Annotated in this window: 87 protein-coding genes, 3 tRNA genes and 1 pseudogene (1 of these 91 cut by a window edge); 35 read left to right on the forward strand and 56 right to left on the reverse strand. The window is 63.4% G+C overall.

Going from position 1 to position 98,714, the window contains the following annotated elements:
- Positions 1–804 carry the 5' portion of an alpha-hydroxy acid oxidase gene (locus ACNA0R_RS20320; RefSeq protein ID WP_415827869.1) on the reverse strand. The gene continues 411 nt to the left of window position 1, outside the view, so 804 of the gene's 1,215 nt are visible here — the first part of the coding sequence; the start codon lies at positions 802–804; its stop codon lies beyond the left edge, outside the window.
- A 93-nt stretch (positions 805–897) separates the two neighbouring features.
- Positions 898–1,692 (reverse strand): IclR family transcriptional regulator, encoded by a 795-nt coding sequence (locus ACNA0R_RS20325; protein ID WP_415827870.1) that lies wholly within the window; start codon positions 1,690–1,692, stop codon positions 898–900.
- A 129-nt stretch (positions 1,693–1,821) separates the two neighbouring features.
- Between ACNA0R_RS20325 and ACNA0R_RS20330 the strand changes: the two genes are divergently transcribed.
- Complete coding sequence (locus tag ACNA0R_RS20330; protein ID WP_415827871.1) at positions 1,822–2,796, forward strand: Bug family tripartite tricarboxylate transporter substrate binding protein; 975 nt, start codon at positions 1,822–1,824, stop codon at positions 2,794–2,796.
- 13 nt (positions 2,797–2,809) lie between these two features.
- Entirely contained in the window at positions 2,810–3,997 is a 1,188-nt protein-coding gene (locus ACNA0R_RS20335; protein WP_415827872.1) for a lactonase family protein, read from the forward strand.
- Between the two features lie 66 nt (positions 3,998–4,063).
- Here ACNA0R_RS20335 and ACNA0R_RS20340 read toward each other — a convergent pair whose 3' ends face one another.
- Positions 4,064–4,498, reverse strand: a complete 435-nt coding sequence (locus ACNA0R_RS20340) for a cupin domain-containing protein (RefSeq protein ID WP_415827873.1) — start codon at positions 4,496–4,498, stop codon at positions 4,064–4,066.
- Positions 4,499–4,534: 36 nt separating this feature from the next.
- Here ACNA0R_RS20340 and ACNA0R_RS20345 point away from each other — a divergent pair, with 36 nt between their 5' ends.
- A complete protein-coding gene (locus ACNA0R_RS20345) occupies positions 4,535–5,005 on the forward strand; it encodes a MarR family winged helix-turn-helix transcriptional regulator (protein WP_415827874.1) in 471 nt (156 codons plus the stop codon).
- Positions 5,006–5,086: 81 nt separating this feature from the next.
- Here the strand turns inward: ACNA0R_RS20345 and ACNA0R_RS20350 are convergent, their stop codons facing one another.
- From ACNA0R_RS20350 to ACNA0R_RS20400, 11 genes are all read right to left on the reverse strand, one after another.
- Positions 5,087–6,580 (reverse strand): DASS family sodium-coupled anion symporter, encoded by a 1,494-nt coding sequence (locus ACNA0R_RS20350; protein WP_415827875.1) that lies wholly within the window; start codon positions 6,578–6,580, stop codon positions 5,087–5,089.
- Positions 6,581–6,635: 55 nt separating this feature from the next.
- Entirely contained in the window at positions 6,636–7,691 is a 1,056-nt protein-coding gene (locus ACNA0R_RS20355) for a lipase family protein (RefSeq protein WP_415827876.1), read from the reverse strand.
- 12 nt (positions 7,692–7,703) lie between these two features.
- Entirely contained in the window at positions 7,704–8,144 is a 441-nt protein-coding gene (locus ACNA0R_RS20360) for a hypothetical protein (RefSeq protein WP_415827877.1), read from the reverse strand.
- 223 nt (positions 8,145–8,367) lie between these two features.
- On the reverse strand, positions 8,368–9,468 hold the full coding sequence (locus ACNA0R_RS20365; protein ID WP_415827878.1) for a M14 family metallopeptidase: 1,101 nt from the start codon (positions 9,466–9,468) through the stop codon (positions 8,368–8,370).
- A complete protein-coding gene (locus ACNA0R_RS20370) occupies positions 9,468–10,817 on the reverse strand; it encodes an MFS transporter (protein ID WP_415827879.1) in 1,350 nt (449 codons plus the stop codon). Before ACNA0R_RS20370 ends, ACNA0R_RS20365 begins: the two co-directional genes overlap by 1 nt.
- Before the next feature lie 94 nt (positions 10,818–10,911).
- Positions 10,912–11,808 (reverse strand): LysR family transcriptional regulator, encoded by an 897-nt coding sequence (locus ACNA0R_RS20375; protein ID WP_415827880.1) that lies wholly within the window; start codon positions 11,806–11,808, stop codon positions 10,912–10,914.
- A 149-nt stretch (positions 11,809–11,957) separates the two neighbouring features.
- A complete protein-coding gene (locus tag ACNA0R_RS20380; RefSeq protein ID WP_415827881.1) occupies positions 11,958–12,587 on the reverse strand; it encodes a YitT family protein in 630 nt (209 codons plus the stop codon).
- A 192-nt stretch (positions 12,588–12,779) separates the two neighbouring features.
- A complete protein-coding gene (locus ACNA0R_RS20385) occupies positions 12,780–13,784 on the reverse strand; it encodes an alpha/beta hydrolase (RefSeq protein WP_415827882.1) in 1,005 nt (334 codons plus the stop codon).
- Complete coding sequence (locus ACNA0R_RS20390; RefSeq protein ID WP_415827968.1) at positions 13,784–14,980, reverse strand: ABC transporter substrate-binding protein; 1,197 nt, start codon at positions 14,978–14,980, stop codon at positions 13,784–13,786. The genes ACNA0R_RS20385 and ACNA0R_RS20390 overlap by 1 nt, the downstream gene beginning before the upstream one ends.
- 61 nt (positions 14,981–15,041) lie before the next feature.
- Complete coding sequence (locus ACNA0R_RS20395; protein ID WP_415827883.1) at positions 15,042–15,830, reverse strand: SDR family NAD(P)-dependent oxidoreductase; 789 nt, start codon at positions 15,828–15,830, stop codon at positions 15,042–15,044.
- A 281-nt stretch (positions 15,831–16,111) separates the two neighbouring features.
- Positions 16,112–16,196: transfer RNA gene (locus ACNA0R_RS20400), tRNA-Leu, on the reverse strand.
- Positions 16,197–16,509: 313 nt separating this feature from the next.
- Between ACNA0R_RS20400 and htpG the strand changes: the two genes are divergently transcribed.
- Together htpG and ACNA0R_RS20410 are read left to right on the forward strand one after the other, a co-directional pair.
- Positions 16,510–18,417, forward strand: coding sequence for a molecular chaperone HtpG (htpG, locus tag ACNA0R_RS20405; protein ID WP_415827884.1), 1,908 nt, complete (start codon positions 16,510–16,512; stop codon positions 18,415–18,417).
- 145 nt (positions 18,418–18,562) lie between these two features.
- Positions 18,563–18,712, forward strand: coding sequence for a helix-turn-helix domain-containing protein (locus ACNA0R_RS20410; RefSeq protein ID WP_415827885.1), 150 nt, complete (start codon positions 18,563–18,565; stop codon positions 18,710–18,712).
- A gap of 83 nt (positions 18,713–18,795) precedes the next feature.
- Here ACNA0R_RS20410 and ACNA0R_RS20415 read toward each other — a convergent pair whose 3' ends face one another.
- The 4 genes from ACNA0R_RS20415 to ACNA0R_RS20430 are packed head-to-tail and all read right to left on the reverse strand — an operon-like array spanning position 18,796 to position 22,996.
- Positions 18,796–20,103 (reverse strand): MFS transporter, encoded by a 1,308-nt coding sequence (locus ACNA0R_RS20415; RefSeq protein WP_415827886.1) that lies wholly within the window; start codon positions 20,101–20,103, stop codon positions 18,796–18,798.
- A 19-nt stretch (positions 20,104–20,122) separates the two neighbouring features.
- On the reverse strand, positions 20,123–21,271 hold the full coding sequence (dgoD, locus tag ACNA0R_RS20420) for a galactonate dehydratase (protein WP_415827887.1): 1,149 nt from the start codon (positions 21,269–21,271) through the stop codon (positions 20,123–20,125).
- Positions 21,268–21,939, reverse strand: a complete 672-nt coding sequence (locus ACNA0R_RS20425) for a 2-dehydro-3-deoxy-6-phosphogalactonate aldolase (RefSeq protein WP_415827888.1) — start codon at positions 21,937–21,939, stop codon at positions 21,268–21,270. The genes dgoD and ACNA0R_RS20425 overlap by 4 nt, the downstream gene beginning before the upstream one ends.
- 19 nt (positions 21,940–21,958) lie before the next feature.
- Positions 21,959–22,996 carry a 2-dehydro-3-deoxygalactonokinase gene (locus ACNA0R_RS20430; protein ID WP_415827889.1) on the reverse strand — a complete coding sequence of 346 codons (1,038 nt, stop codon included), beginning with the start codon at positions 22,994–22,996 and terminating at the stop codon, positions 21,959–21,961.
- Between the two features lie 193 nt (positions 22,997–23,189).
- Between ACNA0R_RS20430 and ACNA0R_RS20435 the strand changes: the two genes are divergently transcribed.
- Positions 23,190–24,017, forward strand: a complete 828-nt coding sequence (locus ACNA0R_RS20435; protein WP_462935919.1) for an IclR family transcriptional regulator — start codon at positions 23,190–23,192, stop codon at positions 24,015–24,017.
- Between the two features lie 40 nt (positions 24,018–24,057).
- Here the strand turns inward: ACNA0R_RS20435 and ampD are convergent, their stop codons facing one another.
- The 3 genes from ampD to ACNA0R_RS20450 are packed head-to-tail and all read right to left on the reverse strand — an operon-like array spanning position 24,058 to position 25,834.
- Entirely contained in the window at positions 24,058–24,636 is a 579-nt protein-coding gene (ampD, locus tag ACNA0R_RS20440; protein ID WP_415827891.1) for a 1,6-anhydro-N-acetylmuramyl-L-alanine amidase AmpD, read from the reverse strand.
- A 27-nt stretch (positions 24,637–24,663) separates the two neighbouring features.
- Positions 24,664–24,990, reverse strand: coding sequence for a PP0621 family protein (locus tag ACNA0R_RS20445; RefSeq protein ID WP_415827892.1), 327 nt, complete (start codon positions 24,988–24,990; stop codon positions 24,664–24,666).
- Between the two features lies 1 nt (position 24,991).
- Positions 24,992–25,834: a cytochrome C assembly family protein gene (locus ACNA0R_RS20450; RefSeq protein ID WP_415827893.1), complete on the reverse strand. Its 843-nt coding sequence runs from the start codon at positions 25,832–25,834 to the stop codon at positions 24,992–24,994.
- A gap of 178 nt (positions 25,835–26,012) precedes the next feature.
- Between ACNA0R_RS20450 and ffh the strand changes: the two genes are divergently transcribed.
- The gene (gene ffh, locus ACNA0R_RS20455) at positions 26,013–27,422 is read left to right on the forward strand and encodes a signal recognition particle protein (protein WP_415827894.1); all 1,410 of its coding nucleotides are present in this window, start codon (positions 26,013–26,015) and stop codon (positions 27,420–27,422) included.
- Positions 27,423–27,630: 208 nt separating this feature from the next.
- On the opposite strand, the gene thiS is transcribed toward ffh, so the two are convergent.
- Genes thiS through trmB form a run of 3 tightly spaced genes read right to left on the reverse strand, consistent with a single transcriptional unit; the run spans position 27,631 to position 29,639 of the window.
- Entirely contained in the window at positions 27,631–27,831 is a 201-nt protein-coding gene (gene thiS, locus ACNA0R_RS20460) for a sulfur carrier protein ThiS (RefSeq protein WP_415827969.1), read from the reverse strand.
- A gap of 35 nt (positions 27,832–27,866) precedes the next feature.
- The gene (pip, locus tag ACNA0R_RS20465; protein ID WP_415827895.1) at positions 27,867–28,817 is read right to left on the reverse strand and encodes a prolyl aminopeptidase; all 951 of its coding nucleotides are present in this window, start codon (positions 28,815–28,817) and stop codon (positions 27,867–27,869) included.
- Positions 28,818–29,639 (reverse strand): tRNA (guanosine(46)-N7)-methyltransferase TrmB, encoded by an 822-nt coding sequence (gene trmB, locus ACNA0R_RS20470; protein WP_415827896.1) that lies wholly within the window; start codon positions 29,637–29,639, stop codon positions 28,818–28,820.
- 207 nt (positions 29,640–29,846) lie between these two features.
- Here trmB and ACNA0R_RS20475 point away from each other — a divergent pair.
- A tRNA-Gly gene (locus tag ACNA0R_RS20475) sits at positions 29,847–29,920 on the forward strand.
- Here the strand turns inward: ACNA0R_RS20475 and ACNA0R_RS20480 are convergent.
- The 6 genes from ACNA0R_RS20480 to ACNA0R_RS20505 all read right to left on the reverse strand — a co-directional run bounded on the left by ACNA0R_RS20480 (position 29,909) and on the right by ACNA0R_RS20505 (position 35,961).
- Positions 29,909–30,898, reverse strand: a complete 990-nt coding sequence (locus ACNA0R_RS20480) for an electron transfer flavoprotein subunit alpha/FixB family protein (protein ID WP_415827897.1) — start codon at positions 30,896–30,898, stop codon at positions 29,909–29,911. The two genes, ACNA0R_RS20475 and ACNA0R_RS20480, sit on opposite strands and share 12 nt — an antisense overlap.
- Positions 30,899–30,900: 2 nt before the next feature.
- Positions 30,901–31,650, reverse strand: coding sequence for an electron transfer flavoprotein subunit beta/FixA family protein (locus ACNA0R_RS20485; protein WP_415827898.1), 750 nt, complete (start codon positions 31,648–31,650; stop codon positions 30,901–30,903).
- An 89-nt stretch (positions 31,651–31,739) separates the two neighbouring features.
- The gene (locus ACNA0R_RS20490; RefSeq protein WP_415827899.1) at positions 31,740–32,312 is read right to left on the reverse strand and encodes a HutD family protein; all 573 of its coding nucleotides are present in this window, start codon (positions 32,310–32,312) and stop codon (positions 31,740–31,742) included.
- Positions 32,312–33,499, reverse strand: a complete 1,188-nt coding sequence (locus tag ACNA0R_RS20495; protein WP_415827900.1) for an NAD(P)/FAD-dependent oxidoreductase — start codon at positions 33,497–33,499, stop codon at positions 32,312–32,314. The genes ACNA0R_RS20490 and ACNA0R_RS20495 overlap by 1 nt, the downstream gene beginning before the upstream one ends.
- Before the next feature lie 97 nt (positions 33,500–33,596).
- Entirely contained in the window at positions 33,597–34,940 is a 1,344-nt protein-coding gene (locus ACNA0R_RS20500) for an MmgE/PrpD family protein (protein WP_415827901.1), read from the reverse strand.
- Between the two features lie 13 nt (positions 34,941–34,953).
- A complete protein-coding gene (locus ACNA0R_RS20505; protein ID WP_415827902.1) occupies positions 34,954–35,961 on the reverse strand; it encodes a Bug family tripartite tricarboxylate transporter substrate binding protein in 1,008 nt (335 codons plus the stop codon).
- A 237-nt stretch (positions 35,962–36,198) separates the two neighbouring features.
- On the opposite strand from ACNA0R_RS20505, the gene ACNA0R_RS20510 reads away from it, so the two are divergent.
- Positions 36,199–37,869: an electron transfer flavoprotein-ubiquinone oxidoreductase gene (locus ACNA0R_RS20510; RefSeq protein ID WP_415827904.1), complete on the forward strand. Its 1,671-nt coding sequence runs from the start codon at positions 36,199–36,201 to the stop codon at positions 37,867–37,869.
- Positions 37,870–37,896: 27 nt separating this feature from the next.
- Here ACNA0R_RS20510 and ACNA0R_RS20515 read toward each other — a convergent pair whose 3' ends face one another.
- Complete coding sequence (locus tag ACNA0R_RS20515; RefSeq protein ID WP_415827970.1) at positions 37,897–38,925, reverse strand: LysR family transcriptional regulator; 1,029 nt, start codon at positions 38,923–38,925, stop codon at positions 37,897–37,899.
- Positions 38,926–38,927: 2 nt separating this feature from the next.
- Positions 38,928–39,734, reverse strand: a complete 807-nt coding sequence (hutG, locus tag ACNA0R_RS20520; RefSeq protein WP_415827906.1) for an N-formylglutamate deformylase — start codon at positions 39,732–39,734, stop codon at positions 38,928–38,930.
- A 148-nt stretch (positions 39,735–39,882) separates the two neighbouring features.
- Here hutG and ACNA0R_RS20525 point away from each other — a divergent pair, with 148 nt between their 5' ends.
- The 3 genes from ACNA0R_RS20525 (at position 39,883) to ACNA0R_RS20535 (ending at position 42,937) form a co-directional block, all read left to right on the forward strand.
- Complete coding sequence (locus ACNA0R_RS20525; protein WP_415827907.1) at positions 39,883–40,965, forward strand: Bug family tripartite tricarboxylate transporter substrate binding protein; 1,083 nt, start codon at positions 39,883–39,885, stop codon at positions 40,963–40,965.
- Positions 40,966–40,986: 21 nt separating this feature from the next.
- Positions 40,987–42,723, forward strand: coding sequence for a gamma-glutamyltransferase family protein (locus ACNA0R_RS20530; protein WP_415827908.1), 1,737 nt, complete (start codon positions 40,987–40,989; stop codon positions 42,721–42,723).
- A 140-nt stretch (positions 42,724–42,863) separates the two neighbouring features.
- Positions 42,864–42,937 (forward strand) — tRNA-Gly (locus tag ACNA0R_RS20535).
- A 132-nt stretch (positions 42,938–43,069) separates the two neighbouring features.
- Here the strand turns inward: ACNA0R_RS20535 and ACNA0R_RS20540 are convergent.
- The 4 genes from ACNA0R_RS20540 to ACNA0R_RS20555 form a co-directional block, all read right to left on the reverse strand.
- Positions 43,070–44,782: a methyl-accepting chemotaxis protein gene (locus ACNA0R_RS20540; RefSeq protein WP_415827909.1), complete on the reverse strand. Its 1,713-nt coding sequence runs from the start codon at positions 44,780–44,782 to the stop codon at positions 43,070–43,072.
- Positions 44,783–44,835: 53 nt separating this feature from the next.
- Positions 44,836–45,165: a flagellar transcriptional regulator FlhD gene (locus tag ACNA0R_RS20545; RefSeq protein WP_415827910.1), complete on the reverse strand. Its 330-nt coding sequence runs from the start codon at positions 45,163–45,165 to the stop codon at positions 44,836–44,838.
- 49 nt (positions 45,166–45,214) lie between these two features.
- Positions 45,215–47,173, reverse strand: a complete 1,959-nt coding sequence (locus ACNA0R_RS20550; protein WP_415827911.1) for an ATP-binding protein — start codon at positions 47,171–47,173, stop codon at positions 45,215–45,217.
- 89 nt (positions 47,174–47,262) lie between these two features.
- The gene (locus ACNA0R_RS20555; protein WP_415827913.1) at positions 47,263–47,970 is read right to left on the reverse strand and encodes an HD-GYP domain-containing protein; all 708 of its coding nucleotides are present in this window, start codon (positions 47,968–47,970) and stop codon (positions 47,263–47,265) included.
- Between the two features lie 649 nt (positions 47,971–48,619).
- Here ACNA0R_RS20555 and ACNA0R_RS20560 point away from each other — a divergent pair.
- The 3 genes and pseudogenes from ACNA0R_RS20560 to ACNA0R_RS20570 form a co-directional block, all read left to right on the forward strand.
- Positions 48,620–49,234, forward strand: coding sequence for an excisionase family DNA-binding protein (locus tag ACNA0R_RS20560; protein ID WP_415827914.1), 615 nt, complete (start codon positions 48,620–48,622; stop codon positions 49,232–49,234).
- A 649-nt stretch (positions 49,235–49,883) separates the two neighbouring features.
- Positions 49,884–50,939: a DUF72 domain-containing protein gene (locus ACNA0R_RS20565; RefSeq protein WP_415827915.1), complete on the forward strand. Its 1,056-nt coding sequence runs from the start codon at positions 49,884–49,886 to the stop codon at positions 50,937–50,939.
- Between the two features lie 48 nt (positions 50,940–50,987).
- Positions 50,988–51,080, forward strand: a pseudogene (locus ACNA0R_RS20570) (isocitrate/isopropylmalate family dehydrogenase); the annotation flags it as partial.
- Positions 51,081–51,122: 42 nt separating this feature from the next.
- On the opposite strand, the gene ACNA0R_RS20575 reads toward ACNA0R_RS20570, so the two are convergent.
- Positions 51,123–53,384 carry an alpha/beta hydrolase family protein gene (locus tag ACNA0R_RS20575; protein WP_415827916.1) on the reverse strand — a complete coding sequence of 754 codons (2,262 nt, stop codon included), beginning with the start codon at positions 53,382–53,384 and terminating at the stop codon, positions 51,123–51,125.
- Positions 53,385–53,638: 254 nt separating this feature from the next.
- Here ACNA0R_RS20575 and ACNA0R_RS20580 point away from each other — a divergent pair, with 254 nt between their 5' ends.
- From ACNA0R_RS20580 to ACNA0R_RS20600, 5 genes are all read left to right on the forward strand, one after another.
- Positions 53,639–55,090, forward strand: coding sequence for an efflux transporter outer membrane subunit (locus ACNA0R_RS20580; protein ID WP_415827917.1), 1,452 nt, complete (start codon positions 53,639–53,641; stop codon positions 55,088–55,090).
- A 10-nt stretch (positions 55,091–55,100) separates the two neighbouring features.
- Entirely contained in the window at positions 55,101–56,180 is a 1,080-nt protein-coding gene (locus ACNA0R_RS20585; RefSeq protein WP_415827971.1) for an HlyD family secretion protein, read from the forward strand.
- 3 nt (positions 56,181–56,183) lie between these two features.
- A complete protein-coding gene (gene rbbA, locus ACNA0R_RS20590; RefSeq protein ID WP_415827918.1) occupies positions 56,184–58,919 on the forward strand; it encodes a ribosome-associated ATPase/putative transporter RbbA in 2,736 nt (911 codons plus the stop codon).
- Between the two features lies 1 nt (position 58,920).
- Positions 58,921–60,045, forward strand: a complete 1,125-nt coding sequence (locus ACNA0R_RS20595; protein ID WP_415827919.1) for an ABC transporter permease — start codon at positions 58,921–58,923, stop codon at positions 60,043–60,045.
- Between the two features lie 439 nt (positions 60,046–60,484).
- A complete protein-coding gene (locus ACNA0R_RS20600; protein WP_415827920.1) occupies positions 60,485–61,909 on the forward strand; it encodes a bifunctional enoyl-CoA hydratase/phosphate acetyltransferase in 1,425 nt (474 codons plus the stop codon).
- Positions 61,910–62,069: 160 nt separating this feature from the next.
- Here the strand turns inward: ACNA0R_RS20600 and ACNA0R_RS20605 are convergent, their stop codons facing one another.
- The 4 genes from ACNA0R_RS20605 to ACNA0R_RS20620 all read right to left on the reverse strand — a co-directional run bounded on the left by ACNA0R_RS20605 (position 62,070) and on the right by ACNA0R_RS20620 (position 65,297).
- On the reverse strand, positions 62,070–62,714 hold the full coding sequence (locus ACNA0R_RS20605) for a PqiC family protein (RefSeq protein ID WP_415827921.1): 645 nt from the start codon (positions 62,712–62,714) through the stop codon (positions 62,070–62,072).
- Between the two features lie 94 nt (positions 62,715–62,808).
- Entirely contained in the window at positions 62,809–63,774 is a 966-nt protein-coding gene (locus tag ACNA0R_RS20610; protein ID WP_415827922.1) for an MlaD family protein, read from the reverse strand.
- Positions 63,771–64,553: an ABC transporter ATP-binding protein gene (locus tag ACNA0R_RS20615; protein WP_415827923.1), complete on the reverse strand. Its 783-nt coding sequence runs from the start codon at positions 64,551–64,553 to the stop codon at positions 63,771–63,773. Before ACNA0R_RS20615 ends, ACNA0R_RS20610 begins: the two co-directional genes overlap by 4 nt.
- A complete protein-coding gene (locus ACNA0R_RS20620) occupies positions 64,554–65,297 on the reverse strand; it encodes an MlaE family ABC transporter permease (protein ID WP_415827924.1) in 744 nt (247 codons plus the stop codon).
- 451 nt (positions 65,298–65,748) lie between these two features.
- Between ACNA0R_RS20620 and ACNA0R_RS20625 the strand changes: the two genes are divergently transcribed.
- Together ACNA0R_RS20625 and ACNA0R_RS20630 are read left to right on the forward strand one after the other, a co-directional pair.
- Entirely contained in the window at positions 65,749–66,333 is a 585-nt protein-coding gene (locus ACNA0R_RS20625) for a TetR/AcrR family transcriptional regulator (RefSeq protein ID WP_415827925.1), read from the forward strand.
- Between the two features lie 327 nt (positions 66,334–66,660).
- Positions 66,661–66,858 (forward strand): hypothetical protein, encoded by a 198-nt coding sequence (locus ACNA0R_RS20630; protein ID WP_415827926.1) that lies wholly within the window; start codon positions 66,661–66,663, stop codon positions 66,856–66,858.
- Between the two features lie 64 nt (positions 66,859–66,922).
- On the opposite strand, the gene ACNA0R_RS20635 is transcribed toward ACNA0R_RS20630, so the two are convergent.
- The 8 genes from ACNA0R_RS20635 to ACNA0R_RS20670 form a co-directional block, all read right to left on the reverse strand.
- Entirely contained in the window at positions 66,923–67,786 is an 864-nt protein-coding gene (locus ACNA0R_RS20635; RefSeq protein ID WP_415827927.1) for an amidohydrolase family protein, read from the reverse strand.
- Positions 67,787–67,805: 19 nt separating this feature from the next.
- Positions 67,806–69,560 carry a class I adenylate-forming enzyme family protein gene (locus ACNA0R_RS20640; RefSeq protein ID WP_415827928.1) on the reverse strand — a complete coding sequence of 585 codons (1,755 nt, stop codon included), beginning with the start codon at positions 69,558–69,560 and terminating at the stop codon, positions 67,806–67,808.
- Positions 69,561–69,615: 55 nt separating this feature from the next.
- Positions 69,616–70,707, reverse strand: coding sequence for an ABC transporter ATP-binding protein (locus ACNA0R_RS20645; RefSeq protein WP_415827930.1), 1,092 nt, complete (start codon positions 70,705–70,707; stop codon positions 69,616–69,618).
- Positions 70,708–70,750: 43 nt separating this feature from the next.
- Positions 70,751–72,334 (reverse strand): phytoene desaturase family protein, encoded by a 1,584-nt coding sequence (locus tag ACNA0R_RS20650; protein WP_415827932.1) that lies wholly within the window; start codon positions 72,332–72,334, stop codon positions 70,751–70,753.
- A gap of 14 nt (positions 72,335–72,348) precedes the next feature.
- On the reverse strand, positions 72,349–73,176 hold the full coding sequence (locus ACNA0R_RS20655; RefSeq protein ID WP_415827934.1) for an ABC transporter permease: 828 nt from the start codon (positions 73,174–73,176) through the stop codon (positions 72,349–72,351).
- Positions 73,173–74,009: an ABC transporter permease gene (locus ACNA0R_RS20660; protein WP_415827935.1), complete on the reverse strand. Its 837-nt coding sequence runs from the start codon at positions 74,007–74,009 to the stop codon at positions 73,173–73,175. The genes ACNA0R_RS20655 and ACNA0R_RS20660 overlap by 4 nt, the downstream gene beginning before the upstream one ends.
- A gap of 4 nt (positions 74,010–74,013) precedes the next feature.
- A complete protein-coding gene (locus ACNA0R_RS20665; protein ID WP_415827936.1) occupies positions 74,014–75,084 on the reverse strand; it encodes an ABC transporter substrate-binding protein in 1,071 nt (356 codons plus the stop codon).
- Positions 75,085–75,151: 67 nt separating this feature from the next.
- Positions 75,152–76,660 carry an aldehyde dehydrogenase gene (locus ACNA0R_RS20670; RefSeq protein WP_415827937.1) on the reverse strand — a complete coding sequence of 503 codons (1,509 nt, stop codon included), beginning with the start codon at positions 76,658–76,660 and terminating at the stop codon, positions 75,152–75,154.
- A gap of 112 nt (positions 76,661–76,772) precedes the next feature.
- Between ACNA0R_RS20670 and ACNA0R_RS20675 the strand changes: the two genes are divergently transcribed.
- The 3 genes from ACNA0R_RS20675 (at position 76,773) to ACNA0R_RS20685 (ending at position 80,095) form a co-directional block, all read left to right on the forward strand.
- Positions 76,773–77,702 carry a LysR substrate-binding domain-containing protein gene (locus tag ACNA0R_RS20675; protein ID WP_415827938.1) on the forward strand — a complete coding sequence of 310 codons (930 nt, stop codon included), beginning with the start codon at positions 76,773–76,775 and terminating at the stop codon, positions 77,700–77,702.
- Positions 77,703–77,934: 232 nt separating this feature from the next.
- Positions 77,935–78,675: a cupin domain-containing protein gene (locus ACNA0R_RS20680; protein ID WP_415827939.1), complete on the forward strand. Its 741-nt coding sequence runs from the start codon at positions 77,935–77,937 to the stop codon at positions 78,673–78,675.
- A 166-nt stretch (positions 78,676–78,841) separates the two neighbouring features.
- Complete coding sequence (locus ACNA0R_RS20685; protein WP_415827940.1) at positions 78,842–80,095, forward strand: MFS transporter; 1,254 nt, start codon at positions 78,842–78,844, stop codon at positions 80,093–80,095.
- 48 nt (positions 80,096–80,143) lie between these two features.
- On the opposite strand, the gene ACNA0R_RS20690 is transcribed toward ACNA0R_RS20685, so the two are convergent.
- Complete coding sequence (locus ACNA0R_RS20690) at positions 80,144–81,772, reverse strand: ABC transporter substrate-binding protein (RefSeq protein WP_415827941.1); 1,629 nt, start codon at positions 81,770–81,772, stop codon at positions 80,144–80,146.
- Between the two features lie 444 nt (positions 81,773–82,216).
- Between ACNA0R_RS20690 and ACNA0R_RS20695 the strand changes: the two genes are divergently transcribed.
- The 6 genes from ACNA0R_RS20695 to ACNA0R_RS20720 all read left to right on the forward strand — a co-directional run bounded on the left by ACNA0R_RS20695 (position 82,217) and on the right by ACNA0R_RS20720 (position 89,569).
- Positions 82,217–84,559: an amidase family protein gene (locus ACNA0R_RS20695; RefSeq protein WP_415827942.1), complete on the forward strand. Its 2,343-nt coding sequence runs from the start codon at positions 82,217–82,219 to the stop codon at positions 84,557–84,559.
- A 48-nt stretch (positions 84,560–84,607) separates the two neighbouring features.
- The gene (locus tag ACNA0R_RS20700) at positions 84,608–85,639 is read left to right on the forward strand and encodes an ABC transporter ATP-binding protein (RefSeq protein WP_415827972.1); all 1,032 of its coding nucleotides are present in this window, start codon (positions 84,608–84,610) and stop codon (positions 85,637–85,639) included.
- Positions 85,636–86,613 carry an ABC transporter ATP-binding protein gene (locus tag ACNA0R_RS20705; protein WP_415827943.1) on the forward strand — a complete coding sequence of 326 codons (978 nt, stop codon included), beginning with the start codon at positions 85,636–85,638 and terminating at the stop codon, positions 86,611–86,613. Before ACNA0R_RS20700 ends, ACNA0R_RS20705 begins: the two co-directional genes overlap by 4 nt.
- Positions 86,614–86,644: 31 nt before the next feature.
- Positions 86,645–87,598 (forward strand): ABC transporter permease, encoded by a 954-nt coding sequence (locus tag ACNA0R_RS20710; protein WP_415827944.1) that lies wholly within the window; start codon positions 86,645–86,647, stop codon positions 87,596–87,598.
- On the forward strand, positions 87,595–88,497 hold the full coding sequence (locus ACNA0R_RS20715) for an ABC transporter permease (protein ID WP_415827945.1): 903 nt from the start codon (positions 87,595–87,597) through the stop codon (positions 88,495–88,497). The genes ACNA0R_RS20710 and ACNA0R_RS20715 overlap by 4 nt, the downstream gene beginning before the upstream one ends.
- Positions 88,498–88,669: 172 nt before the next feature.
- The gene (locus ACNA0R_RS20720) at positions 88,670–89,569 is read left to right on the forward strand and encodes a sensor domain-containing diguanylate cyclase (protein ID WP_415827947.1); all 900 of its coding nucleotides are present in this window, start codon (positions 88,670–88,672) and stop codon (positions 89,567–89,569) included.
- Between the two features lie 3 nt (positions 89,570–89,572).
- Here ACNA0R_RS20720 and ACNA0R_RS20725 read toward each other — a convergent pair whose 3' ends face one another.
- Both ACNA0R_RS20725 and loiP read right to left on the reverse strand, forming a co-directional pair.
- The gene (locus ACNA0R_RS20725) at positions 89,573–90,346 is read right to left on the reverse strand and encodes an IclR family transcriptional regulator (RefSeq protein WP_415827949.1); all 774 of its coding nucleotides are present in this window, start codon (positions 90,344–90,346) and stop codon (positions 89,573–89,575) included.
- 96 nt (positions 90,347–90,442) lie between these two features.
- Positions 90,443–91,201 carry a metalloprotease LoiP gene (loiP, locus tag ACNA0R_RS20730; protein WP_415827950.1) on the reverse strand — a complete coding sequence of 253 codons (759 nt, stop codon included), beginning with the start codon at positions 91,199–91,201 and terminating at the stop codon, positions 90,443–90,445.
- 246 nt (positions 91,202–91,447) lie between these two features.
- Between loiP and ACNA0R_RS20735 the strand changes: the two genes are divergently transcribed.
- Together ACNA0R_RS20735 and ACNA0R_RS20740 are read left to right on the forward strand one after the other, a co-directional pair.
- Complete coding sequence (locus ACNA0R_RS20735) at positions 91,448–91,936, forward strand: methylated-DNA--[protein]-cysteine S-methyltransferase (protein WP_415827951.1); 489 nt, start codon at positions 91,448–91,450, stop codon at positions 91,934–91,936.
- A 124-nt stretch (positions 91,937–92,060) separates the two neighbouring features.
- The gene (locus tag ACNA0R_RS20740) at positions 92,061–92,927 is read left to right on the forward strand and encodes an SAM-dependent methyltransferase (protein ID WP_415827952.1); all 867 of its coding nucleotides are present in this window, start codon (positions 92,061–92,063) and stop codon (positions 92,925–92,927) included.
- Positions 92,928–93,045: 118 nt separating this feature from the next.
- Here ACNA0R_RS20740 and ACNA0R_RS20745 read toward each other — a convergent pair whose 3' ends face one another.
- Positions 93,046–93,966 carry a LysR family transcriptional regulator gene (locus tag ACNA0R_RS20745; RefSeq protein ID WP_415827973.1) on the reverse strand — a complete coding sequence of 307 codons (921 nt, stop codon included), beginning with the start codon at positions 93,964–93,966 and terminating at the stop codon, positions 93,046–93,048.
- A 213-nt stretch (positions 93,967–94,179) separates the two neighbouring features.
- On the opposite strand from ACNA0R_RS20745, the gene ACNA0R_RS20750 reads away from it, so the two are divergent.
- Positions 94,180–95,124 (forward strand): hydroxymethylglutaryl-CoA lyase, encoded by a 945-nt coding sequence (locus ACNA0R_RS20750; protein ID WP_415827974.1) that lies wholly within the window; start codon positions 94,180–94,182, stop codon positions 95,122–95,124.
- Between the two features lie 71 nt (positions 95,125–95,195).
- On the opposite strand, the gene ACNA0R_RS20755 is transcribed toward ACNA0R_RS20750, so the two are convergent.
- On the reverse strand, positions 95,196–95,990 hold the full coding sequence (locus ACNA0R_RS20755; RefSeq protein WP_415827954.1) for a hypothetical protein: 795 nt from the start codon (positions 95,988–95,990) through the stop codon (positions 95,196–95,198).
- Positions 95,991–96,181: 191 nt separating this feature from the next.
- Between ACNA0R_RS20755 and ACNA0R_RS20760 the strand changes: the two genes are divergently transcribed.
- The gene (locus ACNA0R_RS20760) at positions 96,182–96,631 is read left to right on the forward strand and encodes a GNAT family N-acetyltransferase (RefSeq protein WP_415827955.1); all 450 of its coding nucleotides are present in this window, start codon (positions 96,182–96,184) and stop codon (positions 96,629–96,631) included.
- Between the two features lie 27 nt (positions 96,632–96,658).
- On the opposite strand, the gene ACNA0R_RS20765 is transcribed toward ACNA0R_RS20760, so the two are convergent.
- Positions 96,659–97,219, reverse strand: coding sequence for an SAM-dependent methyltransferase (locus tag ACNA0R_RS20765; RefSeq protein WP_415827957.1), 561 nt, complete (start codon positions 97,217–97,219; stop codon positions 96,659–96,661).
- 84 nt (positions 97,220–97,303) lie between these two features.
- The coding region (locus tag ACNA0R_RS20770; protein ID WP_415827958.1) for an APC family permease at positions 97,304–98,714 on the reverse strand (1,411 nt) is incomplete at its 5' end.

The raw sequence follows: 98,714 nt of genomic DNA on the forward strand, positions 1-98,714 counted from the left end.
GCGTATCAGCGCCAGGTGTTCCCAGCTCAAGTGATCGCGCAAGCCGAACTGCCGTACCACGCTGCGGGAGATGATGGGTACGCCCCTTTCCGCGCCGGCATTTTCGAAATGCGGCATGCCGTGCCTGGCGAGCGTGCGCCCCAGGGTGCCCAGCAACCAACGCGGACGAAGCAGGCCGTCCCAGGCCAGCCGCAGCCCGGGTCGCAACGGCGTGGTGAAGCCCACCCGCACATTGTTCTCGCGATTCGCCAGCGTTGCCGTATCGACGGTAATGACCAAGGTCTTGAAGCCGGCCTTTTCCACGCGCTGGAGCAAGCCTTCGATATGCGCCCGCTCCCCCGGGATATAGGCCTGGAACCAGCCGCAGGTCGGCGCCGCCTGGGCGACCCGTTCCATGCGGGTCAGCGACGCGCCGCTCAGCACATAAGGGATCCCTGCCGCTTCGGCCGCGCGCGCCATGGCGACGTCGCCGTCGAAGGCAAACATCGCGCAGAGTCCCATGGGGGCGATTCCGAACGGCGCCTGGTATGAATGGCCCATCAAGGTCCGCCCCTGTTCCCGTGCCGACACATCCACCAGCACGTTGGTGCGGAACATCCACTTCCGGAAGGCCGCGACGTTGGCTTGCAAGGTGACGTTGTCCTCGACCCCGCCCTGCAGATAGCCGAAGATCGGCCGCGGCAGCACCCGCTTCGCGGCCGCTTCAAGGTCGCCCAGGGAAAGAATGGCGCGCAGCCGGGGAGGAAGATGGCGCCGGGCGTTGGGCGTGGGCCCGAGCTGCTGGCGCGGTGGAGTCGTCGTCATGGGCGTTCCGTATAACCTCTGCAACCCTGCAGGAAGGGCCGCATTGGAAAACACGCCGGCCCATGCCGGCAATGCGTTACGCGGTGCGTAACATCAGGGATGCCATGTCGCCCGCAGGGCGGTGGCGGGAACGGCGCCCAAGGCCACGCCCAGCCGCTTGGCGGCGTCCACCGTCGCGGGCGCCAGTTTGCGCAGGACGGCGGGCGTCAACCGCTCCACCGGACCGGAGGTGCTGATGGCGCCGAGCACCGTGCCGTGCGCGCCCCGCACTGCCGCCGCCACCGCGGCAGCCCCGGTGGAGCGCTCGGCGCGGGCCCAGTGATAGCCCTGGCGCCGGATGCGTTCATAAAGATCGCCTGGCTCGCCCAGCGCGGCCAGGATGGTCCGTCCAGGGGCGCCAAGATCCAGGGGCAGAAGCTCTCCCGACCGGGGATGGTCGGGGCGCGCATTCGGGCCGTCGCAGCGCATCAGGCAACTGCGCAGATTGCCCTCGTGCACATAGAACGAGGCGCTCTCGCCCGTCTCCAATGAAAGCTTGCGCAGGATGGGTTCGATGACCGAGCCGACGTCGAACTGCGCCTGGTAGCGCGAGCCTATCCAACCGGCGGCTGGGCCGAGCCGCCACGCACCGTCTTCGCGCTGCACCATGAATCGGGACAGCGCCAAAGTGCGGGCGAGGCGCAACGCGGTGGGCTTGTGCATACCCGTGCGGCGGGCGAGTTCGGTCAGGGAGAGGAACACCTCATCACCGCCGTCGAAGGCCTTGAGCAGGGACATGGCGCGGACGACGGCATGCACGTGCTCCTGGCCCGCGACCGGGGCAATGTCGGCGGGCCCTTTCAGGATCGCAGGCTTGGGCGGCTCCGCCGGTGCGTGGGGTTTCGCCATACGGTTCTCCATCCGCGTCTTGTATGTCTCCGGCGCGTGATGTTACGCCAGCCGTAACGCATTGCGTTTGCTCCAGGAGCTGATCATCATCCGACGCCTGATAAATAACACCAGACCGGAGACGATGCGATGAGCACCCTGGTGAACCATGGCCGGCGTCGCCTGCTAGGCGCGGCCGCCATCATTCCCTTTGCCGCCCTTGCGCAGGAGCGCTATCCGGGCAGGCCCATCCGCATGATCATCCCCTTTGCCGTGGGCGGGGCGACGGATGTGCTGGGACGGGAGCTTGCCCAGGCGATGGGAGCCACCCTGGATCAATCCTTCGTCGTCGAGAACATGGGAGGCGGCGCGGGCGTGCCGGCGCTGAACACCGTGGCGCGGTCCGCCCCCGATGGCTATACGATCCTGTTCTGCGCGTCCGGCAACATTACGTCGCAGCCATTGCTCAGCAAGAATCGTGTGGACATCCTGACCGAGGTGACGCCTATCGCCATGGTCGACTCGGCGCCGCATGTGCTGGTGGTAAGCGCGAAGACGCAGATCGAGTCGGTGGAAGCGCTGATCGCCTACGCCAAGGCCCATCCCGGTGCATTGAACTTTGCGTCGGCCGGCGTGGGCGGACTCGCCCACCTGGGTACGGAGCTGTTCGCGCGGACCGCCGGCATCGAGGTCACGCACATCCCGTACAAGGGCGCCGGCCAGGTCATGACCGACCTGGCGGCGGGCCGGGTGCAGGCGATCTTCGGCACCATGCCGTCGTTCACGGCGATGATTAAAAGCGGGTCTGTCCGCGCGCTAGGCATCACGGCACCCAGCAATGCGAGTCCCATGAAAGGCCTGCCCCAGATCTCCCAGACCGTGCCCGGATTCACCTACAGTTCCTGGAATGCTCTGTTCGCACCGGCACGTACGCCCGCGCAAGTCATCGACAGCCTGTACCAAGCGGCCCGGCAGGCGCTCCGCGACCCCGGTCTGGCCCGGCATTTCGACGAACAGGGCGTAGACCTCGTGCTGAAGAATGCCGACGAGTTGCGCGACATAGTCCGCAAGGAAACGGCCGTCTGGGATCGTGTCATTCGGGATGCGGGCATCCAGCTGAACTGATCGGGGAGCGTGCATGGAACAGGAGCGTCTCGCCGGCCATGGCTTGGAAACAGGTCCGGTTCTGTTGGCATCCGTTGGCCGCCGCCTTGTCCGCTACCGCCTGGGTGGCGACGGGTTCATCGAACAGGACCGCCTGGAAATGCCGCTCACCGTCCAATACGCCTGCTTTCATCCGGGCAGGCCGTTGGCCTACGTCGCGTGCAGCAATGGCGGCATCGCAAGTCCGGGGGACCGTCACTGCCTGGTCCAGGTGTCCTTGGGCGATACCGGTATGCGGATCGTGGCGGAACCTGTCGCGCTTCCGTACCGGCCGCTGCATGCGTCGGTGGACGCCAGGTGCAATCGCCTCGCGCTTGCCTACAACCGTCCCGCGGCTGTGACCATTCACGATTTGGACCATGATGGCGGTCTGGTGCCCCGGCGGCGGCTGTTGGCCGAAGGTACGGAAAAGGTCGGGTGTTTCCCGCATCAGGTCATCCCGATGCCGGGCAGCCGGGACTTGCTCCTGACGTGCCGCGGCGATGACGCAAGCACGGCCAATGAGGAGAACCCAGGTTCGTTGCGAGTACTGCGAGACGACGGTCAGACGCTTGCATGCACACGGACGGTCGCCCCGAATGCAGGCTTCGGTTTCGGCCCGCGCAACTGCGCTTTCCATCCGCAAGGGCATATGCTGTACGCGGTGCTGGAGCGCCAGAATCGTCTGGCGGCATTTCGTTATCGCGAAGGTCTCATCGAGCCGCAGCCTAGCTGGGACGTCGGCCTGCTGGACAACCCTGACAAGGTAAGGCGACCCCAACTCGGCGGCGCCATCGCAATCCACCCCACCGGCCGATACGCCTACGTAGTCAACCGCGCGCATCCGGTGCCGGACGGTGCGGGCAACGCAGCGACTTGCGGAGAGAACAGCGTCGTCGTTTTCCGCTTGGACGCCCGGACCGGCGAGCCGCGGGAAATGCAGCGTGCGACGCTGGATGGCCTGCACGCCCGCTGTCTTGCGCTTTCTCGCGACGGCAATGTACTGGTCGCGGCCTTACGTCAGCCCGGCCGCTTCATGGATGACAGCGGGCGCATCGTCGAATGCACAGCGGGCTTCGTCACCTTCCATATTGGCGATACTGGTCATCTGACATTCATCCGCCAGGACGTAGTCGAGGTAGGCAACGATCAACTGTTCTGGGCCGATTTCGCGCCGGTCTGACCGCGTTGGCCCGCGCGATCCACGCATGTTCGGACTGTATTTATCCAGCTGGCGTCCGCGCCCCCTTCAAGCACTCAACTCCAGCCCATGACGTTTCATCACTGACTTCAGCATGTCGATATCCGGCGGACCGCCGGCGCCCAGCACGCCGGCCACTTCACGGAAGTAATCGGGACCGATGTTGGCGGGCGAGAACACCACCAGCGCGCGGGCTGGAACATCGCCGGGGTTGGAGAAATGATGGACGCTGCCGCGTGGGGAGAAACAATGCTCCCCCACGTTCAAAACGCGGATGCGGTCATCGACGCGGTAGGTCAATGATCCTTCCAGGATATGGATGGTCTCGTCGACATCGACGTGTCGATGCGGCGGCGGGACTTTGGCCTGAGGCTGCACGATCATTTCCGCCATCGCCATATGGCCCGTGGTGTCTTGACCATCGACCAGGAACCGCATCGATAAAGAGCCTATGGTGATCAGTTCGTGTTGCGCGGTATCCATGTCGGCCGTCCTATGTGGTAAAGTCACTTTACCGATATGGCTGCCAACCGTCAATCCCCCTCTGGCCGGCGCTTCGCCGGCGATCCTGATCCCGATGACCCGCTCATCGGGGCGCGGTTGCGCTATTGCCTGTCTCTGGTGGAGCAGCGATTGAGCGGCGCGCTGGCCGAAGCGGGCTACGCCGATATCCAGATCGCGCACTTCAAAGTGTTCCGCTTTCCGCCGCCCGAGAACGCCCGTCCGATAGACCTGGCGCAACGGGCGGGCATGTCCAAGCAGGCGATGAACTACCTGCTGCAGCAGCTGGAAGACATGGGCTACGTCCGCCGGATCAGTGTAGAGGGGGCGCCATCGCGGGTCGTTTCCCTGACCGAGAAGGGCTGGAAGGTCGCGGAAATCCAGCGCGCCACCGTGCACGCGATCGAAGACGAATGGGCGCGCCGCATCGGCAAGCAGCGCTTCCAGGTGTTTTATGACGTGCTGAAGGAACTGAGCGGCGCCTTGTAAGAGCGTCGGCGGCACGGGCTAATCTGTCGGTCCGCGTCCCGCGACTTCTTCATGCTGTAGAACGCTTTCCCGAGATGAACCCTACATCCATCCCAGCCAGCGCCAGTACGTTATCCCGAACCCCAGCATCAGCACGTATCCGATCACGGTGACGGCGATACCGACCTTGGCGAATTGCCTGGCGGTGAATGTTTCCGTCCCCAGGCACACCATATTCTGCGGCGCGTTGATCGGCAGGATAAAGCCGTAGCTGACGACAAAGCCGAGCAGCATCGTCATTCCCAGCCGGTTGAAATCGCCCGGCAAGGTCGTCAGGACTGAAATCAAAATAGGCAGCATGGCCGAAGTCAGCGCGGTGGCGCTGGCGAAGCCCAGGTGGATGACGATAAGGAATGCGGCCAGGATCGCGAAAATCCCCAGCGGCCCCACGTCCGCAAGGCCCGTATGCGCCACCACTTGTGCCCCCAGCCATTGGCCGGCGCGGGTCGTCAGCAGCGCGGTCCCCAGGCTGATGCCGACCCCGAACACGATGACCGTGCCCCATGGGATGCGGGATTGGACGTCTTTCCACGTCATTACGCCGATGCGGGGCAACAGCAGCAGCACCAGGCCGAAATAGGTGGTGGACGTGGTGTCGAAGCTGTGGAGCTTGCCTTCCGTGGCCCAGAACAGCAGCAGCAGGACGGAGACCGTCATCAGGCGCTTCTGGGGCCCCGTCATGGGGCCCAGCTCCCGCAGGGATTTTTCGACGGCTTCCTTGCCGCCGGCGATATCGTCGCTTTCCGGGGGCAGCATCTTCAGCACCAGAAATATCAATATCGCGGACATGATGATGGCCCACGGCGCGCCGGCGACCAGCCAGTCGGACCAGGCCACGCGCGCATGCAGCAATTTCTCCATAAAGCCTATCGTCAACAGGTTCTGGGCCGCCGCGGTCTGGATACCAACGTTCCAGATGCTGGTTGCCTGCGCCACGATGATCATGATGCCGGCGGCGATATTCGAGCGCTTGTCGACGCCGAATGCCGCGATCACGCCCATCATGATGGGCACGACCGCCGCGCTGCGCGCCGTGGCGCTCGGCACTACGAGGCTAAGCACGATTGTCACCGCGATGCAGCCGACCAGGACGCGCCGCGTGCTGGTTCCGACCTTCGACAGCGTCACCAGCGCGATCCGCCGGTCGAGGCCGGTGTAGGTCATGGCGGCGGCGATGAAGAGCGCGCCGGCCACCAGGGCCAACGCCGAATTGGCGAAGCCGGTCAACGCCATGCCGATGGCCGCCGACGTGCCGTATTGCGCCGTGGGATTGCCGACGATGGGCGCCGTACCCAGGAGAAACGCCATCAGCGTAGTGATCATGATGGCGCTGGCTTCATAGGACACGGCTTCCGTCACCCAGACCACCACCGCGAATACCAGAATGGCCAGCATGCGATGGCCCGCCACGGGCAAATCAGCCGGCAGGGGCAGCAGCAGCACGGCCACCAGCGCGGCGAATCCCGCCACCAGGCCCATGGGCAGTTTGTTTTTCCGCGCGGGCGCGGCCGGCTCAGCGGCGCCTGTAGTCGTCATCTCGTACTCCGGTAAGCTGGACTGCCTCGCTTTTTAACCGGGCGCGGACGGCATTTCAACCGGAGCCCGAGGGCACCGGTTGCACCCCACGCAGTATTCCCGCCTGGGCAGTCTCGGCATAGGGACAGGGATCGTCGGGCAATAAGCCCGGTTTCTTGGGCCCCTTGATGCAATTCGGAGCGTCGTCGTCCCTGGCCAACAACGCCGACCACGTATACGCCCCGTTGTAGCAGGCATGGGCCGCGTTGTAATCCAGCATCGCCGCATAGCACAGAACGTGATGATTCGCGTGAATGTCATCCTGGATGATGGCGTTGGCGTCAGCCATCGTGATCTCACGGACGTTCTTCAGCGTCGCATATCGCAGGATTTCCGGGGGAATATGAATCGGCAGGAAGACCACCGATGGCGGCAGATGCGGTACCACGTCCCGCTCGTATGCGTAGACGACATAGCGGGTGACATTCTTGTCGAATACCTGGGCGAAGGTTTTATCGCCAGGCCGGGGCGATGCAAAAAAGCAGGCTTGCAGATTCTGGTCCAGGCCGCCCAACGACGCCAGGTCGAAGGCCAGATAGGTCGCCAAGGCGGCGCCCAGGCTATGCCCCGACACGATCAGCGAGCCATCGCCGACCTTGTTCTTGATACCTTCCCACGCCGGCATCACGCGCGTCCGCGCATCGTCGTCGGCGTCGAGAAACTGCATCGTGTAATACACCCGGAAGAAGCCCTCTTCCACGTTGCCGCACTGGCCGCCAGGATAGTAGGGCACATGCGAGTGCTGGACTTCGCCGTCGATCAGCCATTCCTTGAATCCCTCGGTGCCCCGGATAATGGCGGCGAACTGCGTGGCGTCGGCCTTCCGATGGACCAGTACGCCATAGAACACGGTGTCGGCGGACAAGGACAGGCGCCCCTGCTCGTCAAAAACCGTGTCCCGCGCAACGAGATAACCGTCGAGTTCCCAGGCGGAGGAAAGATAGAAATGGGGCGGAGCGACCGGCCTCAGAGGCTTTCCGGAGGCGCCAATATACATGTCCATCACTTCCGCCTGCAGGATCCCGAATCGGGCGGCATCCTGCGGGCTGGTGACCGGATTCAACTCACCCATGGCGAGGGCTCCTCAATCCACATTGCAGATCACGAAGGTGCGTCGATCCGGGTTTGGCGGCGTAGTGGTATCGGAGCTCAGTGTTATTTCGTTGGTCAACGAGGTCGTATAGGACCAGCACCGTGGCGTGCCGTCGTCCGTGGTGAAAATCATCGCCGGCGTACCGTCAGGTTCGCCGTCCGCTTCGGGCGCGTAATACCAGCCGAACGTAAAGACCGGGTCGAACGTGCCCGTGCTAAGCAGCGTGGACGTACCGTTGTAGCCCAGATAAAGGCCGGCACTTGCCGATCTAATGGAGCCATCGCTGCCCCATATGAAGATGCAGGCATCGTCATCGATAGATCGTCCCGCGGCCAGCACCAGTGCGGGACCGTCCTGGGCTCGCAGGAATTTGCCGTTGACCGTCGCGTAGATGGCTACTTGTTGGTCATCGTCGGGGTATTGGAACTTCATGCCGATTCTCCAGCAGGATACGGGAGCCGCTTCGGCATACATGCTATGACGGGGTCATCGCTGACACTTTTATTTTTCGGAAATTAGTTTTGCTTTGCGGCACGCTGGCCGCGCGATGGCCATGCCGGGGCGGGCAGTGGGGGAGTCGCCCCGACTGGTTCTTCGGAGTCACGGGCGCCTACAACAGCGCGCCGTGGTCGCGCCTTTATCGATGAAAGTAGGGTCAAATCGAATGCGTGCCCAGACCTAGCAGGCTTTGCGTCAAGGCCGTCCTGAACTGGCCAACGACCATCCCGTACCAATCGTCTTCCGCGATAAAGAAGCACCGTTTGAGTTCCTCGCGCACTTTATTGCGCAGGGCGGAGTGCTCCGGCTCCTGGCTCATGTAGCACCAGTGGTCCGCGCGAATCGCCTCGAGCATGCGCATCAGCGGTACTGTGCCGAATTCCAACGCGATCGTCGCACCACGTGCGCGGGGACATTCTTCATTCAACGCCCGCACCATGGGGCCATCGATTTCGAACATTACCGAGTCGGTACGAACTGGAGATATGACGTCCGCCCCCCACCATGCACTCGCGACTGGAAATTCCTGATTTTGGCCGACGAACACTTTTTCACAGTTCCCTCTCGGGCCGAGTCCGGTATGAAGGTCGATCCAGCCAATCTGGCGCGCAGCGCCCGCACGGGTACGAAGGAAATCACGGATGACCGAATTCGACCAGCTCGCGGATGTGCCTCCGAAGAAAAGGCCCCGCGGCTCATCGTATTGGCCCCTGAAGAGAATCTGACCGTAGTTGTCTTCCCCGATCGCGGCAATCCGGCCTGCCAGATGAGCGGCGCTTTCTTCATCGGCGGGCCAAGTTGGCGGAAGGAGGATGTCGGCCAACTCCCGATATTCCTTGTTTTCTGGAAGTTTGGCATCGAACCGCAGGAAGTTTCGATTCAGGTCGATATTGTCTTCATTGACCCGACGGCCATACGAGAAGCCATGCGGATTCACGGCATGGATGATCGCAATCGCGACATCGAGATCCTTCGCGCGAGCCAACAACGCGTCATCGTGCAATAACGCAATCTGGCACCCGGACCCGCAGAAGCCCTCGACCCCGTGTATGCCGGATGTCACGATCAGCAGCTTCCCTGCATCCTCGGGGCCTACCCAGACGATGTCGGTGGCCAGCGTCTCGCCGTGCAAGCCTTTTCGTTCCGGCAAGGCATGTTCCGTATGGGCCAGGCCGCGTCGACGTGCGGCACTCAGGAATTTTTCCCTTGCCTCCTGATAGCTGGCCGAAAAACACGTTGGGATATTCACGTCGACCATCAGGCTCTCCCAAGCACGTCGTTGCGGGGCAAGCCACGCGTTTCATGGCTCGACTCGGCTTCATCGAGGTTTCCGCTGGTGCGGTCGTCGATCCAGAATAGGACCAGCGACGAGATCAACGTGATCGCCAGGAGGTACCAGGCTGGGGCGAACATGTTGCCCGTCGCATGAACAAGCCAAGTGAGGACAAAGGGCGAAAATCCGCTGAAAACGGCAACGACCGTGCTGTAGACCACCGACAGTCCGGTCGCCCGGACATGGCGGGGAAACATCTCGGTCAGCATGACCAACAGCGCCGGAAACTGCGACGTCAGAAACACGCTGAGGACGGCCACCGAGACATACAGTTTCGTCGCGGATGGTTCAGCGACCAGCCACATGAACGCGGGAAACAGGAGCGCCAGCAGGCACAGGCGCGACCATAGGATCATGGGCTTCCTGCCCCATCGATCGGCAAGTCGGCCTGAAAGGGGGGCGAAGATGAAATTGACGATGCCGAAGACCACGCCGGCCCAAACTCCCACCTGTACAGGCAGCTTCAACTCCCGGGCCGCGTACGTAGGAAGATAAAAGGCGATGACATAAATGCCGACGGTGCAGGAGACGAACAGAAGGCTGGCCTGGACCAACTCACGCCAGTGACTGGCGAATAGGATGCGCATCTTGCCCCGTCGTTCGGCCCGCTTCGCGCTTGGGCCGTCTTCCGCATGTGTCTCGTGCAGCTGGCGGCGGATATACATTCCGATCGGCGCGATCGCCATGCCCAATACGAACGGAACTCGCCATCCCCAGCTATCCAGCGCCTCCGCCGATAGATACGAAATGACCGAGCTGGCGATGATTGCCCCGAACATTACGCCGAGGCCCTGGCTGGCGACCTGCCAACTGGCCATGTATGCCCGATCATTGCGCCCCGCGTATTCGACGAGGAATGTGGTCGACGCGCCGACTTCTCCGCCGGCTGAAAACCCCTGGATCAGCCTGGCCGCGACAATGACGAGCGGCGCAAGTATCCCGGCTTGCGCAGGCGTCGGGGAAAACGCCAGCATTGCGCACCCCAGGGCCATCAGGGTGATGGTCAATCCCATGGCTTTCTTGCGGCCGTGCCTGTCCGCATAACTGCCGATCAGGATGCCGCCTAGTGGTCTTGCCACGAATCCCACTCCAAATCCCGCGATGGCGAGCAGGATCTGTGCATAGGGACTCAACGTCGGAAAGAAAATGCGCCCAATGGCGCTCGTCATGAATCCGTAGACCGTGAAATCATAGAATTCCAGTGCGTTGCCTACGGTTATCGCCGCTATCGCTCGCCGTTTGCCCAGTGGCGTGACGGTCGTCGTCTGGTCCATTTTTTCCCCAAGGAGTCTCGTTTTCGGGGCATGCTAGACCTTGATGAGACGGGCGGGAAGACAAGCGCATATTGGAAGCGATAAGCAACGCTTCTCACCCCTGCAGGCGATTGGCGTAGTACCGCAAGCAGTCCAGAAAGTTTTGGGCTGCGGGTGTCAGGATGGCGTTCTTTCTCGCCACTACGCAAACTTCCAGAGGCGCCAGCGCTCGCTGAAGAGGCAACTCGACCAATCCGTAATGAGGGAATTCGGTCGCCACCATTGTTTTGACAAAAACGCCGATGAGGTCGGAGCTTCCAACCAGTCGCAAACCCATTGCGGTCGACGTGCACGTCACGATGCGACTGGGAGGCTGAACATCGCTTTCGGCAAAAAGCTGTTTGAAAAGTGTCGGGCCGGTTTCGTTGTCGTACGGCAGGAGCCACTCGGCCGCGGCAAGATTGGCGTTCTGGAAAGACTCAAGAATCGGGTGTCCGGCACGGACCGCGGCGATCATCGAGGTTTTGTAGAGAACACTCACATCCCAGTCGGCCAATGTTCCAGGAAGCACTTGCGAGATCATGAACTCTATTTCACCGCTCATCAGCCTGGGCAGTGAGAATGGGATGGAGGCTTCGTTCAGCTTCACCTCGACGTGCGGATAACTATTCCTGAAGTGCGTGAAGGCCGGGGGAAGCACGTCCAAGGCGGCGGCAGTTGAAATCGCAATGGAAACCACACCTTTCGAACCATCGCGTATCTGGTCCAGCTCGCTGCCGGCCCGTTCTATGTCGAAGTAGATAACCCTTGCGCGCTTTTCGAGTGCCTCGCCGAAGATTGTGGGTATCACGCCAGCGACGCCACGTTGAAAGAGCGGCACGCCGAGGCTCGCCTCGAGCTCCTTGGTCGCCTGGGTAACGGCGGGTTGCGTCAGATTGAGCGCGCGAGCGGCGCCCCTGAGGCTACGGTGATCGAATACGGCCAGAAAAGCGCGGAGCTGGTGGATTTTCACGTATTGCCTCGACTGTGCCTGGCGGATATCGCGGTCAACCCGTATCAGCTAGGGGTTTTCGTTTACCGCGGATCTGGCCGGTCTGGCAATATGGGGTATTCCCACTGTCCTTGGCGCGCCGCCCTGGACAAGTCCCCGAGGTTTCGCGGCTAACCGTTGTAGCGTCCAGGCTTGTGCCAGGCGATCAGCATTGCGTTCATCGCGAACGTGCCGAGGGCGGACCAGAGTATCTTGGCCATGGGAAGATAGGCCACCGCCACACAGAACAAAGCCAGGTCGAAGGCGAGCTGGATCTTGCCGGCGTTGATTCCGGAACGCCGCTGTACCCACAGGGTCAACGCGCTGGTGCCGCCCATGGAGGCGTTGTGCCGCGCGAGGCACAGGATGCCCATGCCAAGGAAGGTGCCGCCGGCGATCGCGGCGAAGGCGTTGCTGATACCGGAAACTTCCAGCGAGCGGCTGATGGCGCTCACGGCCACACCGATTGCGATGCTGACAAAGGCGCTTTTGATGCCGAATGTCCTGCCCATGGCATAGCAGGAAAACAGGATGAACGGGATATTGATCAAGGGAACGAGAGGCGCGGGCGCGTAGCCCGTTACGAAGGCGCCCAAGAGGGCCATGCCCGCGATGCCGCCTGTGATCATGTCTCCGCGGGCGAGCAGTGAGATGCCCATGGCAGAGAACAGGACCCCGATGAACAGCCCGTACGCATCGTCGATTGCGTTATGCGACGGAGCTTCCTGCGCCGATAGGTGGTGCTGGTCTAGAGAAGACATGGAAGGTTCCCGGAGGGTAGGGGAAGGTTTCCCTGCGGGCGAGCCATAGGCTTTTGGCTTGAGGAGCGCCCTGGGAATTGGTCTTATTATTGCAGCGCAGCAATACCTTGGGCAACTAGGGCTTTCCTTGGGCGGATTGGCCCCGGACAGCGGCTGGCCATGGCCGCATAGCGTTCCTACTTCTGGTGATCGCTATAAACGGGGATTACCGTTCGAGAGTCCGCCGGCCGGGCCATCGGGCAGGCAATGCTCACGGATCCAGCCGGAAACCCTGGCGGCGATTTCGTCGCTGTTGTCGTCCATCATCATCATGTGGGAGTTGCCGCGCACGCCCCGCTCCGCCAGCAGCCAGCGGCTGACCTTCCCGCCGTGGCCGGCGAGTCGATCGCCATAGGCGTGGCCCGCGGCCACCAGGTCGCGCCATAGCGGCGTGGCATCCAGGAAATCCCCGTAGACGAACAGGAAAGGCTTGCCGTCCACGGCGGCCGCGTCGACGTGCTCCGAGAAGCCGGACGGCTCGATGCCGATCACCGCGCGTACGAGCTGGGGACAACGCTGCAGGGCGCACCAGGCGACCTCGCCGCCGTGGCTGTGCGCCACCACGATGCACGGACCGACCCGCTCCAGGACCGCGCAGAAGGCGTCCAGCGCGATATCGTTGTTGCCCAGCCAGCGTGGCACGGCATGCTGGATGAACGTTTCCATCGCCTGCGTCGGAAAGCGTTGCCCCGGAAACGGCTTGCGCCGCGGGTAGTCGGCCGCGGCGCCGAAGCGGAACAGGGACCACGATTCCTCGGCATTGCGGATGATCGGCGACTCCGGCCATACGCTGGCGAACGGCACCCAGCCCGCGCGTCCGCGCTCGACGTTGTCAACCACGTAGACCGCGTGGCCCAGCCGCAGCAAAGCCTGCAGCCAGCCTGTTCGCCCGTCCGGCGTTTGCTCCCACATCGCGCCCGTCATGCCGCCGCCGTGGAGCAGAACCAGCGGCAAGGGTTGGCTCAGTTGCGCGGGGATGAAGTACTGCACGTACGCATGTTCGATGTGATAGTGGCCGTTGGGGTCGTAGGTGAGCGATGCGGTGCGTGTGAAGGCGATCGTGCGCACCGGTTCGCCCGAGACGCGCAGCGGCCGGCCACCGGCATAAAAGCTGCCGAAGTCGCGCAGCGCGATTGTGGACTTCCCGGTTGCCGACATCACTTGCGGACCAGCGGACACTGGCTATCGGCGAGCGGCCACGCCAGCGAGTCGCCCGGGATCCGCCGGACGATGTTGTAGAAGTCCCAGGGCTGCGTGGATTGGGCGGGCGGCTTGACCTGAGCCAGCAGCATGTCGCGCACGACCAGGCCGTCGTCCCGGATACGCGCGTTCATACTGAAAACGTCATCGATGGGCAGTTCCTTCATCTTGCGCATCACGGCGTCGGAATCGGTCGTGCCGGCGGCCTTGACGGCTTGCAGGTAGTGCCGGACCGAGCCATAGACGCCCGCCTGCAGGAAGGTCGGGGGATGTCCCACCCGTGCCTGGAACCTGGTGCTGAAGGCGCGCGTGCCATCGTTCTGGTTCCAGTAGAACGGCATGGTCAGGTACGTCCCCTGCGCGGCCGGCAGGCCCAGGCTGTTGACGTCCGTGTCGAGCAGCAGCATGGCCGCCAGCTTCTGGCCGCCTTGCACGATACCGAACTCCGCTGCCTGCTTGATCGCGCTGATAGTGTCTCCACCGGCATTGGCCAATGCGACAACCTGCGCCCGCGAGGATTGCGCCTGCAACAGGAACGAGGCGAAATCCGATGCGTTCAGCGGATGGTAGACAGTACCGACCACCTTGCCGCCATTGGCGTTCACCACGCTGGAGGTATCGGCCGCCAGTTGTTTCCCGAATGCGTAATCGGAGGCCAGGATGAACCAGCTCTTGAGACCTTCCTGCACCACCGCGCTGGCCGTGCCGCGCGCCAGGGCATAAGTGGTGTAGGTCCATTGCACCGTGTAGGGAGAACACTGGGCCTGGGTGACCGCCGTCGTGCCTGCGCTGGAGATCAGCAAGAGCTTTTTCTTCTGGGCGGCCAGTGCCTGGACGGCCAGCGCCACGGCGGAATTGGGCACGTCCACAATAACGTCCACACCCTGTGTGTCGTACCAGGTGCGGGCAATGCTGCTGCCGATATCGGGCTTGTGCTGATGGTCGGCATAGACCAGGGTGACGGGTTTGCCCAGCAGCGTGCCGCCGGTTTCCTCGATGGCCATGCGCGCGGCTTCGACCGAGCCCTTGCCGGTGGCATCGGAGGTGACGCCAGCCATATCCGTGAGCACGCCGATCTTGATGCCCTGGCTATCATCCGCGCTGGCGGTGCCGGCGCATAGCGTCGCGGCGGCCAGCGCGAGCGCGCACCACAGTTTGCCGGGTCGTCTTTGTTGTTTCCCGATCTTCACGTTCGGATCTCCTCCTGGTTATTTTCTAGAATGCACTCCTGACGACGCCACCATCGACGCGAAGCGCGGCGCCTGTCGTTGCCGATGCGGCAGGCGAGCAGACGTAGGCCACCATGTTCGCGACTTCCTCCGGGGTGATGAAGCGCTTCAACAGCGAACTGGGGCGCGCCTGTTCAAAGAATGTCTTCTGGAAGGATTCGAACGATTCTCCGCCGGACAGTTTGTTGACGAAATCGCTGACGCCTTCTGATTTTGTGGGACCCGGCAGCACGGAATTGACGGTGACGCCGGTTCCGGCGCAAGACTCCGCCAGGCCGCGCGAAATCGCGAGCTGGGCCGTCTTGGTCATGCCGTAGTGGATCATCTCGACCGGGATCTGGATTCCACTCTCGCTGCTGATGAAGACGATACGACCCCAATCGCGCTGCTTCATGCCCGGCAGGTAGGCGCGACACAGCCGAACGCCGGACATGACGTTCACGTCGAAGAAGCGTTGCCAGTCAGCATCGGGAATCTCTTCGAACGGCTTGGGGTCGAAAATGCCGAGGTTATTCACCAGGATATCGACGTCGGGATGGCGGCTTACCAGTTGCGCGATGTCATCGGGATTGGAAAGGTCTCCCGCGAAGCCGGCTACCTGGGCCGAGGGCGCCTGCGCTTTCAGCCGGCCTATGGCGTCGGCCACCGAGGCCTCGGTGCGGCCATTGACGATAACACGCGCGCCCTCGCGCGCCAGGGTCAACGCGATCGCAAAACCAATACCTTTGGTCGACCCGCTGACCAGGGCTCGTTTGTCGTTGAGTTGATAGTCCATATCTGACCTCGGAAGGATGCCGGCCTGGCTGGGCCAAGGGGGAGAGACGGTTACGTCATGCGCTCGGAGACAGCCTGCGTACAGTGTCCAGCGTCGCTGGCAGAGAGTGAAGCGAGTTCGGGCCATCCGTAGCGGCCGGCCGTCGATTTTGGATGATAGCCGTGGTCGGCCATCTTCATGGAGCAGGCGTACTGATTCGCGGAGCGCCCTGGTCGGCCGTTGGATGCGCACCCAAAGTTGCGAATCTCGCTACGTGATTGAAATTTCTCGGGATTTTCTGATGGTGCCCGGGGCCGGAATCGAACCGGCACGCCTTGCGGCGGGGGATTTTGAGTCCCCTGCGTCTACCAATTTCACCACCCGGGCAGGTCGTGCGCGGGCGTCTTCGCGGTTTGACGGACTGGGCAGATCCAGCGGAGGGACCTGCCACGGCCGTACAAGAAGACGCCGCGTGGCGGAAAGCTCGGCATTATAGCCGACTTGCCGGGGGCGGCGGCCGGGGCGGCCGCCCGGGCCAATCAACACCAGCCGTCCGGGCGAATCAACGCCACCGGTCGACTTGAAAAAACCTGCCGCGCCCCCATACTCCAGCCCGTCGGCCGCCTGGCGCTGAGCCGACCTTCCCGGCGGCGTCCAGGACGGCCGCCATCCCATCAACCGCAGACACGAAGATTTCGACATGAGCGAAACCGCATCCCATTCCGCATCGGAGACCCTGGGCTTCCAGGCTGAGGTCAAGCAGCTGCTGCACCTCATGATCCACTCCCTGTACAGCAACAAAGAAATTTTCCTGCGCGAACTGGTTTCGAACGCGTCCGATGCCTGCGACAAGCTCCGCTTCGAAGCGATCGACAACCCGGCGCTGATGGAAGGCGATTCGGAGCTGGGCATCCGGGTCGACTACGACAAGGCTGCCCGCACGATCACGATTTCGGACAACGGCATCGGCCTGTCGCGTGAAGAAGCGGTGGCCAACCTGGGCACCATCGCCCGTTCCGGCACCCGCGAGTTCTTCTCAAAACTGACCGGTGACAAGCAGAAGGACGCCCAGCTGATCGGCCAGTTCGGCGTCGGCTTCTATTCGTCCTTCATCGTGGCCGACAAGGTCACCGTCGTCAGCCGCCGCGCCGGCGTGCCGGCCGACCAGGCCGTGCGCTGGGAGTCGGACGGCCAGGGCGAGTTCACCATCGCCCAGACCGAAAAGCCCAGCCGCGGCACCGACGTCACGCTGCATCTGCGCGCCGACGAAGACGAACTGCTGAGCAACTGGAAGCTGCGCGAGATCCTGCGCCGCTATTCCGACCATATCTCCCTGCCCATCCGCATGGCCAAGGAAGAATGGGATGCCGACAAGGGCGAGCAGGTCCGCAAGGACGAATGGGAAACGGTGAACCAGGCCAACGCCCTGTGGACCCGTTCCAAGAACGACATCACGGAAGAGCAGTACCGCGAGTTCTACAAACACGTCGCGCATGACTACGACGATCCCCTGGCGTGGACGCACAACCGCGTGGAAGGCCGCAGCGAATATACGCAGCTGCTGTACATCCCCAAGCATGCGCCCATGGACATGTGGGACCGCGATGCCCGCCGCGGCGTGAAGCTGTACGTCAAGCGCGTCTTCATCATGGACGACGCCGAGCAACTGCTGCCGATGTACCTGCGCTTCGTGCGCGGCGTGATCGATTCGGCGGACCTGCCGTTGAACGTCTCGCGCGAAATCCTGCAGGAAAGCCGCGACGTGCGCGCCATCCGCGAAGGCTCGTCCAAGCGCGTGCTGTCGCTGCTGGAAGACCTGGCGGAGAACCGCAAGGAAGACTACGCGCTGTTCTGGACGGAGTTCGGCACGGTGCTGAAGGAAGGCACCGGCGAAGACATCTCCAACCAGGAACGCATCGCCAAGCTGCTGCGCTTTGCCTCCACGCATAACGAGGACGGCGCGCAGAACGTTTCCTTCGCCGACTACGTGTCGCGCATGAAGGAAGGCCAGGACAAGATTTACTACGTCACGGCCGACAGCTATGCGGCGGCCAAGAACAGCCCGCACCTGGAGATCTTCCGCAAGAAGGGCATCGAGGTCTTGCTGCTGTCGGATCGCGTCGACGAGTGGATGCTGTCCTATCTGCGCGAGTTCGACGGCAAGTCGCTGGTCTCCGTGGCCAAGGGCGGCCTGGACCTGGACGCGCTGGCCGACGAAGAAGAAAAGAAGAAGCAGGCGGAAGTCCAGGAATCGCTGAAGCCCCTGGTCGAGCGTCTGAAGACCGCGCTGGGCGACAAGGTCGCCGATGTGCGCGTCACGCTGCGTCTGGTCGATTCCCCGGCGTGCATCGTCGTCGGCCAGAACGACCTCAGCCCGAACCTGCTGCGCATGCTGAAGGCCGCCGGCCAGGAAGCGCCCACGGTTAAGCCGACGTTGGAAATCAATCCGGAACACGGCCTCGTGGCACGCCTGCGCGATGCCGCCGACGCGGACTTCGAGGATTGGGCTAATCTGCTGCTCGACCAGGCCATGCTGGCTGAAGGCGCGCAGTTGGCCGATCCTGCGGCGTTCGTGAAACGGATGAATGCTTTGCTGCTGAAACAGTAAAACGCGTCTGTCTTCCCATCCCAGCGCCGAATTACCGAGCGGTAATTCGGCGCTTCTGTTTTGCCCATTTCCTACTTCAAATTACCGCTCGGTAGACGTGGGGAAACTCGTACGGCGCGCCCGAAAGGAGCAAGACCTGCTGCAAATGGACCTGGCGGGTTTGAGCAATACCGGGAACCGGTTCATCGTCGATGTCGAACGCGGCAAGCCAACCCTGCAATTGCAGAAGGTGCTTGATTTGTTGGACCTCATAGGCATGGAAATCGTTGTCCGACCCAAGCGGGGAGGCTTCTGACGCAGACGGTCGATACGCTGGACGTTTTTGAGCGAAAAAAATCATCACGAGGAGGCGGCGTAGGGCGCCGCCTGCTCGCACCACTACATCTCTATCCGCTCCACCTTCCCCACCAGCAGGATGTAGGAAAGCGCCCCCAACAACGCCAGCGAAGCCACATAAACAATGGCCGGGGCGAAGTTGTCCTGCGTGACCAGATAACCAATCACAATCGGCGTGCAGATCGACGACAGGTTGCCGACGAAGTTGAACACGCCGCCCGTCAAGCCCAGTAGCCGCACCGGCGCCAGCGTGGATACCAGCGACCACGTAATCGACGCCAGCCCGTTGCCGAAGAACGCCAGCGCCAGGAAGAAAATCACCCAGGACGTGGAGTTGGTGTAGTTGGCGCCTATCATGGACGTGGAGATCAGCAGACCCAGGATGATGGGCAGCTTGCGCGCCATGCCGACCGTGGCGCCGCGCCGGATCAGCCAATCCGACAGCACGCCGGAACACAGCACGCCGATGAACGCGGCCAGGAAGGGCACGGAAGCCAGGAAGCCCGACTTGATGAAATCCATTCCGCGATACTTCACCAGATAGGTGGGAAACCACGTTAGAAAGAACCACAGCGTCGAAGTCAGGCAGAACTGCCCCAGGTACACGCCCCACAGCTTGCGGCGCGACATCACCAGGCCCAGATCGGCCCAGGCGAAGGGCGCCTTCTTTTCGCTGACGCGGCGCTCCAGGTCCACCACGCCGCCGCCCTGGCGGATCAGTTCGATCTCCGCTTCGTTGGCGCCGCGGAATTGGCGCGGTTCGCGGTAGACCAGGAACCACAGCACGCCCCACACGATGCCGATCAGGCCGGTGCTGACGAACACCATATGCCAGCCGTAGTGATGCTGCAGCCAGGCCAGCACCGGCGTCAGGAATGCCAGGCCGACGAACTGGCCTGACGTATAAAAGCCGATGGCGGTGGCGCGTTCGCGCTCGGGGAACCAGGTCGTGACGACCCGGTTGTTGATCGGATAAGCCGGCGCTTCCAGCGCGCCCACCGCCAGCCGCAGCACGAACAGCGCGACAAAGCTGCCCGCGAAGCCCATGAAAAAGGTCGCCGCCGACCACAGTATCAGCGCGATGGCGTACAGCACGCGCGGCGCCACGCGGTCCACCAGCCAGCCGCCGGGAATCTGCATCGCCGCATAGGTCCAGCCGAAGGCGGACAGGATCAGGCCTTCGCGTACGGTGTCCAGCCCGAACTCGTCCCTGAGCGCCGGCGCGGCGATGGATAGATTGCTGCGGTCCAGATAGTTGATGACCACGGTGATGAACAGCATCACCATGATCAGATAGCGCGTACGGGTGGGCTGCGCGCCCGGCAGCGCGCCAGTATGTGCGGTCGGCACGGTTGTCTCCTTTATTTATTTACCATTCGGCGAAGCTGCCATCCTTGTGGCGCCACACCGGATTGCGCCAGCGATGTCCCACCGCCGCGCGTTCCTTCACGTATTCCTCGTTGACCTCGATACCCAGCCCCGGGCCTTGGGGTATCGCTACCATGCCGTCGCGATAATCGAAGACTTCGCGGTTGCTGATGTAATCCAGCAGATCGTTGGCGGCGTTGTAATGAATGCCCAGGCTCTGTTCCTGGATGAAGGCGTTGTAGCAGCCGGCATCGATCTGCAGGCAGGTCGCCAATGCGATCGGCCCCAGCGGGCAGTGCAGCGCCAGCGCAACGTCATAGGCCTCCGCCATCGCCGCGATTTTGCGGGTTTCGGTGATGCCGCCGGCGTGGGACGGGTCGGGCTGGATGATGTCGACGTAGCCTTCCGACAGGACGCGCTTGAAGTCCCAACGCGAAAACAGCCGCTCGCCCAGGGCGATCGGCGTGGACGACAGCGGCGCCAGCTCCTTCAGCGCTTCATAGTGTTCGCTGAGCACCGGCTCTTCGATGAACATCAGCTTGTAGGGCTCCAGTTCCTTGATCAGGACCTTGGCCATGGGCTTGTGCACGCGGCCATGGAAGTCCACGCCTATGCCGACATCCGGCCCGACGGCATCACGCACGGCCGCGACGTTCTCCAGGCACTTGCGCACCTTGTCGTGGGTATCGATGTACTGCAGCTCTTCCGTACCGTTCATTTTGACGGCGGTAAAGCCGCGTTCCACCGCGGCCTTGGCGGCCGCCGCCGTATCCGCGGGCCGGTCGCCGCCTATCCAGGAATACACGCGGATGCGATCGCGCACATTGCCGCCCAGCAGCTGCGATATGGGCACGCCCAGCGCGCGGCCCTTGATATCCCACAGTGCCTGGTCGATGCCCGCCAGCGCGCTCATGTGGATGGCGCCGCCGCGGTAGAAGCCGCCGCGGTACAGCACCGTCCAATGGTCCTCGATGTTGCGCGGGTCCTTGCCGATCAGATAGTCCGACAGTTCCTCGACGGCGGCGGCGACGCTGTGGGCGCGGCCTTCCACCACCGGTTCGCCCCAACCGGCGATGCCCTCGTCGGTTTCGATTTTCAGGAAGCACCACCGCGGTGGCACGATGTAGGTAGTGAGCTTGGTGATTTTCATGCTTGCTGTCTCGTTGATGGATATGCCTGGCGCCAGGCCGCGATGAAGGCGCGCGCGTTGGCGGCGACCTGGTCGGCGGTCATGCCGGGCTTGTACAAGGCCGAGCCCAGGCCGAAGCCGGATGCGCCGGCCCGGGCGAATTCGGCGATGCTGGCGGGGGTGATGCCGCCCACGGGAACCAGTGGGACCTCGGGCGGGATGACCGCGCGCCAGGCCTTGACGACGGCCGGGCCCAACTGTTCGGCGGGGAACATCTTCAGCAGGTCGGCGCCGGCCGCCAGCGCGGCGAAGGCCTCCGTCGGCGTGGCCACGCCCGGGCAGCACGCCATCAGGGCCGACTTGGCGGCACGGATGACGTGCGCGTCGCTGTGCGGCATGACGACGATCTCGCCGCCGGCACGGACGATCTCCGGGCAGATGGCCGGATCGAGCACCGTACCGGCGCCGATCATGCAGTCCAGCGGCAAGGCATGCCGCAGCTGGCGGATGCTTTCCAGTGGTTCCGGCGAGTTCAGCGGCACCTCGATGATGCGGAAGCCCGCCTGGTAGAGGGCCGTGCCGACGGCTTCGGCTTCAGTGGGTTTGATGCCGCGCAGGATGGCGATCAGGCCGCATTGCGTCATGGCGGTCTGCAAGGGTGATTGCGCGGGGGGCGAGACGGGAGGCATGGCGATTCCTCGTTGCGGTTCAGGGCCGGCGGACCAGGCCGGCCGATACGGCGAGCCGCCACAAGCCGCGCTCGGCGGCTTGGCCGGCCAGGGTGGGAGCAGCCAGGCCAAAATGCGGCAAAGCGCTCGCATAGCGGCGACACAGGTCCTCGTCGCCGCACAGAACGATGCGCGACGGCATGCCGCGCGCATCCAGCAGCGCGCGTAGCGCGCCGACTTCATGTCCGATCAGCAGGCCGGACAGGTAATCCGGTTGGGCTTGCGCGGACAACTGTCCCGTCAGCCCCATCGCGCGCGTGCTGAAAATCGTCGACAGCACGCCGCCCCGGCCCAGCGCCGAGCCTGCAACTTCCAGGCCACGCTGGAAGGCGGCGTCATCCGGCGCCGCGGGGTCTTCCATCGTGCGGCCCAGGATGGTGTGGCCGCGCAGCGCGGCATAGACCTCTCCGGTCATGAAAGTGTCGAATTCGACGATGCGGCCGCCGCGCACCCGTACCCATTTGCAATGGGTGCCGGGCAGGCCCACCAGAAGGTCGTCCGCCGCATCGGCCTCGTCTTCAGCCGCCGCGCGGCCGCCGGCCATGCCTTCAACGGCTGCGCTGCCCATGATGCCGACGACCTGCGTTTCTTCGCCGCGCATCACGTTGGCCAGGCCCTGCCGCTGGAGCAGGCCCGGGATGATGTGCAGCGTGGCGCCGCGATGCGTATCGACTGTCGCCAACCGCGATCCGATGTCGCGCGGGTCGGCCGGAAGCTCCAGATAGGGCGCCTGCGCCCAGCCTTGCGCGCTGCCCACCATTCCGCAGGCGATGACCGGCAAGCCAGGCTGCGCGCGCAGCCAGTCGCCGCATGCCTGATCGAAGGCCAGTTCGAAACCCGCGGCGGCCGTAGTTGGCATGGGGCCGTCGGTGGGAGGCCCCGGCAGCCGCATGATCCCCCAGGGCAGGTGGCGCGTGTCCAGCACCACACCGTCGGCGCCCATGCGGTAGGCTCGCAACGAAGATGTGCCCCAGTCCAGGGCGATGAGCACCGCGGAGGGTGTTGCGTCCGCATTCATAAATTCTTCCTTGTTTGTTGGTCCTTACTTGCCTCCTGGCCGGATTCTATTCCTTGCCGATGTCTTGCTCAAAATATAGAATTTCGTCCCATATATAGGGATGTAATGGGAATTCAACGGCACGCTGCCTTGGCGCGGGCACCCGCGCCAGGGCGGGCGCCCGCGATGCGCTACAGCGACCGCAAATTTGGAAATGGCAGGGATGGATTCAACGAAACAGGCGGATCCGGCGTCGCAGACGCTGGGCACCCAGACCTTGATGCGCGGGCTTGCCGTCGTGCAGGCCGTCGCGGCTGGCGCGCGGGACCTGCGGGACATCTGCGCGCGCATCCAGGTCGCGCGCAGCACGACCCATAGGCTGGCCAGCTGTCTGGTGCAGGAGCGCTATCTACGCGTGCTGCCCGGCTACGGCTATATGCTGGGGCCGCGCTTAATCGAACTGGGCTTCCAGGCGCGGGAGGAGATCCCGCTGGCCACGCTTGCCCGTCCTTACCTGGACGAGCTGGCGCGTCTTAGCGGCGACACCATCCATCTGGCCGTGCGGGATGGCGCGGATGCGCTCTATCTGGACAAGATATCCGGCAAGAAGGGCCTGGAAATGCGTTCGCGCGTCGGCCACCGCATGCCGCTGGCCGTGACCGGCGTCGGCAAGGCCTTGCTGCTGGACGGCGATGAGACGGAATGGCTGGCGATGCTGCGGGCCGGGGCTCCGGTGTCACCCCAGGCCGCGGGCAATGCGCAGCCGGAAGAGCGGTTCCTGGCGCGCATGCGCGATTACGCCGGGTCGGGCTATGCCTTCGACCTGGAGGATAACGAGCCGTCGATCCGCTGCGTGGCCGCGCCGGTGCGCGACGCGGCCCGGGCCATCGTTGCGGCGATCAGCGTGTCCAGCACCATTCCCTACATGCCCATGGAGCGGATGCGCGAAATGGTGCCGGCCGTGCAAGCCGCCGCGCATGGGATATCCGGTGAATTGGGATGGCGGCCGCCGGAGGCCGTTCAGGCCGCGCAAGCCGCCTGATCGACGCGGGCCGCGCGCGCTGGCGCCGTCCGGAGGGTCTTCAGCGCTCAGGCAGCGCGCGCCGAGCAAAGCCGCACAAATGGCCGAATCGCGTCCATTCGAATGCCGGCCCCGGATCCGTCTTGCGCACCGGCGCAATATCCGAATGGCCGCGTACCGCCCGCAAGGGATGGCGCACGCTCAGCGCCGGCGTCAGCCGCGCCAGCGCCGCGTACTGCGCATCGGTATAGGGCAGCACGTCCGTGCCTTCCAGCTCGATGCCGATGGAAAAATCATTGCAGCGCTCGCGGCCATCGAACCATGACACGCCGGCATGCCAGGCCCGGGCGTCCGTGCTGACGAATTGCACGATCGCGCCATCGCGCCGAACGAAGAAATGCGCCGATACCCGCAGCCCGCGCAGGCGCTCCAGCCAGGGATGCGCCCCATACTCCAGGGTATTCAGGAATAGGCCATGGACATGCGGACCGCCGAACTCTCCCGGCGGCAGGCTGATGTTATGGATCACCAGCAGCGATACCGCCGTCCCGTCCGGCCTTGCATCATGATTGGGCGAGGGCGCGTGCGTCACCCCACGCGCGGGTTTCAACCATCCATGCCGATCGAGTTGCAGCGTCATTCCGTCGTGTTGTCCTATGGTGTCGCGTCAGTATTTGGCCCCCAGCCTGGCGTGTTCCTGGCTGCACCAGGTGCGTCCGTCGACCAGGGTGGCGTCCGAACGGGGCAGGTGGATGCCGCAGTGGGCGCAGCGCACCATCTGTTCGGCCGGCACGGCGCGTTGCGAGGCGCCGGATCGGCCGCGCGAGCGTTTTGCCGCGCCATTGCCGCCGTTGCTGGCCTGGGTGTTGCCTCGTGTGCCGCGTTGTGCGCCGGCGGCATCGCGCGCCGCATTGCGGGCGTTGGCGCGCGCGGCGATGCGCGCGACGGTCAGCGCGACCAGCACGACGATGATCCAGAAAAGTACCTTGCCCACTTCAACCCCGATGCAATAGAACTTCCAGCACGAACCGGCTGCCGGTATACGCCAGCAGCAGCAAGGCGAAACCCGACAAGGTCCACCGCAGCGCCACGCGGCCGCGCCAGCCCTTGCGGTAGCGGCCCAGCAGCAGCACGCCGAAGGTCAGCCACGACAGCAGCGTGAAAACCGTCTTGTGATCGAAAGGAAGCAGGTGCTGCGTCAGCATATACGACGCGACCGACCCTGTGATGACGGTCAGCGTCAGCACGGCGAAACCGATGGAGATAATGCGGAACAGCAGTCGTTCCTGCATCAGCAGGGGCGGCTGTACGTCCAGCACCTTGCCCATCAGGCTGGCGCCGTCGGGCTGCTCCAGCGGGCGATGCAGATGGCGGTCCAGCAAGGCCATCAACATGGCCTGCACCGCGGCCACCGTCATCAAGCCATAGGCCATCAGTGCGATCACCAGATGGACCCGCAACCAGGAATTGTTGGCATGGGGCACGACCTGCCCTTGCGGGAAAGCGCTCGCCAGCGCGCAGACGAAGGCGGCGGCCGGCAGCAGCAATAGCAACAGGCCGTCGATGCGGACGACCAGGCTCTCCAGCCAGAAAATCACCATGCCCAGCCAGATCGCCGCCGACAAGGCCAGCGCCCAGCCGATGAAGAGATAGGGACCGCCCAGCAGGGACTGGTAAAGCGCCACGCCCTGCAGGAAGAGGGCGCCCATCAGGCAGGTCCGGGCGACCCGCCCCGCGTGCTGGATGCCATCCGCCCCGCCCAGGCGACGCCACAGCGACGCGCCGAGCACCGCGTACGCCAGCGCGGCGACCGCGTGAAATACAATGCCAAATGACATAGGAACCGTTGTTCTTCTCGATGGGGCCTGCGCGCGGATGATCCGGCGGGTTTGCCGGCCGGTTTTACCGACTGGTTTCGCCCGGTTTCCGCCGGGTTTTGCCAATACCGCACGTGCCGGCGCGATACGCGCGGTGCCGGCCCCTGCCAGCCGAATAGTTTAAGCGGAAACGCATCTCATGCTCGACAACCTTACTCAACGCCTGTCGCGCGTCGTCAAGACGCTGCGCGGCGAAGCTCGCCTGACCGAAGCCAACACCCAGGAGATGCTGCGCGAAGTGCGCATGGCCCTGCTGGAAGCCGACGTCGCGCTGCCCGTGGTGCGCGACTTCGTCGCGCGCGTCAAGGAAAAAGCCCTGGGCGAAGAAGTCGCGTCCAGCCTCAGCCCCGGACAGGCGCTGGTCGGCATCGTCCACAAGGAACTGACCGCGCTGATGGGCGGCGACCTTGGGGCGGAAGCCGGCGAGCTCTCGCTGGCCGTCCAGCCGCCCGCCGTCATCCTGATGGCCGGCCTGCAGGGCGCCGGTAAAACCACGACCACCGGCAAGCTGGCGCGCTGGCTGTCCGAAGGCAACCACGTCCAGAACGGCCGCAAGACGGGCAAGAAGAAAGTCCTGGTGGTCAGCGCCGACGTCTACCGCCCCGCCGCCATCGAGCAGTTGAAAACCGTGGCGGCGCAGGTGGGCGTCGATTTCCTGCCGTCCGATCCCAGCCAGAAGCCGGAAGACATCGCCCGCAACGCCGTCGACCACGCGCGCCGCTATCACTACGATGTGCTGATCGTCGATACCGCCGGCCGTTTGGGCATAGACGAGGCCATGATGCGCGAAATCCGCGCCTTGTATGACCTGGTCCATCCCGTTGAAACCCTGTTCGTGGTCGACGCCATGCAGGGCCAGGATGCGGTCAATACCGCGCGCGCCTTCGCCGATGCGCTGCCCTTGACCGGCGTCGTCCTGACCAAGCTGGACGGCGACGCCCGCGGCGGCGCGGCCCTGTCCGTGCGCCATGTCACCGGCAAGCCGCTGAAATTCGTCGGCGTCTCGGAAAAACTGGACGGCCTGGAGGCTTTCTATCCGGACCGCATGGCCCAGCGCGTCCTGGGCATGGGCGACATCGTGTCGCTGGTGGAGCAGGCGCAGCGCAATATCGATATCGCGGAAGCGCAAAAGCTGGCGACCAAGCTCAAGTCCGGCAATCGCTTCGACCTGAACGACTTTCGGGAGCAACTGGGCCAGGTCAAGAAAATGGGCGATATGGGCTCATTGCTGGAAAAACTTCCGGCCCAGTTCCAGCAGGCGGCGGGTCAGCTGCAGAGCGGCCAGGCCGACAAGCAACTGCGCCGCACCGAAGGCATATTGAATTCCATGACGCCGGCCGAGCGCGCCAAGCCGGAACTCATCAAGGCGTCGCGCAAGCGCCGCATCGCGGCGGGCGCCGGCGTGCCGGTGCAAGAGGTCAATCGCCTGCTATCCCAGTTCGAGCAGATGCAGGGCATGATGAAGCAGATGAAGAAGGGCGGCATGGCCAAGATGATGCGGGCCATGGGCGGGCTCAAGGGCCTGGGCCGCTTCGGCGGCATGCGCTGACCGACACACAAAAAAGCGGCCAGGGTTACCTGGCCGATGTGCCGGAGCGGGAGGGGAAAGATCCGCGCCGGTATTCCCATCGAACACGCTGCGGAAGTTCAATGGCGAGTCCATTATGCGTACGGCTTAGACCGCATATCGTCAATCAGTTGTAACTGGTTGCGAATTCGCTGTCGGGGAATGCGCTGTGCCGTAACAGTGGGTTGTATCAGCCCCCGCCCACTGCGACAACGATCTCCAGCTTGTCGTTTTGTTGCAGTCGTGTCTCAGCGTGCTGACTTTTAGGAACAATTTCACCATTTTTTTCGACGGCGACGCGTTTGCCGACGTAGCCCAGCAATTCCAGCAGGCCCAGAACCGTCGTATCCGGGGCAATCTCCCGCGGTTCGCCATTCAACTGAATATTCATCATGGTGTGGTCTGGCTAACGATGAGCAGTCCTGTTCAGGGGCGGCCCGTCGCCGCATAGCGGTTGGTGGCTTCGATCAGGTGGGCAAGAATGCCGGGCTCGTCGAACGCGTGGCCGGCGTCCGGAACGATTTGCAGCCGCGCTTCGGGCCAGGCGCGATGCAAATCCCAGGCCGTACGCACGGGCGTGCAGACATCGTAGCGTCCCTGGACGATCACGCCCGGCACCTCACGCAGCTTGTGCGCGTCACGGATGAGCTGGCCTTCCGCCATGAAGCCATCGTTGACGAAATAATGGTTTTCGATGCGGGCGAAGGCCAGCGCCGCCTGGTCGCCGGCGTGGCTTTGCTGATGGCGCGTGCTGGGCAGCATGGTAATGGTGCTGTCTTCCCAGCGGCTCCACGCCTTGGCCGCCCTCAACTGTTCGACCGGATCGTTGCCCGTCAGGCGGCGGCGGTAGGCCTGCACCATGTCATGCCGTTCTTCCGGCGGAATGGGCGCCAGATACTCTTCCCATAGATCAGGGAATAGCTCCGACGCACCGTGCTGGTAATACCACTGCACTTCCGACCGCCGCACGGTGAAAATGCCGCGCAGGATCAGCCCCGCAACGTGTTGGGTATGCGTCTCGGCATAGGCCAGCGCCAGTGTCGACCCCCACGATCCACCGAACACCAGCCAGCGATCCGCGCCCATGATCTCGGTACGCAGGCGCTCCATATCGGCGACCAGATGCCAGGTGGTGTTGTTGTCCAGGCTGGCATGCGGCCGGGACCGCCCGCAGCCGCGCTGATCGAACAACAGCACGTTGTACTGGGCCGGATCGAATAATTGCCGATGCACGGGCGAGCAGCCGCTGCCCGGGCCGCCATGCAGGAAAACAGCCGGCTTGCCGTGCGGATTCCCGCACAGCTCCCAGTACACCTGGTGACCGTCGCCGGTATCCAGCATGCCGTGACGATAGGGTTCGATGGCGCGAAATAGCATTCAGGCGACTCGCTTGAACATAAGGTCCCAGACCCCATGACCCAGCCGCAGGCCACGGGTCTCGAACTTGGTCTGCGGACGGAACTCCGGACGGGGCGCGTAGCCGTCGGCGGTGTTGCGCAACCGCGGCTCGGCGCCTAACACTTCGAGCATTTGTTGCGCGTAGTGTTCCCAGTCCGTGGCGCAATGAACGTAACCACCTGATTTCACCCGGCTGGCCAGCAGCGCGACGAAGGGCGGCTGGATCAGCCGGCGCTTGTGGTGGCGCTTCTTCGGCCAAGGATCGGGGAAATAGATATGGACGCCGTCCAGCGAATCGGGCGCGATCATGTCGCGCAGGACCTCGACCGCGTCGTGCTGGATGATGCGGACGTTCCGCAGGGCGGACGCTTCGATGCGTTTGAGCATGGAGCCCACGCCCGCATTGAAGACTTCCACGCCCAGGAAATTGTCGCCGGGGCGGTCCAGCGCGATGCGTTCGGTGGTCTCGCCCATGCCGAAGCCGATTTCCAGGATCGTCGGCGCCCGGCGGCCGAACACGGCGGCCGGATCCAGGATGCGCTGCGTGTAGGGGATGGACCATTCGGCCAGGAGACGCTCCAGGGCGTCACGTTGCCCCTGCGTGATGTGGCCGCGGCGGTGGACGAAACTGCGGATATGCGTCGCGCCCGGGCTGTCGGGCGCGTGTTCGCTGGACGCCAGGGCTGCCTCAGTGGAGGGCGACAGGGCGGACCCCGACTGGGTCGAGGTCGACGGGGTGGACGGCGAAACGGGAGACGGAGCGGGAGGCTCGGCGTCTTCGGAGATTGGATCGGTATTCATAGCGCGCCATTGTAGTGGGGCGAGGAGCGCGCGCGGGATACATAGATGATGCAAACAGCCACGGGCGGATGGGGTGCGGCCGGCTAGGTGCGGCCGGTTAGGCGCGGCCGGCTAGGCGCGGCCGGTCGGGGGGCGGTCGGCCAAGGGCCCCTTGGCCGCGCTATAATCCGCCTCCCTGCCGCGGCGCCCGCCGACGGTACGGCCGATGCGGGTGTAGTTCAATGGTAGAACGGCGGCTTCCCAAGCCTCAGGCGTGGGTTCGATTCCCATCACCCGCTCCACACCGACTTTCCCTGGCGTTCTACTGGACATCCGCTGGTTCCCCAAGTGTCTATCAATCTGCTAAGTTCAGGCACCGCGTCAAACAGATCGGCCCGCAAGCCATAATCGGCAATGCCAAAAATCGGCGCTTCGGGATCCTTGTTGATCGCCACAATGACCCGGGAGTCCTTCATGCCGGCGAGATGCTGTATGGCGCCGGAGATACCCACCGCGATGTACACGTCCGGTGCCACGATTTTGCCGGTCTGTCCAATTTGTAAGCTGTTTGACGCATAACCCGCATCCACGGCGGCACGCGATGCGCCTACGGCGGCACCCAATTTATCGGCCAGCGTGTCCAACATTGCGAAGTTTTCCGCGCTCCCCATCCCTCGTCCTCCCGCGACGACGGCCGAAGCGCTGACGAGATCGGGTCGCTGTGAGGCTATCGCCTGCCGGCTCACGATCCGGGATAGTTTCGGGTCTTCAACCGCGGGAATACGCCGTAAACCGGCCGAACCTCCGTCCATCTCCGGTACGGCGAACGCGCTGGATCGAACCGTAACGATCTTTAGTGAGTCCAGGACCTCTACGGTGGTGACGGCGTTGCCGGCGTAGATCGGCCGCTGAAAAATGTTGGGCGAAATCACCGCGATCACGTCGGATAATGCCGCCATGTCGAGAAGCCCGGCCAGTCGAGGCGCCACGTTCTTGCCGAAAGAAGAAGCCGCAAAGAAAATGTGCGTGTAGTGTTCGGCCACGGAGGCGACTTGCAAGGCCCAGGACTCGGGCAGCCCGTCGGCCAGGCATGCGGCGGTCACGTGCAGCACTTCCCGCACACCCTTCAATCCACCGGCTTGCCGGGCCGCGGCTTCGGGCGCGCTGCCCCCCACCAACATATCGACGCACGTGCCGACCTGGGCAGCGGCGGCCAGGGTATTAAATGTGACGGGTTTCAACGATCCGCCTTCGTGTTCGGAAATAACCAGAACGGCCATGTCTAGATCACCTTCGCTTCGTTCTTCAATTGCGAGTACAAGGTTTGGACGTCATTTACCATCCGGCCTTTCTTGCGGGCGATCGGTTCACGTACTTCGACCACGCGCAAACGCGGTTCGATATCCGAGCTCAGGTCCGCCGCCGCTAGTGACTCCAGGGGTTTTCTGCGTGCTGCCACGATGCTGGGCAGTGTGACGTAGCGCGGTTCGTTCAAGCGCAGATCGACCGTTACCACCGCCGGTAGCCGCGCGACCACGGTTTCGGTTCCCCCGTCGACCTCCCGAATTACCGTCGCCTGTCCGTCCGACACCTTGAGGTCGCTAGCATTAATGACTTGCGCCCATCCCAGCATGGCGGCGAGCATCTGGCCGGTCTGGTGGAAGTCGTCGTCGATGGCCTGCTTGCCCAGGATGACCAGTCCCGGGTTTTCACGCCGTATGACGGCCGCCAATAGCTTGGCCACGCCAAGCGGTTGCAGGGTTTCAGGAGACCTGACCAGAATAGCTCGGTCGGCCCCCATGGCCAGTGCCGTGCGCAGCGTTTCTTGGGACTGTGTCGGCCCGCAGGACACGGCAAGGACGTCGGCCGCGCATCCCGTCTCTTTAAGCCGGACGGCGGCCTCCATCGCTATCTCGTCGAAGGGATTCATGGTCATCTTCACTCCCTCGGTTTCGACTCCGCCGCCGTCCGCTTTAACGCGCACATGCACATTCGGGTCGACGACACGCTTAACCGCGACAAGTACCTTCATTGATATTTCCTCAAGTGGTGTCCGGAACCGCCGGACACAAATCCCGCCGCACGCTCAACCGCAATACGCGATTCCGATACCGGCACGCTTCACACGATCGCGACGTAGACCGCGCCCAACGGACCCGCTTTCATCCTCAAAGGCATCCGTGCGTCGCGCTCCAGCAGATAACTGCCGCTTTCGAGATGTAGGCACGCGTCCTTGACGAAGCATTCGCACGGGCCCTGATCCGCCAGCACGAGGCGCATGCGCGCCGGCTCGCTCACTAGCGCCTCCTGAACATGTTCCATCCGTACTTCTGGAGTCAGGGAGCTTGTCGCGGGAAAGGCCATTACATTCAGCACGCCGACCCGTTGATCAACTAACCGGGCTTCCCACGCGAGCGCACCGTCGAATCGCGTCATTTTCCCCGGCTCAAGCAATACCCGCTCATCCTCGTACGCCAGGTCCACCCCTTGTCCCGTCAACACCATCGACCAGCGGATGCAACCGGGGAAGGACGAATAAGAGGTATGCCGATCAATGCAGGCAAGACTGACGCGCCATCGCAGCCCGGGCGATGCGTGCACCGCTAACGTCTGGGTAACGCCCAGACCATTGGCCCAGGGTTCCGGCAGCAAGTCGGCGAGGCGGCCTATCCCCATCGATATCTCGCGCGCCATCAGGACACCGCACCCAACCCGTATCTCCCCACCAGTAGCGATCCGGTTCTGAATCGGTCGAGCGAATACGGCGTCAACGGCACATCGGTGTGCAGCCCCAAAGCGGCCTGCGCAAGAACCCTGCCAACTGTCGGTGAAAGCTTAAAGCCGTGCCCCGAAAACCCGAATCCCACAATCAGCCCTTCGATGCCGGAGACACGGCCCATTACCGGATTCCAATCAGGGGTGACGTCGTAGACACCGGTCCACGACGACGCCAGGCCAGCGGTCTCGTAAGCGGGAAACCGGGCCGCAACCTGGGCGCCGACATCGGCCACATAGTCGAGCGAAATATCGCCTTGTCTGGACTCGGCCCCACTCAGTTTTTCGCCGACCACTCCTTCGCTGACCAGCATCTGCTTGCCGCCGTAGCTGCGGCAATACAGCATGCCAGGTGACGCCAGATCTTTGTAGACCGGCATATCGTACGTATAGGGCGCCTGCTCGCATTCGAGCGACAGGACTGCATGTCTTTCCGGTGTCAGGGGCAGCGGCAAGCCAAGCCACCCCGCCAATTCCGGCGTCCAGATATTTTGCGTGCTGACCACCGTTCCAGCCCGGATGTCGCCTTCGGCGGTGGATACGCCAATAACTCGATCGCCGTCGCGTAGCAGGCCCGTCACCCGCAAATTCTCGCGTATCAAGACTCCGCCTCGCCGGGCCGCCTTGGCGAAGCTGGTTGAGACCAGGTAAGCATCGGCGAACCCGGCCTCGGGTTCGAACCCGATCAGCGAATCACCATCGAACCGGGCAATAGGTAGCAGCTCGCCAGCCTGGGCCATGTCCAGGATTTCCACTTTGACACCCTTGCTCCGCTGCGCATCCAGTGATGCACGCAGCGCCTCTGCCTTTTCGCCTTCGGCGGCGCTGATCAAATAGCCGCATTTCACTAGCCCACACGAGGCGTCCTCATCTTCCAGATAAGCCTGGAAGTTGTTGAAGACATTCCAGGAACGGTGTGCCAGTTCTACGTTTTCCGCTATCGAATAGTGAGTACGCAAAATGCCCGAAGACTGGGACGTGGTTCCCGCACCTATCGTCGATCTGTCCACGACAAGGACACGGCCGGCTCCCAGGCGCGACAGGTGGAACGCCACCGAACTGCCAATCACGCCAGCGCCTATAACGATCACATCGAAAGATTGCATGAACATCCTTTGTAGAAATGCCCAGTTTGCGCCGGGTATTGCTTCACCTGCGCCAGATAAGAAAAAGTTATGCTGAAATCAAACGGGGGCTTCGTTCTCACGCCGGCGCGACAAATTTGCCGATTGCCTGCAGGGCAGCGTCGTCCTCCTGCTGCGTGGGAGGCGACTCCGGTAGCAGCAGCGCCATCATTTTGCTGAAATCATCCGTATTCCCTCCGCTGCGCCGTGCCGCGAACTTAGCGGCGAAGTGTGAGGCCAGCATGGGGCAGGCCGGGTCGCCGAGCGGCACAGCCACCAGGGAATCCATGGTCTTTCCTCGCATGCGCATGGTCACTCGTGCCGGCACCTGGGCGGGAAACATCTGGTCCAATTCCGCGTCGCAGCGCCAACTCACGCGATTGGCCACGCCCAGAATGTCACCGCGAGTCAGCGCCTGCGGCCGCAGTGGCAGCAGCCCTTCTTCCCCGTCCACCAGCGCGACGGCCACGCAAAACGGAATGCTGAATTGACCTGCGATCGTGCTGCGCGGGGCCGGGTCGTTGGCAAGACTGCACGCGCGCGCGAAAGTTGCGATTTCGATGCTTTCCACCGCAGACGCGTCAACCCCGGCGCGCCGCATGTCCAATACCGCATCGATAGCGGCGTGGATCCAACGGCAGCACCCATAGGGCTTGAAATACGTGCCCTCGATCAGCCAGGGATCGCTGGTGTTGTTAAGGATCGCGCCTGGAATATATTCGGCCGGATTGTCGAGCGCGCTGATATATCCATGGAACCTGTGCGCTACCTGCTCAACTGCGGACAACCCCGCGATCACGGACCAGGGAATGCCTTCCTTGGAATCACTGCCCGCGAAGCCGGCATGATCGGCCGCCAGCATGTTCGGTGCGTACGCTTCCGCCAGCCCCATGGCGTGGGCGAGCTCCTCCTCGGAAAGCCGCAAGAGACGGCCTGCACCAGCGGCCACGGCGAGCGCAGTCCAGCGTCCGCTTGCAACTGACCTGTTTGGATAGGGCACCCGCGCGCGCGCGATTTGCACTCCCGCCTCGTAGCCGCACACGATTGCTGTAAGCACCTCGCCCATCGACGCACTTGTCTTTTCCGCCGCGGCCAGTACGGCGGGGATGACCGCCGCTCCCGGGTGGCCGGACGCGGCGCGATGCCCGTCGTCCAAATCCAATATTGAAGCGGCGCAGGCGTTGACGAACCCCGCTCCCGGCATGGACAGCGTGTCCGCGCTGAACCAGATACGGTGCTTGCCGGTGGGAAATGCTTCGGACGCCCATTCCCGGGCGTGCCGTACCGACGGGTTGTCCCGGCCCATGGCGGCGCAGCCCAGCAGGTCCAGCAGGCATTTCCGGGCACTTGAGAGCGCGGATTGCGGTAGGGTGTCGGTAGACGCGGCGCACAGGCGCCGAGCAAGCGTTTGCAGAGTGGTCATGGTTCGGTTCGAATTACCTTGTCGGCGTTATCAAGCCAATCTCTTTCAACACATGTAGCCAACGCGAGAAATCGCCGTGATACCGGGATATGAATTCGTCGTAGGGAAGGGGCTTTTCGATCATGCCCACGTTCTCGATGCGCTTCCGGACATCGGGCTTCGCAATGGCCTCCAACACATCCGCCGAAATCTTGCGCGCAACCTCTTCCGGCATGCCTGCCGGTCCTACCAAGCCGATCCAGTCGTCGACCTCAAAATCGCTCAGGCCGGTTTCCTTCATAGTGGGGAGATCGGGGAACAGCGGAATGCGCGTGACGGAGTTGGTTAGAAGGCAGCGGATCTTGCCCAGATCGGCCAACTGCCGCGCCACGGACGGAATGATGAACATCAGGTCGATCTGACCCGATGCCAACCCAGATTGCGCCTGGCTGACGGCGGAATAGGGAACGTGCGTCAACGCAATGCTAGTCTGTCGGGCGAACAGCGCGGCCGCGATGTGCGCCGTACTTCCTACCCCTGGCGAACCGTAATTCAGGCGTCCGGGTGATGACTTGGCCAAGTCGATCAAGCCCTGCACGGAATTTGCCGGTACGGCGTCGTTCACACAAAGGACCAGAGGCACGCCGCCTATCGACACGATGGGACGCAGGGCGGTTTTGATATCGACCGGACGCTCCGGAAGCAGGCTGTCTCCAATGACCTGATTACTGGACATCGCCAGCAAGGTATACCCATCGGCGGGCGACCTGGCGACATAGGTGGTGCCTATCGTGCCGCTGCCACCTGGCTTGTTGAGCACAATCACTCCTTGGCCCCATTTCTTGCTCAATTGCTCAGCCAATATCCGCGTCATCCCGTCTGTAGCGCTGCCCCCGGACAACGGCACCACGATGGTCACCGGACGCGCGGGATAAGGCTGAGCCCGCACCGGACCTGCGGCGGAAGCAGCCGCGATAGACAGGGTTATACCGATGTACCGAAGCCAGGCCGATGTCCGGATGCGAATGGCGGTGAGCGACATGATTGATCCCCTTTTCATATGGACACTACGTGGGATCAGGCTACCGGCATTCGAGTGAACAGCCCTCTACATAAGAAAGTCTGATATTCATAAAAAGCGGCGCTTTAGGGTAAGCCGACCAGGCCGCTTCGGTTGCCGGCGTGGCGGCGATGATCTGCATCGCTGCGGCTTACATTGCCCTTGCCCATCCCCGATTGCTCCTACGCTTGCACGTCTTCAACGAACGGAGTATTGAATATGGCGTCAACCGATACCGGAAATTCAGTCCAACGCGACGAGCTGGAATATGACGTCGTAATCGTCGGTGCCGGGCCAGCGGGCTTGGCGGCCGCTATTCGGTTGAAGCAGCTCGCCGCCTCGCAAGGCAGCGAAGTGTCCGTTTGTGTGTTGGATAAGGCGGCCGAGATCGGCGGCCATATCCTGTCCGGTGCAATCATGGACCCCAAGGCACTGAACGAGCTGATCCCGGACTGGCAGGAGCGCGGCGCGCCTTTGGACACCCCCGTCAATGACGACCGCTTTCTGTTTCTCACCGAACGCCGCGCCTGGCGCATTCCGGGCGTGTTGCTGCCTGCCGCGGTCCATAACGGCGGTAACTATGCGGTCAGCCTCTCGGACGTCGTCAAATGGCTGGGAAATCAGGCGCAGGAAGCGGGAGTCGACCTGTTCCCTGGCTTCGCTGCGACGGACGTTCTGTACACCGAAAGCGCCGCCGTGGGTGGTGTGCTCACGGGCGACATGGGCGTCGGTAAGACGGGTTCTCGCGGAACCCGGTATCAAGCTGGCATCGCGCTGCGTGCGCGATACACCCTCTTCTGTGAGGGCGCGCGCGGACACCTCGGGCTGCGGTTGATGGACCGTTACGCACTCCGCGCCAACAGCGATCCACAGACGTATGGTCTCGGCATCAAGGAGATATGGGAGGTGCCGCCACAACAGCACCGCGCCGGCCTTGTCCTTCACACCCTGGGGTGGCCTCTGGACGCGAGTACCCAAGGGGGCGGTTTTCTCTATCATCTCGACCGACAACGAGTCGCCGTCGGATTGGTGGTCAGCCTAGCCTACCGCAATCCCTTTCTTTCTCCGTTCGATGAATTCCAGCGCCTTAAATGTCACCCGTCCATCCGGCGCCACCTGGAGAACGGCCGGCGTTTGGCTTATGGAGCCCGCGCCATCGCGGCGGGTGGCCTGAACAGCCTGCCTGCCTTGGCGTTCCCCGGCGGCGCTTTGGCAGGATGCGATGCGGGATTTCTCGACAGTCTGCGCTTGAAGGGCAGTCATACCGCGATCAAGTCTGGAATGCTGGCGGCACAGGCTGCCTATGAAGCATTGCAGGAGGGCAGGCGTCATGACGTACTGTCAACCTATCCGGAGAAATTTGAGCAGTCCTGGCTGCACGCCGATCTGAGTCGTGCCAGGAACGTCAAGCAGTGGCTGGGCAAGAACCTGTATCTGGGCGCGCTGATGACCGGCGTCGAGCAGAAACTGCTGGGTGGAAGATTCCCATGGACCTTACGCAATCGCATCAAAGACCGAGAGCGCACGCAGTGCGCTTCGAAGCGTAAACCGATTTTGTATCCTGCACCCGACGGCCGCCTGGTTTTCGACCGGCTATCCTCCGTGCATCTCGCCAACATTAACCATGAAAGCGACCAGCCAGTGCACCTGACCCTAAAAGATACCGAGGTTCCCGCGCTCATTAACAAAAAGCGCTATGCCGCGTTGGAAACGCGGTATTGCCCCGCGGGCGTCTACGAGTTCATCGATGGACCGGGGGGCTCGCCGAGGCTGCAGATCAACACGCAGAACTGCGTTCACTGCAAAACCTGCGACATCAAAGACCCGACAGGGAATATCGTATGGGTTGCGCCGGAGGGGGGAAGCGGCCCGAATTACAGTGGCATGTGACGTCTTGGTATCCGCGCATTGACGGCGTCAGGAAATGATTCCGCGGGGTGGACGTCCCGCGGTCTGCCACAGCGTCTCCACCGGCAGTTTCAACGCTGGCCCGATTTCCTTCTGGAACAGTTTTCCGACTCCAATCCCGATGACGTTCCTTGCCTCGCCGGGCAACTTTCCAAACTCATTTTCCCGGTATGAAAGATAGAAAGTGCGCCGCCACGGCAGGCGTGAGCGCGCCTGCGTGCCGGGCAGTGCGGCCAGCGGCAGAATTCGCAGTTGTTCAAGGAAATGTCGCGACTGCCAGATACAGAGCGGAGTGCTCAGCGCGAAGCCCATTCCCTCTGAAACGAGACTAAGCATGGGATCGGTATTGTCGAATTCGTAGGTGCGCTCCATTTTTTCGCCCGCCGCGTCCAGATAACGATCTACGTCGGACCCGATAACGGATCGCGCGCTGTAGCGGATGAACTTCAGCCGCCTGGCTAGGTCCGTCAAGGAATGCAATCCGCTGGCCTCGAAATCTCGCGGCAGCACTAGCAGATATGGCTCCGAGAACAACGGCTGCTTCTTGACAGAAGGTCGGTGAGCGACCCCCGACGTGGTAACCGCCATGTCAAGTTTCCGGTTCTCCATCTGCTCGTCCAGCAGAGGCGTCAGGCCGGACCACAGCAGAATCTGGCGGGACTCTCCCGATAGTCCCCGGATCAATGTTGGTCCCAGCGTACCGGCAAAGGAATCGACACAGCCGAAGCGCACGACGTGTCGCTTCGCATGGCTGAAATTGCGCACGCCTTCGGCCATCTCCGCGGCCTGGGACAGCAGGCGGTTGGCCTGCTCGAATAGCCACAGCCCGACAGCGGTGGGCTGCGCCGGGCGCGTCGAGCGGTCCATCAGTTCCGCACCGACGGTGCTTTCGAGCAGCTTCAACCGTTGCGAGACGGCGGCCTGAGAAATATCGAGACGTTGTGATGTCGCCGATACGGATCCGGACTCCACGACCGTCACCCAAGTAGCGAGCAAGCTCCAGTCAGGATAGGTTTCGGGGGTATCCGGCATCGGCATGCTCACTGACGATCCGGTGAGCGCAGCGCTTCGAGCGCCGCCACAATCATGGCTCTGATGACTGGCTTGATCTCGCTGGCCAGTCCTTTCCGGTATTCGTAAGGGTAGCACTCGCTCATATAGGTCGATTGGCACATTTCCAACTGGACCGCATGCACGCCGTGGTCGGGATCGCCAAAAGTACGAGTAATATGCCCGCCCTTGAAGCGGCCGTCCACCGCCCAGGTGTAACGGCAGTTCTGCAATACTCCCTCCACCGCTCCGATCACGTTAGCGCCGCAGCTCCTTCCCTGGGCCGTGCCAATATTCAGGTCTGGCAGCTTGCCGTCAAACAGACGTGGCAGCACGCTGGCTATCGAATGCGCTTCCCACAAGAGCACCACGCTGTGCCGCGCCCTGATCCGGTCGATCTCGAGGGCGAGCTTGGCGTGATACGGGTGCCAGTAGTCGTTCAGGCGTCGTTCGCGCTCCTGCGCCGAGAGTACGGCGTTGTCCAGGTACAGCGGTTCTCCATGAAACGTCAGCTCGGGGAAAAGCCCGGTTTTCTCCTGGCCGGGGTAGAGATGCGCGTCGTCCGGCGGACGATTCAGGTCTACCACATAGCGCGAATAGCGTGCATGAAGTATCGACGCGCCCAATTCTTCGCCGAAATCGTAGAGAAGATCGAGGTGCCAATCAGTGTCTGGTCGTTGGAGCGCCCGCGGCGTCATGCGGGATAGCTGGGCATCTGGTATTTCACGACCCAGGTGTGGGATGGAGATCAGCAAGGGGGTGGTCCCCGCTTTGAAGTGATAGGGCAAGTCGGTCATCGATGGTTCCAACTCGAAAACGCACGCATCCGGATAGACGGTGTCCAGGAGCGAACGCTAGCAAGGCTCCGCCTCATGTGTCCTTTGTATAAGAAAAATTGATTTTGAATATCAGTATTCAAAATACTGTTTATTGCGGCCACACGGGATGCCTACACTGGCATTCCAATGCGCGGTCCGCGACCGCAAAGCATTAATGCAAAAAGAAGGGATTTTCATGAGTATTTCAGCGCGGGCCTGGGCCCGGGTTGTCTACGTGGCGACGCGACGTGCCGCCATGTTCCTCGGAACTGTCCTCCTCGTCCTGCCAAGTGTGCCGGCTACCGCAGCCGCGTGGCCGTCCAAGCCGATCCGTATGGTGGTCGCGTATCCTCCCGGCGGCGGCACGGACATCGTCGCGCGCTTGCTCGCCAGGGATCTTTCGGACCGCCTGGGCGTAGCGGTGGTTGTCGAAAATCGCGGTGGCGCTGCCGGTGCCGTTGGTGCGGCCTATGTCGCCCATGCGGAGGCCGACGGCAATACTTTGTTATTCGGTGCGAATGCGGAACTGACCATCGCTCCGGCCACCAATCGGTCTTTACCCTATGATCCCTTACGTGATCTGATACCGATCACGCAAATCGCTGGCGGGCCGAATATTCTGGTTGCTTCCAACGGCTTTGCCCCAAATACGCTGGCCGAGTTGATCCAATACGCCAAGGCGCATCCTGGCGTGGTGAATTATTCCACCGGCGGGAACTACGGGACTACCCATATGGCCACCCTGCAATTCGAACACCGGGTCGGTATCGATGCGCTGGCCATTCCCTATCGTGGCAGCGGCCCCGCCCTGCAGGCAGTGGTGGCCAACCAGGTCTCGTTCTCCTTCAATACGCCTGGGGCGACGCTGGACCTAATCAAGGGCAAGACACTCAAGGCCATCGCTGTCGCCAGCGACCATCGCCTGGGCGCGCTCCCCGATGTGCCGACGATTTCGGAATCCGGGTATCCCGGCTTTACCGTTGGCTCTTGGTATGGCCTGCTGGCTCCAGCCGGCACGCCCGCCGATATCGTGCAGCGCTTGCACGACGAGACTTTCCGCTTTCTGCAGCTTCCCGAGACACGCGAAGCGCTGCACCGGCTGTATATCGATCCCATCGGCAGTGACAGCGCCGACTTCGGCGCCTTCATGAAAGAAGAGATCGCGCGATATCGGGCTCTGATGGCGTCTTTAAACTTGCAGCCGCAATAAGCACCCGTCCGGAGCCTGACCATGTCCAAGATGAAAGATATCCCCGCGGTGTCCTGGCGTCCCACCGTCTCTGGCAACCACTACGCCGTTTCCACTGGACATGCTCTAGCCAGTCTGGCGGCAATGCGAATACTCGACCAGGGTGGTAACGCGATCGACGCCGGAGTCACTGCCGCCATGGCGCTGGCGGTGCTGCAGCCGGATATCGTCTCCTTCGCCGGCGTCGCTCCGACGCTCATCTACATCAAAGAGGAGAACCGCGTCATCAGTCTTGCCGGGCTCGGCTGCTGGCCGGCGGCTACGGACGTGGAACGCCTCCGGATGGAAGGCGGCGCCCATGTGCCGGCCGGCATCCTGCGGCAAATTCTGCCTGCGGCTCCGGCCACGCATATTCAGGCCTTGCGCCGCTACGGCTCGATCTCGTTCGAGCAGGCAGTCACCGCCGCCTACGAGCTGGCCCGTGAGGGTTTCTGCATGTATCCGACGCTATACCAGTCGCTGGACTTGCGTCGGGACTTAATTGCGCGTTATCCCGAGAACGCAGCAATATTCCAGCCTGGCGGCGTGACTCCGCCAATCGGCACGAGGCTGCGGCAGGAGAACCTTGCCAAGACAATCGGTCGAATGATCGAGGCGGAACGCGGGACTCCGGGCAATCGTGAGGCCAAGTTGCAGGCGGTGCACGACTGCTTCTACCGAGGCGGCATCGCGCGGGACATCGCAGATTTCCACGCCAAGCACGGCGGCTTCATGACTGCTGAAGACCTAGCCGGTTTCAACGTACCCGTGGAAGACAGTATTGCCTGTAACTACGGTGACTACGAAATCCATTCCTGCGATACCTGGTGTCAGGGCATTGTGCTGCTGGAAGCGCTGAAGATCCTGGAAAATGCTGACCTGACGGCGATCGGGCACAACACTCCTCAGTATCTCCACCTCTTGGCAGAGGCGCTGAACTTGGCTTTCGCCGACCGGGAGGCCTTCATCGGAGATCCGGGGTTCGTAAATGTACCTACCCGGCATCTCCTGGGCGCCGACCATGCCGCGCGACAGTTCGCCCGCATAGACCCGGCGTGCACGGAGGGCCGCATGTATGAGCCTCTGGAAATTCCAGGTTTTCAGGCTTACAGGGCAGACTGCCTGGCGCCGAGCGAAGGCGCCGTCCGGCCGTCGCTGGACACTATCTATGCTTGCGTGGCGGACAAATACGGCAATGCCTATTCGGCCACCCTGTCCGACACGATGTACGACACGCCCATGATCGATGGCATGGGCTTGCTGGTCTCCAGCCGTGGCTCGCAGAGCCGGCTGGATCCAGCGCATCCGGCTTCAGTGCGCCCTGGCAAGCGGCCACGTCTCACGCCCACCCCAGCCCTAGCGCTACGCGACGGCCATATTGCAATGGCGTGGGGCACGCCCGGCGGCGATGTCCAGTGCCAGGCGATGTTGCAGGTTTTCCTGAACGCCATGACGTTCGGCATGGATATTCAGGCTGCCATCGAAGCCCCGCGAGTCGCCACGTTTAACTTCCCCGACTCCTTCGCACCGCACACCTACCTTCCCGGCCGGTTGTGTGTGGAGAACCGGATCGAGCCAGACACTGTGCGCCGGCTGCGGGAATTTGGTTACGACGTCGAAATGTGGTCAGCCATTGCCTGGCGATCAGGTGCGGTATGCGCGATTGTGCGGAATCCGAGCACGGGTCTGTTGCACGCGGGAGCAGATCCCAGGCGGCCGGCTTACGCGTTGGCATGGTAGGGCTGGCCGGTAGGCGCGGGCGTTCCGATGGTCTTTGGCAAGAAGGCGCCGCGCACGGATCGTCCCGCAGCCGGCAGCCGGCAGCCGCCGGAGTATAATGCGCCACCTTGCCGGGTTTGAACGCCTGCGCAACGGCCTACGCGGGTGTAGTTCAATGGTAGAACGGCGGCTTCCCAAGCCTCAAGCGTGGGTTCGATTCCCATCACCCGCTCCACTGCTTTCGTGTCAGGAAGTCCCAGTTATCTGAAACCAGTGGCGTTTCTGGTTCGGGCCGTTTCCCACGCCCCGACCAAGGGCCGCCGGGGCAGAGGGTGCCGGTACCTTGGCGCAACTTTGTCCTTACCTGCTAAAAGCTGTCCCAATTCCCGTCATCGGAAGCGCCAACCACTGCAAGGGCGGCCGAAGCGCGCCGGCGGGAACCGGGCGATGACCGGGAGCCGTTGCGTTCAAAACGTTTAGCCTTAACCGGCCGGGCATCCAAAAGTGCCTGCGGTGCAGGTGCTTCGCCACTTGGCAGTATGAACGCGCCCACCGCTTTAACCAACTGTTCCGCTTGCGCTTGCAAGCTCATGGCAGCGGACGCACTTTGCTCGACTAACGCGGCATTTTGCTGTGTCGCCTGGTCCATGCTGCTAACCGCCTCGGCCACCTGGTTCACCCCAGCGTTCTGTTCTTCGCTGGCGCTGCTGATTTCGCCCATGAGGTCGCTCACCCGCTGGATCGACTGGACGATTTCCTGCATGGTCACGCCAGCCTGATCCACGAGCGCGGTGCCGCGAGCGACACGCTCGACGCTGCTGCCGATCAATTCCTTGATCTCCTTGGCTGCTTCAGCACTCCGTTTGGCAAGCGTTCGGACCTCGGCTGCCACTACCGCAAAGCCTCGTCCCTGTTCCCCCGCCCGGGCAGCTTCTACGGCAGCGTTCAGCGCGAGAATATTCGTCTGAAATGCAATGCTGTCTATGACGCCGATGATCTGGTTGATCTTCTCGCTGCTGTCGTTTATTTCCTTCATCGTCTGGACCACTTCGCTGACCACACGGCCTCCTTGCGCGGCCACACCGCTCGCGCTGGTCGCCAACTGCGTGGCCTGGCGGGAGTTCTCGGCGTTCTGCTGGGCTGTGGAGCCCATTTCTTCCATCGAAGCCGACGTCTCTTCAAGGCCTGCCGCCTGCTGTTCGGTACGCGCCGACAGATCGTTGTTGCCCTGCGCGATTTCGGCGCTGGCGGAAGCGACGCTATCCGCATTCTCCCGCACGGTGGACACGACTTCGATGAGGCTGGCCTGCATGCGAGCCAAGTTGAACATGACGCTGGAGGTGTCGCCTGGACGCGTGGCAAGCGTGCCACTCAGATCGCCACTCGCCACTCTTGCAACCGTGCTACTCAGATCCTGCGGTTCCGCACCCAACGCCCTTTGTAGGCTACGCGTTACCGCCCATCCCACGGCCAGGCCCACAAGAGCCATGAGAAAGGCCAATCCGCTCATCAAAACAACGCCGAAAGCGGCCTTTTCATGGCTTCCCTGCACCATGCCGTCCGCCTCTTTCCTTTCCAAGGCAAAGGCGCCGTCGACCGCGTTGAACACAATGTTCTGCAATCTACGGGTCTCTTCGATCAAGAGCGAACTTGCCTCCTCCTTCTGGCCCTTCATCGCGAGTCCGATGGCGTTATCGAGCGCGGCATTGTAGGGTCCACGGTTCTCGTCTATGGTCCTGATGAAAACTTCCGAATCGGTCGACCGGATGGAGCTGCGAAGGTCCTTGATGATGGCATCATTCTCCAGACGCAGCTGCTTGATCTTCTCCTTTTCGGCCGAGGCGAATGAGGGTTCGTTGTTGATAATGATGTTGCGCGCGTAGCGGCCTATGGCTTCGAGGTTCCCTTTGACTTTGCTCAGGTTGTCAATGTTCACCATGTGAACCGACGCAAGCCGGCCAATGTCCGCGTTTAATCCGTTCATTGTCATCGCGGCGTAGGCTACGATGCCAATCCCCAGCGCAATCGTGGTGCCGAATCCCAAGGTGAGTCGCTTGGCAACCGTTATATTCTTGAACATATTCCTCTCCAAGCTTATTGAGGACCGCAACCAAGGCGGCCATTTTCAGAAATTCAAATAATCGACTCGTCCACCGACCGAGCCATCATCACGCTATCGGCCATTCGGTCTCGCGCCAGCGCGAGGAGTATTTCGGATGACGAGATATTCATGCGACAAATGAGGAATGAAGACCGCCCCAATTTTGTTATGCGTTCCATGGGCTGGGAGCTGATCCAACGAGCGGCATCTGGCGAGATGCCCAGCTGCGGCAGTCTCGTCTTTTGTTCCTTGACGGCCCTCCTCACGAGTAAAAGGTAGTTGAGATTCAACTCGTAGATATGTTGGAGCGCCGCGGCGTCCGGAACATATATCGTTCGCCTGGTGTGGAGTTTCGATGTCATTGTGGGTTCCCGAGACAACTATCCACGAGATGTTCAGTGCCGCAACGGATCATGGGGCCATCGCCAGCGAGATATGCACGCTCGTACCACTTCCAAGCTCGGATTCGATCCAGACCTTGCCGCCGTGCAGTTGAACAATCTCGCTCACCAACGCGAGGCCAAGGCCTGTCCCCGGGATAGGGCCGTTGCGGTTGACCCGGTAGAACTTCTCGAATACCCGCTCGAGGTCTTCGGGGCTGATGCCAATGCCTCGGTCAGTAATACTGAGCAAGGCCCGACCATTCTCTGTCGTTAGCCGAATCTCTACCGGAGAGTCGGCGCCGGAATATTTGAATGCGTTCTCGAGAACGTTGCGTACGGCGCTCTCGATCAATGGGAGCTCGCCCAAGACGCGGATCGGACCTGGCGGAAAAAGCAGGTGGACGTTCGAACAGGTCTCGGGCATTTTGCTGACGACCCCATAGACCGCATCGGCCAAATCGATTTCCTCTTGACGGATTTCTTTATTCGCTCTGGCCTCGATCCGTGCCAGGTCAAGGAGGTCCGCCACTAAGCGCGACAGATTCGTTGCCTGGAGACTGATCATCCGATAGATTTCCTGCTTCCGCGGCTCCGGGACGCGCTCGGCCGCTAGCAGTTCGGCCAATCCGAGAATGCCTGCGGTAGGAGTTCGTAATTCATGGGCCGCAATGGAGATGAATTCACTCTTCATCCTGTCGATCTGGCTTTCGGCAGTGATGTCCCTGATCAAAAGGACGGCACCCGAGTGCGGGGTTTCCAAAGCCTCTATACGGAACTCGAAGACGTGCAATCGCGTATCTTGGACTTGGATGACCAGCCTGTGTCCCGCCCCTGGTTCGATTCTCTCCAACGCATCAACTAGGGCTTGAACCTTTTCACGGCGATCTTCGGACAAGTCATGTGCCAACAGCAGATCCGCCAATCGCTCCTGCGACGATCCGGATATCTCGTCGAGCTCCGTGCCCACCAGATTTAGCAGCTTGGGGTTGACGTTCAGGACTTTTCCGTTCGTCAACGCGGCCGCCGCGTCGGGGATCGCCCTGAACCAGGCCTGCAAATACGCTGCTTTTTCAGCCTGGCGTGCAGTGGCGGCGTGTTCGCGCAACGCCAATTCCGCGGTCCGGCGCACCAACCTGACTTTGCGCCACTCGGCAAACGCCATGAGAACGGTGATGATCGCGCCCGTAAGCAAAAGCAGGTCCCGCCGGTCGCGATATGCTGCGAGATACTCTTCCGTCGCGTAGCCCACCACCACGACCAAGGGATATGGGCTTAGGACCTGATAGCTTGAAATACGGTCAATTCCATCTATCGGACTGTTGGCCCGGAAGCTGCCGGCGCTTTGTCGCTTGATCATTTCCCGCAAGCGGTTGCTTGCGCCGAGTTCGTCGCCCAGCGCCTCACCGGCGTTCGTGCGCCGGGCCCTGACAACATAGTCTTTCGCACCAATAACGGTGACCATGCCCAGGTTTCCGATGTCCAACAGCTTGTACAAATTGGTGAAGTAACTAGGCTGTACCGAAATTGTGACAACGCCAATGAGCTCTCCGGCTTTGTCGAGAATGGCGCGAGTCATTTGGATCGACGTTTGTCCGCTTAACCGTCCGACCAAAGGCCTGCTGATGAAGAGTCTGTCGCGCGGCCACCGTCCTTCTAGATGGACCCGTATATGGTCTCGGTCAGACAGATCCAGTGCGCTCTTCTTGGACAACGACGAGGCTCGTAGCATTCCCTCCTTGTCGATAACCGCGACCTGTAAAAACACGTTGGAATGGAGGAGGCCAAGCTCTTGCAATTGCTTTAGGTCAAGGTCCAGGCCGTGCATCTGCACCTCGCGAGCGACCACGGCCGCCACCAGTTCCGCTTCGCCGAGAACCTGGCGCGTGTTGGCCGCCAGAGTCTCCGCAAGCGTCGACGAAGCAGTAGCTGCGCTCCTCAATTCTTCCGACCGATCCCAGGATATCCATGCCGCGAACGATATCCACATGGCTAGTGCCAGCAATGCGCCTGACCGATAGTCTCGCCAATCGCGGGTCACTATGCGTCTAAGGTAGTCCATGTATTGCTCATATGTAGTCAACGGCCTTTCAGGCGCTTTCTCAATACAGTGAGTGGAGCTTCGGATGCGGAGCCCCCCTCCTTAAACTCGCTGTCAACCAGCTCTTGAATGTGAGTGAACTCATCCAACCTGTCGAGCAGCGTGATCGCGAGGTGCGGGTCGAAGTGCGTGCCGCTCCCCTTCTTTATGATGTCGATTACTTCCGCTCGCGACAATGCAGGGCGATAGACGCGGTCATTGGTGACCGCGTCGAACACATCAACGACTGTAGTGATTCTGGCGCACAGAGGAATTTCGGTGGTGTGTATTCGATGGGGGTAGCCAGTCCCATCCCAGCGTTCATGGTGATGTTGAGCGATCTCTTTCGCCATGACCAGTACGGGATGTACCGCGCCGTCGAGAAGGAGCACGCCGGCCTCGACATGCAGCGCCATTAACGCTCGCTCCGCATCGGAGAGCGCTGCCGGCTTCTGCAGGATATGGTCGGGAACAAGGATCTTCCCGACGTCGTGTAGCGGGGCTGCCCTGTGTATGGTCGCGCAGTAGCAATCAGATTGACCCACAATTTTCGCTAAATAGGCAGCGAGGGCGCCTACCCGCTCGATATGCTGGCCCGTCTCTCCATGTCGCAAGGATGTAGCGGCATTGAGTTTTGCTATGAGCGCGTCGTACGCGCTATCGCGCTCCTGCAGCGCCAGGACGGTCCGCGCGTAAGCCGTGTCCACATCCCTCGCAGTGCGTTGCAATCGCCGCGTTACCGGGCTGGCGGCGTTTCTCTGGCGCCCAGGGCTCTTAATCATTGCCTTGGTCCTTTTGGCTCACCGCATCCAACAATTCGAGCGGGCTGAACGGCGCTGTAAAGCATCTGTCCACCGTGCCTCGCTCAAGCGAGCTATCACACCGCCAGTCGCCCGAGCACAGTAGGTAGATCGCCGTCTGGGCCCACCGGGGATTGTCGCGAACTACCTGGCACATTTGGAGGGCGCTTTCTCTGCCGCCATCCGACTCTCCGATTACAAGCAAATCTGCTGGCGGACCGGCCAGCAGAGCGAGGGACGCGTTCTTCCCGTCCGTGAGCAAGACCTCATGGCCCATAGGGCTCAGCGCCGACGCCACGACTTCGCCCAGCAATGGGGGCGCGATCACCACAACTTTCATGTCTTGTTACGTCCCTTATTTGTGCAAGCCAGGAGGCCTAGGCGGTGCAGCTGGGACCCGCCTTAGTATGATATATAACGTTACATTTCTGCCAGGTAAAACGCGAAAATTCGGTAAAAATGATAATAGACGAAACCGGAAATATGCAAGATATTTTTAAAACTGCAAATTTGTTATCATCGCGGCCGAGGCAAACACACTGTCGGGCAGATCCACATGCACGCTCCAGAGGACGAGTTCATCACGACGAAGAAAGCTGCCGAATTGATCGGCGTATCCGTGCGCACGGTCCAGCTATGGGTCGAGGCCGGCGTCCTGCGTGCGTGGAAGACGGAAGGCGGACACCGCAGGGTTGCGCGCGCTTCCGTGGACGATCTGCTGCAGTCCCGCGTCGCCAAAGAGGAAAGGGCATTGGTAGGACCGGCGCAGGGGCCGCTACGCGTCGTCGTCGTCGAGGACGATCCTCATCTGCAGACCGTCTATGAACTTGCGCTCACGTGTCTATCGTTCCCGCTGGACCTGCGCATAGCCGGGGACGGGTTCTCAGGACTCGTCCGGATCGGAAAGTTTCGGCCTCACGTCATCGTGGCCGACTTGAACTTGCCAGGTCTGGATGGCTTTCGAATGATCCGCGCGTTAAGAGAAGCGCCGGAATCGCGGGACGCGGAAGTCATCGTGATATCGGCGCTAACGAGTGCCGACATTGCCGATCGGGGGGGACTGCCTGCCGACGTGAAGGTCCTCTCCAAACCTGTGCCCATCAGTTCTCTTGAGAAACTCATGGCTGAGGCCTACCAGCGATTGTTGAGTCAGCCCGCTCCAAAAGCATAAGGTTGAAGAAGCGAGTAGCTCTGCAATAAGAAAGCCCGCGCTTGCTGTGCTAAAGAGCCCGGCCCGGCAAGGCACTTCGCTCGGTGGCGCGCGACCCAAGTCGACTGTTCGAGATCTGGATGGTCGCCGCGAGAGCAAGACATGGCTGACGGAGGATTCGGGGCCGATCGACAGCAGGGATGTGCTGATGGAAGCGGCGTCTTATTTCAGATTGGCAAATAAGCCACGGCGTGCGCGAGCAGCACAAAAAATCGGCCCCCGATGAAGGGGGCCGACCGTACTACGCACCACACCGAGAGGACTGCCACTACAGCATCCCCGCCTCTCGCCGGGGAAACCGTTCATCCATGCTGGCATGAACGGCAGGACTTCCTGGCGGCCCGATCACGCGGATTTGGCTGCTCGAACCGCCGGTAGCCTTTGATCAGCCTTGGAAAGGCTGGTTGTCGATGTCGCCGAAGGCGAGGTCGCCGTGCACGCCGCCGCTTTGCGCAACCGCGGGGACGGAGGGGGTATCCGCTTGCGCCGCGTCGTCCCGCCGTGAGCGCCTGCTGCTGGTTCGCAGAGAAACCAAGCTGACGTAGCTCGGTGGGGATGTCCGGTGTTATTCAAGTACCCTTTAGCCTACCTCCGTGCCAGTATGACAAGTATGCAAGACGATCTTTTCGGAGATGCGCTGCTGCAGCCTCCGGCCAATTCCTCTAACCATGCAGCCTCCCGTACGAATCCGGAAATTTCCGCCCTTCGGGGCATGGCCAGGGTGCTTCCCGCTCCCGCGGCGCGGGAATGGAGCGCGCTCGCGCGGCAGCTTCCGGCGCAACTGCGCTTTGGCGTCTCTACCTGGTCATACCCGGGCTGGGAGGGGCTGGTCTGGGATGGCGAATACGATTCGAGCACGCTGTCGAAGCATGGCCTTGGCGCCTACCATCAACATCCGCTTTTGCGCACGGTTTGCGTGGACCGTACTTTCTGGCGCCCCTTGACGGCAAGCCAGTATGGCGTTTATGCGGGGCAGGTCGATGACGACTTCCGTTTCGTCGTCAAATGTCCCGCCAACGTTACGGACGCCCAGGTGCGTGGCGAAGAAGGCAGGACGCGCGAGGTCAACCCGGTTTTTCTCGATCCGTCGCTGGCCGTTCAGGAGTTTGTGAGACCGGCGCTCGAAGGCCTGGGCGCCAAGCTCGGCGTTCTGGTGTTTCAGCTGAGTCCCCTGCCTTTGGGGTGGCTGAGCCGCAGCGCAACGCTGTTTGAGAAGCTGGGCCGTATGCTGGCCGCTGTCCGGGAGGCTCTATCCGCGCATACGGCCGTGATCATTGCGGTGGAAGTGCGGGACCCTGAACTGCTGGGCCAGGCGCTGGTTGATACGCTCAAGGCGCACGGAGCCACCTTCTGCCTGGGCTTGCATGGCAAGATGCCGCCGATCGAAGCACAACTGCCGATGCTGCGCGCGCTATGGCCGGGTCCGCTGGTCTGTCGATGGAATCTGAACCGCATTTTCGGCGCGTATGGTTACGCCGACGCGCAGAAAAAGCACGATCCGTTCAATGCCATTCTCAGCGAGGATCTCCCTACTCGCATGGTGCTGGCCCGGACGATTCGCGGGATCACGGGCGCGGGCCAGCCGGCCTACGTTACGGTCAGCAACGATGCCGAGGGCTGCTCGCCGCTGTCCATCCAGAAGCTGGCCCAGGCCGTTGCGGCGTAGGGGCCTGTCTGCTGGCTTGGTTCCGGGGTGTCGCCTCCCGCGGCCCGTTCCAACCTGTTCGGCGATATCCTGTCGGACCTGGGACCGGCCTGCACCGGCACCATCGGCATCGCGCCGTCCGCCAATCTGAAGCTGGAACGGTGCTGAGTCGCGCGCTTCGCCGCCGGCTATCACCGCGACCCGCTAAGCCTCGATGTCCGGCCCGGACATCAGATGACGCACGAAGAACTTCTCCATGGCTTCATAGAACTCGAATTTGTTTTCCTCGTTGCGGAAGCCATGCCCCTCGTTGTCCTTCACCATATAGTCCACTTCGACCCCCCGTTTTCGCAGCGCTTCGACGACCTGGTCGCTTTCCGCTTTGCTCACGCGTGGATCCTTGGCGCCCTGGGCGATGAACAGTGGCGCCTTGATGCGGTCCACATGCAGCGCGGGCGATATCCTGGCCAGGCGATCCTTATCTTTTTCGGGGTGGCCCACCATGTCGTAAAGCCTTTCACGCATTGGCTTCCAATACGGCGGAATGGTGTCCATGAAAGTGAATAGATTGGACACGCCGACATAATCGACAGCCGCCGCGTACAGGTCGGGCGTGAAGGTGACGCCGGCCAATGTGGCATAGCCGCCGTAGCTGGCGCCGTAGATGCCGATGCGCTTCGGATCCGCGATGCCCTGTGCGATCAGCCACTGCACGCCATCGGTAATGTCGTCCTGCATGGACAGGCCCCATTGGCCAAAACCCGCTTCCCAGAACTTCCGTCCGTATCCGGTCGAGCCGCGGAAATTGATCTGCAGTACGGCAAAGCCCCGGTTGGTCAAAAACTGTACCAGCGAGTCATAACCCCAGCTATCGCGAGACCATGGGCCGCCGTGCGGGTGGACGATGACAGGCAGGTTCTGCTCCGGCCGTCCGAGCGGCAAAGTCAGGTAGCCGTGCAACGTCAGGCCGTCCCGGCTTTGAAAGCTGACCGGCTTCATGGGCGCCATATCGGCTTCGGGCAAGGCGGGCTTGATGTCGGCCAGCTTATGCAGTTCGTCGGTCCGGACGTCATACAGATAGCGCGTGCCGGGCGTGCGATCGTTGTAGGCGGTGACGATGAACTTGGTTTCGTCGCGCGTGTCGCTGTGCAGCCCGAGCCGATAGCCCGGCAGGCGATCGCCCAGCCGGCGGTAAATGTCCTCCATCTGTGCGTCCAGGAATCTGCGCTGCGGTGTGTCCGTTTCATAGGTGACTGAGGTAAGTACCTGGCGAAGACGGGAATAGCTGACGCTCCTCAAGTCGACTTCCCGCGGATCGAACACTATTTCTTCCGTGTCGGGAGAGTCGGGATCGATGCATACCAGCGCCATGGTGTCGCGGCCGCGATTGCTGATGGCGTACAGCTTCTTGTTGTCGAAAGTGAACAGCGCGGGTTTAACGCTGGAGCGGTAATCGGTGGTGATGATCGTCCGGAAGGGTTGTCCTTCTTCGTCGCGGTACAGCACGGAGGCGGTCAATCCATCGAGCGTCGTCGCCGCGCGCAGTTTGCCGGCGTGGTCCGTCTGCCAGGAAAGGATATTGCCCGGGTTCTGTGCCACCAGGCGGGATTCTCCGCTACGAACATTGACGCGGTAGACGTCGAAGAGCTTCGGGTCGCGATTGTTGTGCGCAAGCAGGACGTGGTCGGGGTCGTCCTTTAGCTGGTCACTGACATATGCCCGGGAATTCTCGTGGGGAGTCAGGTCCACGGACTTGCCGGAGTGCATGTTCACAGCCAGGATGTGATAGTTCTCATCTCCGCCGAAATCCTTTGCGTAGAGGATGGTGTCCGAGCCCTTCCAGACGTAGCCCGTGACGTCGCGCGCGGTTTCGCTGGTAAGGCTGCGCGCCTCGCCGGCTGGGCTGGCGCCTTCGAGACGCTGTACGAAAATATTCAGGCGTGGCGGCTGGCCATCCACGCCGAGCGGACGCATAAAGGCGAGCCAGCGCCCGTCCTCGGACAGATTGAAATGGGTCTGATCGGGATGGCGGAAGAAATCCTTCAATGGGTACTTGGGCGGGACGGCCGCCGGCGCCGCAAGGGTGGGGCGGCTGAGTGCGGCGAGCCGGGGGGTGTGCGTGATCACTCGGTCCGGCGCGATCCGTTTTCCCTCGGTGTCGATATGGCTCACAAAGGACAGGGCGCCCTCTGAAAGCGTCCGCTGCAGGTAAACGGTGTGCCCGGGGTGGCGCTGCGCGCGGTTCTCCGTATTCGCCTCGCCCCGGAACGACCGGCCATCGGGGAATGCCGGATAGCGCGGCGCATCGGGTGCGGCCGCGAGATTCTGAAGCGAGGACGATGAATGATTGATGGCCGGCATGGGGCGTGTCTCCGATGGGATTCGCCCCCTTGGTTTGCAAATACATCGAAAGAAGCGGGAGGCGAGGCGAACGCTGTAGTACCTGGACCGTGCCGGCCGGTTCACCCACGCACGACGATCAGAAAGATCATCGCAGGCCGGTCTTCAGTGTCTCCCTCAATAGTCTCCGATTCTCCGATGACCGGATCTCTTAACGACTTACCGGTCGTTAATTGGAGTAACATATAGCGCTGATACTTAGGCAGGTGCCGATTTTCCCGTTCACCGCTACCACAGGACGAAAACGCGTTTGGCCTATGGCGCAGTGCAGGTCGCCACTTTCACCCGATGTCCCGAGGTTTCGAAAAGGTTTATTGAAGATGGGCGGTTATTCTGGAAGCACGTGCACGCGTTTCTCTACTGCGTTGATTACAACGTTACTCGCAGGATGCATGGCGCCCGCCCCGCAAAGCCGCCCGGCGCTGCCCGTGCAGGCCGCTTGGCCTACCGACGTCGGCGATAACACTTCGGCTGAAGGCGCCGCCGCTCCTGCCGACCTGCCTTGGCAAAGCTATTTCTCGGACGCTACGCTGCGCGCGCTCATCGGGACCGCGCTCGAGAATAACCGTGATCTCAGGATTGCGGTCCTCCGCGTCGAAGAGGCGCGCGCAGCATATGACATACGGGGGGCCGATCTTTTTCCGACGATCGACGTCAATGCACAGGGAGCTCGATCGCGGGTTCCGGGCGACCTCAATCTCACGGGCAGGCCCGTTACCGCGGGGAATTATGGATTATCGGTAGGGGTGACCACATGGGAGCTGGACCTGTGGGGACGCATACGGAGTCTCAAGGGCGCCGCGCTGCAAGACTTTCTGGCTACCCAGGCGACACAGCGCGCGGTACGGGTTTCGTTGATCGCCCAGGTCGCCAATGCGTATCTCGGCCTGCGTGAACTGGATGAACGGATCGCCCTGGCCGATCAAACAATCGCAAGCCGGCAAGAGTCGTTTCGCATCTTTACCCGCCGCTATCAGGTCGGAGCCATCTCCAAACTGGATCTGACCCAGGTCGAGACCTTGCTTCGCCAGGCGCAGGCGCTACGAGCGCAATTGGCGCAAAATCGGGCCGCGCAGGCCCATGCCCTGGGCCTGCTGCTGGGCAGCGGCGACGAGGTGGCCCCTATAGCCGGTTCTTTTCAAACGGACGATACGGTATTCCAGGCCCTGCGCGTGGGCCTGCCGGCCGATCTGTTGACCGAACGGCCGGACATCATCTCGGCGGAACATCAATTGTTCGCCGCCCACGCCAATATTGCCGCCGCTCGCGCGGCATTTTTTCCGCGTATCGCGCTGACGGGCGATTTCGGCACAGCTAGCGCACAGCTGGACGGATTGTTCAAGAGCGGCAGCAAGGCGTGGTCGTTCACTCCTACCGTTTCGCTGCCCTTGTTCGACGGCGGACGGCTCCGGGCCAATCTTAATCTTGCGGAAATCCGGACTGACGTCGCAGTGGCCAACTACGAGAAGACAATCCAGACAGCTTTTCGCGAGGTCGCGGACGCGCTATCGGACAGGCGATGGCTGGCTGAACAGGTCAACATCCAAAGTGCCACATTGAACGTCCAGACCGAGCGCGCACGACTTGCACAGCTGCGCTATGACAGCGGCGCCACCGCCTACCTGGAGGTGCTGGACGCCGAGCGCGACTTGCTTGATGCCCAGCAACAGCTCGTGCAGGTGCGTCGCGGCCTGCTCTCCAGCAACGTCACGCTGTACGCCGCGCTTGGCGGCGGTTCCCTTGATCAGCCTGCCCAAGCCCTTCCTCGCTGAGCCCTTCGCCATGCCCATTTCCACTCCTCAGAAGAAGCACCTTATGCTCGCCGCGGCCATCGTAGCGGTACTTGCGCTTGGTTGGTATGCGTGGACCCGGTTGCACAGCGACGGACCCGGCGAGGGATTCGCCAGTGGCAACGGTCGCATCGAGGCAACGGAAATCGATATCGCGACCAAGCTGGCCGGGCGGATACAGGAAATCCTCGTCGATGAGGGGGATTTTGTGAAGGCCGGGGAGCCGCTGGCGCGCATGCAGGTGGACACGTTGCAAGCGCAGTACAACGAAGCCGAGGCTGGCCGACAGGAGGCGCTGCATGCGGTCGCGGCCGCGCGCGCCCAGGTTGCCTTGCGACGAAGTGACGTGGCCGCGGGTCGCGCTACCGTGGAACAGCGCCGCGCGGAGCTGGATGCAGCCAAACGCCGGCTCGCCCGGTCCGAAACCTTATCGAAGGAAGGCGCGTCGTCCCAACAGGAGTTGGACGATGATCGAGCGCGGGTCAGGAGCGCAGCGGCCGCCGTCAATGCCAGCGAGGCGCAAGTCGTCGCGACCCAAGCCGCCGTGGACGCCGCCAAGGCTCAAGAGACCGGTGCCGCGGCGCGGGTCACGGCGACTGAAGCGACCATCGCGCGCATTCGGGCGGACATCGTCGACAGCCAGCTTACGTCACCGCGCGATGGGCGGATCCAGTTTAGAGTGGCCCAGCCTGGCGAGGTGCTGGCCGCGGGCGGCAGGGTACTCAACCTCGTTGACTTGTCCGATGTCTACATGACGATCTTCCTGCCCGAAGCCGCCGCCGGGCGGACGGCACTCGGCAGTGAAGTGCGCATTATTCTGGACGCGGCTCCTCAGTACGTGATTCCGGCTCAGGTTTCCTTCGTCGCGAACACGGCCCAGTTCACGCCCAAGACCGTCGAGACCGCCTCCGAACGTCAGAAACTGATGTTTCGTGTCAAGGCAAAGATTTCGCCGGAGTTACTGAAGCAGCACCTGACACAGGTGAAAACCGGTTTGCCCGGGGTGGCCTGGGTGAAGCTCGACGCCAACGCGCAGTGGCCCAAGTCGCTCGCTGTCCGACTCCCGGACTGAGTCATGGCACCGGACGCTCGCACCCAGGAGGCCGCGCAGCTGCGGGACGTACGGCTGCGTTATGGGAAGACTCTCGCGCTGGATGGCGTGACATTGACCATTCCCGCAGGCCGGATGGTGGGTTTGTTGGGCCCGGACGGGGTAGGCAAGTCCAGTTTATTGTCGCTTTTGGCGGGTGCCCGTGCCGTACAGGAAGGGACGGTGTGGGCGCTGGGCGGCGATATGGCCAGCAAAACCCATCGAGACGCAGTATGTCCGCGCATTGCGTACATGCCGCAGGGCTTGGGCAAGAACCTGTACCCCACGTTGTCCGTCGAGGAGAATCTGCAGTTCTTCGCGCGGCTGTTTGGCCATGACGCCGCCGAACGCCGTCGGCGCATCGATGATCTGACCAAGAGCACGGGGCTTCACGCCTTTCTCTCGCGACCGGCGGGCAAGCTTTCTGGCGGGATGAAGCAGAAGCTGGGGCTTTGTTGCGCGCTTATCCATGATCCTGACCTGCTCATACTCGATGAGCCCACCACCGGGGTGGATCCGCTGGCGCGCTCGCAGTTCTGGGACCTGATCAACCGGATACGACGCGGGCGGCCCGGCATGAGCGTGATTGTGGCGACCGCGTACATGGACGAAGCGCAGCGATTCGACTGGCTGGTCGCCATGGACGCAGGCAAAGTGCTGGCGACCGGCACCCCGGCGGAGCTGTTGGCGAAGACCCACGCCGATTCGCTGGAAACGGCCTTTATCCGCCTGCTTCCCGAGGACAAGCGACGCGGCTACGAGGCGGTCGTTATTCCGCCTCTGGAGACCCACGAGGACGACGTGGCGATCGAGTCCAAGGATCTGACGATGCGTTTCGGCGAGTTCGTGGCTGTCGATCACGTCAGTTTCCGTATCCGCCGCGGGGAGATTTTCGGATTCCTTGGGTCGAATGGCTGCGGCAAATCCACCACGATGAAGATGCTTACCGGCCTGTTGCCGGCGACCGAAGGCAAGGCATGGCTCTTCGGGCGAGAAGTGGCGCCGGACGATATCGACACACGCAAGCGTGTTGGTTATATGTCGCAAGCGTTCTCGCTCTACGGCGAGCTAACGGTCCGCCAGAACCTCGTGTTGCATGCTCAACTCTTTCATGTGCCGGATGCGGAGGTGGAATCTCGGATTGCAGAGATGGTTGATCGTTTCGGCCTGCGAGGAATGCTCGACAGCCTGCCGGAGGCGCTGCCGCTCGGCATGCGCCAGCGCCTGTCCCTGGCCGTCGCGATGGTGCACCGACCGGAGCTTCTGATCCTGGACGAGCCCACATCGGGGGTCGATCCTATCGCTCGCGACAACTTCTGGCGGCTGTTGGTTGAGCTGTCGCGACGCGACAAGGTGACGATTTTCATCTCGACGCACTTCATGAACGAGGCCGAGCGTTGCGATCGTATGTCCATGATGCATGCCGGCAGAGTGCTGGACAGCGATGCTCCCGCAAGCCTGGTGAAAAAACGCGGGGCGAAAAACCTGGAAGAGGCATTCATTGGCTATTTGATCGAAGCGACCGGCGAGGCTGCTTCCGAAAATGCCGCGGAAGATGTGTCGGAAGGGGATACGGTCCATTCCGTGATCCACAAATCATTCAGCCTGCAACGCCTGTTCACCTATTCCTGGCGCGAAGCATTGGAGCTGCGGCGGGATCCCGTGCGCGCCACCATGGCGCTGGTTGGTTCGCTTATCCTGATGTTCGTGATGGGCTTCGGTATCAGCATGGACGTCGAGAATCTGCGTTATGCCGTGCTGGATCGCGACCAGACCACGCTGAGCCAGGACTTTGCATTGAACCTTTCAGGCTCGCGTTACTTCATTGAGCGACCTCCCATCACGGACGACGAGGACCTTGACCGGCGCATGCGCAGCGGCGAGCTTTCGCTGGCCATCGAGATTCCACCAGGTTTCGCGCGGGACGCCCTGGGCGGCAAGAACGTGCAGATAGGCGCATGGATAGATGGCGCGATGCCGCAGCGTGCGGAAACAGTGCGAGGCTACGTCCAGGGTATTCATCAGTTGTGGCTTGCACAACAGGCGCGCGACCGGCTGGGCAGCGCGGCCGACAGCAAATTGAGTCTGGAGACGCGCTACCGGTACAACCCGGACGTGAAAAGCCTGCCCGCCATGGTGCCGGCGGTCGTGCCGTTGCTGATGCTGATGCTCCCCGCCATGCTTACGGCGCTGGCGGTCGTGCGGGAGAAAGAACTCGGCTCGATTATCAACCTGTACGTCACTCCCATTACCCGGACGGAGTTCCTGATCGGCAAGCAACTCCCCTACGTGGGACTGGGAATGATCAACTTTTTACTGATGAGCCTGTTATCCGTCACGCTGTTTGGCGTGCCCATCACCGGCAGCTATCCGACCTTGGTGGTGGCGGCGCTTCTATTCTGCATCATCTCCACAGGAATGGGCTTGCTGGCCTCGGCGATCACACGCAGTCAGATCGCCGCGATGTTCTTTGCCATGATCGGCACGATGATACCGGCGATACAGCTTTCCGGCCTGACCGATCCTGTCTCCTCGCTCGAGGGAATCGGAAGCATCATCGGCAAGCTGTATCCGGCCACCCATATGTTCATTATCAGCCGTGGAGTGTTCAGCAAGGCATTGGGCTTCTCCAGCCTGCAGGACGAATTTGTTCCGCTGCTGATCGCCATTCCGGTCATCGTCGGTGCGGCCATTGCGCTGCTCAAGAAACAGGACACGTAATATGCGCCGCGTCAGAAATATTCTGCGCCTCGGCCGTAAAGAGTTCTGGAGCCTCTTGCGCGACCCCACGATGCTTGTGCTCATTGTCTATACCTTCACGGTGTCGATCTACACTGCCGCCACGGCGATGCCGGAGACCCTCCACAAGGCACCCATCGCAATCGTGGATGAAGACAATTCGGCGGTCTCCGCACGAATTGCTTCGGCGTTCTACCCGCCACAATTCCTATCCCCGGTGATGATCGGTCCGCAACAGATCGACGCGGGGATGGACCGCGGCGACTATACGTTTGCGCTCAATATTCCTCCCAATTTCCAGCGCGATCTGCTTGCCGGGCGCCACGTCGAGATTCAGCTCAACGTCGACGCCACCCGGATGAGCCAGGCCTTTTCCGGCAATGGCTATATCCGGGAGATGGTCACGGCGGAGGTCAACGAGTTTGTGAAGCGCTATCGCGGCGGCGATACGCTGCCTATCGATCTGGCGTTACGGGCCCGATTCAACCCAAACCTGGAAAAGACCTGGTTCGGCGGCCTCATGGAAATCATCAACAATGTCACCATGCTGTCGATCATCTTGACCGGCGCCGCGCTCATACGTGAGCGCGAGCATGGCACCATCGAACACCTTCTGGTCATGCCGGTCTCGCCCGCCGAGATCATGATCGCCAAAGTATGGTCGATGGGGTTGGTCGTGCTCTGCACGGCGACATTTTCCTTGTTGTTCGTGGTGAGGGGCCTGCTGAACGTGCCTATCGAAGGGTCCATCCCGCTTTTTCTGGTGGGCGCGGCGTTATCCCTGTTCGCGACAACGTCCCTTGGCATCTTCATGGCAACGCTGGCGCGCAGCATGCCCCAGTTTGGCTTACTGATGATGCTCACTCTTCTGCCCATGCAGATGCTGTCGGGTGGCAACACTCCACGGGAAAGCATGCCCGAGTTCGTGCAGGACATCATGCTGGTAGCGCCCACGACCCACTTCGTCGAGATCGGCCAGGCGATCCTGTTTCGCGCCGCCGGATTCGATGTGGTCTGGCGGCCGTTCCTGGTTCTGTTCGTGATCGGCTGCGTGTTGTTCGGTCTCTCCCTGTCACGCTTCAGGCGCACCATCAATCAGATGGGTTGACCCGCTATCGAACCGATGCGTTATCATTTAACTACCGTATGGTCGTTAGTTGATTTGGGTCAATTTCAATTGACGGGGAGCACAGCAACATAGCGCATCTGGCGATTGCGCGATTTCGAAGCGCCTGCGGTATCGGCGGAGGCTTGGGCCTCGTTGTTTCCTCCTCAAGGACACCGCTGCGAGCGACATCCATGCGATGGCGCTGTCCATCGGCCAGATGGTTCACATGGGGGGCAGTCTTTCCGTCGAAGAGGAGCATTCCCTGGAGGAGATGGCTGGCTTGTTCGACCGCTGCGCACAGCGGCAGTTGCCGAATCTGTCGGACGCAGCTTCCGGCCGTTCCGGCAATTCCGCCAGTCGTCGCACGAGAGCAAGGCGCAAATGACCATGCCTGCGCATATGAGCGTCCGTTGTCGAGTCGTCCAGCGAGGAGTTCTCCGTGTCTGATTCTTTCCCTGGCGCTGCTTTGCAGGCGCTCACGAATCGTCTGTTCGACGAGATGGCCATTGGCGATTCCGCCAGCATGACCAGAACGCTCACTGCGGATGACATCCGGCTATTCACCTTGCTGTCCGGCACTATGTATGCTGGCCAAACGGACTACGAAGCGGCTTCCGTCAAGTCGCTTCAAGGGATCATTGCCAGCGGAATGTGGGGCGGTACGCTGATTTCCGGCGTGCTTGGCACCCGTCTTCCCGGGCCCGGGACGACCTATCGCACTCAGAGCCTGCGCTTCCTGCATCCCGTCGAGGTTGGCGACACGCTTCGTGTAACGGTGACGATCATCGAGCGCGATCCGGCGACGAAAAAACTTCGGCTCGACTGCGAGTGCGAGAACCAGCAAGGCGAGCTCGTCATTGACGGGGAGGCGGAAGTGCTGGCGCCTACTGAACGCATTACCATCCAGCGTGACAGCCTGCCCGAGATACGGCTCGATGTGCCAACGGACCGGGGACTGGAACGTCTGCTGGATCACGCTCGGTCGCTTGGTCCGCTACGCGTCGCCGTTGTACATCCCTGCGACACTTTGAGCCTTACTGCCGTCATCGACGCCCGCGCCGCGGGATTGATCGACCCGGTAATTGTCGCGCCTCGCTCCAAGCTGGACGCGATCGCGGCGCAGGCGGGCGTCGATCTGGCCGACCTGGCGATTGAAGACGTGCCGCATAGCCATGCGGCTGCCGCCGCCGGGGCGCGGCTGGCTGGCGAAGGGGGCGTCCAAGCGATAATGAAGGGCAGTCTGCACACCGACGAGCTGATGTCGGCCGTCCTGGCCGGCGCCGCTGGCTTGCGGACCAAGCGCCGGGTGAGCCACTGCTTCATCATGCAGACACCGGCTTACCCGCGCCCGTTCATTATCACTGACGCGGCGGTCAACATCGCGCCGGACCTCAATGCCAAGGCCGACATCATCCGCAATGCGATCGATCTGGCCCATGCCATCGGCATAGCCCAGCCGCGCGTCGCCATCCTGGCCGCCGTCGAGACAGTCAATCCCCAGATGCCGGCTACGCTGGACGCCGCGGCGCTGTGCAAGATGGCCGATCGCGGGCAGATTGCGGGGGCCATACTGGATGGCCCGCTCGCTTTCGATAATGCCGTATCGCCGGCTGCGGCGCGTATCAAGGGCATAACGTCCGAAGTAGCGGGGCGGGCTGACATTCTGGTGGTGCCAGACCTCGAAAGCGGCAACATGCTTGCCAAGCAACTCGAGTACATGGGTCAGGCGGCCAGTGCGGGCATCGTGCTCGGCGCCAAGCTGCCTATCATCCTTACCAGTCGTGCCGACTCGCGCGAGACCCGGCTGGCTTCGTGCGCGATCGCCACCGTGCTGGCGGCATACTATCGGGAAGCTCCTCCGTGACCCCATCCGCTGGATGTCGTGCCGGGAGGGCCGGATGTAGTGGCTTTCACCGCGGGTATCGGCGAGCATAGCGCCGAGATGAGGGAACGCGTCTGTGGGGATCCGGCGCTGTTGGGGCTATAACTGGATCCTGCAGCCATTCGGCGCCCACCGCATCCGTCTAGGTCGGTCCGCCAAGGTCCGTCAACGAGATCGATTGCGCCGTGTCGGCAGCGACATCGCGCAACAGCTCGCTCATCGCGCGCGCTTGTGCCTGCGCCGTATCCGTATCGCCCGCGATGTCATACTGATGCACCGTGTTCCGGAGCAGGCGTGGCGCCGTGCCCGCGCTCCACAGGGCGATGTCGACGGTCGCATGGAGCCGCCTTTCCGAGCGCACATAATCCAGGCGATCGACGCGTAGCCGGAGGGACAGCGAGAGCGTTTGGTTCGAGCATCTTTCCTCGCATAGCTGCCAGGCGGGAAGTGCCGCGCGCAGCGCGGCGTGGAATTCGCGGGCGGTGCTGATCTCTATGCGCTCTGCCCAGTACGTATTCGGCCATTCCGCCAACGTGCTTGCATCGTCACGATAACGTACACGCCGTGTGACCATATACTCGGGTAGCTCCAGCCGCCCGACCGCAACGATACGGCGGCCCTCCGCTTCGGTATGGATCTGAGGTGAACCGGAAGCCGAAGATGCGGGCAGAGTCAAGAGGGTAGGGCGGCGTGTGGTGGTACAACTCAGCATAGGCAGCGCCAGCATCGTGCACAACAAAATACGCAACACGCACTTACCACGCGCCGCGTAGTTCCGCCTGTTCATTGCTACGCCAGCCCAGTGCAAGTGGTGCGCCGTACGATTCTTCCGCATGGTTTTCGTCCTATGTCTGGCGGCCGCATTTTTGGTGGGAGAAGATTTACTCCGGAGCGTTGCCGAAAATGAGGGCGTTCGGTTTGTCTTCCAGTAAGTCGGCCAGCGATCGCAGTCCACGCGCTGCCTGCGCAAGGTCCCTGAGCGTCGACTCCAGGTCGTTACGCAGCGGCGCCTCTGGCGACGTGATGTCCGCCAGCCTGGCCATGGCGAGGTTGGCGGACGTGGACGCCTTGCGTGCCTCGCCGAGCAATTGCATCAATTCGGGCTGCGCGCTCACCACGGTTCGCCTCGACACATCGGCCAGTGCTTGAACCGACTGCAGTGTCTTGGTGGAACTACGCTCCAACTGCACGATCGCGTCGGCGGCGGTCTTCAGGGTGACTCGCGACTGTTCGGCGGTCAGCTTGAGTTCCGTTGACGCCGTGCCCAGCGCGCCCTGCATGGCCGATGCAGCCGAACGCAGGTCTTGGACCGCCGCGCGGACGTCGTTGGACATATCGCGCAACGGTAGGTCGGCCACCTGCTCGATCAGCGCGCCAAAGCGGTCGCGCAGCGCCGGAATTTCGGCTTCGCCGGGGCTGCCCAGTAGTGTCGCGGGCGTATCGGGCAGGAAGTCCAGTTCGATTGCCTTCTGGCCCGTCACGATACTCTGCGAAGTCAGGCGCGCACGCAGCCCTCGCCGCACTAGCGTTGGAAGGTCCGGGATCGCGCCGCTCGAGCCATCGCGCAGCCGCATGGCCGAGGATTGCAGCTTGACCGAAACCGGAATCGTGGTGGCGAGAGACTGCGTGTCTACCTGTATGCCGACATCCGTCACCTGGCCCACCTTCACCCCCCGGAAGGTCACCGGCGAGCCGACGGTCAATCCGGTGACGTTGCCTTCGTAGTAGATCTTTGCGTTCTGATGAGGGGCGAAGAAATCGCTGCCGCTAAGCCAGAGGATGGCTGCCACCATAATGGCCACCGATGCGATGACAAAGGCACCGACGAGCAAGGCATTGCGTTTCATGGGGAGATGCTCTTTGAATGCGACGTGGCCGGTGCCGGCAACGTATCGCGATGGAGAAATGCGTGTACCGTGGGATGCGTGGATTCCTTGGCGAGTTCTCGGGGACAGCCGTGGGCGATGGGTCGCTTGCTGTCGGCATCGAGAAAAATTCCGTCATCGGCGATGGCGTACAGGCTGGGTAATTCATGGCTGACGAACACCACGGCCGCACCGTTCCGCCGCCGGATATCGAGAATCAGGTCGTCCAGACGCCTTGAGCTGATCGGATCGAGGCCGGCCGACGGTTCGTCGAGAAACAGCAGTGGTGGTTCGGACGCAATCGCCCGTGCCAGCCCCGCGCGCTTTTTCATGCCGCCGCTCAGATCAGCAGGGTAGAATCCCGCGAATTCCGCCAGTCCAACCCATTCAAGGACCTCGCGGGCTCTTGCCCGGCGTTGTGGTTCGTCAAGTGAAGTTTGCTGGCGCAGCGCCAGGCAAACATTGTCCAGGATGGTCATCGAGGACCATAAGGCCGCACTCTGGAACAACATGCCAAAACCCGCGCGCAGCCGGTCTCGCTGGTTCTCATCGGCAGCCCAGAAGTCAATTCCCTCATAGCTCACGATGCCACTCGCGGGCGCCAACAGCCCGACGATGTTCTTGAGCAGGGTGCTCTTGCCGCATCCGCTTCCGCCCATGATGGCGAAGATGCATTCTTTCTCGACCTTGAACGAGATGTGCTCCTGGATCAGCCGTGGGCCGAAACGCATCTCCAGATCGTTGACGACGAGCAAGGTCATTCAGACTCCCAGCGCGTTGGCGCAAACTGCGAATATCGCATCGGTCACAATGATGCCGACGATGCAGGTGACGACCGCCCCCGTCGTCGCCGTTCCTACACCGGCAGCGTTGCGCTTGGCGTACAGGCCGTAGTAGCAGCCAACTATTCCGACAAGTGCGCCGAAAACAACGGACTTCGTGATGCCTAAGCCAAGATGCCCCCATGCCAGGGAGGCCGAGGTGCGTTCAAGGTATCCCGCTGCCGACAGATCCAGCATGCCGACGGCCACAACCATGCCGCCTGCGATGCCTGCGATGCAGGCGAAAACGAACAGTAGCGGCATCATCAGCAGCAGCGCGGCTACGCGCGGCAGTACCAGGAATTCCATGGCGGGCAAGCCGAGGACTTCGAGCGCGTCGATTTCCTCGTTCCCCTGCATCGTTGCGAGCTCGGCAGCGAATGCCGCACCAGTGCGGCCTGCGATCACCACGGCGGTAATGATCGCCGCCATCTCTCTGGCCATGGCAATGCCGACGAGGTCGGCAACGAAAATGCCCGCGCCGAATTTGGCGAGCTGCACCGCACCGACAAAGGCGAGAATCGCTCCGACCAGAAAGTTCACGACCGCCACGATGGTCACGGCACGCGCGCCGCAGTCGGCCAGCGCTCGCGCGAAATCCTCCGCGCGAAAGCGCCATGGACGCCCCTGGTGCAGCAACGCCGCCAGCAGGACTTCGCCGAGGAAAGCGATCGGTTTGGCCATTGCCAGCAGTCGTGCGGCGACCCACGTCCTCACTGCCTGCCTCGCTGGTACCCGCGCGGGTCATGCCGGTCCCGCAGGCGCGGTAGTTCGCCCACACAACCGTCCGCCAAAGCGCGAATGCGTGTTTTGCCGCCGCTCTCGTTTCTTCCGGATCCTGCCATAATATTCAGCAGTTGATGAATTATGCGGTAGTCTACTCCAGTACGCGGTACACATAAAGGTTCTAATGCTTTATGTATCGTTAGCAGGGATAAGAAGGTATGCGGCGCCGAATCAGGGGCTGCCCTACGTCGCCTCGTCGGCCGGAATCGGCGTGAATTAGACTTCTGATCTCTGTTTACGCTCAGGAACACGCTTGATGGTGCAATCTGCCCCCTTGGGTTCTACTCGGGCCGCGCGTGGAGCGCGATCCGCAGCCAAGCGGTCGCGAGGGCGACCCACCGGCGATGCGATGGTCGATCCGCACGACTTGTTGAAAGTCGGGCGCAGCGCATTCGCCAAACATGGCTTCGAAGCGACCAGTGTCCGGGCAATCGCCCGGGATGCAGGGGTCGACCCCGCGTTGATGATGCACCATTTCGGCTCCAAGGAGGCATTGTGGAGCGCTATCGTCGAGCAGATCGCCGCACAGATTCTGCCGATGATCCGCGCGACCATCGAGCTGCGGACTTCGGCCCTGGGGCCGCGCCAACGTGTCGAGAGAGCGCTCGGCTTACTGATCGACCAGGTTTTCCTGGACCCGGATATCGGCGTCTTTTTTTCCACCGCGGCGACCGAACGCGGTGAGCGTCTCGATCTGTTGATTGATCGCCTGGTCAGGCCTTATCACGATGCATTTCTTCCCCTATTGCGCGACGCCATGGATGCGGGCGAATTGGCGCGTAATGATCCGCAAGTCATGTTCCTTATGCTGACCAATGCCATTGGCCGAACCGTCTCTTATGGCCACGTACTGGCGGCCTTCTCTTCATTGCCCCAGTGCCCGGAAGCATTCAGGGAGGCGGTTTATTGCACGGCCGTGGCGATGCTGGGTTAGCCGCGCGCGACCCGAAGCCGGACTTTGGCTTGCTGTCGAAACCGTGCCATGAACTTCGGCGCCCGCAACATCACGCGCTGACCGTGTCATTGAGCGAAGCCGCCGCCAGGCTGTTCCTGGAAAGGAGAGCGACGTAGCGTGCTTGATCCGTCACGGCATTAGGCCGGGATGCTCCTGCCGGTCTGACGCGGCGCGCGACGCGCTATAGAATGGTCGTCGCGTTGTCGGCAGGTCCGGGAGACTCCTATTCATATGCTCATCCGTCGCGTTTCAGCCGTGCTTTTGTTCGGCTTACTTTCAGCATGCTCATCCACGAAGACCAGCTCCGTGGAAGCGCCCGCTCGTCCAACTTCCCCCATCGCCGCGGCCATTTCCGGCCGGGTGGTCGATGCCTGTGCGTCCAACCGCAGCAAGTGCAAGTTCGAAGGTTCCTACGAGGCCGGGGAGCGGGACTATGCTGAACAGGAAGCGAAGCGCCTGAACATGGCCGAACTGGAACGGCTGCGCCGGGCCTTCGGTAACTGAAGCATTAAGCGGTATGGATTGGAGCCGCCGGCTTCGCCCGTCAGGCTCCGCTGCTCGCCGGCCGTCAAGGAGGCGTATCCAGTCCCAGGAAAGCCATGGCGTTGTCGCATAGCCATCCCTGGCGCACATCATCCGGAAGCGGCAGGGCATTGAATTCGTCCAGGGTGCGGGGCACGGGCATCATGGGGAAGGCGGTGCCGAAGATCATGCGGTGCTTCAGGACTGTCTTGCCATACTGCAACAAGGGCTCATAGCCGGAGTGCGGCGTCGTCATCAGGCGCGGGCGGATGGCCAGCGTGCCTATCCAGAGATTGGGATGGCGCCAAGCCACGGCGATCAATTCGTTGACCCAGGGCCAACCAGGGGGCGACGCGCAGACGCGCAGGTCGGGAAAGTCGCGCAGCACGCGGTCCAGCGCCTGCGGGTGCCCGTGATGCATGGATGTGCGGGTGGAAAAGTTCGTTCCGCAATGGACGTTGACGGGTACGTTCAGCTCCACGCACTTCGCGTACAGCGGATACAGCAGGCGGTCATCGATATCCAGGCCGAGCTCGAAGCCCTGGATGTTCAGTCCGCGCAGGCCCGACTGCGTGATGGCCTGCTCGAATTCGCGCACGGCGGCCATGCCGCGATGCGGGTCGACGCCCGCGAAACCGATGTAGCGCGGGCCATGCTCGCGGCAGAACGCGGCTACGGTTTCGTTGGCGATTTTGAATCCGAAGGTCGAGCTCAAGTCGCGGGCTTTCAGCACCACGGCCCGGGCGCCGAGGCGTTCGTAGGTGTCCAGATAGTCCCGCAATGCGTCGGGGCCGGTCTCGCGATCGACCTGGGCTTCGCTGTTGCCATAGACGCGCCGGTAGTTGGACAGGTGCGGCGCGCGGCCTTCGAAACTCGGGGCGGGTGGGCGGCTGGAGAAATCGATGAACATGGCTGCCTCCTCCGGCGCATCAGCGCCAGATAGATTGTTGGCGGTCGTAGCTGCCCGCAAAGGGATCCGTCATGTCGGCGATCAGCCGCTTCTTGGCGATCTTGCGCGACGGCGTGCGGGGGAAGTCCTCTTCCATGTACTGCAGGTAGCGCGGGACTTTGAACGGCGCCAGGTGCCTGGCGCAATGTTCGAATACGGCCTCCGGCGGCACCTCGCTGGCGCTCAGCCCGGCGCGCAGCTTGATGTAGGCCTTGACCTCTTCGCGGCGTAGCGGATCGGGGACAGGGACCACGGCGGCTTCCTCGATAGCATCCATGCCGCGCAGAACGGCTTCCACCTCGTTGGCGGCGATGTTTTCGCCCGCGCGCTTGATCATCTCCTTGATGCGGCCGACCAGGTAGTAGTAGCCGTCGGCGTCGCGGCGGAAGAGGTCGCCGGTGCGGAACCATTCGCCGTCGAAGCTTTCGGCGTTGGCTTGGGGACGCTTGTAGTAGCCCAGGAAAATGCCCCTGCCGCGCACCCACAATTCGCCGATCTCGCCATCCGGCGCCGGCGCGCCGCTCTCGTCGCGTATTTCGAAGCGCCGGAACGCCGCGGGCAGGCCGCAGCTGCGCACCAGCGACATCTCGTGGGCCCATTCCGGCATGAGGGCGCCGGTGCCGATCTCCGTCATGCCGTAGCCTTCGCGCGCCGTCACGTTGAAGCGGCGCTGCACGTCGCTGCGGGCGCTTTCGGTCCAGCCGTAGATGCTGATGTACTTCAGGTCGATCTCGCTGTCCGCCGGGGATTCCGGGTAGTGCGACAGCACGGGTTCCGGGAAGATGCAGTACTGGATGCGGTAGTCCTTCAGCCAGGACATGAAGCGGCTCAGGCTCATGCGGTCGGCGATATAGGCGGTGCCGCCCAGCGCCAGCGTCATCAGGAATTGCCACATGGGGTCCATGTAGAAGAACGGCGCCCAGACCAGGACATTGTGGATGCCGCCGGCGCGGGTGCGCCGGTGCCTGGCGGAGTTGTGCGCGTGGATCATCCAGTAGTCGTGCGTCAACAGGCAGCCCTTGGGGAAGCCTGTCGTGCCGGAGGTGTACTGCAGGTTCAGCACGTCCGTGCGGGCCACCGGCGCGGGCGGCGTGAAGACGGGATGGCCGTCGCGCACGAGCGCGTGCCAGTCGGCGTGCAAGCCGTCGTGTGATTCATCGCCCGCATCCCGCGCACTGGCCACGCCCGGCGCGCCGTTCGGCGCCGGCATGCCGCCGGATTGCATGTTGCCAGGGATCGCGGCGGATGTCGCGGCATCACGTTGCACGTGGACGATGATCCGCTCGGACGCAAGAAGCGGCGGCAGCTCAGGCAGCGCCTGAAGCCTGGACAGCAAACCCGACTCCACGACCACGTACTGCGCGTCCGAATCCCGCAGCACGAAATCCAGCTCGTCGGTGGTGTACGACGTATTGACCGGCACCATCACCGCCCCGATGCGCCCCAGCGCGATCCAGGTAATCGGGAAGGCCGGCGTGTTGCCCAGCATGACCGCCACGTGGCAGCCCTTGCGTACGCCGCGGGTCAGCAGGCTGGACGCCAGCCGGTCCGCCTGTTCGTCAAGCTGGCCGTAGGTCACGGACTGCTGCTGTTCGAACCATACCGCCGCGACGGCATCGCCCATCAGGGCGGCGCGCTGGCGCACGAAGTCACCCAACGATTCGGGCAGGGCGAGCGCCTCTTCACGCTGGCGACGGGCGAGTTCGGCCCGCACGGTCGAAGACTGTGTCTGCATTGATATTCCCTCGGAAATCCGGCGGCCGGGCTTCCCGTCCGCCTCATGAATCGGTCTAGTCCAGCACCAGGCAATCCCGGTGTGACCACGTCAGGCGCACGGGGGCGTCGCGCGGCAGCGACACCCGGTCGCGCCGGTTCTGCTCCTGCACCACCATGCGCAGGGATGCACCCACGCGGACGTGATGACGCACGATGCCGCCCAGGATGATGGTGTCTTCCAGAATGCCGTCCACGCTTTGGTCGTCTCCGGCCGGCGCGTCCGCCGCGCGCATGACTATGCTTTCGGGGCGTATCAGCAGGCTGGCCGATTTGCCGGCGCCCGATGGATTCGCCGCGGCAATGACGCCGGGCGCCGTGGCCCGCATATCGCCCAATACCGTGGAGACCGCCACGCCATCGTCCGTCACCGTGCGCACGTCGCAAGGCAGCAGGTTCGCGGTCCCGATGAAGTCGGCGGCGAAGCGCGTGGCGGGGCGGAAATACAGGGCTTCCGGCCGGTCCTCCTGTTCGATCCGGCCGCCGTTCATCAGGACGATGCGGTCGGACATGGTCAGCGCTTCGTCCTGGTCGTGGGTGACGTTCACCATGGTGATGCCGAGTTCGGCGTGTATGCGCCGCAGCTCCAGCTGCATCTGTTCCCGCAGCTTCTTGTCCAGCGCGCCCAGCGGTTCATCCAGCAGGATCAGCGCCGGGTTGTAGACGATGCAGCGCGCCAGGGATACGCGTTGCTGCTGGCCGCCGGACAGTTCGCGCGGCTTGCGCGCCGCCAGATCGGGCAGCCGCACGAGCGCCAGCACGTCCCGGACCTTGCGCTCGATTTCGGTGCGCGACAGCCTGCGCACGCGCAACGGAAAGGCGATGTTTTCGAACACCGTCATATGCGGCATCAGCGCATAGTTCTGGAATACCATGCCCAACTGCCGCTTGCTGGGCGGGCTGGTGGTGACGTCGCGTCCCTCGATGACGATGCGTCCCGTCGAAGGCGGCACCATGCCGGCGATCAGGTTGAGCAGCGTCGTCTTGCCGGAGCCGCTGGCGCCGAGCAGCGTGACGAACTCGCCCTTGCGCACGGACAAATCGACGGGATGCAGGGCCTGCACGCCGCCGTAGCGCTTGGAGACCTGTCGCAGTTCTATCATGTTCATGGCGATTCAGTCCGTAATGGTTCAGTGGCGCGGGTACATGGACTTAGTGCCGAGCGGCCAGGATGACGCGCGCCGCGTTGTAGCCCGGTACGCCCGTCACGCCGCCGCCCGGATGGACGGAGGCGCCGCACTGGTACAGGCCCGCGATGGGCGTGCGGTAGTCGGCCGCGCCGCGCACCGGCCGGCGGAAGAAGATCTGGTCCGCGCTGAGTTCCCCATGGTGCACGTGCCCGCCCGGCAAGGCGAAGCGCGCTTCGAGATCCGGCGGCGCGAGTACCTGCGCATGGTCCACGCAATCGCGGAAGCCAGGCGCATGGGCTTCCAGCGTATCGAACACGGCATCACGCAACCGATCGCGCGCGGTGTCCCAATCCGAGTCCCGCAGCCGGTAGGGCGCATGCTGTCCGAAGATGCTGATCAGGTGCTTGCCGGCCGGCGCCACCGTCGGGTCCAGCTTGCTGGGCGTGAGCACCACCAGCGGCAGGCGCGGCGCGAAGCCGCCATGGCGCGCGGCATCGTAGGCCTGCTCCAGATAGTCCACCGATGGGGCGATCCGGATCTGGGTGGGATAGTCGAAGCCGGCGCCCGCCGCATCGAAATCCTTGAACGCCGGCAACCGATTCATCGCCAGGTTGACCTTGAACGCGTGCGAGGCGTCGCGGATGCGGTCGACGCGCGCCAGGAAGTCCGCCGGCACGTGGGCGGGATCGACCAGGCGGCGGAACAGGACCTTGGTGGCGGCATTCGATATTACGCACTTCGCCTGCAGCGTCTCGCCGCTCTCCAGCGTGACGCCGGTTGCGCGGCCGCCGGCCACATTGACGCGAGCGACCGGCGCCGACAGGCGCACTTGCATGCCGTGCGCCCGACCGGACGCGGCGATGGCCTCCGAAATCGACCCCATGCCACCGCGCACGAATCCGGCCGGGCCGGCGGGCGTCGTGTGATCGCGGACATAGCCGCGCAGCAGCACATAGGCCGAGCCCGGTGCGGACAGGGTGGTGGTGGCGCCGCCGCAGGCGACGTAAAAGCCCAGGGCCGCGATCGCCTCATCGGACTGGAACCAACGGCCGAGGAAATCGCGCGCGCTCAGCGTCAGCACATCGTAAAGATCGTAGAACTGCTCGCCGATATTGCGGTACCGCCAGGCGAAGCGCAGCAGGCGCAGCCGGGAGGAAAGATCGCTGGCGGCCGGGTCCGGCGGGACCTCCCAAAGCATGCGCGACACCGTTGCGCCCAAGCGCGCCATGTGATCGCGATAGCGGGGATAGGCCGCGGCGTCCGCCGCGCTGAAGCGGCTCATGCCGGCATGCACCTGGGCATCGTCGCCGAAGACCAGGCTGCGGCCGTCGCCATACAGATGCACCATGGGTGTCGGCCGGATGACGGCGTAGCCATGGCGCGCCAGTTCCAGCTCCTGGATGATGCGCGGCTGCAGCAACGCCATCGTGTAGGAGGCTGTCGATACCCGGTAGCCGGGCCAGACCGCCTCGCTGACCGCCGCGCCGCCGATGACGTCGCGCCGCTCCAGCACGCACACCTTGCGTCCGGCACGGGCCAGATAGGCCCCGCACACCAGTCCGTTGTGTCCGCCGCCGATGATGATCGCGTCGTAGCTTGCCGCCATAGGAGTCTGTTCCGTCAATCGGGTTGGTGGAGTTTCGGCTGCAAGGCCATGATGGCCAGGCAGACGAGCAGCGACAGCAGGGTAAGCAGGGTCGATACGGCGGCCAGCACCGGGGAAACCTCCCAGCGGATCGCGCTATACATCTTTACCGGCAGCGTCATCGATTCCGGCCCGGTGATGAAGTAGGCGATGATGACCTCGTCGAAGGAAATCAGGAATGCGAACAGCGCGCCTACCAGCACGGAAGGGCGGATCTGCGGCAGCACGACTTCCAAGAAGATGCGCAGCCGGCTGGCGCCCATGATCATGGCGGCGGTTTCCAGCGCGGGATCCGCGTGCCGCAGGCCGGCGCCCAGGGCGACCAGCATGAAGGGGATGGTGGCGACGGTATGCGCCAGGACCACGCCTATCGTCGTGTTCACCAGGCGCAGGGCGGACAGATGCATATACATGCCCAGGCCCAGCACCACCACCGGCACCAGCATGGGCGCCAGGGAAACCAGTTCCAGCACGCGGCGTCCGCGGAAGCGTCCGCGCGCCAGCGCATACGACGCCGGCAGGGCGATCAGCAGCGACAGCGCCGTCACGCAGCCGGCCACCAGCAGGCTCTGCAAGGCCGAGCCCCACCAGGCGGGGTCGCCCAGGAACTGGCGGAACAGCGCCAGGGATAGTTCCTTGGGCGGGAAGCTCAGCTCCCGGGCGCCGCCGAACGAGATCGGGATGACGACCAGGCTGGGCATCAGCAGGAAAAGATAGCCCACCCATGCGGCCGCCGCGCCGGCCAGCCGCCAACCGTGGCGGGCGGTGAAAACGGAATGGGGCGCGGTATCGGGTCCGTTCATGCGAAGGTTGTCTCCCGGTCGCGCTGGACCCGTATCAGCATGGCGATCAGCAGGGCCGATATGGCCAGCAGCACGAAGGCGATCGACGAAGCCAGCGTCCAGTCCAGCGTCTGCCGCGTGTAGAAGTCGATCAGATTGGCCAGCATCATGTCCTGGCGGCCGCCCAGCAGGGCCGGCGTGATGTACATCCCCATGGATAGCGTCAGGCACATCAGGACCCCGGCGCTCACGCCCGGCAGGCTGAGCGGCAGCGTGATGCGGGTGAAGATGCGCCATTGGCTGGCGCCCATGATTTCCGCCGCCAGGTGCAGGCTGCGATTCTGGTTGATCAGGCTGGCCATGATAGGCAGCACCATGAAGGGCAGCAGGTAGTTCGTCATGCCCAGCACCACGCCGGCGCGATTGAACAGCAGTTCGACGTGCCAGGCGCCGCCGGACATCCATCCCAGCAGCTGGTTCAACACGCCGCTATTGCCCAGCACGATGGTGAAGGCATAGCTCTTGACCAGAATGCTGGTCCAGAAGGGCAGCATCACCATGATCAGGTACGGGGCCCGGCGGCGCGCCGGCATGGCGGCCAGATGCAGCGCGATCAGATAGCCCAGCACCAGGCTGGTCAGCGTGGCCAGCACGCTGATGTGCAGCGTGGTCCCCAGGACGCGGTGGATCAGCGTCCCGTTGACGACCTCCGCATAGCCGCGCAGCGTGTAGCCGTGGTCGTAGATGCTGGACCAGCCCACCAGCCCCAGCGGCCACAGGAAAAACAGCAGCAGCAGGGCGCAAAGCGGGACCAGCAGGACAACGACCGTCCTGGTGCCGAGGGTGTGCGCCATGGATCTAGACCAGCAGCCACTCGGTGAAGCGACGTTGCAGCTTGTCGTAGTTCTCGCCCCACCAGGCGTCGTTGATGATGATGGCGTCCGGGGACTTCATATCGGGCATGCGGGCACGCGCCTGCGCGCCCACGAGCTCGGTGGCGCCGGCCGCGTTGGGCGCGAACTCCACCAGTTCGCAGAAGGCGGCCTGGCGGTCCGGCCGCAGGCAGAAGGCCACATAGCGCATGGCATTCTGGATGTTCTTGCCGCCCTTGGGCACGGCCAGGTATTCCAGGCTGTTCAGCGTCTGCCGCATGGACATGGCCACCGACGAGCCGGCGCGCTGCGCGGGCAGGATGCGGCTCAGATAGGTGTAGGAGAAGTCGATCTCATTGCTGGTCAGCAGCGTGACCGTTTCCGGCGTGGTTTCGATCCATTTGCGCACGGCGGGCTTGATGCGGTCCATCGCCTTGAAGGCGCGGTCGACGTCCAGGGGATAGAGCTGGGCCGGTGGCACGCCGTCGGCCAGCAAGGCCATCTCCAGGTTTTCGCTGGCGCGTGATCGCAGGCCCCTGCGCCCCGGAAAGCGCTTCAGGTCCCAGAGATCGGCAAAGGTCTCCGGATGCTTGCCGTCGGGAAATTTCTTGGGGTCGTAGCCTATGCCGCCGGCGTAGGAGTAGGTGCCGACGTAGTTCTTGCCGGCGGGCTGCAGCAGCTTCGCGGTGTCGACGATGCCGGTATCGATGGGCGCCCAGAGTCCCTGGCGGGCGCCGGCCATGATCTGCGGGCCGATGCTGTCGAACACGTCCCAGGAGACGTTGCCGCTGTCGACCTGCACCTTCATCCGGGTCAGGTCCGCATTGTTGACCAGCGTGACGGGAACGCCGGTTTCCTTGGTGTAGGGCTCGGCGAACGCTTGCCGCACCGCGGCTTCGTATGTCCCGCCCCAGCAGGTCACGCTGATCCCGCGCGCCTGGGCGCGCAAGGGCAGCGCCGTGCCCAGCGCCGCCATGCCGGCCATCGCCGCCCCGGCCTTCAATACGGATCGGCGCGACAGGCCGCGAGCCTGGCTTTGCTTGTCATGCTTGTTCATTTTCACCCCCTTGTTCCGTTTATTGGCGGCCGGTGCGGCCGGTTGCGGATGACGGCGACGCGCAGGATCAGGATGCGATCCAGACCGCCTTCCAATCCATGTATTTATCGAAGGCATGCAGCGACTTGTCGCGCCCGAAACCGGATTGCTTGAAGCCGCCGAACGGCGCCGACATATTGCCACGGTCGAAGCAGTTGACCCAGACCACACCCGCGCGCAGGGTTTGCGCCGCCCGGTGCGCGCGCCCCACATCGCCCGTCCATACCGCGGCCGCGAGCCCGTAGATAGTGTCGTTGGCGACGCTCATCGCCTGGTCGAAATTGTCGACGGTAATGGCGGCCAGCACCGGACCGAAGATTTCCTCGCGGGCGATCCGCATGTCGTTGCGCACGTCGCCGAACACCGTCGGCTCGATGAACCATCCACCGCTGTCCGTCCGCGCCGGCTTGCCGCCCAGCATCAGCCGCGCGCCGTCCGCGCGTCCGGCGTCGATGTACGACATCACGCGTTCGTGCTGCGTCTGGCTGACGATCGCACCCATCCGGGTCGACGGATCGAGCGGATCGCCCGGGACCAGCTCGCGGCCGACCGTGGCGATCTTTTCCAGCAGGGCGTCGCGGACGGGCGCTTCGACGATCAGGCGCGAGCCCGCGTTGCAGACCTGGCCGCTATTGTTGAAGATGCCCGCCGCGACGGCGCGTGCCGCGGCATCCAGGTCCGGACAATCGGCCAGTACGATGTGCGGGCTTTTGCCGCCGCATTCCAGGCCGACCCGTTTGATGTTGGACTGGCCGGAATACTGCATGAACAGCTTGCCGACCTCCGTGGAGCCGGTGAAGCCCACCGCATCGACGTCCATGTGCAGCCCCAGCGCGCGCCCGGCGGTCTCGCCGAAACCGGGCAAGACATTGAGCACGCCTGGCGGCAGGCCGGCCTCCAGCGCCAGGCCGGCGATGCGGATAGCCGTCAGCGGGGATTGTTCCGCGGGCTTCAGGATGACCGAATTGCCGGCCGCCAGCGCCGGGCCCAGCTTCCACGACGCCATGGACAGGGGATAGTTCCAGGGCACCACCGCGGCGACGACGCCCAGCGGCTCGCGCACGATCATGGTGGTCATATTCGGCATGGCGGGCGCCATTTCGCCATAGAGCTTATCGATGGCCTCGGCATACCACTGGATGCAGGTGGCGGAACTGACGATGTCGCCGTTGTAGGCATTGGTAATGGGCTTGCCCACGTCCAGCGACTCCAGCAGCGCCAATTCATCGCGATGCGCCATCATCAATTCGGCCAGTTTCAGCAGGACCTGTTTGCGTTCGGCCGGCGCGCGGCGCGACCACACGCCCGACTCGAAAACGCGGCGCGCGCTGCTCACCGCGACGTCCACGTCCTCGGCGTCACAAGCGGCGATCTGCGCGATGACCTTGCCGGTCGCCGGGTTCACGGTCGGGAAAGTCTTGCCCGACAGAGCGGGCCGGTATTGGCCATCGATGAATGCGCGCCATTCCGGCTCGCACCTGGCCGCGCGAGCCACCCATTCTGCTTTGCCGGGGAAATTCAAGATCGGGTCCTCCATGAGCGTCGCGTGGCGTGCGACGGGAATTCATTGCAGTGTAGGGAGGGAAAATCATAAGATCCAATACAGGTTTGGCAGCTTCTTCCTTCCAAAAAGTTATGGGCCATCGATCATGCTGAACGTGCGTCACCTGGAAATCTTCCGTACCGTCGTCCAGACCGGTTCGGTCTCCGCCGCGGGTCGTATGCTGTACATCTCGCAGCCCGCCGTGACGAAGACGCTGCGCCTGCTGGAAGGAGAGCTGGGATTGACCTTGTTCCAGCGCGTAAAAGGCAGGCTGGTCTGCACCCCGGAGGCCGATGCCTTGATGCCGGAAGTCGAACGGTTATTCGGCAGCGTCGAATCGGTGCGGCAGGCGGCGCTGGAGATCCGGCAGGGAGTGCGCGGACGCATCACCGTGGCGTCCGTATCGGCGCTATCGATGTCAGTGGTGGCGCAGGCGGTCAGCGCATTCCACCAGCGGCATCCGCAGGTACAGTTCGACGTCCGCGCCTTGCCCACGCGCCACGTGGTGGAATATGTGGGCACCAGCCAGGTCGACATGGGCATCGTCGATGTCCCCACCCCGGCCGCTTCGCTGGAAGTCGAGGAAATCTGCAAGAGCGAAGTCGTGTGCGTGCTGCACCGCGATCATGCGCTGGCCCGGCATACCCGCCTGACACCGGAACTATTGGCCGATTGGCCCATCATTACGTTCGCGGACGATACCTTCACCGGATTCCGCCTGCGCGAGGCATTCCGCGAGCGGGGCGTTCCCTACGATACGGCCCTGGTGTCCAACAGCACCGGGACGCTGTGCGCGATGGTCCGGGCGCTGAACGCGGTGGCGCTGGTTGACCATTTCATTCTGATGACCTCGGCATTTCCTCAGCTGGTGCTGCGCCGGTTTTCGCCGCGCATCGATATGCAGCCGCGCTTCCTGTTTTCGCCGATGCGGCCACGCTCGGCGATCGTGGCACAGTTCGCCGATGCCATACGCACGGCGGCGCGGACGGCGGTACGGCGGCTCTCGCGCCCGGGAAGGCAAACGGATCCGGGCTAGGCCCCGTCGGATGTACGCCGCCACCGCGAGGAGCGGGGGGCGCCGTCCGCCATGCACCAAAGGGAAGCCGGGTCCGGCTGGCATACACTATTGACTGTCTATCAAGTAGGTTTACAGCCGTGCCCGGCGGCGCGGCGCGAACGGATATGAATACTCAGTCCCGGAGCGGGTCCGCGGACGGGAGCACATGGAAGGGCGAGCCGGACGACGGCGGCCCCGCCTTCGAATGCGCGTGGGGCGCACTGGAGAAATCGAGTTGGATGGCAAGAAAACCATGGTGAAATTGCGCGCCGGCGGGAAGCTGTCCGCCGGGACCAGGCAGGCGGCAGGCAGGGTCCGGCGGGCCACCGTCACCAAGCCTTCCGCCAAGGCGCGCGCACGCGCGGAGGCGGCCGATGCGGCCCAGGAACCGATGCGGATCGGGGCAAAACTGAAGCACGCCCGCTTGCTTCAAGGCTATACCTTGAAAGAGCTTGCCGATATCGTCGAATGCTCCGAAAGCATGTTGTCCAAGCTCGAGAACGACAAGCTGGCGTCTTCCATCGGTTTCCTGCATCGGCTGGCCAGCGCGCTTGGGACCAGCATCGCGGCCCTGTATTCCGACGAAGATAATTTCTCCGGTCCCGTGCATGTTTTCCACGCCAACCGCAAGGTGCGCAGCGTCGCCGACCCGGAGTCCCTGGACCAGGGCGTGCGTTTCGAACGCATCGTGCCTATCGACCGCAACGGCTTGCTGCAGGCGCTGGTGCACACCATTCCGCCGGGCGCGCGCAGCGGAGGCGCCGTCAGCCATGCGGGCGAGGAACTCGGCTACATCATCGAAGGCGAAGTCGAGGTCACCGTCGACGGCAAGAGCTATGTCGTGCGCCAGGGTGATTTGATCTTCTTTCCATCCTCGCTGCCGCACGGCTACCACAATAAGGGAGCCAAGGTCGCCCGCATGCTCAAGGTGAACACGCCGCCGTCGCTTTGATGCTCCGTTGCGGCCGCTCCCGGTATAAACTTGACGCAGCATAAAGTCCCTTGAGCGACGGCAAAGGTTTGCCGCGCCGCGCGCGCCGCCCAAGGCCGCGCCGCGGGGACACGAACCCTACTGTTCGTCCAGAGCATCAGGGTGTCGATACTGACAGGAGCCTTGATTGTCGACCAAGCCTGATGCCGCGGCCGCGGGCCATGCGGATGAAGCGCCCGCGGGGGCGGTGCCCTGGCGGGAAAACTATGTTCCCTACGCCATTTCGCGCGTGTTGTCCGCCATGGCCTTCCAGGGCATCGGCATCGCGCTGGGCTGGCTGGTTTATGACCAGACCCACAGCGCGTTCTACCTGGGCCTGATCGGGCTCTGCCAGTTCCTGCCCATGGTGGTCCTTACCCTGGTGGTGGGCCAGGTGGCGGACCGCTACGATCGCCGGCGCATCGCCCTGTTCGCTCAGTCGGTCAAGGCCATCGTGGCGATCGGGCTGACCTGGGCCATCTGGTCCGGCGCGCTGAGCGTGCCCCTGATCTTCGTATCGGTGGTCGTGCTGGGCGCGGCGCAGTCTTTCGAGCAGCCGACCATGCAGTCGCTGGTGCCCAGCATCGTGCCGCCCTCGGCGCTGCAGCAGGCCTTGTCGGTGACCACGGCGCTGTTCCAGACCGCGACCATCATCGGGCCGGCACTGGGCGGCGTCGCCTATGGCTTCGATCCGCTGGCGCCTTTCCTGATGTCGTCGGTGATGTTCGTGGTGGCCGGCGTTTGCGTGATGTCGATCAAGACGGTGCGCGGCGGCTACAACCGCGGCCCGGTGACCCTGAATTCGGCCTTCGCCGGCGTGTCGTTCATCTTCGCCCGTCCGGTCATGCTGGGAGTGATCTCGCTGGACCTGTTCGCGGTGCTGCTGGGCGGGACGACGGCGCTGCTGCCGATCTTCGCCCGCGACATCCTGAACGCGGGGCCGTGGGCGCTGGGATTGCTGCGCTCGTCTTCCGCTATCGGGGCGGTGCTGATGTCGCTGTACATCGCGCGCGTGCCGCTCAAGACCGGGATAGGCATGAAGATGCTGATGGCCGTCGCGGTGTTCGGAATCGCCACCATCGTGTTCGCCTTGTCGACCAACATCGCCCTTTCGATCCTGGCGCTGGCGGTGCTGGGCGCGGCGGACACGATCAGTATGGTGGTGCGTATCACGCTGGTGCAGCTACTGACCCCGGACGAGATGCGCGGCCGCGTGAATGCCGTCAATTCGCTCTTCGTGGGAACGTCGAACCAGCTGGGGGAGTTCTATTCGGGAACCCTGGCCGGCTTCCTCGGGCCCGTCCCGGCGGGCGTGATCGGCGGCGTCAGCACCATCGTGGTGGTGCTGCTCTGGATGAGGCTGTTTCCGGACCTGCGCAAGGTCAAGACCCTGGCGGGATGATCCGTTGGACATGGTCCGCCCGCAGGGGGGACCACGCGTGGGCGAGGCCTAGGACGTCACCGTGATCTGCGTGAAGTCCTGGTACCAGCTCTCGGCCTGCACGAAGCCCTTCACCTTGGGGCTCATCGCCCGCGGGTTCAGATCATGAACCGCGAAGATGTTGGGCGCGTCGTCCACCACCTGGGCGTGGGCGGCGGCCAGCTTGGCATCCTGCTCCGCCTGGTTGAAGGCGGACAGCGCCTCGGTCAGCAACTGGTCGACCTTGGCGCTGCGGTAGCGGCCCCAGTTGCTGGTGCCGCCGCCGTCGCGGTTGAAGCAGTTGGTGTAGAACTGGGTGGGATCGCCGAAGGGCTGGCCATGGCAGATGACGTCGTAATGCGCGGCGCCATTTACGCCCGGGACCTGGCGCATGGCGGTCAGCACCGAGCCCCAGTCCGCCACGACCAGATCGACCTTGACGTTGAGTTCGGCCAGGCTCTGCTGCATGAACTGCCCCATGGGCAGCGGCACCATGTTGCCGGAACCGGCCGTCGGAATCAGCGTCTTCAGGGTGATGGGCTTTTTGCCGGGGCCATAGCCCGCTTCGGCCAGCAGGGCCTTGGCCTTGTCGGGATCGTAGCCGTAGATCTGTGTGGGCTTGCCGAACAGCTTGTAGTCCTGGTCATACAGCCCGATGGCGGGCGTTGCCGTACCGTTGAGCAGGCCCACCATGCTTTCGCGGTCCAACCCATAGTTGAGCGCGCGGCGCACCCGTACGTCCGTCAGCGGGCCGGGGTCGGCGCAGTTCAGCACGAAGGACCACAGGTGCAGGTAGGGCTTGGTCACCACGTTGAAGCCGGCGCTCTTCAGCGCGGGAATGGAGTCGGGATCGGGAAACTCGATCCAGTCGACCTGGCCCGAACGCAGCGCGGCGACGCGGGTATTCGAATCGGCGATGGGCATCAGCACGAAGCGGTCGAGCCTGGAGATGTGCGCGGCGTCCCAGTAGGCGTGGTTGGGCACCAGTTCGATCGCCACGTGCGGTGTCACCTTTACCACCTTGAAAGGGCCCGTGCCGGACGGATTCGAACGGAATGCAAGCCAATCCTTGCCCAGCTTTTCGTACTGCCGCGGGCTGACGATGAACAGGCGGGACAGGTGATAAGGCAGCAGGCTGAAAACCGTTTTGGTACGGATGGCGAACTGCGTGTCCGACACTTTTTCGTAGCTCGCGATGATGGCGGCGTAGGCACCGGCGTAGGTCGGCGCCAGTTTGTCGTAATGGGGCGCATCGCGGTTCAGCTGGCGATCGAAGTTCCACACGATGTCGTCGACGCTCAGCGGCGACCCGTCATGAAAGGTCACACCCTGGCGGATGGTGAAGATCCATCGCTTGTTGTCGGCGGCATCGACGTGCCATCCGGTGGCAAGTCCCGGGATCAGGTCCGGCGGCGTTTTGGTGTTGGCGAAGTCCCACAGGACCAGGGCATCGAAGATCGGATAGCCGGCAAAGCGGCCGCCTTCGCTGCCATTGTCGGGCATGCCATTGGTCAGCGGCACGTCGGTGGTCGTCATCGCGACGCGCAGCGTGCCGCCGCCGGCGCTTTGCGCGTACAGCTCGCGCTGCCTGCCCGCGGCAAACAGCGCCGTGCCGGCGCCGGCAAGCTTGAGCGCGGTCCGGCGTGTGATCGTTCCCATGTGTTTCTCCCTTGACCAGGACGCTAGGCTGCCTGGGTCGATGCTTTTGTGAGGGCTTCCCCTTGCAGGCCGGCAATCCGGATGTATGGAAGGCGCTGTCAAGGTACTTGATTAATAATTAAGTTGCCCGCGTCGCGCAAGAGGGTATTCGCCCTAGGAGGCCATTGCACGCCCGCACGCACAAGGCCGGTGCGCACGCTGTCGTGCATGGTGCATCGTGCGCACCATCGTGTGTATCCCTTGAAAATCCCTGAATGCCGCCACGTTCGAACGCCTTTCGAGCGAGGGAAAATATCTTGGAAAGTCACTTGACATACGATCAAGCGATGCGACAGCATAGCCTTACCCGTCGGTCATCGCGCAACGCCGTGCGACCGGATCCGCAAGGATGGGATGTCGATGGTCTGTTCAGCGGCCTTACGCGCCGCGGCGAGGATAGAGACGATGAACGATATGCATGTCAACGCAAGCCCTGCGGGAAGCGGCGCCGGTGGACAAGCCTTCCAGCTCGAAGAAGCCACGATCGACGAACTGCATGCGGCGATCAAGCGCGGCGAAATCACCGTGGTACAGATCGTGCGGCGCTACATCGATCGCTGCCGCGCATTCAATGGCGTGGCCAGCATGCTGGTGACCGAGGATGGCAAGCCGGTGCCCGAGGCGCCCGGCACGGTCCGCGCCGGGGCGCCTCTGAAGTTCCCCACGCAAACCGTCGCGGTAAGCGACTATGTGCCCGATTACGCCAAGTACAAGGGCGTGCCGCTGGAGTTCGGCCGCATGGAGCCGACCGCGTCCGATCCCACGGTCATGCAGCAGTACGGCATGATCGTCGGCATTCCGAATGCCGGCCAGGTCAATGCCCTGTCCACGCTGAACATCCGCGGAGAGCGATCGACCGTGTGCAAGGGGGATTTCGACAAGCATCCCTCGCTGGGACCGTTGCCGCCCGAGGCGCCGCCGATGTGCGAGTTCTTCCGCCACCTGCCGGACGCGCTGGAGCGCGCGGCCGAGCTGGACGCCGAATACGGCGCCAACCCGGACCTGGAGAAAATGCCCATGTATGGCGTGGTCTTCTCGTTCAAGGACCCCTTCGATACGAAGGACATGCACTCCATGGGCGGCGCCGATGCGGCCTACGATATCGACGTGCCGGCACGCGATCACATACTGGTGGACCAGCTGCGCAAGAAGGGCGCCATTATCTTCGCCAAGTCGGTCAGCACGGAATACAACGGCCGCGCCGGCGATCCGGGCGGCCGGCACACGCCGGACAAGGTGCTCGTATCGACGTTGGGATACCAGCGCACGACCTGGGGCGGCAATCCGTCCAACCCCTATGACACGACGCGTTCGGCGTCGCTGGGGTCCAGTTCGGGGTCGGCGCTGTCCGTCAGCGCCAACCTCTGCATGATCGGCCTGGGCGAGGAAACGCGCGCGTCCACGCGCGGTCCGGCCAACCATAATTCCGTAGCCTTGATCCTGCCCCATAAGGCATTGATTGGTTTCGACGGCGGCGCCATAGGCGCGGACATCCACAACGACCGTACGGGCATCCATGCACGCAGGATCGGCGATGCCGCCAAGGTGCTGGATGCCCTCAAGGATCCGCTGGAAGGCTATTACGATCCGCGCGATCCCTTTACCACCGTGCCGCGCTCGTCGGCCCTGAGCACGCCTTACGCCAGCCACGTCTACAAGTCCAGGTCGCTGAAGGACAAGCGTATCGGCATCATCCGCGAGTCCATGTTCTGCCCGTCGGGCGACGTGGCCGCCAGGCCCATCACGACCGCCGTCGCGCGGGAGATCAAGGAAGTGCTGGGCAAGCGGCTGGGCGCCACCCTGGTGGAATCGTCGCATCCCAACTGGACCCGGGACCCGGAGGTCGAGCTGATGACGGTGGATTTCACCAAGGCGCTCGCGCGCCTGATCCCGGTCTTCATGCCGGACATCCTGTATCGGCTCACGCCGGCCGGCGAGCCGGTATTCCCGGATTTCGCGGCCGCCATCAAGCGCACCGAGTTCCAGCCAGGCAAGTTCTTCGGCACGGGAACCATGAATCCCATCGACTACATGGTGGAAATGGCGGAAGGGCGCATCGCGCCGCCCGCCAACCTGGACATCATCACGGTTCAGCACCAGGCCGATTCGATGGCGTTCCGGTATCACATACCGCAGTACCTGACGCGCCGGGCGGAGGACTGGAAAAAACTCGGCTTCACCGAAACCGTCGTCGACTTCGCGACCCTGAATGCCCGTTCCAAGTTCTGGGGCGACGACCAGCGCGCCGCCTTCAAGAACTGGGAGGAGGTCGTCGATATGCGCAACCCGCTGGACGAGCGGCAGGGCGTGAACGAGCGCCTGATGCTGCGCGAACTGCTGCGGCGCGTGGACATGATGGTGATCCTGGAAAACCACCTGGACGGCCTGGTGCGGCTGCATACGCCGTATCCGCCCGGCAAGATAGGCGGGGCGCCGTACCCCGGCGTATCGGGTACGCCTCGCAACGAATCGGCCTATGGCCCCAACGCGGGCCTGAGCGAGATCCTGATCCCGGCCGGCTATGTCGATGAGGTCTACGACTACACGTTCAAGCTGAGCGATGACGGCATGCGTTACGTGCCCCAGCCTTCCGCGACGCCGACGCCCGTGCCGCCGCCGGGCATGCCCTTCTCGCTGGTCTTTCGCGCCGAGCCGGGCAAGGAGGACGTCATCCTCGACATCGCATCGGCGTATGAGGCCGCGTCCGCGCGGCGCGTCATGCCGCCTTCCTTCGGTCCGCTGCCCTAGGGGCGCGGCCGATAGCCTTATCGCATACGGAGGCGCGGCATGGCCAGGTTGGATCGGGAACCGGAACGCGGCGGGCCGGCGCAGCCGCTGCTGATCGTCAAGGGGCTGATGAAGCACTTCCCCGTCGGTTCGGTCTTCTCGGGCGGCCGCAAGCTGGTCCGTGCCGTCGACGGCATGGACCTCAGCGTGCGCAAGCAGGAAACGCTGGGCATCGTGGGCGAGTCCGGCTGCGGCAAGTCGACGTTTTCGCGGCTGATCATGTCCCTGATGACGCCGACCGCCGGCGAAATCATCTTCGACGGCGATCCGGTTGGCGGGTACCGGGGCATCAGCCTGAAGGACTATCGGCGGCAGGTGCAGATGGTGTTCCAGGATAGCTATTCGTCGCTGAATCCCAGGCTGACCATCGAAGAGTCCATCGCTTATGGGCCGGCGGTGCATGGGCTGGGCCGCCGCGAAGCGCGCGAGCGCGCGCGCGATCTGCTGGCCGCGGTAGGACTGGCGCCCCGGCAGTATGCGCGCCGATTTCCGCACGAACTGTCCGGCGGCCAGCGGCAGCGCGTGAACATCGCGCGCGCGCTCGCGCTGCGGCCGCGCCTGATCATCCTGGACGAGCCGGTGTCGGCGCTGGACAAGTCGGTCGAAGCCCAGGTGCTGAATCTGCTGATGGACCTGAAAGAGCAATTCAGCCTTACCTATGTGTTCATCAGCCATGACCTGAACGTAGTGCAGCACGTCGCCGACCGCGTGCTGGTCATGTATCTCGGCAAGGTCGTGGAGATCGGCCCCGCCGAACCGGTCTTCGCGGCGCCGGCGCATCCCTATACCCGGGCGCTGATGGACAGCCGGCCGTCCATGGATCCGGCGCGCCGCCGCACGGAGCCGCCGCTCAAGGGCGACCCGCCCAATCCCATCGAACCGCCCTCGGGTTGCCGTTTCCATACGCGCTGCGCGATCGCCCGCGAATTGTGCGCATCGACGGCGCCCGCGCTGCGGGATATCGGCAACACGCGCAAGGCGGCATGCCACGCCGTGATGCCGGATAGCGGCTTCCTGCAGAGCGCGGAGGCCATCCCATGACGCGCCAGGCGCTGATACGCGCCCGCGACCTGCACGTGGCGTTCGGCTCGCGCGACGGGACCGTGACGGCAGTCAATGGCATCGATCTGGATTTGAACGAGGGCCAGGTGCTCTGCGTGCTCGGCGAAAGCGGATCGGGCAAATCCGTGACCCTGCGGGCGCTGATGCGCCTGAATCCGCCGGCCAAGACGGTCATGCGCGGCGAGTTGACCGTGGCCGGATACGACATGATGGCGCTGCCCGATTCCAGGCTGCCCGACCTGCGCGGCAAAGTCGTGGCGATGGTCTTCCAGGAACCCATGACGGCGCTGGATCCGGTATTCACGATAGGCCACCAGATCGTCGAAACCATCGTGCGTCATGACGGGGTGTCGAAGGCGCAAGCGCGCCGACGCGCGCTGGATCTGTTGGATCTGGTGCAGATTCCGTCCGCCAGGATGCGCCTGGACGCCTATCCGCACGAACTTTCCGGCGGCCTGCGACAGCGCGCCATGATCGCCATGGCGATCTCATGCCGTCCCAGGCTGCTGCTGGCCGATGAGCCCACCACCGCGCTGGATGCCACCGTGCAGATCCAGGTGTTGCTGCTTCTGCGTCGCCTGCAGGAGGAGCTGGGCATGGGCGTGGTGTTCGTCACGCACGATCTGGGCGTGGCCGGCGAGATCGCCGACCGCGTCGCGGTCATGTACGCCGGCCGCATCGTCGAGCAGGGCAGTGTCTCGTCCCTGTTGACCGATCCCTTGCATCCTTACACCAAGGGGTTGCTGGGGGCCACCGTGCAGCCCGGCAATCGTGGCGCGCGCCTTACCACCATTCCGGGCGCGCCGCCCGACCCGCGCATGCCCTTGTCCGGCTGCGCTTTCGCGCCGCGCTGCCCGCATGCCGAAGAGGCGTGCCGCGCGGCCGTTCCCGTGTTCCACCATCCATCGCCCGGCCGCGCGGTGCGCTGCATCAAAGCCATGGAAATGGCGTAGCGCCGCGGCCGACGCCAGAGGAAGACGACCGATGCTTTTCTATATCGCACGCCGCATTCTCTACATGATCCCGATCGCCCTGGCGGTGAGCCTGGTCTGCTTCCTGCTCATACATCTGGCGCCGGGCGATCCCATCGCGGCGATGGTGCCGCCCGACACGCCGCCTGAAGTCGTCGCCCAGGTGCGCGGCGAATATGGGCTGGACCGTTCGCTGCCCGTGCAGTTCGCGCTGTGGCTGGAGCACGTCGTACATGGGAACCTGGGCATGTCCATCACACGGGGCAGGCCTATCCTGCCGGACTTGATCGTGGCCAGCGGCAATACGCTGATCCTGGCGGTGACCGCCGGCCTGCTGGGTTTTGTGCTGGGCTGCGTGCTGGGTGGCATCGCCGGAATCTATCGGGGGACATGGCTGGATCGCATGCTGCTGGGCGCGGCGGTGGCCGGCGTATCGGTCCCGCACTACTGGCTGGGCATGGTGCTGGTGATCATCTTTTCCGTGACGCTGCACTTGTTGCCGGCGATGGGCGCGGGTCCAGGTACGTCGACGGTCTGGGCATGGGATTGGGCGCACGTCCAGTTCCTGATCCTGCCGGCGCTGACGCTATCCATCATTCCCGCCGGACTGATAACCCGCACCGTGCGCGGCCTGGTCAGCGACATCATGAGCCAGGACTACATCACGACACTGCGCGGCAAGGGGCTGCGCTGGAGCGGCATCGCCAAGCATGTACTGCTGAACGCAGCCCCCACGGTGATCGCCGTCATGGGACTGCAGCTGGCGAACCTGATGGGCGGTTCCATCCTGGTGGAGACCGTCTTCGCGTGGCCGGGGACCGGATCCATGCTGAACGATGCCATATTCCAACGCGACTTCCCGACACTGCAGGCGGCGACGCTGGTATTGGCGCTGTTTTTCGTCGTGCTCAATCTTGCAGTCGACCTGGTCCAGACTGTCATCGATCCGAGGATCAGCCGCACATGATGGTGATTCCGAAAAACGCGGAACTTCCCGTGCCGGAACAGGCGCAGGAGTGGCAGGCCCACGATAGCTATTGGCGCGGCGTCGTCCGGCGCCTGCTGCGGGACAGGACGACGCTGGTCTGCGGCGCCATCCTGTTCGCGATCTTCCTGGTGCTCGTGCTGGCGCCGTGGATCGCGCCTTACGAGCCCAATGCCGGCCGGGCGCTGCTGCGTTTGAAACCCATCGGCTTTCCCGGGCATGTGCTGGGCACCGACGAGTTGGGCCGCGACATGCTCACCCGGCTCATGTATGGCGGCCGCTATTCGTGGCTGATCGGCATTTCTCCCGTACTGATGGCCTTCGCGATAGGCGGCGCCCTCGGCGTGGCCGCGGGCTATGCCGGGGGCAGGATCAATATGGCCATCATGCGGGTTACCGACGTGTTCTATGCTTTCCCATCGGTCCTGCTGGCGGTGTCGGTCAGCGGGATGATAGGCGCCGGCGTGGTGAACGTGATCCTGTCGCTGACTTTCGTGTTCATTCCGCCCATCATCCGCGTCGCGGAAAGCGTCACCACCGGCGTACGCAACCTGGAATATGTGCAGGCGGCGCGCGGCACCGGGGCGGGGCCGTGGTCTATCGTGTTCACCCATGTCATGCCCAACGTCCTGGGGCCGGTTTTTGTCTATGCCACGGGCCTGGTAGGCCTGTCGATGATCGTGGCCTCCGGACTGTCCTTCCTGGGGCTGGGCGTGAAACCGCCCGATCCGGAATGGGGGCTGATGCTGAGCAGCCTGCGCACCGCTATCTACAGCCAGCCCTGGACCGCCACGCTGCCGGGGGCCTGCATCTTCATTACGAGCATGTGTTTCAACTTCGTCAGCGACGGCCTGCGCACCGCCATGGACGTACGCGCCTAAGGCGTCCGCGCCGAGGTCATGGCGTGCTTCGTGGCTGGCGCAGGCCGCGTTACACGTTGTGGCAGCCACGGTATCGGCCAGCCGGTCTATGATTGCGGTGGCGCAGCCGACGGCCGATAGGGCAGCGGGACAGGTGCGGCGCGCCAGGGGACTTCCGAGCAATCGATGATCCATGGACCTGATCTCTGAGACGCTGGCCCGGATGTATGACGCCACGCCGGTGCTGGTGGCAGCATACGACGCCCGGGACCGGTTGCGCTACGCCAACGCCGCCTTTCGTGCGGGGTTCTTTATCGACGAAGGCGAATGCCCGACCTGGGCCGAGCTGATGCGGCGCAACCATGCGGCCGGCCGCGGTACCGTCATCAGCAATCCCGACTTCGAAAGCTGGCTGGTCTCCACGCTGGGACGCCGCGGCAAAGTCGGCTTTCGCGCCTTCGAAACCGACCTGGTCGACGGTCGCTGGCTGTGGATGACGGAAACGGTACAGCCCGACGGCTGGATGCTCTGCATCGCCACCGACATCACCAGCCTGCGCGCCGGCGATCGTGCCGTGCGGCAGGATCGTGACGTGGCGGTCAAGGCATCGCTGACCGATGAACTGACGGGCGTGTCCAACCGCCGTTTCCTGTTGATGCGGCTGCGTGAGGTGCTGGCGGCGGGCGGCGAGATCCTGGGCACCCTGTGCGTGCTGGACCTGGACAATTTCAAGTACGTCAACGACGCCTACGGCCATGACGTCGGCGACCGGGTCTTGCGGGACTTTGCGGCGGGCATCCAGGCCCACCTGCGCCGCGCGGATTGCTTCAGCCGCATCGGCGGCGAAGAGTTCGCCTTGCTACTGCCCGCCACGGGATCCCATGAGGCCATGCTGATCGTGGAACGGATGCTGGCCATCGTGCGCCGGGCGCGGCCGCTGCCGGAACGCCCGGAATTCGGCTACAGCTTTTCTGCCGGCATCGCCGAGCTCAGGCCCGGCGACGACACCGGCACGATCATCGGACGCGCGGACAAGGCCTTGTATGCCGCCAAACTGGCGGGGCGCGACCGCATACACCTGGAAGCCGCCTAGGGACTATTTCCAGCCCAGGCGCCGCGTCAGCTCGCCGGCCGCGTCGCGCAGCAAGGCAAGATGGTCTTGCTGCTTTTTTTCGTCATAGCGAAAGTGCGGCACCGTCACCATCAGGTTGCCGCGCACCTGTCCACCCTGGTCGAAAAAGGGCACGGCGATGCCATGCATGTCCGGAGCGCGTTCGGCATAGCTGGTCGCATAGCCCTGCTGGCGTATCCGTTCCAGCGTCCGGCGTAGCTCGGGAACGTCCAACGCCCGGCCATTCAGCGGAGACGTCGCGGCCTGCGCAATGGCCTGCTCGATCTCATGCGGTTCCATGAAGGCCAGGACGGAGCGTCCCGCCGCGCCCCAGGTCAGCGGCTGCAGTTGATTGAGCGGGACGGTATAGCGCAAGGGGTGCGATGGCCAGGCGATATCCGACATGAAGATGCCCAGCTCCTGGCGGGATAGCAGCACCAGCATCGCCGTTTCGTCCGTCGCGTCGCGCAGCCCCTGCAGCAGCGGCGCCGCCAGGCGATTGATCGGCATTTCGGCGCTGAGTTTGCCGGCGACGCGATAAAGCTCGATGCCCGGCGTGTACAGGCCTTCCGCGTCCTGGTCGACGAAGCCGAGCGGCCGGCAAAGTTTCAGCAGGCGATGGACGCTGGCCCGCGGCAGATCCAGTTCGCGCGCCAGCTCGTTCAGCGGCCACCGGTCCCTGGCCGCGAACGCGGCCAGGATGCGCAGCACGCGATTGACCGTTCCCGTGTCGGCCGGAGATGCTAGCTTGGAGACCATGTTGTGGTTATGGCTGTGATGGCGCGTGGAAGGATAACATCGTGCCCGTTCCTTCGCGGCGCCGCCCCGAACTGGCGCGACATTGTTCCCGCGCGGCTATTTGTTGGACGCGATGCGCTCTTCGATGTGCTGCGCGCGCTTGGTGGACGCGGGATGCGAACTCATCATGTCGCTCTTTCCACCGTCCAGCTTGGCCAGCTTCTGGAACGCGGTGACCAGGCCCTGCACATTCAGCTTGCGCGCCTTGAGCTGGTCGTAGGAGTAGTCGTCCGCGGCGCTTTCCTGGGACTGCGAGAACTGCGCGTTGATGAACTTCTCGGTCAGGTCGCCCAGCTGGGAGGCGCTCAGGGCCGCCACGGCGGAACTGCCGGCCGCTCCCGCGGCGTCGCGGGCGGCGGATACGGTATAGGCCGTCTGCATGGCCTTCTTGCTGTGGCCCAGGGCTACGTGGCCCATTTCATGGCCGATGACGCCTAGCAGTTCGTCGTCGGTCATCATGTCCATCAGGCCGCTGTACACGCGTATGCAGCCGTTTGCCATGGCCCATGCGTTGACGTCATTGGTCAGGTACACCTTGTAGTTGACCGGCTGGCCATTGATGTTGTTGCCCAGCTGCTTGCCGAGCTTCTGCAGCCGCACATCGTATTTGCTACCCGGGGCGGCAATCTTGGATTGCTGGTCGCTTTCCTTGCAAGCCTTGTCGGAAAGGGCCTTGATGTCGGCGTCGCTCAGCGTGGCCGCCTGCACCATTTTGCCGCCCGCGCCGAGGGCGCTGCCGATATCGAAGGCGTGGGCGGTACCCGCGCAGGCCAGGATGGCCGCGGCGACCGTTGCTCGGTTCAAATACGTGCGCATTGCTGCTCCTCTGATCTGGCCCCCTTTGGGGCGGAGCGCCGATTCTAAGGACGCGCCAGGCAACGGCATCCGTGAAACAACACAATATTCTTAAATAATATAAATGTTTACATATCGCTATTCCGGCGGGCACCGGCGCCTGGCGGGGCTTCCCCGGCCGGCAGGGCAATAAGCGGAGTTCGCGCCGCCTTGCCGGCGCCTAGACTGCGATCGTGCGGCGCAGTCCACGTGCATCGGAGACCACCAATGAACTACGTATTCAAAACCGTGAAGACGCCGATAGGCGCATTGAAACTGGTCGCCAGAGACGGTTGCCTGGCGGCCATCCTATGGGAAAACGACAGGCCGGGGCGCGTGAGGCTGGGGAAGCTGCGGGAGGACGACGCCGATCCAACCTTGAACGAGGTCGAACGGCAGCTCGCCGAGTATTTCGACGGCAAGCGCCGCCGCTTCGACATTCCGATGGAGTTTGCTGGTACCGACTTCCAGAAAAAGGTCTGGAAAGCGCTGCTCGAAATTCCTTACGGCGAAACGCGCAGCTATCGCAGCATCGCCGAGCGCATCGGCCACGTGAACGCGGTGAGGGCAGTGGGCGCGGCCAATGGCCGCAATCCCATCTCCATCATTGCGCCGTGCCATCGGGTCATCGGAAGCTCGGGTAGCCTGACCGGGTTCGCCGGCGGCCTGGAGGCGAAGGCGCGCCTGCTGGCGCTGGAGCGGGCCGGGATGGATTAGCACCTCTTCAGGCTGTACAGCACGGAGCTGGTCGCGCAAGATGCGGTGGCGGGGGCGGCGGGGGATCGCATGCCCAATCTCTGCCGTGCGCACAGGCACGGCGCGAACCTGGAGAGTAAGCATCATGACGTTCCATAAGCGCAGCAAAGCGGTTCGTTCGTTCAGCGCAATCGTGCGTGCCGCCGTGGCGGCATCGCTGGTCCTGCCCTTGCTGGCCGCGCCGGCAGCGGCGCAGGAGCGCGCCGCCACCCCGGCGGGACGGGGCGGTGATGACTACCAGCCCACCGTCGGCCAGGAAGGCAAGGACGTCGTGTGGGTGCCGACGCCGCAGATACTGGTGGAAAAAATGCTGGATCTGGCGCAGGTGACGCCGCGCGACAAACTGCTGGACCTGGGCTCCGGCGATGGCCGCACGGTGATCACCGCCGCGAAGCGCGGCCTGCAGGCGCGCGGCATCGAATACAACCCACGGATGGTCGAGCTGGCGCGGCGCAATGCGAAGCAGGCCGGCGTGGCGGACCGCGCGACCTTCGTCACCGCGGATCTCTTCAAAACCGATCTGGGCGGCGCGGACGTCATCACGATGTTCCTGCTGCCGTCGATCAACGAGCAATTGCGCCCCAGGCTGCTGGCGCTGAAACCCGGCACGCGGGTAGTCTCGAACAGCTTCCGCATGGGCGATTGGCAGCCCGACCGCTCCGAGTCCGTGCGGGATGGCTGCGACCACTATTGCACGGCGCTGCTGTGGATCGTGCCGGCCAAGGTGGACGGCAAATGGCGGTTGGGCGAGCAGGATCTGCAACTGCGGCAGAAATACCAGATGCTGACCGGCACGCTGGGCGCGGCCGCCATCACCGAGGCGCGGCTTGACGGCAACCGTATCTCCTTCAAGGTCAATGGCGCGAGCTATACCGGCACGGTCAACGGCAAGGCGATGCAGGGCACGGTCAGCGGCGGTCCCGGCGGCGGCTGGACGGCGACCCGGCTCTGAACCTGCGGCCGCCCGCGCGGCGCTGGCGTTCCGCCGCAGTATCGAAGGCATCGAAACCGGCCAGGTCTATCGCGTCTGGTAAGCGCTGCCGATGAAGCCGGGGGGCCGAGCCGGCGCTTCAGTCGCGCCGTTCGGCGTCCGCCGCGGCGGAGCGGCCCTTGCCGGTCAGATGCTCCACGAACAACTTGGCCGCGGTCGGCAGCGCCTGGAATGCGCGCACGCAGATTTGCAGCTCGCGCCGCGCCCACGGTTCCTCGATGCGCAGGATGCCGATGTCGAAGATGCGCGCATAGAGCGTCGCGATATCCAGCGGCAGCACGCCCAGGCCCAGGCCCGCGTTCACCATGAAGCATAAGGTGTCGAAGCCCGTCACCTGGACCTTGACGCGCAAGGGCAGTTCCAGCCGGTCCGCCGCGTTGGCGACGATCTGGTTGATGGCGCTGCCGGTATGCAGGCCGACGAAGTCGTGCTCCAGCGCATCGGCGAAGCGGAAATCGCGCTTGCTCAGCAGCGGGTGGCCGGCCGGCGCGATCATGGCCAGCGTGTCGCGCCGATAGGGCAGGACCTCGACGTCACGCCCGGGCGGCATGCCGGAGAAGATGCCGACGTCGGCGGCGTTTTCCTGCACCGCCTTGAGGATGGCGGGAGAGATCTTTTCTTCCAGCTGAAGCTGGATGTTGGGATAGGCCGCCGCGAAGGACTGGATGTCGCCGGGCAGGAACTGCGTCAGCGCGGAAATGTTGGCAAAGACGCGGATGAAGCCGCGCGCGCCGCTGGCGTACTCGCGCATGGACACGGCGATGTCGTCCAGCTCGCGCAGGGCGCGGCGCGCCATGGAGGCCAGCGCCATGCCGGCGTTGGTCGGCTGAATGCCTTTGTTGGTGCGCACCAGCAGCTGGGATTTGAGCTGCTCTTCCAATTCGCTCATGCGCTTGCTGACCGCGGCGGCCGCGATGTGCTCGCGCTCGGCGGCGGCGGCGATCGTTTTTTCCTCGATCACGCTGATGAACAGGCGCAGGGAAGTCGGGTCCAGGTGCATGCGGCGCAGTATACGGCGCGGCATCCCGCCGTCGCCAGCCGCGACGGCGTCGCCGGGCTGGTCATCGCGGAGCGCGATGGCGGCATCATCAACCGTCGATTCCGCCCGGCGCGGCCGCGTTGCTAGACTGGCGTTTCGTTGGAGGAAAGCACGATGAACAGTACAGGAAGGGCCGGCGAGCGCGGTCCGGGCGCCGGACGCGGCGACGCCGGCATGGCCCGGGCGGAAGACAGTGTCACGGCCAGGCCGCGGCTGTATATCCAGGAGGTCGCGCCGCGCGACGGCTTCCAGAACGAAGGCCGGTTCGTGGAGACGCAGGACAAGATCCGTTTTATCGATGCCTTGTCGGCCTGCGGCTACGCCAAAATCGAGGCGACCTCGTTCACCTCTCCCAAGGCGATCCCGGCGCTGCGCGACGCCGAGATCGTGATGCACGAGATCACCCGGCATCCGGGCGTGGTCTATACGGCGCTGGTGCCCAACGTGCGCGGCGCCGAACGCGCGCTGTCGTGCAAGGTGGACGAAATCAATCTGGTGATGTCGGTCAGCGAAACCCACAATCGATCTAACCTGCGGATGTCGCGCGACGAATCCTTCGCCCAGCTGTCCGACGTGATCGATGCGGTGCGCGGCAGCCATGTGGCCGTCAACGTGTCCTTGTCCACGGTGTTCGGCTGCCCGATGGAAGGCGACATCGACCCCTACGAAGTGTTCGAGTTGATGGACCGTTTCGCGCAACGCGGGGTGGACGGCATCACCTTGTGCGATACGACGGGGATGGCCTTTCCCAGCCAGGTCGAAGCGATAGCGCGCCGGGCCAGGTCGCTGTTTCCCGCGCTCGAGCTGACGCTGCATTTTCACAATACACGCGGAATGGCGCTGGCGAATACCATGGCGGCCCTGGACGCCGGCGTGAACCGCTTCGATGCGTCGCTGGGCGGTATCGGCGGGTGTCCGTATGCGCCGGGCGCCAGCGGCAATGCCTGCACGGAGGAACTGGTGCATATGCTGGCGCTGGACGGCTACGACACCGGCGTCGATCTTGCCGGCATCCTGGCGGTGGCGGAAACCTTGCCCGAGCTGATCGGGCATGACGTGCCCAGCCAGATCCTCAAGGCCGGCACCCGGGCGCGGCGCCATCCGGCGCCTTGTCAGTAGGGGCGGCCGGCTAGGCGTGCCCGGCCAGCGGCGCTGCTGGGCCGGGCGCGACCGACGTAGCGATGCGGTGCCTAGTGCAGATTGAATACCCAGCAGCGCAGGCTTTTGCGCGCGATGCGGCTGTTCACCACCCGCACTCCCAAGAAGTACGGATGCCGGCTTTTCTTGAGCTCGCTGCGCAGCTCCGGCGTCAGCTCTATGGGATCCGGCGAGCTCGCCAGTTCGCGCGCCAGGTGCCGGAAATTCAGCGCCAGGAAGCGATCCGAGCGGCGTGCATGATTCAGCTCCGTGCCGTTCATCATGCGGCCGAACACCGTGTCCCAGAAGCGCTCCAGCACCGGTGATGTACTGGCGCGCGGAACGATGGGGAAATTGCACAACTGGTTCAGCTGGGCGCGCAAGATCTCCTGCTCGATGGGCGTCGCGCTGTTTTTCAGCGCGTCCGACAGCGAGGACACCTGCGCTTGCAACCGGCGGAACTGCCGCTTGATCGCCGACGCGTCGACGGCCTGCGCCGTGCCTTCCGAGCGCATCGTCCAATGATCGAGCAGCGTCGGAAATCCTTCGAATTGCAGTATCGCCAGCCGGTGTCGGAGATTGGTGTCGGCATGCGTGTCGGCAAGCCGGTCCAGCCACAGCGTCAACGCGCCGATCGGCAAGGTGGCGGTTTCCGCCGCCCGCTTGGGATCCTGCACGGTCTTGACCATTTCCCGCAGATCGGGGTCGTTGTCGATGCGGCGCAATTCCGTCCATGAATCCAGCTTCATGGATTCGCACAAGGGCGCGATGGCCGCCAGGACTGTCCTGCCGTCATGCGAGCACGGAATGCGTAAATCAGCGAACGGTGTATCGACGAATTCGGACATGAAGCGCTCCTTTTCTGCGTCGCATGGTGCCGATGCGGCGGATTGGACCTGCGTGTCGCGTCTCGCCCTGGCGCCTTGGCGATAATTCGCGATCAGGCATGCGCTTATCCTATGGAGCCTGAATCGTCCCGTGCTTTAGGTTTCGGTTGAAGCGTTTTGATTAACCGCCTGATATTTCCTGGAATAGTGGAATGCAAGCAACGCCCGAATTGTCGTTTCGTCCCGCCACCGCGGCGGATATTCCCAGCCTGCTGGCGTTGCGCCAGCAGACGATGACGCCGCATCTGCGGCGCGCCGGCGCGCCCAGCGACGACGAGGCGAACCTGGCGCGCGTCAACTACAGGCTGGAAGATGCATTACTGGTTTATGACGGCGCCGAACTGGTGGGCTTGTTCAAGGTGGCCCGGGACGGCGAAGCGCGGGAATGGAAGCTGGTGCAGGTGCAGATCGCGCCCGCCAGGCAGGGGCAGGGCCTGGGCGGCCACCTGGTGCGCGGCCTGCAGGCGGAAGCGGCGCGCGCCGGTTGCGCCATCACGCTGGAGGTGCTGAAAGGCAATCCGGCGCGGCGGCTCTACGAGCGCTGCGGTTTCGTCGTTGTCGGCGAAAGCGCCCTGGAGCATCAGATGCGCTGGCAGCCATAGCGGCAAGCGCCGCCATGGCCGGGCGCGTCAATGCGAGGGGACGGTCCAGAAATAAACCATGCGACCGTCCACGTTCAGCGTTTGCTCAGGCGCCCAATCGCCCATGTCGAAGGCGTGCGACACGATGCGCGTGCCCGGCTTCAGCTTGAGCAGGGCGGGCCGCAGCTTCAAGTTCAGCGACGGCAGAAGGTACAGGCTGATGACCGTCGCCTTCGATAGATCCTGTTCGAACAGATCGCCCTGGATGAACTGGACCTTGTCCGTCACACCCTCTTTTTTGGCGTTCTCGCGCGCTTCCTGGATGCGCACCGGGTCGATGTCGACGCCGATGCCGCGCGTGCCGAAGCGCTTGGCGGCGGTGATGGGGATACGGCCGTCGCCGGAGCCGAGGTCGTACAGCACATCGCTGGGGCCGACTTTGGCCACCCGCAGCATGGCGTCGACCACCGCCGGCGGTGTCGGTACGAAGATAACGTCGGGCGCGCGCGGTCTGGCGGTGGCCGCCGCGGGTTGCGCCTGCGCGGCCGCCGCGGTCAGCAGCAGAACGCCGGTCAAGGCCAAGGTCCATGAATGCCGAAGTATGCGCATGGTGCAGCTCCTGGAGTGCGTTGGGAAACCACGATGGACGCCTGCCGCGCGACGCCGCGAATATGGCGCGTCGCGCCTGCCGGGCTATTCGGCGGCCGCGGTCGCCGGGCGCCGCCGAAACAGCAATATCAGCGCGCCCAGCGCCAGCACCGCCAGGCCGGTGAACGCACCCACGCCCGTATGCATGATGCTGGCGTACAGCAGATAGGCGCTGGTGCCGCAGAACAGCAGCGGCGTGAGCGGATAGAAGGGAACGCTGAACGGCCGCGGCCGCGCGGGTTCGCGGCGGCGCAGTACGAAGAGCGCGATGCCCGTCAGGACGAAGAACAGCCAGAAGACCGGCGCGGTGTATTCGACCATGGTGGCGAAGCCGCTGCGCGTGGCCGCGCCCAGCGCGACCAGGGCCAGCGCGATCAGCCCCTGTACCAGCAGCGCATTGGTGGGGGTGTGATGGCGCGTATCCCAACGGCCCAGCAGGCGGAACATCGGCTCGTCGCGGCCGAATGCATAGGTGGTGCGAGCGCCGGTCAGCACCGTGGCATTGGCCGACGTCAGGGCCGATACGGCGATCAGCGCGCTGATGATGCGCGCGCCGTTTTCCCCCAGCACGGCGCGCAGCGCGTCGGCGGCGACGGCCTCGGAGGCAGCCACGCCGGCCAGGCCCAGGACCTTCACGTAAGCCAGATTGACCAGCAGGTAGATCGCGGTCACCAGCGCCAGGCTCCAGAACAGCGCGCGCGGCAGGTTGCGGCCGGGCCCGACGACTTCGGCGGAAACATAGGCGGCCTCGTTCCAGCCGCCATAGGTCAGCATCACGAAGATCAGTACCAGCCCCCAATTGGTGGCGGTGGCCAGGCCGGTGGGCGCGACTGCGCTGGACGCGCCGCCGCCGGCCGCGCCGTCCAGCAACAGGCCGGCGCCGATGATGAACAGCACCCCGCCGACTTCCAGCACCGTGAGGAAGTTCTGCGTCCATTTGCCGGCATTCAGGCCGATGATATTGAGCAGGGTCAGCGCCACCACCGTCAAGGCGGCATAGATGGCCGCCGAATGCGCGCCCAGGCTATGGATCTGGCTCGCGTAGTCGCCGAACACATAGCCCAGCAGCGCGATAGAACCGGTCGGGATGATCGTCAGGCGCGCCCAGGCGAACAGGAAAGCCGTGCGTTCCCCGAAGGCGCGGCGCAGGTAGTGATAGTCGCCGCCGGCGTCCGGGTAGGAGGTGGCCAGTTCGGCGTAGCACATGGCCCCCGCCAGCGAGATCGCGCCGCCGACCAGCCAGGCGATCAGGATGTGGTCCAGGCTGGCCGCGTTGGCAGCGATCAGCGCCGGCGCGCTGAAGATCCCGGCGCCGATGACGATGCCGACCACCAGGGCCATGACATCCAATGTCGACAGTAACGGGGAGGGGCGGGCGGCCGCGGCGCGCGGCGTGCTGGGTGTGGCGGAAGACTGCGGAGAGGCGTCGCGCACGGGGGATTCCATGACCGGGGAG

Origin of the sequence: Bordetella sputigena, from assembly GCF_965137885.1 — a bacterium.
Classification (GTDB): domain Bacteria; phylum Pseudomonadota; class Gammaproteobacteria; order Burkholderiales; family Burkholderiaceae_B; genus Bordetella_C; species Bordetella_C sputigena.

What these genes read in the sequence shown, in the direction of transcription:
- ACNA0R_RS20325 (WP_415827870.1), bottom strand. Translation starts at nt 1,692, where the DNA reads ATGGCGAAACCCCACGCACCGGCGGAGCCGCCCAAGCCTGCGATCCTG.
- ACNA0R_RS20330 (WP_415827871.1), top strand. Translation starts at nt 1,822, where the DNA reads ATGAGCACCCTGGTGAACCATGGCCGGCGTCGCCTGCTAGGCGCGGCC.
- ACNA0R_RS20335 (WP_415827872.1), top strand. Translation starts at nt 2,810, where the DNA reads ATGGAACAGGAGCGTCTCGCCGGCCATGGCTTGGAAACAGGTCCGGTT.
- ACNA0R_RS20340 (WP_415827873.1), bottom strand. Translation starts at nt 4,498, where the DNA reads ATGGATACCGCGCAACACGAACTGATCACCATAGGCTCTTTATCGATG.
- ACNA0R_RS20345 (WP_415827874.1), top strand. Translation starts at nt 4,535, where the DNA reads ATGGCTGCCAACCGTCAATCCCCCTCTGGCCGGCGCTTCGCCGGCGAT.
- ACNA0R_RS20350 (WP_415827875.1), bottom strand. Translation starts at nt 6,580, where the DNA reads ATGACGACTACAGGCGCCGCTGAGCCGGCCGCGCCCGCGCGGAAAAAC.
- ACNA0R_RS20355 (WP_415827876.1), bottom strand. Translation starts at nt 7,691, where the DNA reads ATGGGTGAGTTGAATCCGGTCACCAGCCCGCAGGATGCCGCCCGATTC.
- ACNA0R_RS20360 (WP_415827877.1), bottom strand. Translation starts at nt 8,144, where the DNA reads ATGAAGTTCCAATACCCCGACGATGACCAACAAGTAGCCATCTACGCG.
- ACNA0R_RS20365 (WP_415827878.1), bottom strand. Translation starts at nt 9,468, where the DNA reads ATGGTCGACGTGAATATCCCAACGTGTTTTTCGGCCAGCTATCAGGAG.
- ACNA0R_RS20370 (WP_415827879.1), bottom strand. Translation starts at nt 10,817, where the DNA reads ATGGACCAGACGACGACCGTCACGCCACTGGGCAAACGGCGAGCGATA.
- ACNA0R_RS20380 (WP_415827881.1), bottom strand. Translation starts at nt 12,587, where the DNA reads ATGTCTTCTCTAGACCAGCACCACCTATCGGCGCAGGAAGCTCCGTCG.
- ACNA0R_RS20385 (WP_415827882.1), bottom strand. Translation starts at nt 13,784, where the DNA reads ATGTCGGCAACCGGGAAGTCCACAATCGCGCTGCGCGACTTCGGCAGC.
- ACNA0R_RS20395 (WP_415827883.1), bottom strand. Translation starts at nt 15,830, where the DNA reads ATGGACTATCAACTCAACGACAAACGAGCCCTGGTCAGCGGGTCGACC.
- htpG (WP_415827884.1), top strand. Translation starts at nt 16,510, where the DNA reads ATGAGCGAAACCGCATCCCATTCCGCATCGGAGACCCTGGGCTTCCAG.
- ACNA0R_RS20410 (WP_415827885.1), top strand. Translation starts at nt 18,563, where the DNA reads ATGGACCTGGCGGGTTTGAGCAATACCGGGAACCGGTTCATCGTCGAT.
- dgoD (WP_415827887.1), bottom strand. Translation starts at nt 21,271, where the DNA reads ATGAAAATCACCAAGCTCACTACCTACATCGTGCCACCGCGGTGGTGC.
- ACNA0R_RS20425 (WP_415827888.1), bottom strand. Translation starts at nt 21,939, where the DNA reads ATGCCTCCCGTCTCGCCCCCCGCGCAATCACCCTTGCAGACCGCCATG.
- ACNA0R_RS20430 (WP_415827889.1), bottom strand. Translation starts at nt 22,996, where the DNA reads ATGAATGCGGACGCAACACCCTCCGCGGTGCTCATCGCCCTGGACTGG.
- ACNA0R_RS20435 (WP_462935919.1), top strand. Translation starts at nt 23,190, where the DNA reads ATGGCAGGGATGGATTCAACGAAACAGGCGGATCCGGCGTCGCAGACG.
- ampD (WP_415827891.1), bottom strand. Translation starts at nt 24,636, where the DNA reads ATGACGCTGCAACTCGATCGGCATGGATGGTTGAAACCCGCGCGTGGG.
- ACNA0R_RS20450 (WP_415827893.1), bottom strand. Translation starts at nt 25,834, where the DNA reads ATGTCATTTGGCATTGTATTTCACGCGGTCGCCGCGCTGGCGTACGCG.
- ffh (WP_415827894.1), top strand. Translation starts at nt 26,013, where the DNA reads ATGCTCGACAACCTTACTCAACGCCTGTCGCGCGTCGTCAAGACGCTG.
- thiS (WP_415827969.1), bottom strand. Translation starts at nt 27,831, where the DNA reads ATGAATATTCAGTTGAATGGCGAACCGCGGGAGATTGCCCCGGATACG.
- pip (WP_415827895.1), bottom strand. Translation starts at nt 28,817, where the DNA reads ATGCTATTTCGCGCCATCGAACCCTATCGTCACGGCATGCTGGATACC.
- trmB (WP_415827896.1), bottom strand. Translation starts at nt 29,639, where the DNA reads ATGAATACCGATCCAATCTCCGAAGACGCCGAGCCTCCCGCTCCGTCT.
- ACNA0R_RS20480 (WP_415827897.1), bottom strand. Translation starts at nt 30,898, where the DNA reads ATGGCCGTTCTGGTTATTTCCGAACACGAAGGCGGATCGTTGAAACCC.
- ACNA0R_RS20485 (WP_415827898.1), bottom strand. Translation starts at nt 31,650, where the DNA reads ATGAAGGTACTTGTCGCGGTTAAGCGTGTCGTCGACCCGAATGTGCAT.
- ACNA0R_RS20490 (WP_415827899.1), bottom strand. Translation starts at nt 32,312, where the DNA reads ATGGCGCGCGAGATATCGATGGGGATAGGCCGCCTCGCCGACTTGCTG.
- ACNA0R_RS20495 (WP_415827900.1), bottom strand. Translation starts at nt 33,499, where the DNA reads ATGCAATCTTTCGATGTGATCGTTATAGGCGCTGGCGTGATTGGCAGT.
- ACNA0R_RS20500 (WP_415827901.1), bottom strand. Translation starts at nt 34,940, where the DNA reads ATGACCACTCTGCAAACGCTTGCTCGGCGCCTGTGCGCCGCGTCTACC.
- ACNA0R_RS20505 (WP_415827902.1), bottom strand. Translation starts at nt 35,961, where the DNA reads ATGTCGCTCACCGCCATTCGCATCCGGACATCGGCCTGGCTTCGGTAC.
- ACNA0R_RS20510 (WP_415827904.1), top strand. Translation starts at nt 36,199, where the DNA reads ATGGCGTCAACCGATACCGGAAATTCAGTCCAACGCGACGAGCTGGAA.
- ACNA0R_RS20515 (WP_415827970.1), bottom strand. Translation starts at nt 38,925, where the DNA reads ATGCCGATGCCGGATACCCCCGAAACCTATCCTGACTGGAGCTTGCTC.
- hutG (WP_415827906.1), bottom strand. Translation starts at nt 39,734, where the DNA reads ATGACCGACTTGCCCTATCACTTCAAAGCGGGGACCACCCCCTTGCTG.
- ACNA0R_RS20525 (WP_415827907.1), top strand. Translation starts at nt 39,883, where the DNA reads ATGCCTACACTGGCATTCCAATGCGCGGTCCGCGACCGCAAAGCATTA.
- ACNA0R_RS20530 (WP_415827908.1), top strand. Translation starts at nt 40,987, where the DNA reads ATGTCCAAGATGAAAGATATCCCCGCGGTGTCCTGGCGTCCCACCGTC.
- ACNA0R_RS20540 (WP_415827909.1), bottom strand. Translation starts at nt 44,782, where the DNA reads ATGTTCAAGAATATAACGGTTGCCAAGCGACTCACCTTGGGATTCGGC.
- ACNA0R_RS20545 (WP_415827910.1), bottom strand. Translation starts at nt 45,165, where the DNA reads ATGACATCGAAACTCCACACCAGGCGAACGATATATGTTCCGGACGCC.
- ACNA0R_RS20550 (WP_415827911.1), bottom strand. Translation starts at nt 47,173, where the DNA reads ATGTGGATATCGTTCGCGGCATGGATATCCTGGGATCGGTCGGAAGAA.
- ACNA0R_RS20560 (WP_415827914.1), top strand. Translation starts at nt 48,620, where the DNA reads ATGCACGCTCCAGAGGACGAGTTCATCACGACGAAGAAAGCTGCCGAA.
- ACNA0R_RS20565 (WP_415827915.1), top strand. Translation starts at nt 49,884, where the DNA reads ATGCAAGACGATCTTTTCGGAGATGCGCTGCTGCAGCCTCCGGCCAAT.
- ACNA0R_RS20580 (WP_415827917.1), top strand. Translation starts at nt 53,639, where the DNA reads ATGGGCGGTTATTCTGGAAGCACGTGCACGCGTTTCTCTACTGCGTTG.
- ACNA0R_RS20585 (WP_415827971.1), top strand. Translation starts at nt 55,101, where the DNA reads ATGCCCATTTCCACTCCTCAGAAGAAGCACCTTATGCTCGCCGCGGCC.
- rbbA (WP_415827918.1), top strand. Translation starts at nt 56,184, where the DNA reads ATGGCACCGGACGCTCGCACCCAGGAGGCCGCGCAGCTGCGGGACGTA.
- ACNA0R_RS20595 (WP_415827919.1), top strand. Translation starts at nt 58,921, where the DNA reads ATGCGCCGCGTCAGAAATATTCTGCGCCTCGGCCGTAAAGAGTTCTGG.
- ACNA0R_RS20605 (WP_415827921.1), bottom strand. Translation starts at nt 62,714, where the DNA reads ATGAACAGGCGGAACTACGCGGCGCGTGGTAAGTGCGTGTTGCGTATT.
- ACNA0R_RS20610 (WP_415827922.1), bottom strand. Translation starts at nt 63,774, where the DNA reads ATGAAACGCAATGCCTTGCTCGTCGGTGCCTTTGTCATCGCATCGGTG.
- ACNA0R_RS20615 (WP_415827923.1), bottom strand. Translation starts at nt 64,553, where the DNA reads ATGACCTTGCTCGTCGTCAACGATCTGGAGATGCGTTTCGGCCCACGG.
- ACNA0R_RS20620 (WP_415827924.1), bottom strand. Translation starts at nt 65,297, where the DNA reads ATGGCCAAACCGATCGCTTTCCTCGGCGAAGTCCTGCTGGCGGCGTTG.
- ACNA0R_RS20625 (WP_415827925.1), top strand. Translation starts at nt 65,749, where the DNA reads ATGGTCGATCCGCACGACTTGTTGAAAGTCGGGCGCAGCGCATTCGCC.
- ACNA0R_RS20635 (WP_415827927.1), bottom strand. Translation starts at nt 67,786, where the DNA reads ATGTTCATCGATTTCTCCAGCCGCCCACCCGCCCCGAGTTTCGAAGGC.
- ACNA0R_RS20640 (WP_415827928.1), bottom strand. Translation starts at nt 69,560, where the DNA reads ATGCAGACACAGTCTTCGACCGTGCGGGCCGAACTCGCCCGTCGCCAG.
- ACNA0R_RS20645 (WP_415827930.1), bottom strand. Translation starts at nt 70,707, where the DNA reads ATGAACATGATAGAACTGCGACAGGTCTCCAAGCGCTACGGCGGCGTG.
- ACNA0R_RS20650 (WP_415827932.1), bottom strand. Translation starts at nt 72,334, where the DNA reads ATGGCGGCAAGCTACGACGCGATCATCATCGGCGGCGGACACAACGGA.
- ACNA0R_RS20655 (WP_415827934.1), bottom strand. Translation starts at nt 73,176, where the DNA reads ATGAACGGACCCGATACCGCGCCCCATTCCGTTTTCACCGCCCGCCAC.
- ACNA0R_RS20660 (WP_415827935.1), bottom strand. Translation starts at nt 74,009, where the DNA reads ATGGCGCACACCCTCGGCACCAGGACGGTCGTTGTCCTGCTGGTCCCG.
- ACNA0R_RS20665 (WP_415827936.1), bottom strand. Translation starts at nt 75,084, where the DNA reads ATGAACAAGCATGACAAGCAAAGCCAGGCTCGCGGCCTGTCGCGCCGA.
- ACNA0R_RS20670 (WP_415827937.1), bottom strand. Translation starts at nt 76,660, where the DNA reads ATGGAGGACCCGATCTTGAATTTCCCCGGCAAAGCAGAATGGGTGGCT.
- ACNA0R_RS20675 (WP_415827938.1), top strand. Translation starts at nt 76,773, where the DNA reads ATGCTGAACGTGCGTCACCTGGAAATCTTCCGTACCGTCGTCCAGACC.
- ACNA0R_RS20690 (WP_415827941.1), bottom strand. Translation starts at nt 81,772, where the DNA reads ATGGGAACGATCACACGCCGGACCGCGCTCAAGCTTGCCGGCGCCGGC.
- ACNA0R_RS20695 (WP_415827942.1), top strand. Translation starts at nt 82,217, where the DNA reads ATGAACGATATGCATGTCAACGCAAGCCCTGCGGGAAGCGGCGCCGGT.
- ACNA0R_RS20705 (WP_415827943.1), top strand. Translation starts at nt 85,636, where the DNA reads ATGACGCGCCAGGCGCTGATACGCGCCCGCGACCTGCACGTGGCGTTC.
- ACNA0R_RS20710 (WP_415827944.1), top strand. Translation starts at nt 86,645, where the DNA reads ATGCTTTTCTATATCGCACGCCGCATTCTCTACATGATCCCGATCGCC.
- ACNA0R_RS20715 (WP_415827945.1), top strand. Translation starts at nt 87,595, where the DNA reads ATGATGGTGATTCCGAAAAACGCGGAACTTCCCGTGCCGGAACAGGCG.
- ACNA0R_RS20720 (WP_415827947.1), top strand. Translation starts at nt 88,670, where the DNA reads ATGGACCTGATCTCTGAGACGCTGGCCCGGATGTATGACGCCACGCCG.
- ACNA0R_RS20725 (WP_415827949.1), bottom strand. Translation starts at nt 90,346, where the DNA reads ATGGTCTCCAAGCTAGCATCTCCGGCCGACACGGGAACGGTCAATCGC.
- loiP (WP_415827950.1), bottom strand. Translation starts at nt 91,201, where the DNA reads ATGCGCACGTATTTGAACCGAGCAACGGTCGCCGCGGCCATCCTGGCC.
- ACNA0R_RS20735 (WP_415827951.1), top strand. Translation starts at nt 91,448, where the DNA reads ATGAACTACGTATTCAAAACCGTGAAGACGCCGATAGGCGCATTGAAA.
- ACNA0R_RS20740 (WP_415827952.1), top strand. Translation starts at nt 92,061, where the DNA reads ATGACGTTCCATAAGCGCAGCAAAGCGGTTCGTTCGTTCAGCGCAATC.
- ACNA0R_RS20745 (WP_415827973.1), bottom strand. Translation starts at nt 93,966, where the DNA reads ATGCACCTGGACCCGACTTCCCTGCGCCTGTTCATCAGCGTGATCGAG.
- ACNA0R_RS20750 (WP_415827974.1), top strand. Translation starts at nt 94,180, where the DNA reads ATGGCCCGGGCGGAAGACAGTGTCACGGCCAGGCCGCGGCTGTATATC.
- ACNA0R_RS20755 (WP_415827954.1), bottom strand. Translation starts at nt 95,990, where the DNA reads ATGTCCGAATTCGTCGATACACCGTTCGCTGATTTACGCATTCCGTGC.
- ACNA0R_RS20760 (WP_415827955.1), top strand. Translation starts at nt 96,182, where the DNA reads ATGCAAGCAACGCCCGAATTGTCGTTTCGTCCCGCCACCGCGGCGGAT.
- ACNA0R_RS20765 (WP_415827957.1), bottom strand. Translation starts at nt 97,219, where the DNA reads ATGCGCATACTTCGGCATTCATGGACCTTGGCCTTGACCGGCGTTCTG.